Here is a 115,343-nt window from a genome sequence, read left to right as displayed (position 1 = left end):
CCCAAAACTAAATATGGCTCGTCTATTTGAACGTATTGTGCACCTTCTTTCTCTAATAGTTGAATTAATTCAACATATATTGGAGCCAATTTTAACAAAAGATCTTTAAATCTTTTTGATGAATATGATTTTGATAATTTAAGAAAGGTAAAACCACCTAAAATTACAGGCTTTGTGATAATTCCAGCTTCTTTTGCTCTTTTAAACGACTCTAATACAAATGGATAATTTAAGTAAAAGTTTTGTTCATCATCTATTTCTGGTACAAGATAGTGATAATTTGTATCAAACCACTTTGTCATTTCCATTGCTGGAGCATCTTTTGATCCTCTGGCCATAGAAAAATAAACTGATAAATCAAGGCCATTGGGTTTGCCAAACCTTTTTGGGATTACTCCAAACATATAAGCTGTATCAAGTACGTGATCGTACATTGACATATCGCCTACAGGTATTAAGTCTATGCCAAATTCTGATTGGAGTTTGCATCTTGAAAGTTCTAGTTCATGATACTTTGATATAAATTCTTCTTCATCGATTTTGTCCTGCCAAAAGTTTTCTAAAAGAAACTTTAGTTCTCTTTTTTCACCGATTCTTGGATAACCTACAACGCTAGTTTTCAACAAATAACCTCACTCCTTCCAAAGCAATTGATAAATATTAACATCTTTATTAATAATTGTCTAAAATATAAATTTAGTTTAATATATTATGTATATTTTTGAAGATAATTTTTATATTTCTTAAAACATGTCAATTTTTTATAAGGAGTGATAAATATGAAGGAACTAAACGAATTAAACTTTAAGGATGAGATATCAAGTGGAATTACTTTGATAGACTTTTGGGCGCCGTGGTGTGGACCTTGTAGGATGATAGCACCTATTCTGGAAGAATTGGACAAAGAGTATGCTGGAAAACTAAAAATATGTAAAGTTAATGTTGATAATGATAGAGCGCTTGCGCAAAGTCTTAGGATTGTGAGTATTCCAACATTAATTTTGTATAAAGACGGAGAAGAACAAAAGAGAATTGTTGGTGCAGTGGCAAAAGAAAAAATAACAAGAGAAATCTCACCTTTTTTAGCTTAGTTTAATTTATCGTTTTTTGAAAATTGAATAAAAGAGTAATCGTTGGAATTAGTGGCGGTATAGATAGCTTCTATACCGCTTTCTTACTTAGAAACAGCGGATTTGATGTAATTTGTTTGTATATCAAGCTCTTTGATAATCATGAAACCTTCTTTCGAGCAAAAATGTTAGGTGAACTTTTGGGGGTAAAATTTGAATTTTACGATGCAATAAAAGAATTTAAAAAGGAAGTTGTTGACAGATCAATTAATATGACTCTCTTGGGATATACCCCAAATCCTTGTGCTTTTTGCAATATGAAGATAAAGTTTAGAATTTTGGAAAAGATAAGATCTGACTTTAATTATGACTATATTTCTACAGGTCACTATGTAAAAATTTTTCATGATGATATAACTAGAATTTTTAGAGGTTTTGATGAAAAAAAGGACCAAAGCTATTTTTTGGCTTTAGTTCCTTCGATCTATCTTAAAAACGCTATTTTTCCGCTAGGGGATTTTACAAAGAAATATGTAAAAAAGGTTATGCAAGAGAAATATTCATTTTGGAAAGATATTTCATCTAGTCAAGACCTGTGTTTTGTAAAAAAAGGATATAAAAAGTTAATTCAAGATATATGCGGAGTAAAAGTTGGTAAATTTTTGTATAAAGACAAGGTAGTTGCAAATCATTTGGGCTCATATCTTTATACAATTGGAGAAAGTAGGGGACTTGGTCACAAAGAACCAGTAAAGCTTTATGTAGAGAGCTTAAACCACGAAAAAAATGAGGTTTACTTGAATACAAGGGAGTTTTGCTACAAAAGTTCAATAATTGTAACTGATCTTAATTTTTTTAACGAGCTTCCAGATAGATGTTTGGTGCAGATAAGATATCAGGCAAAACCTGTTATCTGTGATATACAATTTAACGAAAATAAATTGCATGTAAGCTTTCATGAAAAGGTCTTTGCTCCAACTCCGGGTCAGATTGCATCATTTTATTCTTTAGATAATAGAGAACTACTAGGTGGTGGTATTATTATTGGGACTGATTAAAAGAACTCTTAATAAAATATTGGAGCTTGATTATAAGTATTCAATACTTCCAAATAATACTACTCTTGCTGTTGGTTTATCTGGAGGTAAAGATAGTTTAATAACGCTTTGGGCTCTAAACGAAGTTTTAAGACATCGAAAGGAAAAGTATAAGCTTTGTGCAGTCCTTGTTGATCAGGGATTTCCTGGCTTTAGCTACGATAAAATTAAAGATTATCTGATTTTAAATGGAATACCATATATAGAGAGGAAATCTTATATATATAGTTCCCTGTCAAAAAGTGAATCTCCTTGTGCCATTTGTTCTCACCTTAGACGAGGTGCATTAGTAGACGGTGCAAAAATTATGGGGGCTACACATTTAGCTTTAGGCCATCATCTTGACGATCTCTTAGAAGGAATAGTAATGACAATAGCTATGAATGGAAGACCCAATGTTCTTGTGCCAATTAAATATTTGTCAAGAAGGGATATTTACCTAATTAGGCCACTTCTCTTAGTTGAGGAAGAGCATATTAGGATACTTTCAAAGAAGATTCAAGGTATAAATCCTGTGGAATCAGAGTGCCCATATAGCAAGGATAGCGAAAGGATAAAAATAAAAAATTGGCTTTATCAAGGGTATAACAATTGGAAAGTAATGCATCAGCACATGGCTTCCTGGGCAAGATTGCTTCTTGAAGAAGAAATGAAAAAACAACGAAATATATAAATCATTTATTATTTAATAAGTCTTTTTTATGGAAATATAATATGATTTTATTAATAGTTATATAAGTTTTGCTTGTTAATTCTAATAAATTTTGTTATAGTTTAAATAATAGTGATAACCCATGGGGTGAAAATTTTGAATGAAGGGGTGAGTGTCTATTGGATTGGTTCTCTTTCTTAGTCGGTAATGTTTTTTCTTATTTAGCAATTGTTGTATTTTTTGTGGGGGTTCCACTTCAAGTTTATAGGTGGATGAAGGCTCCCGTAGTATATCCTTTGACGGATTTTCCAGCACCAAAGACCGCAGAGGGAGCTTTTATAAAGGTTCTTCTTGATACTTTTTTGTTTCGACCGATTCTTTTAAAAATTTATAATGCAACCGTTTATACGGGAAAATGGACAGATTTATGGGTTGGAGGATGGATATTTCACGTATCGTTTGCGCTTATTATAGTGGGTCATATTGTAGGAATCGGAACGCTTGGACATCAGTTCACAATTTTAGGAGTAAGTCCTGAAACGAGCTTGCATATGTCTGAGTTTTTGGGTACCATCTCTGGTATATTTCTTAGTTTGAGTTTGATCTATCTCTTGCTCAGAAGATTTTTTAACCCCATTGTTAGGGTAATGTCAGATGGTATTGATTACTTGATCGTTTTGTTAATTTTGGGCATTTCCTGTATGGGTAACTTTATGAGATTTAACCCTACTTATGGAGTAGAGTATGACGTAGCACAGAGATGGATAATGGGTCTTTTTACATTACATCCTGTGCCCCTTCCTGATAACCCTATCTTTACTTGGCATCTATTCCTCGTAGAAACCTTGCTTATTTACTTTCCTTTTAGTAAACTTATGCACTCATGTGGCATATTCTTCGCTCGTTGGATGATAACCAACTACGATCCTAGAAAAGTTATGGTTTTTGACTGGAGAAGCAAGGTTTGCGAATGGAAGGGAGGAAAATAGAGCATGAACTTTGATAGAAATATAGAGAAGGGAAGATTCCCTCAGAGATGGTGGGAAGATGAAAGATTAAAAACAGTCCAGACTATGGATAAGGGTGAGAAGCATTTAGTGCCATTTTTAGCTCCAAAGATTTATCCTCTTGAGCCATTGGACAAACCTTTTGATGAAACGGAATTAGAATCTCGCTTTGTGAGCGCTTTTGCTCGAGTTTTGTCCGAGCACAGACAGCTAAAGGTTTATATGGAGAGTTGTGTAAAGTGTGGAGCATGTGTTAACGCCTGCCACACCTATCAAGGGACAGGTGAGCTTAGAAATATACCCGTTATGAGAGCAGATCTCTTGAGGAGGTATTACAAAAAATACTTTACTACTCAGGGCGCAATTCTTGGACCTATTGTAGGAGCAGAAAGAGTTACATTAGATGGCTTAAAAGAAATGTATTATTATTTTTATCAGTGTTCTCAGTGTAGAAGGTGTTCATATTATTGTCCTATGGGCATTGATACTGCTGAAATTACAAGATATGGTAGAGAGATACTTGTTCAATGTGGCTTTGTATCTCAATTTCACTGGAGCGTTTTAACTTCTATGTGGAAGACTGGTAACCATATGGTTATTACTAAGCCAGGCCTTATGGATACCGTGGAATTTCTCGAAGAAGAACTTAAAGAGGAAACAGGAGTGGACATAAAGATTCCAGTTGATGATTGGGATGCTGAACTACTTTATAACCCTTCTTCTGCAGACTTTTTTGCTTATCCCGATACTATGATGGGTGTGGCAAAGGTAATGCACGCTGCAGGAATAAGGTGGACGATTTCAAGCGATATTATAGAAACGGGTAACTTCGGCTTGTTTTTACACGAGAACACAATGAGAATGTTGAACAAGCGCCTAATAGATCAGACCTTTAAGATGAAAGATTGTAAAGAAGTTGTTCTAGGCGAATGCGCTCACGGTTGGAGAACATGGAAGATGATGACTAAGACTGTAAACGGAGAGTGGGTTGATAAAAAGTTCCACTATGTACACCTTGTTCACAAGTTAATTGAGTTGTTAGATAATGGGATTATAAAAGTAGATCCGTCCAGGTATGAAGGAATGAGGGTGACGCTTCACGACTCATGCAACAATGCTAGGGCAGGTGGTCTTATAGAAGAGCCCCGGTATGTTCTTTCAAAGATATTACCTGAGGGATCGTTTGTTGAGATGACCCCAAACAGAGAGATGAACTGGTGTTGTGGAGGTGGAACAGGAATATTGTGGGATGACCCTGAAAGCATAAAACTAAGAATTGCGCTTTCAAAAAATAAAGCTGAACAGTATAAATCAGTAAATCCAGATATAGCTGTCGTAATATGTTCTATTGGAAAAGCGCATAATACCTTTATAGTTCATGACGGATATAAAAGTGAACTTGATCATGTAAAGATTAAAGGTTTAGTTGACCTAGTAGGCGATGCAATTGTAGATTTCCCCTTTCCTGAGAGTAAATATGCTAAGTCATAAGATGCTTGTATCTTACTTTGAAAATAAATTTTGGAGGTGTTAGATTATGCCATTTATCGAAGTTAATGGTAAACAATTAGAGGTTGATGAGGACGGTTTCATCCAGGATCCAGAACAGTGGAACGAGGATGTAGCCCGTTATCTTGCGAAAACCGAGCAGGTAGAAGAGTTGACGGAGGAGCACTGGAAGATAGTAAATTATTTGCACGACTATTTTAAGAAATACCAGATTGCTCCAATGGTCAGAAAGCTCTGTAAGGATAACGGAGTGGACCTCAAGAAGATTTATGAGTTGTTCCCAACTGGTCCTGCAAAGGGTGCTTGTAAAATTGCAGGATTACCCAAACCAACAGGATGTGTTTAATTCAGGGGAGGTGATAAGCTTACCCATTTTTTTAAACAAAATTTATTTCACCTTAAGGGGGTGTACTGATTAAATGCCAGAAACAAGAAAAACACCAATGTTAGATCAGCTTCTTGACGGTCCTTTTCCGAGTTTTGTGAAAGAGATCAAAAAGGGTGCTGAAAAAAACGATGCTTGCAATGATCTATTAGGTCAGTTAGAGCTGTCGTATGAGGAAAAGATTACGCACTGGAAACACGGTGGAATTGTAGGCGTTACGGGTTATGGCGGTGGAGTAATCGGTCGTTATTCTGATGTTCCAGAGAAATTTCCAGGATTGACCGAGTTTCACACTATGAGAATCAATCAGCCTGCTGGATGGTTTTATAAGACAGATAGGCTAAGGAAACTCCTTGACATATGGGAGAAGCGTGGAAGCGGCTTGACAAACTTTCATGGCGCAACGGGCGATATCATTTTGCTTGGTACCCATACAGATCAGTTGCAACCTGTTGTAGATGATCTAGCACATGAAGGTTGGGACCTTGGAGGTTCAGGATCAGACCTCAGGACCCCAAGCGCATGCGTTGGCCCAGCCAGATGCGAGTGGGCTTGCATTGACACGCTCGACATATGTGATACCTTGACGAGAAGATATCAAAACGAGCTTCACAGACCAATGTGGCCTTATAAGTTTAAAATTAAGGTATCTGGCTGTGCAAATGACGGTGTAGCTGCAAAGGCAAGGGCTGACTTTTCGATTATTGGTACTTGGAAGGATAATATTCAAATCAACAGGACTGAAGTAATAAATTATGTTAATGCCGGATTTGACATTATTGGCCAAGTAGTTGATAAGTGTCCAACAAAGTGTATTTCTTATAATCCTGTAACCAAGTCTCTTTCAATTGATAATAGCAACTGTGTAAGGTGCCACAACTGTATAAATAAGATGCCAAAAGCTCTTAGACAAGGCAAGATAACAGGTGCTACTATTTTGATTGGTGGTCATGCTCCAATCTTGCAGTCAGCCTTTATGTCATGGGTTATTGTCCCATTTATGGAAATGAAGCCTCCTTACGATGAAGTTTCAGAGCTTCTCGAGAAGATCTGGGAATGGTGGGACGAGAATGGGAAGATGAGAGAAAGAGTTGGTGAGCTTATTTACAGATTAGGTATGAGAAGCTTCTTGAAGGCGACAGGGCTTCCTGCTGTTCCTCAGATGGTCTTGCATCCACGAACCAATCCATTCTACTTCTGGGACAAAGAGGAGGTGAACCAATAATGGTTAAAACAGATTTTGGACCACCAAAATATTTGGACATGATGTCCGATCTTTGTAAGAGAAATTATGGCAAATGGAAATACCACGAAGTTTTGGATACTGGAACGTTAGTTCACGTATCGGAAAGTGGTGAAAAGCTTTATACGGTTAGAGCTGCGACCCCAAGGCTTTTGCACGTGGACACATTGAGAGCTTTTTGCGATCTTGCTGATAAATATTGCGGTGGGTTCTTCAGGTTTACCAGCAGACACTCAGTTGAATTTCTTATTGAAGACGAGGCCAACATTGAACCCCTCAAGGCAGATCTTCATGCGATGGGGTTCACACCAGGTGGCGTAGGAAACACCATTTCAAACATGCTTCATACTCAGGGTTGGATTCACTGCCATACCCCTGCAATTGATGCGTCTGGTATAGTAAAATCTGTCATGGACGAGGTTTATGAGTATTATAAGGAAGCGAAACTTCCAGCTAGACTTAGGCTTGCTCTGGCATGCTGCTTAAATATGTGCGGTGCAGTCCATTGCTCTGATGTTGCTATAGTAGGCGTTCATAGAGTACCGCCAAAAGTCCAGGACGATAAAGTCTCTAAGATGTGCGAGATACCAAACGTAGTAGCTGCATGCCCAACAAGGGCAATCAGACCAGAACCAGCCAAAAAATCAGTTGTAGTAAATGATGAAAGGTGTATGTATTGTGGTAACTGTTATACTATGTGTCCTGCAATGCCAATTTTTGATCCAAAGAACGATGGAGCTGCAATATTTGTAGGCGGTAAAGTCTCTGACGCAAGGCATCCAGCGATGTTTTCTAAATTGGCTGTTCCTTATATTCCAAATGAACCTCCAAGGTGGCCAACTTTAGTTAAGACTATAAGGTTGCTTATAGATGTCTATGCAAAGGATGCAAAGGAAGGAGAGCGTTACGGCGAGTGGATTAATAGAATTGGTTGGGAGAAGTTCTTCAAGGTTACAGGCTTGCCATTTACCGATAAGCATATTGACGATTACATCTTCTCCGTTCCAACCTTCCGCTCCACTGCTACATTTAAGTGGTAATTAAATTGGCTCTTAAAATAAAGGCGGTGAGAATAGATGGCTGCTGATCCATCGATCAAGATTAAGATATGTGATTATTTGAAAACTGTTAAGCAGGCAAAAAATAGGCAAATTGCTGAGAAAATTGGTGAAGACAAAAAGGCTGTAGATGCTGCTATTGCTGAATTGGCTAATGAAGGGATAGTTGAATACATTTACGTGACTACTTCATTTGTAGTCCTTAAGGATGAGTATCACAACGATCCGAATTGGCACTATACGCCTAAATAATTAACGTTAAATTCAAATACCTCCCTCAACCAGAGGGAGGTATTTATTTATTTATTTAAATTTGATAAAATGTATTTCGTTTAATATATTCGAAGGAGGTAATTTTCATGGTTTATGTAGTAAAAGTAGATCAGGATACTTGTAACGGAGATGGTGCATGCGCAGATAATTGCCCAAATCAGGTTTTTGACATGGTCAACGGCAAGTCTCAGCCAACAAGGGCAGATGATTGTGTAGGGTGCATGACTTGCGTTTCGGTTTGCCCAACTGGTGCAGTTACGGTAACTGAGCTCTAAAAATTATTATATGCGCGCAGCTATATTTTTATGGTTGCGCGCTTTTAGTTTCTTGTTAATATAGTTTTATCTACATAAATATTAAAATAAGATTTTAAAAAATGTGATATAATACCACACTAAGTCATTTGCAAAAGTTTGTTTTTTTGTTATAATTTTCCTGCTGATGGAGAGATGGCCGAGAGGTCGAAGGCGCTCCCCTGCTAAGGGAGTAAGCGGCTAAAACTGCTTCGAGGGTTCGAATCCCTCTCTCTCCGCCATATTTTTTTAAGGAGGAATAAATAGTGGTTTACGTTTTAAAAATTAGGGGCAAAGAATTTTTGGCTGCTCCTGGTGATAAAATTAAGGTACCCTTTATAGAAGGTTTAAGTGTTGGTGAAAAGTTTGTTGTTGAAAATGCTCTAGTTTTTGATGAAGAACCAGAAATTAGAACTTCAAATGTTGAGACACTCGTTGAAGGAAGCGGTAAGGAGAGAACAGTGATAGCTTTTAAATATAGACCAAAAAAGGGTTATAGAAATAAAAAGGGCAATAGACAAAAGTTTACCTTATTAAGAGTTTCTAAAATATAAGTTATTATCTTAAGTTACTTTAGGAGAGGTGGTTTAAATGGCGTCCAAAAAAGGTGGAGGCAGTTCTAGAAACGGAAGAGATAGCAATCCTCAATATCTTGGGGTTAAAGTATATGGTGGAGAGGTGGTAAGTGCTGGCTCCATTATTGCAAGGCAACGTGGAACAAAAATTCACCCAGGAAATAATGTTGGAGTAGGAAGAGATTATACTATTTTTGCTAAGATCGATGGTAAGGTTAATTTTATAAAGAAAGCCGGAAAAGTAGTAGCTGAAATTATTCCTAATTAGAATTGTATGTCTTTAAGATCGTATATCTTTCCTGATACTGCTAGAGTGAAATTTGTGGGGGGGCATGGTGGAAGAGGATGTGTAAGCTTTAGGAAGGAGAAATATGTTCCAAAGGGTGGACCAGATGGTGGAGACGGTGGACGAGGCGCGAACATATATCTTGTTGCTAGCAGAGAAGTAAGCGATCTGTCCTTTTTTAAATCCAATCAAGAGTTTAGGGGAAAGAACGGAGAACCTGGATCTTCCAAAAAAATGCATGGGAAAGATGCTCAAGATTTATACATTAATGTGCCTATTGGAACATTGGTTAGAGACCTGGATACAAACGAAATCATATGCGATCTTGATTATAATGGAAAAGTTTTTTTGGTTGCAAAGGGTGGAAAAGGAGGATTGGGTAATTCTAACTTTGCCACGCCTACGAACAGAGTTCCCCATTATGCTCAAGATGGAGAACCTGGTGAGGAAAAAAACGTTTTACTAGAATTAAAAATTATTGCAGACGCCTCTTTAATAGGATTTCCTAATGCTGGTAAGTCTTCGCTTTTAAATGCTTTGACGAATGCCAAAGCAATTGTGGGTGAATACTCTTTTACAACTATAAAACCAGTTCTTGGAGTATTATCAAACGATGAAAAGTCAATAGTTTTGGCTGATATTCCTGGAATTATTGAAGGGGCAAGCAAAGGTAAAGGTTTGGGAAATATATTCTTAAGACACATAGAGCGTTCTAATTTTCTTATATTTGTTCTAGATGCAAGTTTGGATCCAATAAAGTATTATAATATAATTATAAAAGAACTAGAGCAGTATAATAAGAATTTGTTACAAAAAAAGAGAATAATTTTGCTAAATAAACGCGATTTAATCGATAAAAACACAGAAAATAAACTTTTAATTTATTTTAAAGGACTAAACGAGCAGGTTTATTCTATAAGTACTTTTGATAAGACTAGTATTGAGGCTTTAAAGAATATAATTTTAGAATCTGTTTCTGAATCAAAAATTCTTGTTTAAAAATTTTTATCCGTGAGGAAGATGCTTTATAGGGGCAAAGTTTAAATGAATATGAGAATTGTTTTGAAAATTGGTACATCCTCGATAATTAGACAAAACTCTATTAATGAAGAATTCATCGATATGATTGCTGAAGGCGTGTCACTAAATATTAAAAAAGGGCTCAAATTTGTCCTTGTTTCGTCAGGGGCAATAGGCCTTGGAAAATTTTATACTAATATAAAAAATCCAAAATCAATTCCTGAAAAGCAGGCTGCAGCTTCCGTAGGGCAACTTTATTTGATGAACGCCTACAAAAAGGCTTTTGATAAGAGGAATATTCAATGTGCACAGCTTTTGTTTACGGCTACGGATTTATCTAATCGTGAAAGATTTCTAAATATCCAGAATACTTTTAAGGTCTTATTAAAGTCAAATATTATACCCATTATAAATGAAAACGATACTGTTGCCGTAGAAGAGATAAAAATAGGAGATAACGATACGCTTTCTGCTCTTGTTTCCTTATTGGTTAAAGCGAATATCCTTACTATCTTTACTGACGTTGATGGGCTTTATATGAATAAAGATGATCCAAGTACCCTTATCAAGAAAGTTAAAAAAATTGACAGCGAACTTTTTAATATTGCTGGTCAAACAAATTCAAAATTTGGTACTGGCGGGATGTATACAAAACTTAAGGCAGCACAGATAGCAACTGATGCGGGGATTTCTGTATACATTATTTCTAATAAAAAAATAAAAGAATTTTTCAATATGGTAGATAAGGTTATTAATATAGGCACGTTTTTTGAGCCATCTACAAAGAGTTCGCAAAAGATGTCATGGTTAAAACACAATAGTAGAACTAAGGGTAAAATTGTGATTGATCAGGGAGCAAAGGAGGCCCTCTTTAAAAATAAAAGTCTTTTGCCATCGGGCGTTATTGATGTTGTTGGCAATTTTAAAAGGGCTGATATTATTGAAATTTCTGATCAATCTGGTAATATTGTTGCGAAAGGGTTAACCAATTATTCGTCTAATGAAATTTTAAGAATAAAGGGGTCTAATACTAGGAATATTTATGGTATTCTGGGTTATAAATTTTCTGATGAGATAGTTCACAAAGATTATATGATAATTATCTAAATGTCTAGGGGAGGTTTAATAATTATGGAGACTGGTGAAATTAAAGAATATGTGGAAAAATTGTGTAGAGAGGGAAAGGAATCAACTTACAACATTGCATCTTTAGATACAAACACTAAAAATAATTTTTTAAACATTTTGTCAAAAAAGTTAATTGAAAGCGAAAAGAACATTATAAGCGCTAACGCTTCAGATATAGAAGCTGCCAGACAGAGGGGAATATCTTCTAGCTTAATTGATAGAATGCTTTTGGATCACAAAAGAATTGTGCAGATGGCTGAAGGCTGCAAAAAGGTTTCCTATCTTCCAGATCCTATTGGAAGCGTAATATTTGGTGTGAAAAGACCAAATGGACTTGAAATTTATTGTAAAAGAGTGCCTCTTGGATGTATAGGAGTAATATATGAGGCAAGACCAAATGTAACTATTGAGATCACAACCCTTGCTATTAAATCTGGAAATGCAGTAATTTTGAAAGGTGGTAGTGAAGTTATAAGTACAAACAAAGTACTTGTAGAGCTTATTAAAGAATCGCTAAAAGAGGCAGAGATAGATGAAAGAGCAGTTCAATTTATAGAAACTACTGATAGATCTGCAGTGGATGTACTTTTAAAACAAAGAGGATTTATAGATGTAATTATTCCAAGAGGTTCAGAAGGCTTAATTAAACATGTTGTTGAGAATTCTTATATCCCAGTGATTGAAACTGGTATAGGTAATTGTCACTTATATATAGACGAGTCAGCTAACGTTGAAATGGCTTTAAAAATAGCGATAAACGCCAAGACGCAAAGACCATCTGTATGTAATTCTATTGAGAAGGTTCTTATTCATAAAAATATAGCATCGAATATACTTGTGCCTCTGGTTATGGAGTTTAAAAAAAGAGATGTACAAATAAGAGGATGTCAGCAAACTCTGAAATACGTAAAGGACGCGATTTTAGCTACTGAAGAAGATTGGTATAAAGAATATCACGATTTAATTGTTGCTATTAAGATAGTTAAAGATTTAAGAGAAGCTATAAGCCATATTAACAAATATGGTTCTAAACATTCTGAAGCCATAGTCTCAGAAAACTATTCAAGCATTAGAAGATTCCTGAGAGATGTTGATGCTAGTGCGGTTTATGCTAACGCATCAACGAGGTTTACAGATGGTGGTGAATTTGGATTTGGTGCAGAAGTAGGGATAAGTACTCAAAAACTTCATGTAAGAGGACCTATGGGTCTTGAGGCACTAACTACAATGAAATACGTTATATTTGGAAATGGTCAAATTAGAACATAGAATAGCTATTTTAGGTGGTACTTTCGATCCAGTTCATATTGGCCACTTAAAATTAGGGCAAAGTGCGCTTAGCATTCTTGACCCAGATATTTTTTTTTGGATCCCTGCTAAGAGATCTCCTTTAAAAAATAAGATTTATGGTAGCGATTTTCACCGATGGTGTATGCTTTATGAGTGCATAAAAAATGAGAAAAGGTATATACTAAGCGATTTGGAATTAATTAGAAAAGAACCTTCTTACACTTATCTTACTCTAATAGATATCAAGAAAAAATATTCTGATTCACAACTGTATTTTGTTATGGGTTTGGACACTGCACTTTCTTTACCAAAATGGTATAAAATTGATGATATATTGAAAATTTGTAAGTTTGCGGTTTTCAAAAGAAATGTCGGTAAAGATAAATCAATTGAAAAGTTACCTGAAAGAATTTTTCGTAATATAGATTTCTTTGAAGTTGACATACCCGATGTTTCATCAAATCTAATTAGAAAGAAAATAGCGTTAAATGAGAACTTATCTGAGTTTCTTGATCCTTCTACTATAGAATATATTAAAAGATTTAACTTATATAAATAATTTAGATTCACTTAATGAGGTATTTGTGGATTATATAAAAATTAGAGGTGCAAAGGAAAACAATCTAAAGAATGTGAATTTAGATATTCCAAGAAACAAATTTGTTGTTTTTACAGGAGTGTCAGGATCTGGAAAGTCGTCTCTTGCTTTTGACACGCTTTACGCAGAAGGACAAAGAAGATATGCTGAGTCTTTGTCAGTTTATGCCAGACAATTTCTAGGGCAGTTGAAAAAGCCACAGGTCGAATCTATTGAGGGACTTTCTCCTGCAGTTTCTATAGATCAAAGGGGTATGACACACAATCCTCGATCTACTGTGGGAACTCTTACAGAGATATATGATTATTTTAGACTGCTTTTTGCAAGAATTGGGGTAGCATATTGCCCAAATTGCAATATTCCTATAAAGGCAACTTCTTTAGATGAGATAGTTAGTGATTTATACAAAAAATATCCAGAGGAATTAATAATGATAACTTCAGTTCTAATTGATGGAAGAAAGGGTGAGTTTAAAGACTTAATTAATAGATATAGAAAACAGGGCTTTTTTAAGATGATAATTGATTCAAAGACTTATGATATTTCTGAAGAAGATGTTACTTTAGATAAGAATAAAAAACACACTATAATTTTAGTAATTGATGAAGTAACGCTTAGCAGTGATAAAACAAAAAGATTAAGCGAAGCTGTTAGGTTAGCTTTGGAAGTTGGAAATGGTGTAATCAGAGTCCAGAGAAAAGATGGTCAATTTGATTTGTATAGTGAAAAACTATCCTGCCCAAAATGTGGTTTTAGCCTTGTAGAATTGAGTCCAAGACTTTTCTCTTTTAACAGCCCGTATGGAGCCTGTCCAGCGTGTAATGGGTTGGGATTTGTAGAAGAATTAGATCCTGATAAGGTTTTTGATATGAATTTGTCTCTACAAGAAGGGGCTGTAAGAGTCTTTAGAGGGAGATATAATCAATATTACTTATATAATTTGTTAAGTTTTGCTAGATCACATGGCATAAGTATTAGTAAACCTGTAAAAACGCTAAGTCCTGAAGAAATAAATCTTCTTTTATTTGGAGACATTTCTGATATAGAAAAGGATAACTCTTTTGAAGGTATAGCAAAATATATTGAAAGAAAACGTTCAGAGTCGTTTAATGAATCGTGGGATGAGTTTAAGGACTTTTTTATAATGAGAACTTGTAGTTCATGCAATGGCACAAGGTTAAGAAAGGAAGCACTTAGCGTATACATAAATAAGATGAACATTGCTGATCTGTTAAAGCTCGTTCCAGAAAATATTTTGGCATTTATTGAAGACTATGAGAACAATATTTATGAGTACGAAGCGCATGCTCGTGAAAAAGAAGAGATTTCAAGACCTATTTTTAAAGAAATAAGAAAGAGACTTCAATATCTTCTTGATCTTGGTTTAGATTATCTAACTTTGGACAGAGCTACTATGACGCTTTCTGGAGGGGAAGTGCAAAGATTAAGACTAGCTACTCAAATTGGTTCTGGTCTGGTGGGGGTTCTTTATGTACTTGATGAGCCAAGTATTGGACTTCATCCAAGAGACATATCGAGATTGGTAGATAGCTTGAGAAACCTTTCGCTTATTGGCAATACTGTTATAGTAGTAGAACATGATAAGGAAACTATTGAGGCAGCAGATTTTGTAGTAGATATGGGGCCATTTGCAGGAGAAAGAGGTGGAGAGGTAGTTTATTCAGGTGATATAAAGGGGTTGTACGAATCGAATACTTTGACAGGCAAATATCTTTCAGGGAAGTTAAAGATAGTAGAAAATACTTGTAGAAGAAAGACAGATAGTTTTCTAAAAATATGGGGTGCAAGTCAGTTTAATTTAAAGAACATTGATATAACCTTGCCATTGAAGACATTTTGTACTATAACAGGTGTTTCTGGTTCTGGGAAAAGTACTCTTTTATATGAAATTTTGTACAAAGGGATAAAGAAAGAAAAAGGTTTTAGGGAATTGCCAGGCCAATATAAATCAATTGAGGGCGTTGAAAAAATTGATAGAGTTCTTTTGATGGATCAATCTCCTATTGGAAGAACTCCGAGATCCAATCCTGCAACATATACTGGTGTACTGGATGACATAAGGAACCTGTTTGCTCAACTCCCCGAATCTAAAAGATTAGGCTTTAAACCTGGACATTTTAGTTTTAACGTAAAGGGCGGAAGGTGTGAAGCTTGTAGAGGTGAAGGTTTCAAAAAAATTCAGATGCTTTTTTTGCCGGACGTATACGTTCCTTGCGACGTTTGTAATGGTACAAGATATCAAAAAGATACTTTAAAAGTTGAGTTTAAAAGGAAAAATATATCTGAAGTTTTGAATATGAGCGTAGATGAAGCAAAGGAATTTTTTTCTGCTCAGCCAGCAATATTTAGAAAACTATCTGTTTTGAGCGATATTGGGCTTGGTTATATAAGATTGGGTCAAAGTGCAACAACTCTTTCTGGTGGGGAATCACAAAGACTAAAGCTTGCGTACGAACTTACAAAAAAGTTTAGGGGTCATACTTTATATTTGCTTGATGAACCTACTACAGGACTCCATTTTGATGATATAAAAAAGCTGATTAATGTTTTACAAAGATTAGTTGATAGAGGAGACTCTGTGATTGTTGTTGAACACAACCTCGATGTAGTTTATGCTAGTGATATGGTAATTGATTTAGGTCCTGAAGGCGGAGATAAGGGTGGACAAATAGTGGCTTTTGGCACTCCAGAAGAAATAATGGAAGCAAAGAACTCCTTTACGGGTAAATACCTTAAAGAATGGTTTGATAGATCTTGACAGGTTTTACTCATTTGGTAGTTGGAGGTGGGAGCATAGTTGCTATATATGTTAATCATCCTGAATGGATGAAGAACTTCAATGAAATTGGAGTTTTTTTGGGCAGTTTTTTGGGTTCATTATTTCCAGACGTTGATTTGCCTACTTCGAAGATATCTACTTTGGTGAAAAATCCTTTTTTTAGCATCTTCTTCTCGCATAGAGGTTTTTGGCACTCTTTGTCTGCAGTAATTATAGTAGACTTTTTGTTTACTTTTCTGTTAAGATTTCTAATGAATATAGATTTTAATTTTTTTGTAAGCTTTATAATTTTTTTTAGTATGTGTTATCTGCTTCATATCTTTTTTGATATGATAGGTAGTAAAGGTGTTAAGCTTTTTTATCCCTTTTGTAAAAGAAATTTCTCTTTTCCGTTTACGAAGTGGTTTAAAAATAAAACCCCTTTGGAGTTTTTGATTCTTTTGATATATTTATTAATTGTTTTTGAAGGATTGAGGTGAAATTTTGCTAGAGAAATTCTTTAATGTTAAAAAAAAGGAGATACCAGGAGGTCTTTGGACAAAATGTCCGAATTGCAATAATGCAATATATACTCGCGAATTAAACGATAATCTTAAAGTTTGTCATCATTGCAATTATCACTTTAGATTAAGCGTTCAAGAGAGAATAGACATTACGTTTGATAGTTTTGAAGAAATGTTCTCAGGGATTCTTCCAGTAGACAGTCTTAATTTTGTGGATACGATGCCATATTCCGAAAGACTTAAAGAGGCTCAATCTAAAACTCTCAAAGAAGAGGCAATAATAGTTGGAGAAGGTACAATTGGGGATAGAAGGATGGCTGTAGGGATTTTGGACTTTGACTTTATTGGCGGAAGTATGGGATCTGTTGTAGGAGAAAAGATATTTAGAATTACTAACTATGCTAGAGAAAAAAAATTAGCACTTGTGTTATTTAGTTCGTCTGGGGGAGCGAGAATGCAAGAAGGAATGCTTTCCCTTATGCAAATGGCAAAAACTGCAATGGCTATTGGAAAATACAAGGAGAATAAAGGACTTTATATTTCCGTACTACTTCATCCAACGACAGGAGGCGTTTCTGCAAGTTTTGCTATGCTGGGAGATGTGATTATTGCTGAGCCTGGCGCCTTGATAGGTTTTGCTGGGCCAAGAGTTATAGAGCAGACAATAAGACAAAAATTACCACAAGGATTCCAAAGGTCAGAATATCTTTTAGAACATGGTATGATAGATGCTGTCATCGAAAGAAAAACTATCAAAGAGACATTAAAAAAGTTGGTGATCTGGCATGGCTATTGATAAAAAAGACCAATATATTGATTTTGAAAAGCCAATAATAGACCTTTATAACAAAATTGAAGAGTTAAAAAGAGTATCTGCTGAAACTGGTGTAGATATGACAGGAGAGATAGAATCGCTTCAAAAAAGAGTGGAGAACTTGTATAAGATTACTATGAAAGATCTAACTCCTTATCAAAGGCTTCAGATAGCTAGACATCCAAAAAGACCAAGTACCCTGGATTTTATAAAAGGAATTTTTGATGACTACTTTGAGATGAAGGGAGATAGATTGTACCGCGATGATCCTTCAATAATAGGTGGAGTTGCAAGGTTTTCTGATTTGAGCGTAGTTTTTATTGGGCATCAAAAAGGAAGTGATACCAAAAGCAATGTGTATAGAAATTTTGGAATGCCTCATCCAGAAGGTTACAGAAAGGCTATGAGGTTAATGAGACATGCCCAAAAATTTAATCTGCCTTTGGTCACGTTTATAGATACCCCAGGCGCATATCCAGGTATAGAGGCTGAAGAAAGAGGGCAGTCTAATGCGATAGCTGAGTCTATTTGTCTTATGAGTTCTCTTTCTATTCCATCTTTGGCAATTGTTATTGGAGAAGGTGGATCTGGCGGGGCTTTAGCAATCTCTGTGGCTGACAGAATAGCAATGCTTGAAAACTCTGTATACTCTGTTATATCGCCAGAAGGTTGTGCATCTATACTTTTTAGAGATGCAAAATTTGCTGACGAAGCAGCAAAAGCTCTTAAAATGACATCCTATGATTTACTTTCATTAGGAATAATTGACGAGATAATTGAAGAGCCACTTGGCGGGGCACATAGAGATATAGATCTAACTATAGAAAAGACTAAGGAATGTATAGCAAGAAATATTTCTAATCTTTTAAGCTTAAACGAAGAGGAAAGAAAAGCTGGAAAGTGGAACAAGTATGCAAGCATTGGTAAATACACTGATTTAAATTCTTGAAAAAGTTATGAGTATGGAGTGGTTAACTCTTTGTTTTTTAGGATATAGATAATAATACTTACAAGAAAAATAAGCCAGATAAATTCAAGGAAAAAGAAGCTTAAATTTTGAGATTTTCCCAAAGCTGCTGCCCTTAAGCCGTTTGAACATGGAGTAATAGGGAGTAGGCTTATAATCAGGCTTATGGGATAGGGCAATAAACTTGTATTAAAAAAGGTGCCACCTAAAAAAGCCATAGGTGTTATAAAAAAGGAATTAAGGCGGTTCATTGTTTCGTGAGATGAGGCTATAAGTCCGGCTACTACTCCCATGGAAGAAAAAATAAGAAGGCAAAAAATTAGGTGAACTACAAATATAGCGTTCCACAAAAAAGGATTTGCGCCGTAAAAAAAGGATACAAATATCAGAGAGATACAGGCCAATATCCCCCTAATTAAACCTGTAATAATTTTTGCAACGGCGATGCTTGATGTTTTAATAGGGGCTATTAAGAGTTCTTCAAAGGTTTTGGTATATATTCTTGAAATAGTTATTGAAGGTCCAGAACCATTAAATGAAGACGTCATAGCCGTAAGAGATAAAATGCCTGGTAGAACAAAGTTAAGATATGACCCTTCTGAAGTGTGAATTTGCGAACCCAAACCCCAGCCAAAAGCTGTAAGATATAGAATTGGCCCCATCAAGTTAGAACCAATTAGTATTATGAGTCTTCTTTTTAACACTATTAAATCTCTTAGGACTATGGGAAACACTTCTCTAAAGAGTTGCAATAATTTTCACCTCCATTTCCTGTCAGCGTAACGAAAACATCTTCTAAATTTGTTTCCCTGATAAGAATAGAATCTAAATTTATTAGATTTGCGCTAAAATCTTTTGCCTCTTGACTAGTGTTAAAAAATTTATATGTTGTTTTGCCGTTTTCTTGATATTCTAATGTAATTCTACCCAATCTATTTATTAAAGCATTTGGAGTTTCTTCGATAAGTTTCTTCCCTTTATTTATTATCAAGACGAGATCTGAGAGCATTTGAGCTTCTTCAATGTAGTGAGTAGTTAAAATTATCGTTTTGCCGGAAAATTTAAGTTGCTTTATGCCTTCCCAGATAGCTCTTCTGGTAAAAGTGTCTAGCCCAACAGTTGGTTCGTCTAAAAATATAATTTTTGGGTTGTGCAAAAGTGCTCTAATAATAGAAAGCTTTCTCCTTTCTCCACCTGAGAGTTTATTTGCAAACCTGTCTTTTTTGTCAATCATATCCATAGCTTCTAAAAGTTGGATTGCTCTTTCTTCAAATATTGATTTTTTCATTTTATGAAGCATAGAATGAATTAAAAGATTTTCCCATACAGTAAGTTCTGAGTCGACGTTTGTGTGCTGTTGAACCACGCCGATAATATTTTTTATTTCTTGGGGTTTTTTGTCTAAATCAATATTAAAAAAATAGATTTGACCTCTATCTTTTTTTAATAGCGTATTGAGAATTCTTATGGTAGTGGTTTTGCCAGCACCATTAGGCCCTAAAAAGCAAAAGACTTGACCTTCTTCTACTTCAAAGGTTAAGTTATCTACAGCAATGACATTAGTTTTTGATTTATAGGACTTTGTTAATCCAAAAACGCGTATAGCTTTCATCTTTTCTCCTGAAGAAAGTTAATTGTTAGTGCGGTTCTTTTGCCAGTATTCATAAAGAGATTTGGAAATAGCAGTAAGAGGAATGGATAAAAGCATTCCAGGAATAGAACCAAGTGCTGCTGCAATAGTAAGCACAATTATTACTAGAGATGGCGGTACGTCAATACTTTTGCTCATTATATTTGGTGCTATTATTACTCCCTCAAGTTGATGAAGTACAATATAGAAAATAAGTACTATGAAAGCTTTCAAGGGCGAAATTGCTATTGAAATTATAAGAGCGGGAATTGATGCAAGCATCGGCCCCAAATAAGGGATAAATTCTAAAATAGCTGCTAGAAAGCCAAGAAGAAGAAAATATTCGATGCCTAAAAAAAATAATCCAAGGCCTGTCAAAAATCCAATAATAACGGATAAAATTAACTGTCCTTTAACGTAAGCCCTTATACCGTGCGTAAGACAAGAGCCTATTTCTGTAATAAGAGTTCTTTTGCTTTGTGGAAATATTTCTAAAATGCCCTTAGCAAGAATAGGTAGATCTTTCATAAAAAACAAGGTCAAAATGGGAAAAACCAACCAAGATATGGCTTTATTTATTAAATCAAATGTTGATGCACCCACAACGTTTAGCACGTTGCCAATCCATTCTTGAAAGTGATCTCTTAATTTTTGGAGAATCAGATTTAACCAGATATAGTGTCCGGGATTTATTTGTAAATTGGCAAGAAAATTTTGAAATGCATCATCAAAATTTTTAAGATATTCTGGGAAAGATGCAACTAACTTTTGAATTTCGAAATTTAAAATGGGCGCAGTAAGCAAGTAAATAATGACCATAAACGAAATTACCGAAAAAAACACTATTAAAGATCCAAAAAATCTTGGAATTTTCTTTTTTTCAAGAAAGTCTACTGGAGGAGATAGAACTATAGCAAAAATAAGAGCAAGAAGCACCTGGATAATAAAGTCTTTGAACACAAACAAGAAAATTGTTATAGCTATCAAAAGATATATTGGTAAAAAATTTAAAAAAGATTTATTCATAGGTATAAATTTGTTTGAAATACCACAAAATATATTGAAATAAAAAAATTATTATAATTAATTACTATTTCCCAGTACAAATTTGTTAACTCTTTCTATATCTGATTTGGAACCGATTATAATTATTTTATCAGATTCTTTTAGTGTAAATTCTTCGTTATAGGACACTTGTTATATTTTTCAATACAAAAAGTTAAAGGAATCAAGGATGGGACGTCTAAAAATAATCTTAATTCTTCCCAGGATTTAAAGGTTTTACCATTTAGTATTGAATTTGGCTTGACAGTTAATTCCTCCATGAAAATGTCGATATTTTCGTCTCTTAGAATATCAAGAAATTCTACAACTCCTGGACTTAGAATAAAGTTTACAATTCTTCTTGCGCCAAAGGTATGTGGAGATATTACTTCATCTGCGCCAGCAAGGTGTAGTTTTGATATCCATTCTGCGTTACTGGCTCTGCTTATAACTAATATCTTTGGATTTAGTTTTTTTGCGGAAAGACTTATAAAGCCATTATCTGGCTCTGATGAGGTAATTGCTATTATTGATTTTGCTGCTTTTACCCCAGCTTTTATTAACATTTCATCATTTGTGGCATTGCCTTCAATAGCGATAAACCCGTCTTTTTTTGCAAGTTCACATGTTTGAGGGTTATTCTCTATTATTACTACTTCCTTTTTGTTTTTTCTCAGTTCCCTTGCAACAACAGAACCCATTCTGCCATAGCCGCATATTATAATATGATCCTTAAGAGTTTTTAACTTGTTTTCCATCTTTATTTTCTCTCTTTCTTCGAGATATGAACCAAAAATATAATCTATTATTCTTGAAATAGCAAACGCAAAAGTTCCAAAACTTGATAATATTAATACTATGCTAAATAGCATTCCTGTATTGTCAAGAGGTTTTACTTCTTCGTACCCAACTGTTGTTATTGTTATAACGGTCATAAAGAGTGCTTCGATCGGAGTGTAGTGTTCTAAAAACATATAACCAAATGTTCCAATAAATATGATAAAAACTACTAGAAAAATTTCTCGTTTTATATGAGCTAAGATTAATTTAATCATTGTGAGACATTATGTTCTCAAATATATCTGACAACGTTTTTTGTCTAATTATCTAAAAGAGTAGCCTGAAAGGCTTCTTGAACTTCTTTAATATAAAGTATTTCAAGGTTTTTTAGTACATTTTTTGGAATTTCTGCAACGTCTTTTTTGTTTTTTTCAGGAATTAGAACTTTTTTAATACCTGCTCTGTGGGCTGCAAGAAGCTTTTCTCTAATCCCTCCTATTGGCAAAACCTGTCCTCTGAGCGTTATTTCTCCTGTCATCGCAACGTTTTTACTTGCTTTTTTGCCAGTTAGAGCTGAAACCATTGAAGTAGCAATTGCAACTCCTGCAGATGGGCCATCCTTTGGTATTGCTCCTTCTGGCACGTGAATGTGCATGTCATTTTTGCTGAGAATTTCCTCAGAAACATTTAACGTTTTTGCATTAGATTTAATGTAGCTAAGTGCTGCTTGAGCTGATTCTTTCATAACGTCACCTAGTTGACCTGTTAAGGTTAATTGTCCTTTACCAGGATATATTAGCGTTTCGATAAACAAGATGTCTCCTCCACTAGGTGTCCATGCAAGCCCTGTTACCACACCTACCCTGTCTACTTCATCTGCCATACCATAGCTATACTTTGCTACCCCTAAATATTTTTCTAGATTTTTGACTGTAAAAGTTACACTCTTTGCCTTATTAGTAGCGATTAATTTGGCTGCTTTTCTGCATAAAGAAGCGATATTTCGCTCTAAATTCCTTACTCCTGCTTCATGTGTATATTCTCGTATAATTTTTGTAATTACATCTTTGTTAATTTTAACTTTTTCTTTATTTAAACCGTGAAATTTCAATTGTTTGGGCAAAAGATGTCTTATAGCAATTTCTATTTTTTCATCTTCTGTATATCCTGGTATTTCTATTATCTCCATTCTATCCCTTAAAGGTTCTGGGATAGGATCAATTAGGTTTGCAGTAGTTATAAACATAACGTTTGAAAGATCAAAAGGAACCTCTAAATAGTGGTCGGTAAATGAGTGATTTTGCTCTGGATCCAGGACTTCGAGTAGGGCACTTGTTGGATCGCCTCTAAAATCAGTGCCTACTTTGTCTATTTCGTCCATCATAAATACTGGATTATTCGTTTGTACCTGAGAGATACTCTGAATAATTCTGCCTGGCAATGCTCCTACATATGTTTTTCTATGTCCTCTAATTTCTGCTTCGTCTCTCATGCCACCCAGAGCAATTCTTATGAATTTTCTGTTTAATGCTGCTGCGATTGATTTTCCTAGAGAAGTTTTTCCCACTCCAGGGGGTCCTACAAAACAAAGAATTGGTCCTTTAAGGCTTTTTGTTAGCTTTCTTATAGCTAAAAATTCTATTATTCTCTCTTTTACCTTCTTAAGACCATAATGTTCTCTTTCTAAGATTTTTTCTGCTTTTATTATGTCAAGGTTATCTTTAGATTTTTTTGACCACGGGAGATTTATGACCCAATCTAGATAAGTTCTAATTACTGGAACTTCTGCGGAAGTAGAAGGCATTTTTTCAAGTCTGGAGATTTCCTTGTAAACCTTTTTTTCTACTTCTGGAGGCATTTTTGCTTCTTTAACTTTGTTTTTAAGATCTTCTAGTTCTACTTGTTTTTCTTCAGCTTCTCCAAGTTCTTTCTGTATTGCTTTTATTTGTTCTCTAAGATAAAACTCCTTTTGATGTTTTTCCATTTCCTGATTTATTTGATTTTTGATTCTAGATTCTACTTCTAGAATAGAAATTTCTTTCTGGACATATTTAAGTAACTTTTTTAATTTTTCTTTTAAGTCAGTTGTTTCAAGAATAAGTTGTTTTTCTTCTGTGCTATTTATGAGATGAGTGGCTATGTATTCAGATAGTCTTGATGGTTCACTTATATTATATATAGCTATTACAGCTTCGCTTGGAATATTTTTTCCAAGTTTTGTGGCCTCTTCAAATTTGCTGATAAGGATTCTTACCATTGCTTCAATTTCTGGGTCTTTTGAATCTTCTTCCTCTAATTTTTCAAATTCAACAAGGAAAAAAGGATCGGTTTGTTTAAATGATAGAATTTTTGCTCTATCAGTTCCTTGCACAACTATTCTTGCATGACCATCAGGCAATTTTAATATTTGAAGTATGTTTGCTATTACCCCAACTTGATACAGGCCTTCTACTTCGGCCTCTTCATCAGGTTTTTTTTGAGAAACTACTAAAACGTGTTTTTCATACTTTAGCATTGCCTCTTCAAGTGCTTTGAGAGATTTATCTCTTCCTATAAAAAGAGGTACTACCATATGAGGAAAAATTACCGTATCCTTTAAAGGTATAAGAGGTAACTCCCTATAGGGCAATTCTTTTACTTCGTTTTGATTTTCTTTTATATCCTTTGTATCTTTATCCACACTGCTTCCTCTCTTCCAGATTTTTAGTTTAAAGACTCTATAATACTATTTTAGATTATATAACAATTTTTTAATAAATCTAAAACTTAATAGAGTGGATATAAGGGCTAAGTGTTCCCCAAATAATGACGTCTACTAGTGATAAACATAGGCTTATGAAAAAAGACTTTGATGTTGAACAATTTGTTATATCCCTAATACCAATTGCTTGAGTAAAAAATATATAAATTTTCAAAATTTCCCAACTATAGGGTATAAAGCTAATAAATAATGGTGCACATGTAATAGCAATTAGTCTTATGAACAAATCACTTGGGAAAGATACCCTAATAAGCGTGTAGACCAAAAACTGTGATGCTAAAATTTTAAAAAATATTATTATAGCTTCTGTGAAGCTTAAGAGTACTGCTATTAATAAAAAATTTGCCTTGAAGCTTAGAGAAAAAATGTATCCGATTAGAAAATTTAAGGTATATAAGCTTATATAAATTAAGGCTAAACTGTTGTTTTTTTTATCGAAAACAAACTCCTTATAGATATTTTTTGCCAGGACAATTGAATATAATAAAGTTTTTAATGGTTTGAATTTATTAATATTATTAATATATTTTGAATATTTTTCTTCATGTTTTTTTGCCCAATTTGAAAGTAGTAATTGAAAGGCCCACGCAGGACCTCCAATTGGTGTAGAAAGTTTGAAATCATCGTTTTTGATGTTATTTGATTCATTTATTATGTCTTTCGGGGCCGTTATTAATGGACTGCCACAATTTCTACAAAACTTTGCATCAGCAAAATTTATCGTATTGCATTTTTTACAAACTTTTTTTCTTAACATCCTCTCTCCTTTAATTTTGTTATAATGATAATAAGAATTAATTTAATTGGAGGTAAACTTGAAAATTTTTCATTGTATGTGTGGTTATGAATACAATCCAAATTTTGGCGATCTTGAAAACGGTATTCCTCCTGGCACCCCATTTGAAGACTTGACTCAAGATTGGAAATGTCCATGGTGTGATGCAGCGAAAGATACATTTAAAGAGGGTAAGAACGAAGAAGATTACCAGGGCAAAATTTAAATATCTAAAATCTTTTCTATAAATTTTACATCAAAGAGCCAATTAAGAGTTCCAGAATGAGGATTTGTGGGATCTATTGTGATGCTTAAACATGAACACTTCTTAAATGGTACTATTGAACCTGTAAGGCTTTTAACCCAGTCTGTAAGTGTGGGTTGATGCCCTACGCATATTAATTTTACGTTCTCGTTTATATTTTTTATATCGTGCAAAAATTTTATAAAATCACTTTCCCAAAGAGAATCCATTTCTTTTAGATTTTCACATTTTAAAGCTTCTGCTATTATTTTTGATGTTTGGAATGCTCTTTGAGCAGGGCTAGTCCAGATTTCAACAGTTTCGTTGTTAAAAATTTTTTTTAGGCCTTTTGCAATTTTTTTTGCTTTTTTAATACCCTTTGGGGTTAGTTTTCTGTCAAAATCTTTCTGTTCTATGCCAATGGTTTCAGCGTTGCTGTGCCTTACAAAAACTATTTCCATAAAAAGATCCTCCAAAATTCGAAAAGAAGAAGTTAATTTATTTTAACACTTAAAAGAAAATTTGGAGTCTTTACTGAATATAATGTTTTGTGATAAACTTTTCTAGCCGATTGTTCGGTAAATTCGCACGCCAATTTTTTTTTTCTTTTGGCGGAGGTATATTTAAGGAGGTTGTAGTGTCAATAATTTCTATGAAACAGCTTTTAGAAGCAGGGGTGCATTTTGGACACCAAACGCGAAGGTGGAATCCTAAAATGAAACCTTACATCTTTACTGCAAGAAATGGGATCTATATTATTGATCTCCAAAAAACTCTTCGTTGTTTTGAAGTAGCTTATGATTTTGCTAGGAAAATTGCTTCTGAAGGCGAAGAAATTTTGTTTGTTGGGACTAAAAGACAGGCTCAAGATGCTATTAAGGAAGAGGCCATAAGGTGTGGATCGCCTTATGTAAATACTAGATGGCTTGGTGGTACACTCACAAATTTTGTAACAATTACGAGCAGAATTGCAAGATTGAAAGAATTAGAAGAGCTTCAGTCAAGCGGAAGAATAGATTTATATCCTATAAAAGAAGCTATGAAATTGAAAAAGGAACTTGCTAAGCTTCAAAGCAGTCTTGGAGGCATGAAAAATATGAACAGATTGCCTGGAGCTCTATTTGTAGCCGATATAAAGAAGGATCAAATAGCAGTTCTTGAAGCAAGAAAGCTTGGTATACCTGTTATAGGTATAGTAGATACCAATTGTGACCCCGATTTAGTTGACTGTATAATTCCAGCTAATGATGATGCAATTAGGGCTATAAAGCTTATTGCTGGGAAGATTGCTGATGCAATTATAGAAGCAAAACAAGGACAAGATGCTATTGAAATATCTGAAAGTAAAGAATTCCAGGAAAGTACTGAAGAAGCAGTATAAATATTATAAATACTAATTTGAAATTTATATAACAAATTATTTTTAAGGAGTAGATATAAAGTGGAAATAAAAAGTGAAATTGTTAAAGAATTAAGAGAGAGAACTGGAGCAGGAATTATGGACTGCAAAAAAGCTTTACAGGAATGTTCATGTGATATGGAGAAAGCAATAAAATACTTGCGAGAAAAAGGGCTTGCGAAGGCTGCTAAAAGGGCTGGCAAAGAAGCAAAAGAAGGGATAATTGAAGCTTATATTCATCAAAATAAAAAAATTGGAGTACTTTTGGAGCTTAATTGCGAGACTGATTTTGTTGCAAGAACAGATGAATTTTTGAATCTCGCACATGATATTGCCCTTCAGATTGCAGCGTCTAATCCCATTTATATTTCTAAAGAACACGTTTCAGAAGAAGTACTCAATTCTGAAAAAGAAATTCTTAGAAATCAGGCAAGGCAGGAAGGCAAACCAGAAAATATGATTGATAAAATTGTAGAAGGCAGGATTAATAAATTTTATGAAGAGGTTTGTCTTTTAGAACAACCCTTTGTGAAAGACCCTTCTATTAAGATTTCTGATTTGATAAACCAGATGATTGCTAAAGTGGGGGAAAATATTGTTGTAAGGAGATTTACTCGTTTTTCTTTAGGAGAGAGCGTATAAAAACTTATCAGGAGGGGGTCTTATGAGTTCTAGAAGAGTTTTATTGAAATTAAGCGGTGAAGCGCTAATGGGTAAAAAGGGATACGGCCTTGATTCTGAAGTCTTGACCGATTTGGCAAGGCAAATTTATAACGTCTCTAATGAGGATATACAAATTGCTATAGTTGTGGGAGGGGGGAATATTTTTAGAGGGTTATCGGGAGTAGCTCTTGGTATGGATAGAGCTACGGCAGATCATATGGGAATGCTTGCTACTGTAATTAATGCGCTTGCTCTGCAGGATGCTCTTGAGAGAAGAGGGGTTCAAACCAGAGTACAGACTGCAATTGAGATAAGAGAAGTAGCGGAGCCGTATATTAGGCGTAGAGCTATAAGGCATTTAGAAAAAGGTAGAGTAGTAATATTTGCAGCTGGGACAGGAAGTCCTTATTTTACTACTGATACTGCAGCTGCATTAAGGGCAGCAGAGATTGGCGCTGATGTTATTTTTAAAGCTACGTCTGTTGATGGCGTTTATAATGCTGATCCCAAGCTAAATCCTGGTGCTGTAAAGTTTGATAAACTAAAATATATGGATGTGCTTAAAGAAGGTCTTTCTGTAATGGACACTACTGCAATATCTATGTGTATGGATAATAAAATACCTATAGTGGTGTTTAGTTTGCTTGAACCTGGCAATATAGAAAAAGCTCTAAAGGGAGAAAAGGTAGGCACGCTAGTTTATTAGATAATTTTTCAATTAACATCTGAAAAAAGGAGGTGTATTAATTGAATTCAAAAGAAATAGAACACTTAAGACAGAGAATGTCAAAAGCTGTTGATAATCTTTCAAAAGAGTTTGCTTCTGTAAGAACAGGAAGAGCATCTCCTGCTCTTTTAGATCACGTAAAAGTTGATTATTATGGAACCACTGTTCCCATCAAACAACTTGCGAATGTTTCGCAACAAGATGCAAGGACACTCCTCATAAACGTTTACGATAAGAATGCTCTTCAAGCAGTGGATAAAGCAATTAGATTATCTGATTTAGGACTTACTCCTCAAGTAGATGGGATGGTTTTGAGAATAGTGATTCCTACTCTAACTCAAGAGAGAAGGAAGGAGCTTGTAAAAGTTGTAAAAAAGATGGCTGAAGAGGCTAGGGTAGCTGTGAGAAACATAAGGCGAGACGAACTTGAAATTCTGGAGAAAAGAGCAAAAAATAAAGAGATTTCAGAAGATGATCTGAAGAGATTTAAAAACGAATTTCAAAAAATAACGGATTCTTATATTCAAGAAATTGATAAACTTCTTTCTAACAAGGAAAAGGAGATACTAAACGATTGATAGATGATATAGTATCCAAAATTAAATTTGATAATTCTGGCCTGGTTCCTGCTATTGTTCAGGATTTTTATACGTTAGAAGTTTTAATGATGGCGTATATGAACGAGGAATCCTTAAAAAAGACAATTGAAACTAACGAAACGTGGTTTTACAGCAGATCGAGAAAGTGCTTATGGCATAAAGGCGAGACAAGCGGTCATATCCAAAGGGTTAAAGAGATAAGAATTGATTGCGATGAGGACACTCTTCTTGTTTTGGTAGAGCAAGTTGGAGGAATTGCCTGTCATACAGGAAACAGAAGCTGTTTTTATAGGAAGATAGACAATAACAAATTAGTAGAAGCAAAGTCTAAGTCAGCTGTCTTGCCATATCTATTTTCTGTTTTTAAAGATAGAGAAGAAAGTCCAAAACCAGATTCATATGTTAGCAGACTACTTAACAAAGGAAAAAGCAGGATACTTCAAAAACTTGGGGAAGAAGCTGTTGAGGCAATTATAGCTGGTATGAAAGAAGATAGAAGTGAATTTGTTTACGAGATAACAGACCTATATTTTCATTTAGCTCTTTCACTTTATACCTTTGGTTTAAGCTTTGATAATATTTATGAAGAATTAATTAGAAGAAAGAAGGATGAGAAAAATGGATAAATCAGATAACAATAACATGGAGGAAAAGGTAGAAAACTTTATGCTTCCTCTTGATACAAAGCCTATTTCTACCTTAGCAGATTATGTAGTAATAAAAGCTTTGGCTGATGGGGTAATGATATCTGGTATGACAAGAGGAAAAGAAACAAAATTTCATCATTCTGAAAGAATTGACGCGGGCGAAGTGGTGATAGCGCAGTTCACTGATAATACTTCAGCAATGAAAGTAAGAGGTAAGGCAAAAATACTTACAAAGTACGGAATAGTATATTCAGGAATGCCCGAAAAGGAGTAGTCTCAATAAAATAATATCAATAAATAGTTATAATTATTAAATTTAAATTATTACGCCCTTTTTTCTAACTTTTGTAAATATTTGTCCAGGGCAACTATAGCAGCTATATAGGATAGTTCGCCTAATCCGCTTATTTGGCCAAGACAAACTGGTGCTATTACTGATGATTTTCTAAACTCTTCTCTTGCATGAACGTTTGAGAGATGTACTTCTATAACAGGGATAGTAATTGAGGCTATAGCATCCCTTATTGCATAGGAATAGTGAGTGAAAGCACCTGGATTAATTATAAAAGCATCATATGCATCGAAAGTCCTATGAATTTTATCTATAATATCGCCTTCATGATTTGACTGAAAGAAGTCTACTTTCATTTCAAGTTCCTTTGCGAAGTTTAATATTAACTCTTCCAAACCATGTAGAGTAATACTGCCGTAAATATTTGGTTCCCTAGTTCCTAACATATTAAGGTTTGGACCATTTATAACTAATATTTTCTTCATAATCTACCTCCTAAAAAATAATCATTCTTACTGCTAAAAACAAAAGGATAAAGGAAAATATCATCTCAAAAGATATAATAGCTTTGCAATGATTATACCCATGACATAATCATCCTGATAGCAACTATTACAAGTAAAATTCCAAACCCTTTTTTAAGCTGTTTGTTTGAAATTTTGTACATTAGTCTTGCACCAATCTGAGCTCCTATAATACCGCCTACACCTAAATATATGCTGTCACCTAAATTGTCAAATTTGTTTAATCCGTAAATCGCAGCTCCGACTATTACAGCAGGCACTATGGCGCCTACTGATGTAGCATGAGCATCCTTTTGATTAAATTTTGCAATTGAAATCAGTAAGGGAACAAATATTATACCGCCACCTATACCAAGCAATCCAGATGCCATACCCCCACACAGACCGATGAAGACTAGTAAAAGTTTGCGTTTGTTCAAACTGTTTCACCTCTTAAAATTATTTCAATATCATCCTTAAAGCAAAATAAAATAAAACTAAAGAAAATATTATTTTTAAAGCGTTTATAGGTATATACGGAATTATGCTGCTTGTAATAGATGCGCCAAGCACTGCTCCTAAACCAATCCAAATAGCGTCTTTTTTTAATCCTCCCTTCTTAAAATGTACCCATGCACCCATCAGGCTTATTGGCACTATTGCGGCCAGTGATATGCCTTGTGCCATACTTTGAGGAATAGACATAAGAAGCACCATTGCGGGTATCATCACAAGCCCGCCTCCAACTCCCATCATTCCGCTAACAATACCTGTAAAAAGTCCTATGACAAGAAATATTATAACGTTCACTTTAACACCATCCTTATACTCATTAATAAGAGAAAGACTCCAAACGCCTTTCTAAGCCATTTGTTTGAAAATTTGTACATTGCTCTTGAACCGATTTGAGCACCTAAAATGCCTCCTAAAGCCAGATAGATGCTGTCTGCAAGGTTGTTTAGGCCATTTACATTGTATATAAGAGCGCCTGCAATACCTGCAGGAATAATTGCGCCAAGCGAAGTGGCATGCGCCTCTTTTTGAGAGTATTCGGCATAGTTTGTTAAAAGAGGAACAAATACTAAACCACCCCCAATTCCAAGTAGTCCTGAAGCCAATCCTCCTAATATTCCAAAAATTATAAACTTCAACTTTTCTTTCATTTTCATACCCCTTTATTTAGTTAGCAGTTAAGTTAATATTTGAATTGCTGTTTTGCTGAAAAGTTTTTAAGATCTCACCTATCAGATAAAGTGAACCACAGACCACTATGTTTTCAAAAGGACAACGTTCTAAAATAAACATTTTTACTTCTTCGATATTCATATAAGTAAAATTAAGATTACTAAAGATCTTTTTGTAATCTTCTAAAGTCATTGTTCTATTCGATGGTACCTGAGTAAATATTATTTCTTTTGAAAACGGAATAATCTTATCTATCATATTTTCTGCATCCTTATCCTTTAAAATTCCAACAATAAAAATTGCTTTTTCATATTTCAAAATTTTTTCTAATGATTTACTTAAAGCTTTAAAACCTGATGGATTGTGAGATCCGTCGAGCAATAATAAAGGGCTTCTTTTAATTATTTGAAATCTTCCTGGCCAGCTAGTTTGCTCTATTGCCCTTTGAAATTTTTGATGTTCAAATCTTACATTAAGTAAATCTCTTAAAAAGATATAAGAAGTGACAAGAGCAGTCTTCATATTCTCTATCTGATAATCAGCTATAAGAGATGGTGTTATATAATCTGTTTCAAACTCATTAAAAATAAACTTTACTTTATTTGATTTAAATTTTGTTTTCACTTCGTCATCTGATAAAATTGGGTTTGAACCAATCAAATCAATATCTTCAAGTATTAGGTTAAGGGTTTCATTATTTTGTTTTGCAATAATTAATTTTTTATCTTTTCTAGAAATTTTTGTCTTTTCTTTTACTATTTCTTCTATTGTGTTTCCGAGATAATTTCTGTGATCGATATCTATTTTCGTTAACACGCTGATATCAGGTTCTATAGCATTTGTGGCGTCAAGTCTACCGCCTAAACCAACTTCAAGAATACAAACGTCAACTGAGAGTTTTTTGAATAAGTAAAGAGCTAATATTGTAAGAACTTCAAACTCGGTTAAGTTTAAGGTTTTTATCTTATCTTTTATTTCATTGAGTCCTTCAATTAAAACAGGATAGGGGAGGTTGTTCAAGTTAATATTGAATCTCTCGTTATATTCAATTAAATGAGGAGAGGTAAAAAGCCCTGTTTTTATACCATGTTCTACCAATATGTGTTGTATAAATTTAACTGTAGAACCTTTGCCGTTTGTCCCGCCGACTAGTACTGTTTTGTAAGGCAATTTATTTAATCCCAATAATTCAAGAGCATTTTTAACTCTTTCAAGGCCAAAATTCCAGTGTTCTACTGAAATAGTTCTGATTAAATTAATAAAATTTTTTTCACTCATTTTAAGAAACTTAATTTTCTTTCTAGGATTTCAATTGATTTTTTTTGGTTATCTAACTTTTCTTTTTCGGATTCTATTACCTCCTTAGGAGCTGAATTTAAAAAGTTAGGATCGCTTAACCTTTGTTCTGAAATTTCGGATTCTTTTAACAACTTTTGAAGATTTTTTTCTATTAATTCTCTGCTTCTTTCTTGCTCTTCCTTCTTCAGATATAATAAGACAGTAATAGAAGAGTCTCTTTCTATAGCGTACCCCTTTAAGTTTGTTGGTATTTCCGATGAAATTTTCGGATTTTCGGATTTTGTAAGAAAGCAATACTTTTCCATTTCAGAAATAAAGTTACTCTTAATATCATCTGACATAACTAAGATAGGTTCAGTTATATGATTTGGTGCAACCTTATATTCACTTCTTAATTTTCGTGTACATTTGGTAGCTTCAATAAGAGCATTCATATTTTTAAGTTTTTCTAAATTTAACGGATAATCAAACTTTTTCAAGGTTTCAAAGGTTATTGAACCCTTGTTTTCCGGCAATCTTCTATACAAATCTTCAGTAATAAATGGCATAAAAGGATGTAACATAATTAAAGATTGTTTGAAAACATAAAATAGCACTTTTATAGCTAGTACACTTTTAAAATTGTTATTTATTCTGAACTTGGTAAGCTCGATATACCAATCGCAAAATTCATCCCATATAAAATTATAAACTTCTGTAGAAGCTGCCGAAAAATTATATTCATCTAATTTTTGGCACAAATTTTTTATAACCGAGATTGATCTTGAAAGTATCCAAATGTCTTCAGGTTCCATATCATTAATATCTTCAATTGATATATTGTAGTTAGTAAAATATTTTTCGTATCCTAAAACGAATCTTGCTGTATTCCAAAGCTTGTTAGCGAAGTTACGCGCCCCTTTAACCTTTTCTTTGGACATCTTTATGTCTTGGCCAGCGGGGTTTGAAAGGCTAGCTAAAGAGAATCTCAGTGCATCTGCACCTGATTCTTCAATGATATCCATCGGATCAATGACGTTTCCAACAGATTTGCTCATTTTTCTGCCTTGAGAATCTCTTACTAAACCGTGGATTATAACATTTTTGAATGGCTCTTTACCAGTTAAAGCAATGCTCATCATAATCATTCTCGCTACCCAAAAATATATTATGTCAAAACCAGTAACAAGAACGCTTGTGGGGAAGAACTTTTTTAATTCTGGAGTATTATCTGGCCATCCCATTGTAGAGAAAGGCCATAGTGAAGAAGAGAACCATGTATCCAATACATCTTCATCCTGTCTTAAGTCGCTTGAATTACATTTTGGACACTTCTTTGGTTCGTCTTCAGAAACAATAATCTCATTGCAGTTGTTGCAATACCAAGCAGGTATCCTGTGACCCCACCAAATCTGCCTTGATATACACCAATCTTTTATATTTTCAAGCCAATCGAAGTATATTTTCTCCCATCTTTCTGGAAAGAATTGAATAATATCACTTTTTACTGCATCTATTGCTTTTTTTGCAAGAGGTGCACTTTTTACAAACCATTGTTCAGATACATAAGGCTCAATTACCGTTTTGCACCTGTAACAATGCCCAACTGTGTGTTTTAGATCTTCAACCTTCTCAAGAGATCCGATTTTCCTAAGAATATCTACAGATTTTTTTCTTGCAATTTCTCGATCTAAGCCCCTTAATTCACCAGCAATTTCAGTCATCTTTCCATCAGAATTGATAGCTATTAATACCTCAAGATTGTGATCTAAACCAATTTCAAAGTCTGTAGGATCGTGCCCAGGCGTTATCTTTAAAACTCCTGTGCCAAAGTCTGTTTCTACTCTTTCATCACAGATAATTTCTACTACTCTTTCAGACATTGGAACAATTACTTTTTTCCCTATTAGAGATTTGTATCTTTCATCTTTTGGATTTACAGCTACCGCTGTGTCTGCAAAAATAGTCTCAGGTCTTGTAGTTGCTATTGTAATGAACTGATCTGGATTTTCAAAGAATCTATATCTTACAAAATATAATTTGTCTTCTTTCTCTTCATGTTCTACTTCTAGATCTGCTAAAGCAGTAGAGCATCTAGGGCACCAATTTATTATTCTTGTACCTTTATATATCAACCCCATATTGTAAAGTGTTACAAAAGCTTTTTTTACAGATTTGGAGAGCACCTCGTCCATTGTAAACCTTTCTCTATCCCAATCACACGAAGCGCCTAAAGACTTTAATTGATTAATAATTCTTTGCCCATATTGTTCTTTCCATTCCCATACCTTTTCTACGAACTTTTCTCTACCAAGCTGATGTCTGGTAATGCCTTTCTTTTGTAACATTTTTTCAACGACGTTTTGGGTGGCTATACCTGCATGATCTGTTCCTGGTAGCCATAACACTTCGTACCCTCTTAACCTCTTATACCTGCAAATTATGTCTTGAAGCGTATCATCAAGAGCATGCCCTAAGTGTAGAGACCCTGTTACATTTGGCGGGGGTATTACTATGGAAAAAGCTTTTTTGTCAGAATTTACATCAGCATGATAAATATGATTTTCTAGCCAAAAATTTAATACTTTTTGCTCTGTAATGTTGTGTTGGTATGTTTTGTCCATAGAATTTTTACTCCTTCTTTATTAGTTTTACTTATTTTAAATAATTTACAATGGTTTGTAAAATTTTAAAAAAAATTTACCAACGGATATCAAAATTTCGTTATAAAATTGATGGCTTATTTTTATAATAAGCTTTATTTATTAATGTATAAGTAAAACTGCGTTATTAGTTAATTTTATAAATATTTTAACCTATCTATATTAATTTAATGGCTTTAAATAAAGCTATTTTAATAATTAAATTAATTTTTTAGTGAAAATTGAATAATTATATTTTTATTTTTAATTGTTTAAATCACAATTGACACTAGTATATCAGTAGTTTAAACTTAATTTAGGACGGTTTTTATAAAATCTCAAGGAGGGATGAGTATGAGTGCTAGCGGGGAAGATGCTCTTAAAATTGGTGTCTACGTATGTCATTGCGGTGAAAATATCGCAGGTGCAGTAGACGTCGAAGCGGTCAGAAAATTTGCTGAATCTTTACCCAACGTTGCCATTGCAAGAGATTACATGTTTATGTGTTCTGACCCAGGGCAGGAGTTAATCAAAGAAGACATTAGAAATGGTGTTGTAAACAGAGTTGTTGTTGCTGCGTGTACGCCCAGAACTCACGAACCAATCTTTAGAAAAGCTGTAGCAGATGCAGGCTTAAACAAGTATTTCTTTGAAATGGCTAATATTAGAGACCAGGATAGCTGGGCACACTGGCATGACAAAGCAGGGGCTACAGAGAAAGCAAAAAAATTGGTTGCAAGTGCTGTAGCTAAAGTAAGATTAGCTGAACCTTTAGAAGATTCTTATGTCGATGTCACAAAAGCTACTCTCGTGATTGGGGCGGGTGTATCAGGCATTTTTGCTGCTCTTGATATTGCCAATATGGGCTATAAGGTTTATCTACTTGACAGGCAACCCTCAATTGGCGGAAATATGGCAAAACTTGATAAAACTTTCCCTACAAACGATTGTTCAGCATGTATTTTGACTCCAATAATGGTTTCGGCTGGAACGCACCCAAATATTGAACTTCTGACTTATTCAGAAGTGGAATCAATAGATGGATCTATAGGAAATTTCAAAGTTCTTGTGCGTAAAAAGCAGACCTATATTGATTGGGATAAATGCACTGGTTGTGGTGCTTGTGTAGAGGCCTGTCCAGGCAAAGTAGATAATGAGTTTAATGAAAATATGGACAAAAGAAAGGCCGTATATATTGAATTTCCTCAGGCTGTGCCCAAAAAGGCAGTGGTAGATATAGATCACTGTTTGAACTGTGCAGCCAGAACTATTGGAACTCAACCAAAAACTCATCCAAAAACGGGAGAGCCAATTTTGGCTCCTTGTGAAAAGGCGTGTCCAACTGGTGCATGCGATAGATCTAAACCATGGGATCCTAACGGTCAAATAATTGAAATAAAAGTTGGCACGATTATCGCAGCAACTGGATTTAAGGCTATGGACAAGACTCCATTCAAAGAGTATTCTCCTCAATCGCCTAATGTACTTACTTCGCTGCAGTTTGAAAGAATACTTTCTGCTACTGGTCCAACGGAAGGCGAACTTCTTAGACCATCTGACAATCAGCATCCCAAGACAGTTGCATTCATTTCATGTGTGGGTAGCAGAGATAAGAATTATCATCGCTATTGTTCCAAAGTTTGTTGTATGTATATGTTAAAAGAGGCAAGATTAATTAAAGAGAAATATCCAGATCTTAACGTCTATATATTCTTTATCGACGTGCGTACTGCAGGTAAGGATTTTGAGGAATATTATACTTACTGCAGAGAACTTGGTATCAGAGTGATAAGAGGCCGTGTGGGAGGGGTAGACGAGTTACCAGGCGATCGTTTGCGCGTGCGCGCATATGACGTTGATATGGGAGCTCCTGTGGAATTAGAATCTGATATGGTTATTCTTGCTACAGCAATCGAGCCTCCACCTGGAATAGAAGAGCTTGGAAGAAAGCTTGGAATACAATGTGGTGGAGAAGGGTTCCTAAAAGAATTACATACTAAGCTCTATCCTGTAGAGACCTCAGTTAAAGGGATCTACATCGCTGGCTGCGCTCAAGGGCCAAAAGATATTCCAGAAAGCGTATCTCAAGCTAGAGCAGCAGCTGCAGCAGCAGCAGTGCCATTGACTGCAGGCAGAGTTGTAGTAGAGCCTTTAATTTCTGAGGTTAACCCTGACAAATGTAGCGGATGCGGTATATGTCTCCCGCTTTGTCCATACTCTGCTATTAGTTGGAAGGAATATGGTGATAAGAAGAGGGCGCACATAGACCCAGCACTTTGTACAGGATGTGGGGTATGTGCTTCAGCATGTCCTTCTAGGGCAATAACTTTGCACGGCTTTACAACTGAACAAATTGAATCACAAATAGAGGCCCTTACTTTTTAAAAAATGAGGAGGTGAACGGTAATGGCAGTAACTGAGATCCCTAAACTTACAGATAACATCGAAGCTTTAGTCTCAGAAATTAATCCTGATAAATGTAGTGGATGTGGTGTTTGCTTGCCATTATGTTCTTACTCTGCTATTACCTGGATAGAATACAAGGGCAAGAAGAGGGCGCACATAGACCCAGCACTTTGTACAGGATGTGGGGTATGTGTGGCTGCATGTCCTTCTAGAGCAATAATTTTAGAGGGCTTTACTACTGAAGAAATTGAATCTCAAATAGAGAATTTGACTTTTTAAGGAGGTGAACGTTAGTGGCTGAAGCAATAGAAGTTCTTAATATTTCAGAGGGTGAGCTAGGTTTTTCTGATGAGATAATGAAACTTGGAGCAGAGGAATTATTGGATTGTATCCAGTGCGCTAAGTGTGCCGCTGCGTGTCCAATGGTTCTTGCGGGCTTTGAATTTTTTAATAAACGTATTATTCAGTCAATTCTAATAGGTCAAAAGGAGATCTTGCTTGACGATAGCTCGATCTGGGCTTGTCAAGCATGCAATAGATGTACTGAGGTATGCCCAAGAAAGGTAGAGCCTTTCGGCGTGGTTATGGCAATGAGGCGTTCTGCAATTAGAGAGTTTGCGTTGCCAACCCTTGCAGTAGAAGGCTTAAAATCCCTATATGATGTGGGTCATGCTGTATACTTTTCTAACGCAGGGGAAATTAGGAAGAAAATAGGTTTGCCGGAAAAGCCTCCTACAACGGCAAGTAATGCACAGGCTCTAAAAGAACTAAGAATTCTAATGAACAAGTCAGCCTTGTCTTCGTTGGGAATTATTCCAATGGATTCAGGTTTATCTGATGTCACTTGTTGTGAGGTGTAGCCGATGAAAGTAGGATTTTTTATAGGATGTAATACCGCATTTAATAGACCAGATCTAGAAAAGGCATTTCGTTTCGTTTTAAATGCTCTTAACGTTGAAATTGACGATCTGGATGGCCAATCCTGTTGTCCAACCTGGGGGACAATGCCTTCTGTTGACGAGGCTGGTTGGTACGCTTTAGGTGCACGTAACTTTATAATTTCTGAAGAAAAGAATGTTGATATGGTTACGGTTTGTGGCAGTTGCTATGGGAGCTTGTCTGAGACTAAATATAAACTAGATAAAAAACCAGAACTTAAAGAAAAAGTTAACGAGATGCTTAAGGCAATTGGAAAAGAATATAAGGGAACTACAAGAATTAGACTTGCAACCAACTTTTTGTACAACGAAATAGGCATTGAGAGAATTAAAAATGCATTGAAATATAATTTAGAGGGAGTGACTATTGGTGTTCAACCAGGTTGTCATTCACTTTGGCCAAGTGAAGCATATTTAGAGGGGGAAAGGGATCCATTTCATCCAGTTATGCTAAGGGAGTTGTGTGAAGCATTGGGAGCTTCTGCTCCTTATTATAGTCGCATTATAGATTGTTGCGGAATGGGAGGAATGCGTTCTACAAACGTTGAGGCTTCCTACAAGTTGGTAAAAACTAAACTTGATTCTATGAAAGATGAAATAAAGGCAGATCTTTTGGTTACAGGATGCAGCTCTTGCTTAATCCAGTTTGACACTGCTCAGGCTCCTATGAAGAAAGATAAGATGATTGATTATGAGATACCTTCTGTTCACTATGTACAGTTATTGGCTCTTTGTTTGGGGGCGGATCCGCAGCAGGTTGTAGGACTTAGCACAACGGATCTGAATGGAATATTAGGAAAGCTAAAGAAGATAAATTAGTATTATGGAGGTTCAATAAATTATGAGCGAATGGACGCCTAACTTAATAGTTTTTGCATGTAACTGGTGTACTTATCAGGGGGCTGATCTTGCAGGAAGCTTGCGTTATGATTATCCAGCAAATATAAAGATAATACGAGTCCCTTGTAGCGGTAGGGTAGAACCTGAATTTGTGGTGGAGGCTTTTAAAAGAGGGGCTGATGGAGTCTTTATTGGAGGATGTCACCCAGGAGACTGCCATTACAAAGAGGGAAATTATAAAGCTATAAGGAGATTCGATCTGTTAAAACGTATTCTTATTGACATGGGGATAGAGAAAGAAAGATTTCAATTAGAATGGATTTCTGGCTCTGAGGGGAAGAGATTTGCTGAAGCTATGACTGCTTTTGAAAAGAACGTTAGAGAGTTGGGACCCTGCAAAGTGAAGGAGGGAGTGTAATGGCAGATAAGAAACTTAGATTAGCCGTTTTGATGGCAGGAGCCTGTGGCGGATGCGATATGGCTATAGTTGATATCTCAGAAACCCTTGTAGACGTGCTGCCCTCTCTTGAAGTAGTGTTTTGGGCGCCTACAGTTGCCGATGTAAAATACAAAGACTTAGAGGCAATGCCCGATAAATCGGTTGATGTGGGACTAATTTCTGGTATGATTCGCTTAAGCGAACATGAACATATGTCTAAGGTTATGAGAGCAAAATGCAACGTGGTTGTTGCTTATGGAGCATGCGCTTCGATGGGTGGAATTCCTGGTATGGCGAATATGCACACAAAAGAAGATATATTCCAAACTGCATATTTTGACACCTTTAGTACCGACAATCCAGATGGTGTAACCCCTCAACCTCAATATCTTATGGATGGAAAGTATGATCTGACACTGCCTGAATTTTATCCTTATGTAAGGCCTATTCAGTCAGTGATTGATGTTGATTACTTTATTGGAGGATGTCCACCCCATCATTCTGTGGTACTAAATGCCCTTGTCGCTATTTTGAAAGGTGAACTGCCTCCTAAAGGTTCATGGATAACTAATGGCAAGGCTGTGTGTGATGTTTGTCCGAGAAATCCAAGGAATACAGATGAAAAGAGAGAGACGGTAAAAGAAGTTAGAAGGACAATAGAAGGAGATCCAGATGAAAATAAGTGCCTGCTTCAGCAGGGTTATATGTGTCTGGGACCTATTACTCAGGGAGACTGTGGGGCTCTTTGTACTAAAGTAAACATTCCATGTGCTGGTTGCGGCGGACCAATACCTGGAGTAAAAGACTTTGGATTGAGAGCAATAAGCGCTATAGCTTCAATACTTGATAATGAAGAGCTGGTAGAGCAAATACCTAGCCCAGTAAAATTGTTCTATCGTTACTCGCTTCCTTCGTCTATGTTGGGCAAAAAAGTAAAAAAGGCATAGAGATGATACTTATTAATTATGAAGTATATCCCATAGTTTTCTTGATGAGGGAAACAAAAACCTATATTTCTGTACCTAAGGGGGGAAGATAGGTGGACTTTTCGGGAATCTTAAGCTTTTTCCACGGTGGACAGAAAAGTAAAGAAGGAGTGAGAAATGATATGGGTTTGACAAAGATTGAAATTAATCCTATGACTCGTCTTGAGGGCCATGGCAAAATAAGCATATTCTTAGACGAGAAAGGAAATGTAGATAACGCTTTCTTTCAGGTAGTTGAGCTTAGAGGATATGAGCGTTTCGTGCAAGGGATGCCAATAGAAGAAGTTCCAAGAACAGTTTCAACTATTTGTGGAGTATGTCGTGCAGTGCACTTCACTGCTTCTATGAAGGCATCCGATGGAGTTTATAATGTAGAGCCCACTCCTACAGCCCGTAAGATTAGAGAGTTATTCTTCAACGCGCACTATGTGGAAGATCACGCTGCAATATTATATGCTCTTGGTTTTCCCGATTTTGTAGTAGGTCCAACGGCTAATCCTGCTGAGAGAAATCTTATAGGCTTAGTTAATGCTGTTGGTGCTGAAACTGGAAAATTAGTTTTGAAGAAAAGATATGCAGCAGTTAAAATTTTGGAGATGCTAGGTGGCAAACCTATACATCCAGTTGCAGCTCTTCCAGGTGGCTGGTCAAAGAGGGTAACTCAAGATGAAAGAAAAGAAATAATGGCTCTAGCAGAAGAAATGGTAGAGTTGGGTCAACTAACCTTGAAGATTTTTGAAGATGTGGTTCTTAAAAACCCTGAATATGTAAAGCTGGTTACAGGAGATGTATATAAGGTAGTTACCAATTATCTTGGTTCTGTAGATGAAAACGACAAAGTAGCCTTTTATGATGGCACGCAGAAATTTATAGATACAAATGGTAAAGAGATTGCAAGGTTTAAGGGTAAAGAATACCTTAACTATATTTCCGAAAGAGTTCTACCATGGAGTTACCTGAAGATGCCGTATTTGAAACAAAAAGGTTGGAAGGGTGTGGTTGATGGACCAGATACAAGCCTTTATAGTGTTGGTCCGCTTCCAAGACTGAATGTGGCAAGTGGAATGCCTACCCCATTGGCTCAGCAAGCCTACGAGAAGATGTTTGACGTTTTTGGACACAAACCCGTTCACAATATTATGGGTTATCACTGGGCAAGAGCTATAGAGCTTCTTTGCGCTGCTGAAAATATTCGCGAAATAGCTAAAGATGAATCTTTGTGCAATCCAGATGTAAGGTCAAAGTTAGGACCTGCATCTGAAGGGGTAGGGATAGTAGAAGCTCCAAGAGGCACGTTAATCCATCATTATGTAACTGATGAAAAGGGTATTGTAGAAAAGGCAAATCTTATTGTAGCCACAACGCACAATAAAGGTCCAATAAATGTAGCTGTAAAGCGTGCTGCACAAAACTTCATTAAGAATGGAGTAGTGAATGAAGGATTGCTTAATATGGTAGAGTTAGCTTATAGGCCATATGATCTTTGTCTTGCTTGTGCTACTCATGCGCTTCCAGGCAGAGACCCCTTGCAGATAGACATATACGATTGCGAAGGCAAACTGTATAAGACACTTAAGAATTTTTAAGAGATAATTTAGGTAGGTAATTGTTTTGGATTTTGACAAAAGGAGTATTGAAAGAAAAGGCAAAACAGTAGTCTTAGGTATTGGCAATCCTGTGCTAAGTGATGATTCAGTGGGAATTAAAGTGGCTAAAAAGTTAGAGGGCTTAGTGGATACGCATATTTTGATGACTACTGATTTTGATGTATTAGATGCGCTATATGGATATGAAAGAGCATTTATTATTGATGGGATACGCTTAGGGGATGCTCCGGGCACCATAAAGGAGATATCCCCTAAGGATTTGTCGCATACTCTTACATATTCTGGATCTCATAATATATCTCTATCATCAACGTTAAAGATTGGGATGGAAATTCTGGGTAATGATATGCCAAAAGACATAAGGATTTTTACTATAGAACTCTTAGATACAGAAACATTTGGAACGGATTGCACTCCTATGGTACAAAAGGCAATTGATGAGGTAGTAAAAAGAATTGTAAGCTTGCTTAATAATTCTGAAAGGAATAAAGTTTAAAGAATTTAGACAGCTCTAAAATAAACTGGTACTATGCTGCAAGAAATTTGAAAGCATAGTGCCAGTTTATTTTTTTAAAATATAACTTTAATTTTTGACTTTATTAAAATAAGCTTTTAGTTTATCTGATATCAAGCCAAATTCAAAAAAAATGTTTAGACTGAATTTTCAGTAAAATATGAAAATAATAATTTTTTTAATAATACATTGAATTAATGTGATAAAATAAATTTTCTATAGACATCACTTCAAACAAAGGAGGTAACATTGAGCCAATTTATGATCTATTTTGCGTGGTTTTCTGTAATATGTTTTTTTCTTGGATCTTTCATTAAGTTACTAAAGATCAACAATATGCCCTTACATTTAAGGGCAGAGCTATATCCAGTAGCTCACGATCCAAACCACAGTTATGGTGGTAGTTATATGGAAGAGGCAAACTACGTTGAAGAGTCTAAAAAGGGGCTAAAGCATATATGGGTAAACGATATAATCGAAATTCTTAAAGAAGTTCTTTTCTTGAGTAGGGTAAAAGAATACAATATTTATGGTCTTTGGTTTCCCTCTTTACTTTTGCATTGGGGATTGTATTTGTTATTTGGTTGGATTTTCTTATCAGTACTTTCTATTTTTTGGCCTTTTTATTATTTAATACAGTTATCAAGCATTTTGGGTATTGTATCAGGAATATTTGGAACTTTAGGATCTTTCCTTTTGATTTTAAAGAGGATATTTTCGGAAGAATTAAGATTTTATACTACACCCTTGGATTTCTTCAACCTGTTTTTGCTTTTTGCTATGTTTGTTGCCACATTATCTGTTTTTTTGTTCGATGTTAATCACGATATTTTAAAATATTTAAACTCTATTATCACTTTTAAATATTCACACGTATCCTTGTTGGTAACTGTTCAATTTTTTTTGTTTCAGTTTTTCCTATTATATTTTCCATTTTCGAAATTTATGCACGCTCCAATAAAGTATTGGACATGGCACGCTATTATGTGGGATGATGCTCTGAATATGAAAGGAAAAAAAATTGATTTAATTCTTCAAGAACAACTAAAATACAAACAGTTCTGGTCTGCTCCTCATGCTATTCCTGGCGCGTCGTGGGCTGAGGTAGCTACTAATCTTAAAGTAGAAGAAAGGGGAAATAATAATGGCAATAAAAAGACCGCCATTTAGAGATATATCAAAAGATCTTAACGAACCCATGGCTCCTATCGAAATGGATGACTTGATAGATATTCTAGGTATAGATAAAAATGAAGAAACTCCACTTGAGCCAACCAGCGATAAAATAAAAAATACATATGATTGGTATCTAGATGGTCATATAGCACTAAGTAATTTGTACCCGCCCAAAACTAAAGAAGAAGAGAACGAGATCGTCAGAAAATTTTTAAGTGGTTTTGAGAAGCTTTTAGATCCGAAAAATAATTGGACTATGTTGCAAATTTTGAAAACTGGTTTGGATTATTGCGTAAGATGCCAAACCTGTTCTGAAGCATGTCATGTGTTTATCGCTAGCGGAAGACAAGAAATTTATAGACCGACTTATCGAATAGAAATACTAAGGAGAATATACAAGAAATATTTTACACCTGAGGGCAAGCTTTTAGGATCTTTTGTAGGTGCTGATGTAGATCTTAATTGGAAAACTATATATAGATTGGCAGAATTAGCTCATAGATGCAATCTTTGTAGAAGATGTGCACAAAGATGTCCTGTTGGTATAGATAATGGTTATCTTGCAAGAGAAATTAGGGTTCTTTTAAGCCAAGAATTGGGAATTTCTCCGGTTGAAATATTGGAGAAGGGTTCTCGGTTACAACTAACAATTGGTTCTTCTACCGGGCTTTCACCGATGGCGCTAAAGGACTATTTAGAGTTTGTTGAAGAAGATACATATGAAAAAACAGGAATTAAGATTAAATTCCCCATTAATAAGAAAGGTGCTGAAATATTACTGCTTCATAATGCGGGTGAATTCGTTTCATGGCACGAAAATCCAGCTGCATTTGCTATATTATTTGATGCTGCCGGTATAAGCTGGACTATATCTGATGAACCAGTTGGATACGATAACGTTAACTATGGCCTTTGGAACGATGATATTGAAGCTGCAAGGGTAGTTTTGAGACAAGCAAAAATTGGGAAAGACCTAGGCGTTAAAAGAATAGTTATTGGAGAATGTGGACACTCTACAAAGGCATTTTGCGTTATTGGGGATAGAATTTTAACAGGGGATCTTGCTAGCTCAGAAATTTCAAGAGAATCTTGTTTGCCTTTATTTTGGGAGATTTATAAGAGCGGTGCTATAAAATTTGATCCATCAAAGAATAACTTTCCGGTTACTCTCCATGATCCATGTAATATAGTAAGAAATATGGGAATAGTTATGCCACAAAGAAAAGTCCTTAGCGCAATTGCTCCACAATGGAGAGAAATGCATCCAAATGGTGTCTATAATTATTGCTGTGGTGGAGGATCCGGATTTGCTATTATGCAGGGTTTGAACTTCCCTCAATGGAGAAATAAGGTTTCATCGCGAATGAAACTGAATCAAATTTTAAATGCTTTCAAGGATGAATTAGATCCAAACATACCAAAATATGTGTGTGCTCCGTGTTCGAATTGCAAAGGAACAATTAGAGATCTTTTTGCACATTATAATTGCAAGGAAAAATTTAATCTTACTTACGGCGGATTAGTTGAGCTAATGGTTAATGCTATGGTTGATCTTAAGAAACCTTATATAACATGGGATGAATATTAATCTTAAATTTTATTGGAGAGTAAAGTTTATTCTTTACTCTCCATTTTTTCTTTTATAAATTCTAAGCTTACTCTTCTTAGAAATTTATACATTCTTTCCTTTTCTTGTGCATAATTTTTATAAATTTCAAGTAACTTTGCCAATTTCGCTACCGTTTGGCTTTCATCTAGGTTTAAGAAGATTACCTCGCCTATGCCACCATTTCTACCAGCAAATCCCCCAATTGTTATAGCGTATCCAGTAGGATAACCCATTATCCCGATATCTCTTACTAAAGGTTCGCTACATCCATTTGGGCAGCCACTAATAGATATCTTTACTTTTGCAGGAGTAATCATACCATAGAAATTTTCGTTTATTCTTCTCGAAAGAGTTCTGGCATCTTGTCTTGACATAGGACAATATGGTTTTGAAAGGCAAGTCTGGGCATAAAATACTTTGTTTTCCATGTGAGGCATCTGTAAAAAACCAGATTCTTTTAATTTTTCTTTTGTTAAAGGGTCTAGATTTGGTATGGTAATTGATGAATTGCCAGATAAAATTACTTCAAAGCCGTTATTTGATAATTCTAAAAGCAATTTTAGTTGAAGAGGGTTTAAAACTCCATCTGGAACATAAAAACTCATAGGAAGTTTTTTTAGAATTTCTGGATTCATAATTTACTCCTTAAATTATTAATTAAGTTATATTATTTATTTTAAATTATTTGGAATTGTAAAAATTGATCTAGATCAAAATTTTCAATCATAAAGATTTGTGATATAATAACAAAAAAACATGGGGTGGTTGATTGAGAATCTTTAAAGTCAACAAAAGTGAATATTATGTAGATCAAGAAGGCAATTTATTAGATTATGACTGTTGGACAAAGGAATTTGCTGAAGCTGTAGCTAAGGAAAATAATATTATTCTTTCAGACATCCATTGGAAAATTATTGATTACGTAAGAAGATATTACGAAGTTGACAAGGTTATGCCGCCAAAAAAGCAGATAGAGAGAGAATTTAATCTAAGTGAGAAAGATATGTCAAGACTTTTCCCCATGAAATATAAGGATGGATATCTCTATTTATTAAGCAAATTATCTGGTTTACCGGTGCCTACAGGTGATATTTGATCCTTTATTTGCTCAAGTTTTCGATGAAGCTTTAAGGTTAGAAGCAAGCGATATCCATCTTAAGAGCGATTCGTATCCTATATTTAGAATTCATGGCAAACTTGGAAAAGTATCTTATTTGCCATTTTTTAAAGACGAGGAACTAAAGAAGATAATATTGCAGCTTTTAACTCCTGAGCAGCAAAAAAGGGTGTTTTCAGAACTTGGTCTTGATTTTGGGTTTACATATGAAAATAAATCCAGATGCCGTGCGAATATTTATTTTAATAGAGGGACAATTGGCATTGCATTAAGAATATTGCCTATGAATCCTTATTCATGGGAAGAGCTTTCTTTGCCCGATGTGATCGAAAAAATTAGAAATTTTAGGCAGGGATTGGTTCTTGTAACAGGCCCAACGGGTTCAGGAAAATCTACAACTATGGCTTCGATGATTGATGATTTTAACAGCTTGAAAAGTTTAAATATCATAACTGTTGAAGATCCTATAGAGTATGTCTTTACAGATAAAAAATCAAATATTATTCAAAGAGAAGTTGGTGTGGATGTAAGAAGTTTTCCTGAAGCTCTTAGGTATGCACTTCGTGAGGATCCGGATATTATATTTATAGGTGAGATGAGGGATCAAGAAACCATTAATTCTGCCTTCTTAGCAGCGGAAACAGGCCATCTGGTTTTATCAACTCTACACACAAATAATTCTTATTCTACTGTTGACAGAATAGTGAACACTTTTCCTGCCGAGCAGCAACACTTTGTAAGATTGAGACTTTCTGAAACTCTAAAGGTTGTTATATCACAAACTCTTTTGCCTACTATTGATAAGAAGGGAAGAGTGGTGGCTTGTGAGGTGATGGTTGTAACTCCACACATAAAGGATTTAATTGCTGAGGCAAGGTTAGATGACATGTATACTGATATAAAAAATGGTCAGTTCAATTCCATGAGTACTCTTAATCAAGCACTTTTTAAATTGTTTCAAGAAGGAAAAATTGATAAGACCACAGCTCTCAATGCTTCTTATAGACCTAGCGAGCTTGAACAGATGTTAAGAGGAGTTTATAATAGCGCAGATGCGTTTGGAGAGATTACAAGCTCCCAAAAGGGAGGGGGATAACAAAATTGACCCCCTTTATGCACGTACGACTTTGTTTGACTTTATACAACTTGTGCAAACATAAACATTTTTTATGCTGCCTTCAAGATTCACCTTTATCTTCTGAAGGTTTGGCAAAAAACGACGGCGTGTCTTCCTGTTGGAGTGGCTAACGTTATTTCCTGTTGACGGCCCTTTGCCACATATTGCACAAAATTTTGACATTGTTTCGCCTCCTTTGTGTATGCAAAATATGTATAATATTAACAGATAAAACAAATTTTGAAAAGGTAGGGAAGCTTTTTGGTAGATAAAGTTTTAGAATTTGTAAAAGATAAACTAGGAAATACGTATAGGTTTCACCATACAATGGCTGTTGCAGAAGAAGCGAAATCTATTGCTTCTATTATAGGGGTGGATGCCGAGAGAATATATATTGCGGCTTTAATGCATGACACGGCAAGACCATTATCTCCTGAAGATATGTTAAGTGAAGCCAAAAAGTACAAAATAAATATTTCTACTTTAGACAAAAAAAGACCAATATTACTTCATGGTCAGGTAGCAGCGAATTGGTTGATTGATAAGTTAAATATAAATGATTGGGAAATATACGAATCGATTTGTCTACATACAACAGGAGCAGTAAATATGGGCAAAATGGCAGTGGCTCTTTTTATAGCAGATAAAATTGCCATTACACAAGGCTCACACGTAGATGAAAGCTTACTTAATGCGCGAAAATTATTACCTGATGAAATTGAAAAGGTTTTTTTGTGGTGTTTTACTTATAGCTTTAAGTATTTGATGGATAACTACCAGGAGCTTCATCCAATATCAATTGAAGCCTGGAACTACTACTGCAAAAAAGAAAATTTGGAGGTATTGTTTGGAAAAAGATAATTCTAGATCGCTTGCTCTTGAGATTATTAATTGTATTAAAGAAAAACAAGGAGAAGACGTTACAATGCTTTCTATAGGCGAAAAGTCTATAATATGCGATTACTTTATCATCGCTTCAGGCAATTCGCCTATACAAGTAAAGGCTATTGCTGACAAAATAATGGAAAGATGTAAAGAACTAGGAAAGAATCTTTTTAAGATTTCTGGTTATAACGAAGGATTGTGGGTAATAATAGATTTACTGGACATTGTGGTCCATATTTTTTCTCCCATGGAAAGAACTTATTATAATTTGGAAGACTTTTGGAAAGGCGTTAGCGTAGAGAAATTTTAAATAACAAATTTAATAGTCAAAATAAAAAAATATAAGCGCTTACTAAAGTTTTGTAAGCGCTTATAAATTATTTTAATTATCTTTGAGTACTGCTCCGGTACTAGCAGAAGTAACCAGTTTTGCATATCTTGCAAGATAGCCTGATTTTACTTTAGGTGGTTTTGGTGACCAATTTTTCTTTCTTTTTTCAAACGTTTCAGAGTCAATTTTAAGCTCAATTTTTTTTGCTGGGATATCAATTTCTATGATATCTCCCTCTTCTACAAGGCCAATAGGACCGCCTTCTGCGGCTTCTGGAGAGATATGCCCTATAACTGCACCGCGTGAACCTCCGGAAAATCTGCCATCTGTTAAAAGGGCTACCTCCTTTCCTAGCCCCATTCCAACAACTGCTGATGTGGGACTCAACATTTCTCTCATACCTGGACCGCCTTTTGGGCCTTCATATCTAATAACTATTATGTCTTTAGGTTTTATTCGACCTTCTAATATAGCTTTCATAGCTTCTTCTTCCGATTCGAATACTCTTGCTGGGCCAGTGTGAACTAACATTTCTTTATCTACTGCAGATTGTTTTACCACAGCGCCGTCAGGTGCCAGGTTTCCTCTCAAAATTGCTATACCACCGCTATTGGAATATGGATCCTCAATATGTCTTATAACGTCTCTTCTCTTAACTGTTTTATTTTTTATGACCTCTCCAATTGTTTGTCCTGAAACAGTTAAGTTGTTTAAATTTATTAAGTTTTTCTTTGACAGTTCATTCATTACTGCGCTTATTCCGCCCGCTTCATTCAAATCTTGAATGTGGTGTTTTCCTGCTGGGCTTATTTTACAAAGGTTTGGTGTTCTTGAAGATATGAGATCAAATATTTCAAGGGGGAGGTTTATTCCGGCTTCGTGTGCTATTGCTGGAAGATGTAGTACTGTGTTTGTTGAGCCTCCTACAGCCATATCAACTGCTATTGCATTTTCAAAAGCTTGAGGTGTGAGTATATCCCTTGGACATATATTCTTGTTAACCAGCTCTACGGCTTTCATTCCGGCATATGTTGCAAGTCTTTTTCTTTCTCCTTCAAAAGCTGCAGGTATTGTGCCATTGCCTGGAAGAGCCATTCCCAAAGCCTCTGAAAGACAATTCATAGTGTTTGCTGTAAACATTCCAGAACAAGATCCACAACCTGGACACGCACACATTTCTAGTTCTTCAAGAGTAGCATCGTCATATTCACCCCGCGTTTTGTGTCCTATTCCCTCGAAAACAGTGATCAGATCAACGTCAGTTTGTTGAAATCTTCCAGCAAGCATTGGGCCACCCGAAACTATGATTGATGGAATATTTAGCCTGGCAGCTGCCATAAGCATTCCAGGAACTATCTTATCACAGTTAGTAAGCAAGACAAGACCATCAAACATGTGTGCCTGAGCCATAGTTTCAATTGAATCGGCCACCAGCTCTCTTGATGCAAGAGGATATTTCATACCTTCATGACCCATTGCAATGCCATCACAAATTCCTATTACGGGAAATTCAATAGGCACTCCTCCTGCTTGGTTAACTCCTTTTTTAATATAATCTACAAGGGTTCTAAGGTGAATGTGGCCTGGAATTATTTCATTAAATGCGTTTACTACGCCAATTAATGGTTTTGACATATCTTCTTTTGTATACCCCATAGCATAAAAAAGAGATCTATGTGGTGCTCTTTCAACTCCTTTTGTAACCATATCACTTCTTCTTGTCATCTTTCTTTCTCCCTTCAATTTTTAATTAGTTTTATGCAAAGATTAATAAATAAAAATATTTCTTACGAATTAGAATCAACAAAGAGGTTGGCATACCCATAAAAGATTAGTCATAAACTGACAAAAACTAATTGTATTATAATATATTATGAATTAGTATAAAAATATGTGAGAAAGAGGATTAAGTAAAATGAAAGGAAAATTCTCTGATGATTATCTTTCTTCGAGAAAGAAAAAGGTTTTGTGGGCTGTTGTTGAAAGCTATACTCAAACAGCCGAACCTGTTGCATCGAGGACTGTTTGGAAAAGGTTTGATTTAGGGGTTAGTCCTGCTACTATAAGGAACGATATGGCTGATCTTGAAGAAGAAGGATTTTTAAATCAGCCTCACGTTTCAGCGGGCAGGATTCCTTCTTGTATTGGATATAGATACTATGTCGATTCACTGATGGAATGGCCCAAACCAAATCTAAACCAATATGTAGAATTTGATGAAGAATTTGATGAAGATGATCCTGTAAGTGAGTTTTTGAAAAAAATGGCAAAACAACTTTCAAGTAAAACACTGGGGATTGCTATAATATCTCATCCACTTCTTTTGGAGCTCTCTGTTAAAGATTTTCACCTATCATATGTCAAAAAGGGTTTTTGTATCGTTTTTTTACTCCTTGAAGGAGGAATTAGTGTTACATATCCCCTAAATATAGATATTTCAAGTGAAGAAGATGCTCTTGTCCTTAATTCTCTTATAAAGAGCAAAGTAATTGGGAAAAACAGGAACGAAATCAGTTCTGAGTTAGACACAGTGTTCGATCCTATTTTTAAACTTTCTTCACAAGCAAAGCAAATTTTGACGAGTGTTATAGAAAATTTATGGAAGGCTACTGATAAAAAGGCTTATATTTATTATAGTATGAAGATGTTTAACCTACCTGATTTCTCTGATAAAGAGAAATTTGATATATTAGTTGCCTTGTTAGAGGAAGAGGATAGAATTGTACAGAAGCTTTTTGAGGACCCGTGGGAGAAAAGAGAAATAAAAATAGTAATTGGAGAAGAGAACGAGGATCCAAAATTCTGGGAATTTACCTTTTTTAAGATTCCATATTATTATGCTAATAAGGTTGTAGGCTTCATAGGACTTATTTCTCCTACTCGGGTGAGGTATCCATATGTAGTAGAGTTGCTTGATATTTATGCTCATAAAATTTCCAACGGCTTGAGGAGGTTATTTGATTGAGAACAAATAATAAAGATCTTTATTCAGTTCTTGGAGTTTCTCGCGATGCTTCTTTTGAAGAGATTAAAGCCTCATATAGAAGACTTGCTAAAGAACTCCATCCTGATGTGAATAAAGACGATCCTGATTGTGCTGAAAAATTTAAAGAACTTACTCAAGCCTATGAGATTTTATCCGATCCAGAAAAAAGAGCGAGATATGATAGATTTGGCACAGATAAGGAGATGGCAGATCCATTTGGTGGAATGTCTGATATTTTTGAGACATTCTTTGGTGATTTTTTTGGAGTTGGTCAGGAAAGAACAAGACGAACTGTTAGTTTTAGAGGCGAAGATAGGGAGATTGTAGTAGGTTTGACTTATTTTGAGGCTATAAATGGTGCTCCTAATAAAATAATTGAATACGATAGATACGAAAGATGTGAGAAATGTGAAGGGAAAGGCTCTGTTAGTGGAAGAAAAGTTGTTTGTAAGGTATGTCATGGTACAGGACAGGTAACCTCTTCAAGAAGGACCATATTAGGGAACGTTTATCAGACCTATAGTTGTCCTGAGTGTAATGGAAAGGGATTTGTGATAGAAGATCCTTGTCCTCATTGTAGAGGTACAGGAAGAGTTATTACAAAAACAAAGATATCTATAAGCATTCCACCATTCACTGAAGAGAAAAAGATATTTAAAGTGAGATCGGGTGGAAATGCAGGTTCTTATGGAGAAGAGTACGGAGACTTATATGTACAGATAAAGTATATAAACGATGACAGATTTATTAGAGATGGATATGATCTGATATATCCCGTGAACATAAGTTTTCCTCAAGCTGTTTTAGGTACAAAGATAAAATATTATACTCCTGATTCAGAAGAAGATTTTAGCGAATACGAAATTCCATCAGGTGTGCAGCCATATGCGGAGTTTAAGATAAGAGGAAGAGGACTTCCAAAGCAGGGTGGAAGATCTAGAGGTGATTTGATTATAAGGACTATTATAAAGACTCCTACTGATCTTACCGATGAAGAGCGAGAACTTTACATTAAGCTTGCTAAAATTAGAGGTGAATATTTAGAGAAGGATAATTTATTTAAAAAAATTAAGAAAAAAATTAAAAAATAGTGTCTGAGCCACGGCTTTATATAAACAAAAATAGAATAGCGAATCCTGTAGAGGGCTTTTCTATAGAACTAGATAAGGATGAAAAACATTATCTTTTTAAAGTATTGCGACTAAAAGATGATGATGAGGTTGTAGTACTTGACGGGGCAGGAAATATTTTTAGATCCAGGGTAAAAGGAGACTGTATAATTTTAGGTGAAAAGTCAGATGCAAAGGAACCTAAATTAAATCTTACCTTATTTCAATTCCTCCCAAAAGGAGATAAGTTCAGTGAAATTATTCGCATGTGTACAGAGCTTGGCGTTAAGAAATTTGTTCTAATATATGGTGAAAGAAATTCTTATGGAGAAGTATCTTTAAACAAAATCAAAAGATGGCAAAGGATCGCTAAAGAAGCTGCTGAACTTGCGGGAAGGGGAGTGGTTCCTGAAATTTTAGGTCCATATAAGCTTTTTAAAGTGCCGGATGAACTTTTTAAAGGTCAGATTGTTGTTTTTTGGGAGAATTCAAATCAATCAATTAAAGATCTATTTAAATCAGCTATTTCTGAAGATTTATCGCTTTTTATTGGAGCCGAAGGGGGTATATCTTTAAATGAGATAGAGTTTCTCAAATCTAAGGGGGCTTATGTTCTATCTTTAGGAGAGAGAATCTTAAGGGTTCAGACTGCAAGTGTATCTGCTTGTAGCATAATGTTTTATTTATCAAATGATATTAAATAAAAAGGTATTTTCACTTGCATTGGGTTGCAAGGTTAGTCAGGCTGATCTTGCAAAGTTTAAAGAATTATTCTTTCCTAATTATACAGAAGAAGTGTCAGCTAGTTTGTCAGACGTTATTATTTTGAGTAGCTGTGCAGTAACAGAAAATGCGCAAAAAGAATCTATCAGGATATTAAAAAAATTTAGTAAGTTAAACAAACAAATCTATTTTTTAGGTTGTGCTGTTACAGCATATGAAAACTTGAAAAAATTATTTCCTCAAGTAATTTTTTTTAATAATAAAGAGCTAGAAGAATTGTTGAGTAATAAAGTTATAATTTCAAACTATCACGGTAGAAAAAGATATATTCTTAAAGTGGGGGATGGATGTTGTAGGGAGTGTACTTACTGCATAATAAGGTATTTGCGAGGTCCATTAAGGTCTAGACCCTTTGAAGATATTAAAAAAGAAATACTTATGTTGCGTAACGTAGATGAAATAGTTTTGAGTGCGATCGAGTTAGCTTTATGGGGGCATGATTTTGGACTTAATATAGTTTGGCTATTGGATCAAATCGTTAGATTACTAGATAATAACAACACAAAAATAAGGCTAGGATCTATTTATCCAGCTCTGCTTTTAAATAAAGAGTTTGTAAATTTTATAGCTAACTCAAATAAAATTCAGCCTCATTTGCACCTATCCCTTCAGAGTGCAAGTCCTGACGTTTTGAAATCTATGAAAAGATTTACAAATGTAGATAAGGTTTTGGATAAAATTTTTGAGATTAGAGATAAAAGAGATAACTTTCTTGTTTCTACAGACATAATTGTTGGCTATCCTACTGAGAGCGATAGAGATTTTCAAATGACAATTGATTTTCTTGACAAGCTTCCTTTAGTAAGAGTTCACTCCTTTCCATTTTCGGCAAGAAAGGGCACGGTGGCATTTCAGTTAAAACCCCTTGATAAAAAAATTATTTTGGAAAGGCAAAAGAAGGTAACTGAAAGGTTTTCTCAATCAAGAATTTTAGAAAAATTTATTGGCAAAGAAATATTCTCTCCCTTATGGGAAAGAGAAGATGAAAATTATATTTATGGGCACAGTTCAAACTATATACCTATTAAGGCCAATAAAAGTAACCTAGGAATAACTTTTCTAAAGGGTAAGTCTTTAGACAAAAATTATTTAATTGTTGGATAAAATTATTTTTATTTTGAAGGGAAACCAGGAATTATAATAGGCAATACCTTTCGCATTATTTCAGCTGAAGCTTCTTTCATAGCACCTTCAAAAGGATTGTTTGTTCTAATAATTGGGGTTGATGAGCTACTTTCTCCGTATACAGAATCTGTAATTATTACTTTTTCGCCTTTTAAAAGAACGATTTTTGCTTTTATGAATGATTTTTCTGCTGAAATCCCAAAACTAAATTGTGGAACCTTCTTAACATCAGTTACTGTTACTATTAAATGGATATTGCTATTAGGATTTATGCCTACATTATGTGCATTAAGGTCTGATTTTATAATATCATAAAATTTAGAAAGGTCTTCATCGCCCATCTTTCTTTCAGTAATTTTTCCTGTTCCTTTTGGGATATAAATAGAAGAATCGGCTTGGACGTCTAAATTTAGCAATTGAAAATAGGTGTTATTTGTCTCATCTGCATATGCAGATGCGGTGAACAAAAATATTAAAGCCAATATAAAAATTAGAAATTTCATATTCATCACCTCGTTAAATTATGGTATTTCAATTGCAGTAGTAAGAGACTCTAAAAAACTTTTAGAATCTGATCTTCTTGCATTAATTATATCAGTAACTGCGACTTTGTAATCCCTGACGAGAATTTCGTTCTGGTAATATGATGTAATGTCATTTATTACATATGGTGAATTATCGATAAACCCAAGATACAACATCACATGATCCTTCATAAAAAGAAGAGCACCAGGCTTTAGGGTCTTTATAAAGTCTAATCGATCATCATAATCTAAATTTTTAAAGGAAAATCTTTTTCCGGGTAGTATTTCCTGTGTATCTGCATTTCTTGGAAAAGTAAAACCAAACGTTTTGAAGATATCTTGAGTAAAGGAAGAACAATCGTGAAAGCCATGTTCTCCCCCCCAACCATAAGGTTCGTTTAACATTTTAAAGGCTTCAGCGATAACGTTTTTTCTTGTATATGGAAGAAATTGATAAACAGCATTGGAAGTAGAAATTTTTGCTGTGGCAAAATTAACCATGCCGAAGCTATCTTTTATTGGGACTATAACTTTAAAAGAACCATTTATTGGTTTTTTCTCTTTTAGTATGAATTTTGTTCCCATATTTACATCCTGAAATTCTCCAGTATCAAACGTGAGTCTGGTTTTGGAAGAAATAGTTGTAATAAAATTAGATTTTAGAGATTCTATATATTTTATAAATTCTTCTTTGTTAGGGAAAAAGGCGATGTCCTTTTTCAATGTCCATCCATTATAATTTTTACTCTGGACAAAGACCCATTTCCCCGTCTTATCTTCAGTTAACACTAGTATTGGTTCATTTATTTCAAAGGTTGTCTCTTGAAATTGATCAAATTCAGTATCATCAGGATAATAGCTAGCTTTCTCTAAAGTTGGAAATGTTCTTATATTAACTCTTTTTAATGTAATAGCATACTTTATTGTATTTAGATCCCTTATAATAATTTTGTCACTGAAATTCTGGTGTTCATAATAGACTGAATCAATATAAAGAGGAAAATAATTATCGTTTTGAAATATGATATTTTCTAATTCTTCTTTTGAAAGGACATTTTTAAAAGAGCTTAGTGATACTATGCCATTTATTTTTTTGTTGAAATTGTGTATTTCATCCTGTGACATCAGTAAGTTATTGTTTAAATTGGACATATACAATTCTAAATCAAAATTTGCTAGGCAAAAGTTATTGGCTTGAAGTATTGAGAATAAAATTACAAATAAAGAAAACCTATAGAATGTTTTCACAATAGAATATAAACTTGTTGCCTCCTGAGTTTTTAGCGCTATACATGGCTGTGTCAGCATTAGTAAGAAGTTCTTCATAATTTTTGGCATCATATGGATAGATACTAATACCTATGCTAATGCCAAGTTTGAAAGAATTGTTATTCACTGTAAATGGATTTTCAAATAGCTTTAGTATTCTTTTTGCAAGAGGCTTTATTTCGTTTTTGTCTTTAAGATCTGGCACAAGAATAGCAAATTCGTCTCCACCCATTCTTGCTAAAATATCAGTTTCTCTTATTGTTTCTTGAAGTTTTGCACTTACGTGTTGCAAAAGGCTGTCTCCAATTTTGTGACCAAGAGTATCGTTTACATCTTTGAATCTGTCTAAGTCTAAGAACATTACCCCCAAAAAGGTTCGGTTTCTCTTCGCCCTTGAAATCTCGTATTGGACTCTATCGGAGAAAAGCGTTCTATTAGAAAGTCCTGTTAGATGATCGTGGAAAGCGAGATAGTTGAGTTTGTTTTCCATTAACCTTTTCTCAGTAACATTTTTTGCTATTAAAAGCACCATATCTTGATTGCCTATATGACATCTTTTAATATCTATTTCCACAAAGATATTTTGAGAATTTTTGCTAATAAATTCTGCTTGGATTGAGTTTTCGAATTCTCCTAAGATTAGCTTTTCTAAAAGATCATTCTTTTCTTTTCCAGGTGCTACAATGTCTTTGATAGTAAGGTTAAGTATTTCTTCCTTTTTCATGTTTAAAAAAGCACACGCAGTATCGTTGACCTCTATAAATTTTTCAAATTGTCCTTTTATGGGTATAGGAAATAACAAAACTGCTTCGCTTATATTGTTAAAAAGAACTCTAAAGCGTCTTTCTTTCTCTTCTAGATCTCTGTAAATCCTTGAGACTTCTGATATATCTCTTAAGCTTACAATATATGTTGTACTGTCATCTTTAATTTTTGATATGCTTGCCCCTACGATTATTGAGGTATTTTTCTTATTTTTTATGCTAAAGCTAATGTGCTCGTCTTTGACAACACTAGAAAAAGCTGATCTTACTAAATTAAGGTCTTTGTCTTCTACGAACTCGTAGAAATTGTGACCTATAATTTCATAATCATGATAACCAAGGATCTTAAAGACAGAAGGAGTTATAGATAAGATTCTGAAGTTTTCGGAAAGCTCAATTATTAAATCAGATATGTTTTCAAGAATTTTAGCATAGCGTAGTTCTTTTGCCTTTATTTCAGCTTCTTTAGCAAGTTTTTCGGTGATATCCCTTGCAATAATTATGTAGTACCATTGGGCAGAAAACCTCTTTGAAGTTATGGTGATCTCAACAGGGATTTTTTTGCTATCCTTACATATGAATTCTGTTACAAGTGATTTAGTAAAGTCTTTTGAAATACTATAATCGAATAGTTCTAGGCATTCATTTTCTTTAATGTTTATAAATTCTAGAATTGACATTTTTTCTAATTCTTTTACACTATATCCTAATTTTTTTATAGCACTAAGGTTCGCGTCAATTAACCTTTTTGTTTGAGAATTTATAAGCAAAATCATATCTGTTGAGCTGTCAAGAAGAGTTCGAAAGCGCTCTAAGTACTTAATTTTTTCTCTCAGCTCGCCGTAATAGGTCTTTTTTGATGAATCCTCACCTAAACCTATTAGTTGTTTTCTAATACTCTCGACAAAAGACGGTTCTTTAGATGTTTCTCTCAATGATCTCTTTCACCTCTTCTATAGTAGGCATAACTGGATTTGTAAGTATACAGGGATCGTTTACTGCATGTTTTGCAATTATATCTATTTCCTCTTCTTTTAAATCTAGATCTTTTAAAGTAATGTTAAATCCAATTTTTCTTTTTAGTTCTTTAATACTATCAATTAAAATCTTTTTTCTATCTACTTCATTCAAATCTTTTATTTCATACCCTAGGCTTTCGCTAATTTTGTCGTATCTATAGGCTGCATAAAGGTAATTAAAATCTATAACGCTCTCTAAGAGTATTGCGTTGCAGGTACCGTGTCTAATATCTTTGTATCCGCCAATGCTATGTGCTATAGCGTGAACCATACCAAGACTTGCATTAGAAAAAGAAAGTCCGGCCATAAGGCTTGCAAGCATCAAATCTTCTAGATAATTTATATTTTTTGGGTCTTTTGCAGCTTTTGGGAGGGTTTCAAAGATAAGTTTTATGGCTTTTAAAGAAAACATATCAGTGATGGGAGATGAGCCAAGTGATATATACGATTCGATAGCGTGGGTTAATGCGTCTAGAGATGTGGAGATCAAAAGCTCTTCTGGTAGTGTGATAAGAGTTTTAGGATCTATTATTGAAATGTCAGGAGTAAGCGATTTACTGACTATGGCCATTTTGTATCTTTCATCAGAGTTTGTAATAATTGCAAATTGAGAAACATCTGCCGAGCTTCCACAGGTGGTTGGCACACAAATTATAGGAGGCATTGGATGAGTAATTTTGTCAATTCCTTCATAGTCTCTTATTGTTCCTGGATTTGTGCACATAATGCCTGCTGCCTTTGCAGCATCTATTACGCTGCCCCCACCAACAGCAATAATAGAGTCACAATTGCAACTTCTTATAACTTTTGCGATCTCTTCTACTTCATAGTCCTTTGGGTTTTCTGTGATATTGTCAAATATACAGTATTCTATGTTAATTTCTTCTAACTGTTTAAAAATATTTTTAGCCCAGCTTGCTTTCAATAATCCATGATCAGTAATAACTATAGGGGAAGTAAGCGAAAAGTTCTTAATATACCTTTTTACGTACTCTATTGAGTCTACGCCAAATATAAATTCTGGGGCAACGAACTTTGAAATTTTGTACATTGATTTATCTTTGCTCATATATACTCTCCCCTAAAATTTATAGCATTTGTGCTGGGTATGTAAGCATTATATAACTAATTAAAAGATTTTTCCACATACTTATTATTATTAGTGATGTGATCTACAATTTTATACTTCGTAATTTTTGAAGAATATATAAAAACATACAAGATAGAGTATCTGAAATATAGCGCCTACAATAAACGGTGTAATATAGTCTTTGTGTGCAAAAAATATTCCTGTAATAAATGGTCCAATTGATAAAGATAATATTTGTGAAAAGTTGTTTATACTAAGAGCCAAAGTTGCTTTGTTTCTGGTAATATTAGTAACAAGGGCTTGTCTTGCGCCGATATTTCCTCTATTCAAAAAGGATCTTAACATGTAAAAAAATCCTGCCAATAATGAACTAGGAGATGAAATCATCAAAAGCAAAGATATCAGACCTCCTAGTCTCATAAGGGTTACAGTTTTGGCTGCGCCAAGTTTTTGTATAAGATATATAGATAGAATGCTTGAAAGAGATGTCATAAAAAGAGATATGGTAAATATTATTCCAAGGTCGAAAGCATTGCTATTGAACTTTAGCTTGAACCAATAAGGTAAAAGTGGCATTATAAAACCAAGAGATAATCCGTTGAGGGTATTTAACGCGAATAAAATAAATAAACTTTTATTTTCCTTGCTAATATCTTTATTTTCTTTTTTAGATTTATCTATATCTTTATTTTGAGTTATAGGATCATTTTTTACTTTGGTGATCAAGTAAAAACAAATTATATTCCAGAAAATTATCGTAAGAAAGATTGCTCTAAATGCAAGAGCCGGAGCGATAAAATTCGACAAAAATTCAGGAACGGTTGCAATCATAGTTCCAACTCCCATCCCAAAAAATATAAGAGAGTTGTTAAGGCTAAAGATTGCAGATTTTCTGCTATACTTTATTAAGTCATTCAACCATGAAACTTCTATTACTGCAAAAGGTCCAGAGCCACCCATTCCGCTTCTGCCAAATCCTCCAATTATTGCAACAATACCAAGCAAGAAGTTGTTTGAAGTGAAAAATGCAATCGCTGCGCAAATTATTAAAATAACTTGAAATCCTAAAATAAATTTTTTCTTATCGTACTTTCCTGCAGTCAATCCAAAAAGAAATGATAAGGTCCCATTTATAAATAAACTAGCGCTAAAAAGCGCTCCTATATAGACAGAGTTCCAGCCTATTTGGTGCAAATATAAAGGAAAATCAACTAAAAGAGTTCCCTGTCCAATACTTCTTATAGCTCTTGCATAGACTAAATATCTTTCTTCATTTAAGATGGTTCTTATATTAACTATTAACCCTTCTTTGTTATAAAATATGAGAAAAATGGGACATAAATAAGACTTAAAAACGTCCCGAATATCAAGCCTCCAATTGCAACTACTGCAAGAGGAGACAGCCTTTCTAATCCAATTGCCCACTGCATTGCTATTGGAATCATGCCAACTGCAGTGCCAAATGCTGTCATCATTACAGGTCTTGTTCTTATGTGAATGCTTTGAAGTACTGCCTCTTCTCTGTCATAGCCTTGATCAAGATAAGTTTTTATAAAATCAATTATTAATATAGAATTTTTAACAATTATGCCAGAGAGTAATACAAAGCCCATAATAGCGGGTAGACACATTGGCTTGTCTGCTATTAATAGAGACCATGCACCACCAATTATAGAAAGCGGTATAGCTGCCATAATAGCAAGAGGGTTTAGCCACGATCTGAATATCGGAGCAAGTACCAGATAAAGAAGAATAAAACCTACGAATATTGCCTTGAACATTCTTTCCATGGAATCCATCATCGTAGATATATCGCCAGTTTGTTTTAACTCTACATCAGAAGTAACTTTGCCCTTGTTTTCTTTTATGGCTTTTTGAAGTGCAGGGGTAAAGCTTTCCATAATGTGAGTAACAGGAAATGTAGAGCGATAACCCATTACGTCTTGAGTATACTTCATTGCTTCTCTTGTAATAATAGTGGGCTCATAAATTGTACTTAAAGTTCCAAAAGATTCAAGAGGTATAAAGCCTTTTGGGGTTTTTATTAGAAAGCTTTTTAGACTATTTACATATTCTCTTGAAGAGGAAGGAAGTATAACTTTTATCAAATATCCAGTTTCATTTGGAACAGTAAAGATTGATGCGGTTGCTCCCTGTATTCCTGCAGAGAGTTGTGATGCTACATCATAAGGAGTAGTTTGATAATATGCGGTTTTTAAATGATCAATCTTAAAAACGTATTCAAGGTTATCCAGATCCCAGCTTTTTGAGTATGATTTCAATCCTTTAACGTTTTTCATAGCTTGAATAACTACATTGCCAGCTCTATTGACAGATTCTACACTATCACCATAAATAGTAGTATCGAGAGTAGCCTTTATTGATGATAGCGGTGTGGCCCCATAATCATATACGTCGGCATACTTTACTCCAGGAAGCGTCCTTATATAGTTTCTGATTTTGTCTTCTAGCTGCCATATGGTTAAGCTCCTTTTAAATCTGTTGACAAAATGAATAGTCATATTGGCTACTTGCGGTGGGCCTGCTGAAATTGTTAAAACTCCTGGTTCTGAGCCTATGGCATCAGACATCATTTCTACATCACCCAGGGATTTTACATACTTTTCTATTTCAAAAAGAGTTTGATTCACTTTTAAAATAGAAGTGTTGCTGTCAAAGGTAATATTTGCTTTTACAATACCAGTATCCATTGGTGGCATAAGATCTCTTCCGATAGTGGGGATTACAACTCCAATACTAAGCATCAAAAGTGGCAAGAGAGGTAAAGTTAAAGGTATTCGCATCTTCTTGTTGTCTATTAAAAATTTTACCGCGTTTGCGTAAAATTGTTTAAATGGGTTAAGCCAAAATTCCATTATACTATTAATTTTTGTCTCGAATTTCGATTTTTTTGATTTAGACTTTAACATTCTTATACTAAGAATTGGGATAAGGGTAATAGAGACAAAGTATGAAACTACTATAGCAATTAACAACGTTCCTGCAAGTGGTTTAAAGATCTGTGCAGGATATCCCCCTACGAACATTAGTGGCAAAAGTACCACGCTTGTGGCAAGAGTACCCCCAAAAACAACCAGCATGACTTCTTTTGTTCCATTTATAGCTGCATCTAATGGAGATTCTTTAAGCTGGGTATGATGTCTTTCTATATTTTCTAATATTACTATTGCGTCGTCTACTAACATACCAAGAGCTAAAATTATTCCTGTTAAGCTTACAATGTTAAAGCCAATATTGAATACCCACATTATAGCAATTGTGGCAAGATAAACGAATGGTATTGAAATTGCTGAAATTATTGTAAGCCTCAAATCTGCAAGAAACAAAAATATTACTATTGCAGTAAATATTATTGCATCTCTTAAAGCTTCAAACATGTTGTCATTACTTAATTGTACTAATTCTTTTTGTGTATCTGAAATTTGAATATTTAGTTGAGGAAACTGAGTTCTAAGTTTTGGCAATATTTTTTCGACTGTATTGATAGTTGTCATTACAGCTCCACCATATGGCCTTTGTACAGCAACAGCGATTGCCTGATGTCCATCTCCGTGGTAGAAAGATGTAGGAGACGGATAGCCGTAGTCTACGCTTGCTACATCTTTTAATTTTACACCCGGGGTTATTTGGAAATTTCTTATCATGTCAAGATTTGTAGCTTCTGTAAGCACTTTAAAGGTATATTGTGAATTTGGGTTCATAATAATACCGAGTGGCATGTCTTTGTTCGATTTTTGGATTGTATTTACTACATCTTGAACGCTAAGTCCTAAAGATGCCAGTTTCGTATTGTCAAATTTTATTTCTATGTCTTTTTGGTATCCTCCGAAAACATCAACGTTTGCAACTTCACCTGTTCTTAATATCTCATCCTTTATCTGATTTTCAGCGATATATCTTACATCTGACATCGAAAGGTTTGAGCCTTCTTTTGGAGAAATCGAAAGTACTATTACGGGTGGTGAATATGACGTAACCTCGTAAATTTGAGGAGTCTGAATATCAGATGGCAATAGGTTTGCTACTTTAGACAGACCATTTTGAACATCTGTCTTAGCTTCTCCAATATTTTTGCCATAGTGAAATTCTGCTGTAACAGTGCAAAATCCGTCGTTGGAAGTAGAATAAACCCTCCTGATACCGCTAAGTGTATAAAGTTCTCTTTCTATTACTGCACTTACATGATCTGCTACATACCTTGCTGAAGCGCCAGGTTCTACAACTACTACATCAATTTGGGGTCTATCAGCAGGTGGGAAGAGGTCTCTTGACATGCTAAAAAACCCTATTATACCAAGTAATAAAAAGGCAATAAGTATTGCAAATACAAAATGTGGTCTAGTAATATACCATTTAAGCATCTTCTACTCTTTTACCACTTCGAGGGGTTGGTTTTCATATATTCTCAAGAGAAGTGAATCTTCTCCAGTGACTACTTCTGAATTATCTGTAAGATCACCACTGACGCAACTTTCTTTATCGCTTTGGGCAAGTATATTTACGTCTACAAATTTTGCTCGATTATCTTTTCCTACAACAATTACGTATGTTCTGCCATTTGATTTTACTATTGAGTTGTTTGGAACTATAAAGCCTTTGGCACTTCCAGTGTAAATATATGTATCTATCATTGTGTGCGCTGGTAGGTTGAAAGGATTAGAGTTAAGTTTTAGTTTTATCATGTTTAAGTTATTGTCAGAACTTGAAAGTATTGCGTCTACTACTGCTTGAGCAGTCTTGCCATTATAAGATATAGTTTCAACATCTCCAACTTTAACTTTGCTTGAAATTTCAACGGGTACGCTCACGTACACAAGTGAATTCTCGCCTCCTGTAATTTCTAATATAGGCTTTCCTTGAACTACTGTATCGCCTTCATTAAAGTATTTTTTTACAATAAAGCCATTAAAAGGGGATGTGATTATGCTATAAGTCAAAGAATCTTCAAGAGAAGCGATTTGAGAGTTGACACTTTTTATACTTTCCTGAATACTTTGAAGATGGCTTATTGCAGTTTTTTGATTGGCTTCAGCTGCTTTGTAATTGTTTTCCATTGTTTCTAGTTCTACTTTTGGTACTGCTTCTACTTTGTATAAATATTGGTATCTCTCTAAATTATTTTTTGCGTTCGCAAGTTGGGTGTTTGCAGCTTCTATTTCAGAATACGCACCGCTTAGTGTACTTTCAAGAGATCTCTTGTTATATATAAGTGATTGAATATTCGATTGAATATCTTTTGAATCTAATTTTGCAACTACCTGTCCAATTTTCACTGGAGTGCCTTCGCTGGCTATATAATCGAGCTTTGCGCTTATTTTAGCGGTAATAAGAGCGTCGTTTTCGGGGCGAAAATCTCCTAGATATTTTTGTGATGCCTTGAGGATTCCTGATTTCACTTTGACCACTTTTACTACTGCAGAATAAGGTTTTGCTGGAGGAGTGAGCATAATTTCTATTTTTTTCTTGATGAAAAAGAATAGCGCTATTAACACTACAATTAAGACGGTAAGAACTATTCTTCCCTTCCTACTCTTTGGAAGCCTTTTTCTAACATCGAATTTTTTCATAAACTACCCCTCTTCAAAATTTATAAATTGATTTAAACATTATTAGATAATAATATCATATAATTATACAAAAGTGAAAGAACGCAAACCTTGATTTTTAAATTATTGTAATTATTGTTTTAAAGGAAAACATTAAAATAATAAATTGATACTAGTTAAGGAAATTCTATTTAAAGAGAATTATCAAGTTTTTTTGATTTTTCTAAAATAATATTTTGAATTGGGTATGGTATTTCAATGTGGTTTTCTTTATAAAACTTGTGTATTGACTTGATTAGTTCGTGGAGAACTACAAACTGGTCTGAATAAGATTGTACTCTTATGTATATAGAAAGGGTTATGCAGGAATTGTCAAATTTTTGATATCTTAATATGGGGTCAATATTTTTTACACATCCAGGAGTATTTTGTACAAAGTTTTTAAGAAAGTTAACAGTTTTTTCCTCTACTTCGTTAAGATTGCTATCGTAAGAAATGCCTATTTGCAAGCTAACGCTAAAGTTTTCTTCTGGAAAAGAATAGTTTGTAATTATTGAAGTAGAAATCTTTGAGTTTGGTATTATTATCAAATTATTATCAGGAGTCAAAAGGGTAGTATTTCTCCAATTAATGTCAGTAACCTTGCCCCTTTGGCCGTTTTCTAAGATTATTGTATTGCCTGGTTGAATTTTTTTTGAGGCTAGAATATGAATTCCTGCAAAAAAATTGGAAAGGGTGTCTTGAAGGGCAAGTGAAACAGCTAGGCCGCCAACTCCAAAAGTTGTTAAGATTGGCACATCTGAAATTCCGATTCCTTCTAACATTACCAGAATTCCTAAAAATATAACTGCAATAAATATTACATTAGATATTATGCTTGTAGCAGGTAAGATGCTATCATTTTTGGAGAAAAAGTGAACTATAATTTTTGAAGTGGTTCTTGCCAAAAACAAAAAGACTATTAATATCTCTAACGAAGTAAACATCTTGTTTAAAAGGAAAGAATGTTGGTATGTAAAGGGATAATTGTAAAGTGCAAGGTGTAGTCCTATTATTATAAAAAATAAAGAAAAGAGCCAATTAAATGATCTTATAATAATTTTTATTAGGTAGTTTTTTGAAAGCTTTGTATTCAGTATTCTTGCTAATATAACTTTTTCTGTAATCAGGCCAAAGAGAGTAAACGAAACAAAAAGAATTACAGGTTTTATTAGACTTTCAAAAAAATTTATTATGTATATTACCTCCTTTATTTTTGTTTTAATTATACCAATATCTTAAGTATAAGCGAGAAGAGGTTTTGTTTAATTTGATTGAAAAATAGCTTAAAGTTATTCAAATGTTATAAAATAAATTAAAGATGATAATAAAAAGATACGTGATAATTTCATTAATAATATTTATATTTATTGTAACAGCATGTTATGCTGCTGGCCTTGATGATGTGTACAAACAAGCAGAAGAAAAGTTGCAGAAAGGTGATGCATTGGGTTGTTCAATTGAACTTACAAAAGCTCTTTTGCAAATGGATAAGAATAATCCATTACGCGATAAATTTCTTACATTGAGAGGTAAATGTTTTTACGTTGACTCAGACTTAACTGAGGCATCTAAGGATTTTAATGAAGCTATCTTGTTAAATCCTAATAACAGTGAGGGCTATTATGGCCTGGCAAAAATCAATGAGGAAACAGGAAATATTGATACAGCTATTAACTTTTACACTAAGGCAATTGAGATAAACAGTCATGTTCCTAAATTCTATTTTGGTAGAGCGATCGACTATTATTTAGAAAAAAAATATGATCAATCTTTAGAAGATGTTGACAACGCAATTAAATTAGAACCAAGAAGCGAATATTTTTTGTTTAAAGCTTCTTTGGAACAAAGTAATGGCAAAATTGATGACGCGCTCTCTACTATCAATAGTGCTTATAAGTTATATCCGAATTCGCTGCAGATACTTGAATTCAAATCAAGCCTTGAGTTGGAAAAAGGGGATTATGAGAATGCTTTATTAGATGTAAACAAGGCATTGGAGATCGATAGCAAAAAAGCTGATCTTTTTTTTCTTAAAGGAAATATTCTTTATGACTTAAGCAATTTTCAGGGTTCACTTGAAGCCTTAAATTTTGCAATATCTTTGGATCCTAACCAGAGCGATTATTATGCAATGAGGGCAAAAATCGAAGATTCGTTGAAACAACCAAAAAAGGCTCTGGATGATATTGAAACTGCTTTATCTATTTCACAAAACAAGTATTATTATTTTCAAAAGGCATATTATGAATATGAATTAAATAAATATAAAGATGCAAAGAAGGACATTGAAGCTGCTCTTTCTTTAGATCCAGAAAATTCATCATTTAAGGATTTAAAGGAGGCAATTGACAAGAAATTATAGTTAGAATAAATTCAAGATAGTTTTTGGTGGAGGTAAAATGTGGGCTTTTTTGATCCGATTGCTAGAGTGTTTAATAAAAAGAAAGAAAAAGCTAAAGACTCAAGAAAAGTAGATCCGTGGAAATATTTTGAAGATGGTTCAAAATATAAGGGCGATCTTTTGAACTTAGTTCCAAATGGTTTTGGGATCCTTATAGAACCAAACGGCAACAAATATGAGGGAGAATTTAAGGACGGTAGAAAGCATGGCAAAGGAAAGGCTTTTTATGAAGGCGAAGGAATATATGAAGGAGAATTTAAAGAAGGTGTAAGGGATGGTTATGGGGTTTTTACATTTTTAGAATCAAATCCATTGTCTGGTGTTAGGCTAGAGGGGCAATGGAAGGATGACGAACTGATTCAGGGAAAAGAAATCTGGCCTGATGGAAGGACATATGAGGGTTCGTGGAGACGTGGCAAAAAATTTGGTAAAGGAGTTTTTAAATGGCCTAATGGTAGTATATATGAGGGAGAATACAAAGACGATCAATTTTGTGGAAGAGGAATTTACATCTGGCCTAATGGCGATAAATATGAGGGAGAATGGAAAGAGAGTAAGTGGGAAGGTCAGGGAATTTTTACTTCAGTTAATGGAGATAGGTATGAAGGATACTTTAAAGATGGAATGAAAAATGGTTATGGAATAATGTATTATCATAATTCAACTAAATATGAAGGCTTGTGGAAGAATGACTTGTATGATGGCAGGGGTAAATTTTATTATAAAAATGGAGATAAATATGATGGAGAGTGGAAAGAAGGGAAAAAATGTGGTTTAGGAAAAATGTTTTTTTCAAGCGGCATAATTTTTGAGGGACAATTTGTCAATGATAAAATAGCGGGCAAAGGCTTTATTTACTTTGAGGGGAAGACATATGAGGTTGAGTATATAAATGGTAGGTTTGTCGGTGAAAAAGTGATTTTTTGGCCTGATGGCAGAAAATATTTTGGAGACATTAAAGAGAACTTAATGCATGGGAAAGGTACTTTTTGGTGGCCAAATAATAGCAGATTTGTTGGAGAATTTAGAGATGATCAATTTTTTGGCAAAGGCAAATTAATATTGTCTGATGGTCTTGAATGTGATGGAGAGTGGAGGGAGGGAAAATTTTATAGCACAATAGTTTTGAAAAATTTAGATGGAAGGAAGTATGAAGGAGTTTTTGAAGACGGAGAATTCAAGGGGAGCGGCGTTTTGACTTGGCCGAACGGAGATAGGTATGAGGGAGAGTGTAAAGATGGTAAAAGACATGGAAGAGGTAGATTTGTAACAACTAAAGGGGATATTTATGACGGAGAGTGGAAGTTCGATAAGAGACACGGATATGGAGAATTTTTTGCAGCAAATAAAAATCACTACGTCGGGGAATGGGATTCTGATTTTTGGGAGGGAAAAGGGATTTTAGAACATGCAAATGGTGACAGATATGAAGGAGAATGGAGTAAGTCAAAAAGGCATGGCTTCGGAACAATGTATTATGCTGATGGGAGAGTTGAAAAAGGATATTGGTTTGACGGTGTTTTTAAAGGGACAAAGAAATATTAGTAATTATAAATTTTTGAAATTTATGCTATCTTATTATTAGAGAGGTGATCTTATTGAAAAGATTTTTAATTTTTCTGGATATATTGTTTTTTATGTTGATTTTTATCTGTACTGCTTTTGCTAAGGGGGTAGATGATAGCCAGTTAATTAAGGGGAATATAAATTTTGGGATCAAGTTAATGAATGAAGTAAGGAATCATGAATTCGACAATAATGTAATTTTTTCTCCAATAGGATTGGGACAATCGCTAAGTGTTCTTTCTAATGGTGCTGTGGGTTCTACTTTTGATGAGCTAAATCTTGTTCAAGGTTTTAATGGTTATCGCGAATCAGAAATTAATTCTTTTTGGAAAAATACTGTAAGTTCAACTCCTTATGTCTACGATAAAAAGATGTTCATTTTTACAAGGTCATCTCTTTGGGTTCAAAATGGATTTACATTCAATCCAGAGTTTATGTCTACAATTAATTCTTTTTATCCAGGATTTGATTTGACCTATATAAACTTTTCTGATAAATATACACCTTCTGCTATAAATGATTGGGTCAAAACAAGTACAAATCATCAAGTTACGAGTATTGTCAGTAAAAAGGATGTAAGCAAGGATACAATGATGTATTTGATAAATATTACTTATGCAAAGCTTGCATGGAAAAATGAGTTTCCAAAAAATCTTACTAAAAAGGGGACTTTTTATCTTTCAAATGGTCAGACTGCTAAAGCTTTGTATATGAAAACTACAGGCAATTTCGATTATTATGAAAATGATATCTTTCAAGCAGTCAAAGTTGAACTGGCAGACCCAGATCTAGAAGCAGTATTTTTTCTGCCAAAAGGAACAAAAACTCTTATGAATATCTATAGAAACATGAACGGTGAAAATTATTTTAATTGGTCTACACAATTTAAAAAAAGGCCTTTGATGCTTATAATTCCAAAAATGGATCTTGAATACAAAACCTCCTTTATACCCGAATTTAAGGGGATAGGAGTAGGAGATCCTTTTGATCAAAACTATGCTGATTTTAAAAAAATGTTTAAAGTTGCAAACTTTTCTTTTGTTTCAAACGAGATCTCTGATAATTTTTTGAAGGTCGATGAATATGGGTTAAATAAGACAATATTTAACAAAGACATTAAGGATGTCGTGAATTTCGATCATCCGTTTGTAATGGTTATAGCTAACAAAAAGACTAATGCGTGGCTGTTAATAGCTTCAATAGAGAACCCTCATCCTGACGAATGGTTTGAAATTTTTTAGTATTTACAAATATACACATTTGTGTTAAGATAAATTTTTGCACATTTTTTGGGCGGATAGCTCAGAGGTAGAGCACTTGCTTCACACGCAAGGGGTCGTAGGTTCGATTCCTACTTCGCCCACCACTCTTTATCTTTTAGGAGGGATATGCATAAAGCCTCAAGAATCGCTTAAATTTTTTATTTTTTTGGTTTTTTTCTTTAGACGAGATAATGTTTTGGTTTAAAATTGTTTCTACTTTATTTAATTTCTTTAGTTATATCTACTTGATCTTTGATCTCTTGGGTTTCTTTTTTAATGCTTCCAAGCGTTTTCCCAATTTCTTTTGTAACTTTTGGAAGCTTTCTAGGACCAAGAACGATCAAAAGAATTGCTATTATCATTCCGGTTTGTTGCCAACTTATCATTTTCTTTATTCCTTTCTTTATTTTTTGGAGTTTGCTTTTTAAATGTTATTTTTGATGATTATTGTGTTATATTTTATCTTTTTTCTTCGTGTGATGCAAGAACTTGTCTTGTGAGGTGTGTTTATGAGAGATGTGTTGGTTAAACCCCGTATTAGATTTATGGGTGAGAGTTTGGATGAAAAACAGAAGATTGAGGCACCTATACCAAATCTTTTAGATCTGCAAAAAAAATCCTACGAAAAGTTTCTTTATCAGGGAATCGGAGAGGAGTTGAGCTCTTATTTTCCGATTGTAGATGCAGGTGATAGGTTTGAATTATCCTTTGTTTCATATCGTTTGGAAGAACCAAAATTATCTGAAGAAGAAGTTAGAATCAAGGATAAGACTTATGAGGCTCAAATAAAGGTTAAATTAAGATTGCTTGATAAGCAAAGTCAAGAAGTCGTTGAGTCTGAAGTTTTGTTGGGAGAAATACCAATTATGACGAAACGAGCGACTTTTATTGTAAATGGCTCGGAAAGAGTTATAGTTAACCAACTTACAAGATCTCCTGGCGTTTATTTTAAAGAAGACAAAGATCTTATGGACAGAAAAACATTTGTTGGGACAGTAATACCTGTGAAAGGAAATTGGATAAACTTTGAAGCTCCCTCAAATGGTACTGTTTGGATTAGAATCGAAAAGTCGAGAAAATTACCAGTATCTACTTTTCTTAAGGCTTGTGGGATTGAACAATCAAGAATTGAAGAGGCTTTAGTGGATGACAAATTTAGAAAGGCAACATTTGCGCAGGATAATACTCAAAATAGAGAAGAAGCCCTTCAAGAATTTTATAAGAAAATTAGGCCAGGAGAAGCTCCAAATCCTGAGGCAGCTAAGGGCATCATCAATAATAGGTTTTTTGATAAAAAGAGATTTGATCTAGGCGAAGTTGGTCGTCTTAAAATAAACGAAAAGTTAGGCTTAAACGGTATTGTTCCACTCGATTGCCTTGTCCTTCATAGAGAAGACATGCTTGCAATTGTTAAATATCTTGTAAATCTCCATTATGGTGATGGCACTCTTGACGACATAGATCATTTAGAAAACAGAAGAGTTAGATTAGTAGGAGAGCTTGTAAGACAAAAATTTAGAGAAGGCCTATATAGGATGGAGCATGTAATTCATGAGAGAATGTCTTTATATAAAGGTACCACAAAACTTAAGATTAGTAATATTATAAATAGCGGCCCCCTTACTGTAGCTTTGCGTGAATTTTTCTGTACCGGTCAGTTATCACAGTACATGGATCAAACCAATCCACTTGCAGAGCTAACTCATAAAAGAAGAATCTCTGTTCTTGGTCCTGGAGGATTAACAAGAGAGAGAGCTGGCTTTGAGGTCAGAGATATTCATCCTTCTTACTATGGGAGATTTTGTCCTATCGAAACCCCTGAAGGTCCAAATGTTGGATTAATTAGTTCACCAACTATTTATGCCGTTGTAAATGATTACGGTTTTTTGGAGACTCCCTATAGGAAGGTTAAAAACGGCAAACTAACTGATATTATAGAAAGTTTTACAGCTAGTAAAGAAAGAAACGTTTATATTGCATCTGCAGACGTGAAAGTTGAAAACAAGAAGATTGTTGGAGACACTGTAGTAGCAAGATATAATGGTGAATTTCAACAAGTTCCTCCTGATAAGATTGACTATATTGGTGTTTCTCCGAAGCAAATGCTCAGCTTGAGTTCATCTCTGATTCCTTTTGTAGAGCACAACGACGCAAACCGTGCTTTGATGGGTTGCAACATGCAGCGTCAGGCAGTACCTCTTGTTGTAGAAGAGGCGCCATGGGTTGGTACTGGCATGGAAATGGTAGCTGCAATTGATTCAGGTATGGTTCACGTAGCTGAAAAGGATGGAACTGTTAGGAGCGCTGCGGGAGGAAAAATAATTATTGATTTTGATGATGGAACTTCGAAAGAGTATAAATTAATGAAATTTGTTAGAACTAATAATGCAACTTGTTTTAACCAAAAGGCTCTAGTAAGAGCAGGAGATAGAGTCAAGAAGGGACAAGTTCTTACATCTGGTTGTGCAACTGATAGTGGCGAATTGGCTCTGGGTAGAAACGTCCTGGTTGCTTTTATGCCTTTTGGTGGTTACAACTTTGAAGATGCGATACTTATTAGCAATAGACTTGTAAGAGAGGACGTATTTACGTCCATACACATTGAAAGTTATGAAGTTGAAGCAAGATCAACCAAATTAGGAGATGAAGAGATAACAAGAGAGATTCCTAATGTTTCAGAAGAAGCAAGAAGGCATCTTGACGAGCAGGGCATTGTTGTAGTTGGAACTGAAGTAGAAGCTGGGGATTATTTGGTAGGTAAGCTTACTCCGAAAGGAGATGTAGAACCTCCATCTGAAGAAAGGCTATTAAGGGCAATTTTTGGCGATAAATTAAAGGATATGAGAGACACGTCTCTCAAATTACCCCATGGAGAAAAGGGTAAGGTTATTGATGTAAAGGTTTTTTCTAGAAACAACGGAGACGATCTTCCACCTGGAGTAATAACAAAAGTAAGAGTTACGGTAGCTCAATTAAGAAAGATTTCTGTTGGAGACAAAATGACAGGTAGACATGGAAACAAGGGGGTAATATCTAAAATTTTGCCTGAAGCTGATATGCCGTATTTGCCCGATGGAACCCCCGTAGACGTCGTTTTGAATCCCTTGGGTGTTCCGTCAAGAATGAACGTCGGACAGATTTTTGAAGTGCTTCTTGGTCTTGCTGCTGGAGTTCTTAATAACTTTGGCAAGGATAAGAACGTAGAATATAAATTTGAAGCAACGCCGTTTGATGAATCGTTTGGTGAAAGAGCGTCTGAAAGGTTCGTTGAAGAATATTTGGAAAAAGCAAGAGAAATAAAACCATTTATTGGAAAAAATGGGAAAGTTACTCTATATGACGGAAAAACAGGTGATCCCTTTTTGTCTCCCGTAACAGTAGGCTATATGTACCTCTTAAAACTTGTGCACCTTGTTGACGATAAGATACACGCAAGGTCAACTGGTCCTTATTCTTTAATTACTCAACAACCACTTGGAGGCAAAGCTCAATTTGGTGGACAGAGATTTGGTGAAATGGAAGTCTGGGCTTTAGAGGCATACGGCGCTGCGAACGTGCTGCAAGAGATATTAACTATAAAATCTGATGACATTACTGGTAGGACGAAAGCCATGGAAGCTATAATCAAAGGCAAAAATCTTGGAACCCCTGGTTTGCCTGAGTCGTTTAAAGTATTGGTTAGAGAGCTTCAGGGATTGGCACTTGATATTACCCTTATACATCAAGATGGAAGTCAAATTGATTTAGAACATATAGATGAAGATGACAACAACGTATTGCCACTTTTAAAGTCTGTGGATGTCGAAGGCTAGAAGAGGAGCTAGTAACTTTAGCTTGAAATATCAAATTTTGAAAGGGAGGAAATAGTTTGGAACCCTTTGTTGAAATTAGTGAAAATAACAAACAAGTTAAGGATAAAACTTCTTCTAAACTTGTAGCCATAAAGATTGGTCTTGCATCAAGTGAAAAGATAAGATCATGGTCAAAAGGAGAAGTAAAAAAACCTGAAACTATTAATTATAGAACGCTGAGACCTGAAAGAGGTGGTCTATTTTGCGAAAAGATATTTGGGCCTACTAAGGATTATGAATGTTATTGTGGCAAATATAAAAGACCAAGATATAAAGGAACAATTTGTGATAGGTGCGGAGTTGAGGTTACTTCATCAAAGGTAAGAAGATTAAGAATGGGACACATTGACTTGGCAGCTCCTGTTGCTCATATTTGGTATTTTAAAGGTACTACAAGTTATATTGGTTCTGTTTTAGACCTTTCAAACAAAGAAGTTGAAGAAGTAATATATTTTTCGAGATACTTAATTTTGGACCCTAAAGATAGCGGATTACAAAAGTTTAAAACACTTTCTGAAGATGAATACGAATACTGGGTAAAGCAACTTGGCAGATCGGCAATTGAAGTAGAGCATTTAAATGACGGTAATTATCAGGTTGTTGATCCTAAAGATACTTTTCTTGAGGCAGGAAGGATTTTAACTGCTGATGAATACGAATATTATACATATAGTTTTGGCCAAAACTACTTTGTAGCAAAAATGGGAGCTGAAGCCATTAAAGAGGCATTAGAGTCTATTAACGTTGAAGAACTGAGTAATCAAATTAAAGAAGAGATGACTTCAACATCTTCTCAAAGCCCAAAAAGGCTCAAGATGATAAAGAGATTCAGGGTTTTGGAGTTTTTCAGAAAATCTGGCGCTAATCCTGCTTGGATGGTTTTGGAAGCTATACCTGTTATTCCACCTGATCTTAGGCCGATGGTTCAGTTGGATGGTGGAAGATTTGCTACTTCGGACTTAAATGATCTTTATAGAAGAGTTATTAATAGAAATAACAGATTAAAAAAACTACTTGATATGGGTGCTCCTGAGATTATTGTTAGAAACGAAAAAAGAATGCTCCAGGAAGCAGTAGATGCACTCTTTGATAACGAAAGAAGATTAAAGCCTGTAACTGGAACTCATGATAGACCTCTTAGATCTCTTTCTGATATCATTGAGGGGAAGCAAGGACGTTTTAGGCAGAATTTGTTGGGGAAAAGAGTAGATTATTCTGGGCGCTCAGTAATTGTTGTGGGTCCTACCCTTAAACTCCATCAATGTGGTTTGCCAAAAGAAATGGCTTTAGAACTTTTTAAGCCTTTTGTAATTCATGAGCTTATTAAAAGGGGTATTACTGGAAATGTAAAAGGAGCCAAAAGAAAAATAGAACGAGGTGAAAATGTTATATGGGATATCCTTGCTGAAGTTATACAAGGGCATCCTGTTTTCCTAAATCGTGCTCCCACACTTCATAGGCTTGGAATCCAGGCGTTTGAACCAGTTTTAATAGAGGGTAAAGCCATACAACTTCATCCTTTAGTTTGTACGGCTTTTAATGCAGACTTTGACGGCGATCAGATGGCTGTTCACGTTCCACTGTCCCTTGAGGCACAAGCTGAAGCAAGGGTGTTAATGCTTTCGAGTCATAATTTGTTGTCCCCTGCTAATGGCCAACCATTGGTTACCCCTTCACAGGATATGGTTTTAGGACTTCACTATCTTACAAGTTTTGAAAAAAATCCTACTTTTAGAAGTGAAGAAGATGCAATAGACGCTTTTAATAGAGGAGAAATTGATGAAACTCAAAAAATAGACGTATACTCTGAAAAAGTTAATGGTTATCTGACAACTAATATTAAAAAAATAAAAACTGGACAACCATTCTTGTTTTTTATAGATAAAAACGATGCTATTACAAGGTATCAAATTGATAGCGTAAAGCCATCACATGAGTTTTCACTTAGTCTTATTGATAGGATTGCTGTGAAAATTGATAATGAATTTCTATCTACTAGCGTAGGTCAAATATTATTTAATGAAATATTGCCCAGCAAGTGGCCTTACTATAGAGAACCACTAACAAAGAAGAGAATTGCAAAAATAGTAAGACAATGTTATGAAGATTTTGGCCTTACCAGAACGGTGAAATTAGTGGATGACTTGAAGGATATGGGATTTAAATATGCTAAAGAATCTGGAATATCTATATCAATTGACGATCTTGTTGTGCCCGCAGAAAAAAAAGAGATAATAAAGAAAGCGGAAGAAGAAATTAAAAGATTTGATGAATTCGTTTCTGAAGGTACTATGACTCAGGAAGAAAAAGATGCTAAAGTAAGAGAAAAATGGAATATGATTACTGACGAAATTAAGGATAGAATGAACTCAAGTATGGGAGAAAGAAATCCCGTATTTATGATGGCAAATTCTGGTGCAAGAGGCAATATCGACCAAGTTAGGCAGTTGGCTGCAATGAGAGGTCTTATGTCAGATCCACATGGTAGGATCATACCTATTCCCATAAAGGCAAACCTTAAAGAAGGTATGAATATGATGGAGTATTTCATTTCAACGTACGGTGCAAGAAAAGGTTTGGTCGATACTGCACTGAGAACTTCTAACTCTGGATATCTTACGAGAAGATTGGTTGACGTTGCACAAGAAATAATTGTAAGGGAAGAAGATTGTGGCAGCGAAGAAAGCATTGTGGTTTCTGATTTGATGGATGGGACAAAGGTAATTTTGGAATTAAAAGATAGAATAATTGGTAGGTTTAGTGCTGAGGATATTTATGATGCTGATGGAAAAATAATAGTTAAAAGAAATGAGTTAATAACTCCTTCAATAGCTGATAAGATAGTAGATGCTGGAATAAAAGAAGTAGCTGTAAGATCTCCTTTAACCTGTAAGACTCCTCATGGAGTATGTCAAAAATGTTACGGTTGGAGTCTGGCTACCAGGGAAGTTGTGGAACTTGGTGAAGCTGTAGGCATTATTGCTGCACAATCGATAGGAGAGCCTGGTACTCAGCTTACTATGAGAACATTTCACACTGGCGGAGTAGCTCTTCATAGAAGTAAAAACATAGAAAGATCAAAGATTAGTGGCACAGTAAAGTTTGAATCTCTTAAGACTTTCACTTTTTTGAACGATAACGTAGAGACTACTATAGCTATTTCTGAAGGTAATATTGTGATAAAAGGTGAGACAAGCGCTAAAGTTTTTGTGAATAGAGGGATGCTTCTACACGTTAAGGATGGTTCTTTTGTAAAAGAGAATGACGTTCTTGTTGAGGAAGATGAAGATAATGAGTATCTTATAGCAGAGAAAGGCAATATTGTATTTTATGCAATGCCTGTCGAGGAAAGAGTTATATCACAGGACAATGTGATAAGTATTGCTTCACAAAATGGAGAAGTTCTTTTCACAAAAGAAAAGCCAATAGTGATAAAGGTTAATGCTAATCTTGATATTAAGATTAAAGATAGAGAAAAAGTTGTACCTGGTAAAGAAATTGCTGAAGGTATCACTAGTCCAGTTTTGGGCATGGCTGTTATTCCAAAGTTCGAGCCAGTTTTAGATCCTGAAACTGGTGAGATGGTTACACATGTCTACATTTACCAAGGTGATTTTGCGCCATGTAATAAAAATTCAAGATTGTTTGTAAAAGATTCAACCATGTTGACTAACACTACATTAGTTGCAATTTCACCTAAATCAAAAGAAAGCGCAATTAAGACAAAAGATATTATCCAGGGTTTGCCTAGAGTTGAAGAACTTTTCGAGGCAAGGAGACCAAAAAATGCCGCAATACTTTCTGAGATAGATGGAATAGTTCATATTATTTCTAATAGTGATACAGAACCTGTCAAAATTATAATAGAAGGGCTGGAGGAGACAAAGGAAATTGTTGTACCTGCAAGCACACAACTTCAGGTATCGGATGGTGCCTTTATTAAAAAAGGATATCCTCTTACAGAAGGGCAATTTTATCCTCAGGAGGTACTTAAAACTAGAGGAATAGATGCAGTGAAGCAATATATAGTTGATGAAATTCAAAAGGTGTATAAAGATCAAAGCGTTTCAATCCATGACAAACACATTGAAATTATTGTTAGACAAATGACTAAAAGAGTAAAAATTAAGAATGATGGAGACTCTGATTGGTTACCAGGAGAATATGTGGATAGAGGTGAATTCGAAAAAGTGGTCAAAGAGTTAACTCTTCAAGGCAAAACTCCTCCAGAAGCAGAAGATGCAGTGCTTGGCATTACAAAATCATCTTTAAACACATCTTCGTTTATTGCTGCAGCTTCTTTTCAGGAAACAACTAGAATATTAACTGAGGCATCAATTAGAGGCAAGGTAGACTATCTTAGAGGATTGAAAGAAAACGTTGTAATAGGAAGATTAATTCCTGCAGGAACTGGGTTTGATTTATATGAAAATTATGACTATATTAAAGCAAATGATAAGTAAATTTTAATGTAATACAACATTTTTTAGGATATAATTTTCGTAATAAAAATGTTTTCCAAAGTATATAAAGTTAGGAGGTTTTTATGTACGAACAAAAAGGAAATAAACTTAAAGAAGTCCTGGTAAAATCAATCTTCTTTTTTGTAGCAGCTTGTTTGGGAGGAATGCTAGTTCTAGGCGCAATATGGGCATTTCCCGCTTTTAGACCTCCGGTAAAAGTTGCGCCTTCAACTGCTGTAGCTGCAATAGATATGTCTGTAGATTCCCCTATAGTTGAAGCAGTAAAGAAAGTTATGCCAAGCGTTGTTCAAATAAACACTTTAATGTACGTTAAAAATCCTATATCTGATTTCTTTGGAATTCCAATGAAACCAATTCCCGAAGAAGGGCTTGGATCTGGTGTTATTATTAGAAGTGATGGATTAATCCTTACTAACAATCATGTAATTGCCAATGCAACAAAGGTGAAAGTCACTCTTTCTGATGGCAGAAAATTTGATGGAGAGGTGATTGGAGCAGACCCTGTTACTGATTTAGCTGTGGTAAAAGTAAATGCTACAGGTCTACCTGCAGCAGAGCTTGGTTCGTCTTCAAACCTTCAGTTAGGAGAGTGGGCTATTGCAATAGGCAATCCATATGGTTTTTCTGGTACTGTGACTCTTGGTATTGTAAGCGCGCTAGACAGAAGAGTTCAAACATCTGCTTATAATGCTGGTCCATTTATTCAAACTGATGCCGCTATAAACCCAGGAAATTCAGGTGGGCCTTTGGTAGATATTAATGGAAGAGTAATAGGTATTAATACTGCAATTATACCTTATGCACAGGGGATTGGTTTTGCGATTCCAATAGACACTGCAAAAAATATATTGAACCAATTAATAACAAATCATGAGGTTGTTCACCCATATCTTGGAATTGACATGCTGCCTGTTGATCAATATCAGTTGAGCCAGATGGGAATTAAACAAAATGCAGCTGTCTATGTAGCAAGGGTTTTACCAAATTCTCCTGCAGAGAAGGCTGGCATTTTACCTGGAGATATAATCCTAAAGATTGATAATAAGGAAGTTGACGTTTATACTTTACCAAATATAATTCTTACTCATAACGTGGGAGATGTGATTAAAGTAACTCTGTACAGATCTGGTAAAATCATGGAAATACCTGTTACTCTTGAAGCCAGACCTGCAAGCATGAAATATTAGATTAAAATCATTTGTATCCTTTACTCACCTTTTTTGATTAAGAATTTGAAGTAATTTGATAAGCATTGAACTAGTAAATAGTTTATGAGAATTTTACATCTTTTGAATGAAGGTGAACTTAGCTGGCAAAAAACTTTCGCTGACTTTGTGTATGGTTTATGTAATTACAATGTAGAAAATGTTATAGGTATGCCAGATAATGGTTATACTTATGATTTCCTAAATGATTATAAAATTAGGCTGGCCGACAAGCCAGCCTTTAATATTATTCCTATTCAATTTAAAGGTTTTTTTGATCCGTTTTCTTACTTTAAACTGGTTAATATTATCAGAAATCAAAAAATTGATATTGTTCATTCTCAACTATCAAGAGCAGCTCTTTATGCTGGAATGGCAAAAAAATTAATTAAGGTGAAGGTTGTTTCAAGCGCCCAAAAGGTTAGTTCTATAAAATATTTTTTGAATTCAGACGTTGTAGTAGCGTGTTCTAAATCTGTTGAAAAAGATTTTATTAAAAAAGGATTTTCAGGCAATATAACACAGATTTATAATGGTATTAATTTTGAGAATTATTTTCCAAAGAAAATAAACAAAGATCGGGCTAAATCTAGAATTGGCATTAGTTCCGAAACTTTTTCCATAGGTATTGTTGCAAGGCTTTCTCCCATGAAAGGACATAGACTACTCTTTGAATCTTTTAGAAAAATTAAAGATGACTATAAAGATAAAGCAATTGTTCTTGTTGTAGTTGGGGACGGAGAGCTAGAATCTGAACTTAGACAACATGCAAAAAATTTAAAAATTGAAAAAGATATAATTTTTCTAGGTAGAAGAGATGATTTGGTTGAACTTCTGTGCTCATTCGATCTTTATATATCCTCTTCAATAGAAAAGGAAGGTTTGCCTACAATTCTAATAGAAGCACTTTTAATGGAAGTGCCTGTAATAGCGACTGATATTGCCGGAACAAATGAGATAATTATTAATAATAAAACTGGTTTTTTAGTAAATCCAGATTCAGAATCGATATATCGATCTATGAAAGAGTTTTTAAATAAATTTTTTAATAAAGATGAAAGTATAATAAAAATTAAAGAGGAAGGAAGAAAGCACGTAATCGAGAATTTTTCACTTGATAAAATGGTTAAGTCATATTATGAAATTTATAAATCACTTTTAAGATGATGGCAGTTTTTAAGACTAAGTTTTATAAATCACTTTAGGAGGTTTTATTTGGAAAAGATAGCATTGGAGGGTGGAAAGCCCCAAAGAGAAGACTTTTTGGTTTTTGGAAAGCCAAGGATTGAAGAAGATGAAATTGAAGAGGTAGTCAAGACGCTAAGATCAGGTTGGATTTCAACAGGACCAAGAGTAAAAAAGTTTGAGGAAAAGTTTTCTGAATATATTGGTGTAAAAAATTGTATAGCTCTTAATTCTTGTACGGCTGGTCTTTTTCTTGCACTTGTTCTTGCTGGAATCGGAAATAATGATGAAGTTATTACAACTACTTTGACTTTTGCTTCAAGCGCAAATGTTATTGAACATGTCGGAGCAAAGCCTGTTTTTATTGATATAAAGGAATCAGATTTAAACTTTGATGAAGATCTTATTGAATCAAAGATTAATGAAAAAACAAAGGCTTTAATATCGGTTCATATGGCAGGAAATTCGTGTAACATTGAAAAAATTAGTGAAATAGTAAAAAGACACAATCTGGTTTGGATTAACGATACTGCTCATGCTATTGAGACTGAATGGGATGGGAAAAAGATCTCTTATTATGGAGATTTTTCAAGCTACAGCTTTTATGCTACTAAAAACATTACTACGGCTGAAGGCGGTATGTTAGTTGTTAAGGATAATAAACTTTATGAAAGGGGAAGAATACTATCACTTCACGGCATATCGAGAGATGCGTGGAAGAGGTATTCTTCTGAAGGTTTTAAACACTATGAGGTGATTGAGCCTGGATTCAAATATAATATGACTGATATTCAAGCGGCATTAGGAATAAAACAGCTAGAAAAAATAGAAAGGTATTGGAAAATTAGAGATGAAATTGCCAAAATTTATATCAATAGGTTTTCAGAAATTGATGAAATAGAACCCATTGAATATTCATTTGACAGAAGAAGACCTTCTTATCATTTATTCATTTTAAAAATTACTGACGATTCTTTATCAAGAGATTTTATGATGGATGCACTTAAGCATGAGAATATTGGAACTGGAATACATTATTTGCCCCTTCATACACAAAAATATTATAAAGAAAAATATTCTTTGGAAGAAAGTGAATTTCCTGTCGCTACAAAAATAGGTAAAAAAATTTTCTCTGTTCCAATAGGTGCAAATATAACAGAAAAGGATGTGGATGATGTTGTTTACGCTATTAAAAAGATTATTTATTTTGTTAAGAGAAAAGTCTTCTAGTTAACTCATAATAAATTTTAGAAAGGATTTGTGTAATGTTTTCTGAAATTCATAATTTTTCCTTAAAATTTAATACTTCTAAAAAGATTTTAGTTATTGGAGATATTATGCTTGATGAATATTGGTTTGGGGAGATGGAAAGGATTTCTCCTGAGGCTCCAGTTCCAGTCTTAAAGTATATTAGTAGTGAATTTAGACTTGGTGGAGCTGCGAATGTTGCGAAAAATTTAACTTCTTTAGGGGCAAATGTTTCTATTGTTGGGCTTGTCGGCAATGATGTTGAGTCAGAAAGGCTTAAAGAACTTTTATTTGATTCAAATATAGACACATCTGGCCTGGTTGTTTCTAAAAAAAGGCCTACAACGAGAAAGCTCAGATTAATTGCCAGAAAACAACAAGTTTTAAGAGTAGATAGCGAAGATTCAAATCAGATTGATAGCGAGGAACTTGAAAAAGTAATAAATTCTTTAAAAAAACAAATACCTGATTGCGGCGCTATAATAGTTTCTGACTATAGAAAGGGAATAATTACTAAAGAGGTAATAGAATTTTTAGTAAATTCAATTGATAATAGAGTTTGTGTAGCTGATTCTAAAGCAAAAAATTATCTCTTATTCAAAGGTTTTACTACGGTTGCCCCCAACCTCAAAGAGGTTGAGGCTATTTTCGACAGAAAGTTAATGAGTGAAGAGGATATTGTTCAGTCAGGACGAGAACTTTTAAAGCTTTTAGGCAGCAAGGCTGTTCATATTACAAGGGGTGCTGATGGAATTTCTCTTTTTACTGAAGAATCAACTATAAATTTCCCCGCATTTTCTAGTGAAGTTTATGACGTGACAGGTGCAGGGGATACAGTTACAGCAGTTTTAACATTGGCGCTAATGTCAGGGTTCGATATGATTCATTCAACATTTTTAGCAAATGTTGCTGCTGCAATAGTTGTAAGAAAAGTTGGAACCTCGACTACTAGTATTAATGAAATAGAAAGATACCTTAGAGAAGAGGAAATTAGAGACTTGTATAATAAAATTGTTCTAAAATCGAAAAAAAATGAATAATCATATAGGTTGTTTTTAAATTTAGATAATTTTGATAGAAAGGTTTTAAAAATTTGAAAAAAATTTCAGATGTATTTAAGACTTTAGATGAAATAATTTTATTAGTTGAAGGCAGAAAGGTTGTATTTACAAATGGATGCTTTGATATTGTACACGAAGGCCATATTAGATTATTCGAATTTGCAAAAACTTTGGGAGATTATTTGGTTGTTGGGATAAATTCTGACAGCTCAGTTAAAGCATTAAAAGGCAATTCTAGACCTATAAATAAACAAGAAAATAGAGCCGTGGTTGTTGCTTCTATTAGATTTGTTGATTATTGCTTTATTTTTAATGAGCAAAACCCCATATCATCGATTGAAAGATTAAGACCATTAATTCACGTTAAAGGTGGAGATTATAAGCTTGAAGATCTCCCAGAGGCTGAAACTGTTCATCGCTATGGTGGAAAAGTTGTAATATTTCCTTTTTATAAAGATTTCTCAACAACAAACATTTTAAACAAAATAAGAAGTTTTTAAAAAATTTACACGTTTGCAATTATTCTTTAAATTCTTTAAGATAGAATAATAAATTTTTTTGAGGTGAAAATGAAAGTTTTAATTTTTGGTGGAACAGGGTTTATTGGTAAACGAGTAGTAAAAACTTTACTTGATAAAGAGAATAGAGTTATAGTGTTTTCTCATAAAAGAAAGATATCAGATAAAAAAAATGTCGAACATTTTAAAGGCGATATTCTTGATAAAAACTCTATAAAAGAAGCTCTTAAATTAAAACCAGATGTTGTAATTAATCTTGTTGGCATAATTAAAGAGATACCAAAAAGAGGGATTACCTTTAAAACTATGCACTTTGATGCGGCGTCAAATTTAATAGACTCTATAGTAGAATTTAATAAAAACATTCCATTAGTACAAATAAGTGCCAATGGAGTGGAAAAAGGCAAAGATATTACTGATTACTTTAAATATAAATATCAAGCTGAAGAAAAAGTAAAGTCTAGTGGTTTGAGGTATGCAATAATTAGACCATCAATTGTGATTGGTGAAAAAGAAGGTATAGTAAAAGATTTGTCAATACCCTTGAGTTTAGGCTTTTTCCCTCTCCCAAAAATTGATGTAAAATTTTCTCCAGTAAAGGTAGAACTTGTTGCTGAAAAAATTGTAAAAGTGGCTGAAGATCTCGTGAATGGCAGCTTAGAATCCAATGTTATAAAAATATGCGGTGAAGAAGAAATGAACTTCAGAGGACTTATAGAATATATAGCAAAAATTGTTGGGAAAAAGGTTATCTTTGTGCCTGCTCCTTTATTCTTATTTAAAATAGCTGCTTTTTTGGGAGATAGGTTTAATTTTATACCATTAAATACGGTAACTTTAAAAATGCTTCTTCAAGGAAATGTTTGCTCAAATAACACAAATTATGTAAGATATTAAACAATTAATCCGTTTGAGGAGGTATATTATTAGTGGAAGAGATTTCAAAGTTTAAGATTACAAGAAGAGGTTATGGTCTTGATGAAATTGCATTAAGGCCGACCGAAAGGACTATTGATCCAGAAGATGTAGATATATCTGTTAAAATTGGGTGTTATGAATTTAGCATTCCTGTTATTGCTTCAGCAATGGATTCTGTAGTAAACCCTTTTATTGCAGTAGAACTTTCAAAATATGGTGCTTTGGGAGTAATTAATTTGCAAGGCATTCAAACAAGATATGATGATCCTGTTCCTGTACTTGAAGAAATTGCAGCAGCATCAACAGATGATTTTGTAACAGTAATGCAAAGACTTTATGAAGAGCCGATTAAGCCGGAACTTATAATAAAAAGAATACAAGAGGTAAAATCTCACGGAGCAATTGCAGCAGTATCTAGCGTTCCTCAAATGGCTGCTGAGTTTGGTCCTATTGCAAGGGATGCTGGTGCAGATATATTTGTTCTTCAGGCGACTGTTATTGCACCAAAGCATATAAGCAGCAAAGGAAATATATTGAATATAAAAGAGTTTTGTTCTATGATGGAAATTCCAGTAATTGTAGGAAACACAGTTGGATTTTCTTCAACTATTGGTCTTATGAGGCAGGGAGCAAGTGCGGTCTTGATAGGAGTTGGACCAGGTGCAGCCTGTACAACAAGAGGAGTTTTAGGTATTGGCGTGCCTCAAGCTACTGCTATTAGTGAAGCGGCAGCTGCAAGAGATATGTTTTTTAATGAAACTGGGAAATATATACCTATAATTGCTGATGGTGGCATGGTAAATTCAGGAGATATGATTAAAGCATTAGCTGTGGGTGCAGACGCAGTCATGATAGGCTCACCTATAGCAAGGGCTCAAGAAGCTCCTGGAATGGGATTTCACTGGGGTATGGCTACACCTAATTCAGTTTTGCCGCGAGGCACAAGGATAAGAGTAGGAACGGTCGGAACTCTTAAGGAGATATTAGTAGGCCCTGCTAGATTTGATTATGGTTGTCATAATATAGCAGGAGCTATGGTTTTGTCACTGGCAACTCTTGGAGTTAAAACTATTAGAGAATTACATAACGTAGAGGTTATTGTTGCTCCATCTCTTCTTACCGAGGGAAAAGTCTATCAGAAAGCCCAAAAGCTTGGGATGGGTAAATAATGGCTTCTGAGAAGGATCTCATTGCAGTAATAGATTTTGGCTCACAATATAGTCAACTTATTGCAAGAAGAGTAAGAGAATGTTCTGTATATTCTGAACTTTTCCCCCCTACAATAAGTGCCAAAGAACTTGCTAAGCTCAGCCCAAAAGGGATTATTCTTTCAGGTGGTCCTAATTCTGTTTATGATGAAGATGCTCCAAAAATGGATCCTGAAATATTAAACATGGGTATACCAATTTTAGGTATTTGTTATGGCATGCAACTTATTTCTCAACAACTTGGTGGCCACGTAGAGCAGGGTCAAAAACACGAATACGGAAGAACAAAAATAAAATTTGAAAGTGAAAATTTACTTTTCAAAAATGTTACCAATGAAATTAACGTATGGATGAGTCATGGAGACGAAGTAAAGGTTTTACCAGAAGGCTTCTGTTGTCTTGCTATAACCGAAAACAAAAAACTTGCAAGCGTTTGTTCTCCTGAAAAAAATATATATGCTGTACAGTTTCACCCTGAAGTAGCTCATACAGAACAGGGACAGTTAATAATAAGAAATTTCGTTTTTGATATTTGTAAAGCAAAGCCTACATGGTCTATGGTTACCTTTATACAAGATTCTATATCTAAAATTAAAGAAATGGTTGGCGATCAAAAGGCAATATGTGCACTATCTGGAGGAGTTGATTCCAGTGCTGCTGCTGTTTTGGTTCACAAAGCTATTGGCGACAATCTTACATGCTTTTATGTTGATACAGGTCTTATGAGAAAAAATGAAAATAGAGATATTAAAAGGATATTTGATGAAGAATTCCATTTAAATGTCAAATTTATCGATGCAAGAGAAAGATTTTTATCGAAACTAGAAGGAGTGTCAGATCCAGAGCGTAAAAGAAAAATTATTGGCGAAGAATTTATAAGGACATTCGAAGATGCAATAAAAGGATTGGGTGATTTTGATTGGTTGGTGCAGGGTACTCTTTATCCTGATGTAATAGAGAGTGCTGTTAGCGTTGGTGGCAAAGCAGTAAGAATTAAATCGCACCATAATGTTGCTGGCCTCCCTGAAGACATGAAGTTTAAACTTCTTGAGCCCTTTAGAAATTTATTTAAGGATGAAGTAAGAAATCTTGCTTTGGAGCTTGGTCTTCCTGAAGAAATTGTTTATAGGCATCCCTTTCCTGGACCAGGTCTAGCAATAAGAATTGTAGGTGAGATAACTAGAGAAAAACTAAGAATTTTGAGAGATGCTGATGCAATTGTTCGGGAAGAGATTTTTAATGCCGGATTGTATAGGGATGTATGGCAAGCTTTTGCTGTGCTTTTACCAATAAAAAGCGTAGGAGTTATGGGAGATAGGCGAACTTATTCATATCCGATAGTGTTAAGAATAGTTTCTAGTGACGATGCAATGACAGCAGATTGGGCAAGAATACCTTATGACTTGCTTGATAGAATTGCCCGAAGGATTGTAAACGAGGTAGATGAAGTTAATAGGGTGGTCTATGATATATCCTCTAAACCACCTGCAACAATAGAGTGGGAATAATTTTGGGATATTTTAAAGACAGTGTATAATATAAGAATATTTTTATATAGGGAGTAAAAATTATATGCATGGCTTTATAGGATTTTAAAAGTATGAAGAGGATTATTTTTATTTTTTTTGCTCTGTGTATTCTATTTTCTACTGCGTATGCTCAAGAACAAACGCCAGTTAGCGCATCAAAGATTTTAGATGCAAATATTAAAATTGCTAACGATTTGAAAATTATTGTTGATGGGAAAGAAATCAAAAGTGATGTGCCTCCGGTAATAAGATATGGGTTAATTTACGTTCCAGTAAGATTTGTATCAGAAGCTTTAAAAGCAACTGTAACATGGGATGAACAACACAGAACAGTTAAAGTTTCATTAGGTGATAAAAGTATAGAGTTTTATATTGAAAGTTCTCAAGTAAATGTGAATAATAAAGAAGAAAGAATGTTAGCTCCTGCTTTTATTTATCAGGATAGAACAATGGTTCCATTAGAGATTACAGCACTTAATCTTGGAGCAAGCGTAGAAAAGGGAAATAATACAATAAATATTGGGCTTAATAAAAATCTACAAAATCAGACAAATACTCCTAATAACGTATCTCTTAATATGCCAAATCCTCCAGTAATTGAATATGGAATACCCTTATTGTGGTTAATAGGTGTTTTATTTTTATTTTTTACAATTTTCAAAGAATGGTTAAAAAATAGAAGTTCTTAGAAATAATAAGTTTTTTTATTTTTTATTGTTAAAATTGTATAGGTTATAAATTAATTTTACGAAGGGTGAAATTTGAAGTATGAAGGAAATAGAATTGAGTACAAAAAAATCTACTTTACAAGGATTTGTTAGGGATAGAATAGATCTAGTAATGATAACGTTTTTACTTTTGGTAGCAGCTCCTTTGGTTTATTTTATTGCAAGAAGTACTGTGTGGGCTGCAATAGTACCTGTTGGGGCGGCATGGGCTGGTCTTATTTCTAAGGAATCTCCACAGGAAAAGCTAATTACAATGGGTGGGGTAGCTCAGGGTTTAGGTCTTGTTGTAACTCTTTATGGTTTAGGCCAGGTTATTGGCCCTGCTATTGCTGCCCACAATGTTGAAATGGTAGGATATGGTGTTTCTATCAAAATTGAAGCGACAATTACTGGACTTTTGATATCAGTCATATTGTCAGCTATTTCGGCTAGACTTTCGTAAGATGGCTTCTCCAAAAAGACGTATTACTTTTCTTATGCCATTCATTGACTTTGCTTTTATGTTAGTAATTGTATTTGTTGCGTTGCTGTCTATTGCTTACTTTAAACCGCAAGAAGTTTCTACAAGTAATCTTCAAGAACAACTTCAGCAAAGTCAAGAAATGATTGCGGCTCTTGTAAAAGAAAATAATATGTTAAGAAGCAAAATTCCAGCAAACGAACAAAATGTTTACAAAAATCAGAACCAATTTACTCAGAGTGAAAGACAAAAGCTTTTATCACAAATTGCTCAGCTTGAGGCTAAAGTTTCAGAACTTCAAGCTAAAAACGAAGCACTTCAAAAGGAGTTAAGGGGTAAATTTGGCTCAAGCGAGTATATTGATATAAGAAAATAAAAATTTGGAGGAATATAAAGTATTATAAATTCAAATTTTTTTAAGATTAAAGATATAAAAAGAGGTTTAGTTTTCTTTGCCTTCAAGAAGGTCTTTTTTATTTTATTTTTTTCTGTATTTTTATTTATTTTTCTTTCTGCAAGTAACTTTCTTTTCTTAAATAAGGATGCTTACGCTGATGTAGTAAATTTGTCCCAGGAAATAATTCAAATTTGGGAAAAGAAAGCAAATGATCTTTCATATAGATATTTCTATACATTTTCAAGAGGAAACTTGCCAAAACTAAAATCTCTTTCTGAGGAAGACTCTTTAAAGGCAATGTATATACTAGGGCATGCTCAGGACGTTCCAAAAGAACTTTTTTCTGCTTACGTGAATGCTGAGCAAAGATTAAAAGAGGATTCTATGCCTATTGACGATCCTATTTTTAGTAAAGCTTTAAATGATAAAGTTGAACAAAAACTCTTACATTATCTTGATATTAGAAGTGCTTTAGAAAAGGTTACATATTTTCCAGATCTTTATAATGTTAAAGAGAGAAGCATATACGGTTTGGACTTTTTGCCGCTTCAAGTTAGGATGATAAGATTAACATACTCTCAGATAGAAAGAATGAATAGGGGTGTAGGCCAGGAGCAAAAGTATTATCTTTTGACACTCTTAGATCAAGATCCTCCGCCAGATTTTGATTCTTATAAAACTTTTATTGACGCTTTTTTCAAAAAACTTAGCAAGGTGTATTTGATGTAATGAGAAGAATTATAAATTTAAAAAATTTAAGGATTAATTTTTTTGTCTTGTTTTTGATTTTATTCTCTTTTTGCTCAATTTTGATTTCCCAGAGTTTTGTGTTTGCAGAACCTGAAGATAACATTGTTTTTAGGACTCAAAATGGCATAGTAGTAGTTTTTGGTACTGCTAGTGAGTTGTATTCTTTAGAAGATTCTTATAAAAAAAATGAGAAAAAGATTGATGATGTCTTTGACTGGGTTAAAAAAAATTACCCTACTCTTAAAGTAGAAAGATACAATCTGTATATGTCCTATAAGTTTGGGAAGTGGGGTTTAGATCTTAAACTTAGAGAGGCAGAAGTGATGGGTTTAATCCCTGATATTGAAGGGCTTTCAATTAATGATGCAAGGATAGTCTTAGAAAAAATGGGTTTTGAAATTCTGAATAATTTAGAACAAATTCCTGTAAAAAAGAAAGCAGTCTTTTTGGAGGGAACGTCTTCTAATGACAACATTCACATTTTTTATGAAGGGTTTATATATCAAGAACCGTGAAAATGAACAATAATTCTTATAAAAAAACATATCGTGATTACAGTATTAAGAATGCTCTTTTTGATTTTATTATACTAAAGGAAAGGCTTTATCAACTTCGTCTATTTTTATTTGGGAAAAAAGATAGTTTTTTAACTTCATTTTTCTTCTCTAGATTAAGAAACTTGTCTTTTAGCAAAAATAAAACTTTCTTCGTTGGTATCTTTTTTTTATCAACGTTTTTTGTTTGTTTCTCTAACAACTCCTCTTATGCTAATGAAAGTATAGTTATGGATACAAATAGCGCTAAAAGTGGACAAATTCTCTTGATAGATGGAAAAATTTTTACATATCAGGATAAAAATGCCAAATCAAATGTTACTAAGACTGTAAAACTTGGAAATGAAACAATTGATATCACTTATAAAGATATGCAAAAACCAGGAAATAGTTTTATGGTACCCGTTGGCGTAACTGACAAGGCTCTTGCAGAAGGTGCAAGGATTCCAGTATTAATGGCTGATGGTAAAATTGAATATATCAGCATTCCACGCCAAAGAGAAACTCTTTTTCCAAACAATATATATATACCTGTTGCAAAGGCGGGTCAAATTGGCAATCCTCCAGGAAGACTTGTTTTGGGAGTAGTTCCTATTATAACCAAGAGGTTAAACATTACATGGTCAGATACGGCTGATCAAGGTTTTGTTATAAATTATGATTATTCAGGACAGGTTGGCGGTTCGATATATGACACTACAAATAGACTTCATAAACAAGACTTTTCCTTTTGGGCAAATTTTAACAATACGCACATAAGCGATCAGTATATTCTTGGGAAAGCTGACCCTACAGTAGGATATATTGAACAACACGTACCTATAGAATCTTACAAAGGTGATTTATCAAAGATCGGGAATAACGTGATTACTAATGTATCATCTGATATAAGATTAGATTACAGCAAGGCGAGAGAAAGAAGAACTTTAATTGGTGCCAATTTTGATTGGGATACTAAGAATGCTCATTATGAATGGGGTTATTTTGACAATATTATGTTTACAAAACCTCATTTTGCGTGGAGATGGGATCTTTACAAATCAAAAGACGAATATAATCCAGAATATCTTGGCTTTTATGGAAGGCTGGACAACTTTGATTTTACTTCTCAAAGAGGAAGCGTTAGCAGTTTTTCTTCAAATACCGGTTCATTTACAGGAGGATTTGAAAAAATTGGCGCTATGGTAGAATGGGATAATTTCATTAAAAATACATATTTACGAATTGGAAGTATTCATTTGGACCCTAATGACGACTTTTATATGAGGGCAGATAGACACCTGAACACAAATCTAGAATATGAAACTACTATTGGTAGGCCCGTTATACTTGGAATAGATTCAAATAGATTTGGAGGTTATGCATATTCTTCATACTATACTGTGGGCAGGAACTCCTGGATTAATTTGAGACTTGATCTTGACTATTATTTAGGTAAAAACTGGATTATTCGTTTTAGAGGGCTTGACGATAATCTAAGAACAGGTGGACAAACAGTTAATGCCTTTTGGGAAAGAAGAAATATATACCTTATGAAATATGCAGACGTTTTAAATAAAAAAGATATATTAAATAGGCTTGGTTTGGATTTTGTATTTTCTGAAATTGAATTTTCAAGAAGTGAATCTGGGGCTCCTTTCGATACAAAATACTATATTGGTTTTACAAAAACTATTCCAATACCATATCCCTGGATAAGAATGAGTCAGGGGTTTAGGTTTACTATAGGTCTGGCTTCTACACCAATAGAATTTTATGCGGTAAATCAAAAAAGTGATAATGGAAGTGGTAGAAGTTGGTCATTTGGAGCAACACTAAGTATTATGTCTTTTTGATAATTGTTGAGAGATAATGAAGAAAGAAGGATTGTTAATTGCTATTACAGGTCCTCAAGGGTCAGGGAAAAGTGAAGTCTTAAATTTTTTATCTAGGCTGGGATTTGAAGTATATAGTGCTGATGAAATATCAAAAAAAATTTTTAATGAAAATTTTCAAGATATTTACAATATGTTTAAGAGCTATTTTGATGGTAGGCAAAATTATGATATTCAGAAACTTAGAAGAGAAATTGCTCTAATAATTTCAAAAGATAAATTCATGAAAAAGAAACTTGAAGATTTAATTTGGCCAAAGATAAAAGAGTATTTTAAAAGCATATTAAGAAGAGACAAAATTGTATTTGTTGAAATTCCGTTACTTTTTGAGGCTAATATGGAAGACGATTTTGATATTATATGGATAGTAGATGCTCCTTTTGATGTTAGACTGAATAGATTAGTTAAAAGTAGAGAGTATAGCGAAGAAGAAGCAAAAGTTAGAATGAATATGCAGTGGCCGCCCTCTAAACCGATAGAAAAATGTAAAGTTCCTATTTATTATATTGATGGCAGTCAAGATATAGAAGATGTAAAAAAAAGAGTTTTAGATCTTTTAAACTCTCTTTAGGTGGTGAGCTTCTTCATAAGAAGGAAAAGTTGAATTTAGAATATCAAGATGATATCTGTTCAAAGAATCAATTATGATGTCCTTTATATTTGCGTATTTTCTAACGAATTTTGGAACTCTGTTTGGATTTATACCCAAAAGATCTTGCCATACTAATACCTGGCCATCTACAAATCTCCCAGCGCCTATACCAATAGTTGGAATTTGTAGCTCTTTAGTTACCATTTCGGAAATTTCTTCAGGAACAGCTTCTAAAAGCACACAAAATGCTCCCTGTTCTTCAAGTTCTTTGCTGGCACCGATAATTTTATCGGCATCTTCTTTTGTATTGCCTTGAACCTTAAATCCTCCAAATTTGAGAACGTGTTGTGGGGTTAGACCTAAATGACTCATCACTGGTATTCCCATACTGCTTAATCTTTTGGTGATTTCAGGTATTGGAAATTCAAATCCTTCTATTTTTACTGCATCTGCGCCTGCTTTTATAAGTTTACCAGCATTCTCTATGGCATCTTTTATGTCTATTTGATAAGAAAGAAAAGGCATATCAGCTACGATCATCTTGTTTGGAGCACCCTTTTTTACAGCTTTAAGAAAGATTAGCATTTCGTCGACCGTTACATTAAGGGTATTCTCGTGGCCAAGCATTACCATACCAAGTGAGTCCCCAACGAGTATTATATCTATATCACTCATTGAAACTAAAAGAGCGCTAGTATAATCATAAGCTGTAACCATCGAAAATTTCCTAACGCCCTTTAATTTAATAATATCAGGTGCGTAAAGTTTTTTATCCATTATTTTTCAGATAAAAGCTTGCCACCTTTTGCAATATCATCAGCTTTCAGATCATGAAACAAAATTGTGATAGCCTCAGGTTTGACATTTGCATTTTTTATCAAAGTTTCGGTTATATCTTTTGCAATTTGCTTCTTTTGCTCCTTTGACCTGCCTTCTAATAATTCTATCGTAACGATTGGCATTCTAACTTTCACCCTTTCTTGATTGACATTCAGGGCAAATACCTATAATATCAAGGTTTATAGATTCAACTTTGAAACCCTTTAAATCAAAATTTTTTATGTCAAGATCGTAGCTGTCACTTATATCAACTATTTTTCCGCATTTTGAGCATAAAAGATGTGGATGAACGTTTACATTTGCGTCGTAATGAGCTATTCCTTTGAAATCAATTCTTTTTATTTCCCCATCTCTTTCGAGTTGATCCAGCGTTCTGTAAACAGTACCAAGTCCCATCCTTGGCATTTTCTTTATAGCGTTCTGGTAAATCCATAACGCATCAGGATGTGACTTTGTGCTTTTTAATATGTCTATAATTAACTTCCTCTGAGGCGTCATTCTCATTTTAAGTCACCCTTATTAAATATTTTTAACAGAAAATATTGTAGCATAATTTAAGACTACTTTCTCTTTTCTGATTCGACTTTTTCAAAAGAATTTTGTTCGTTACATTCTGGACACTTTTTTGGTTTACACCTTCCCTCTTTAGTATAACCACATTTTTTACACTTAAAAACTGCCATTTCAATCTCTCCCTTGTTATTAATTAATTTTTATAACTATTTTTAAATATTATAACATTTTGGTAGGTTATTGTAATTAGTTTAATAATTAAATTATTTTTATTTATTAATTCTGAATCTAATAATATGAGATATTTCTTAAATATAAATTTTAAAAACATTAAAAATTTCTTATAATTGATTTTAAGAGAATTCTAAACAAAAATGTTTAAAATTTAGGAAAAATAAGTCAGAATTGAGGTGAAATATGGATCAGACAATGGGCTTAGGCCAAACTTTTTTTGGATTATTTCTAGCATTTGTACTTGGAACATTTATAGGTGTTGAACGTCAGTGGCGTCAGCATCCAGCTGGTTTAAGGACTAATACTCTTGTCGCCCTTGGGGCTGCTATCTTTGTCGACCTTGGACTTCGTATGGGCGGAAGAGTTAATGATATAAGAGTAGTTAGCTATGTGGTTTCTGGAGTTGGATTTCTTGGTGCCGGTGCAATCATGAAGGAAGGAATTAATATAAGAGGTATAAACACTGCTGCTACACTTTGGTGTTCTGCTGCTGTTGGCGCTTGTTCAGGAGCTCAACAATGGATGCCGGCTGTTATGGCTACTTTTTTTATTTTGCTTACCAATACCTTTTTAAGAACGATTGTAGGCACTATTAATAATTTGCCTATGGTAACAGCTAATGATTTTATTATTTCAGTTTGTGCTGGAGTAGAAGTGGACAAAGAGGATAGGGTATTTAACGTTATGAGAAAACTTCTGAGACAATTAGGATATCCTGTGAGAAATATGAGAATAGAATCAACAAAAGAAGGTGAGAGCAAAATAATATTTAATATTTTATCGGGGGATATAAATGAAGAAGATCTAAAAGATCTTTTAGAGAGATTAAAGCACACAAGCTATGTAAAATATGTAAATTGGAGTCAAGGAGCTAAAGATCATTGAAATTTTTTTATGTTTTTATAATATGAATGTATTCAGGATCAATATATATTTTAATTTTTTTGCCAATATTTATTTTATGCTTTTTAATGGAATCTTTTAAAGTTATTGCTTTAAGATGAACGTCACCGCTTAAAAAAATTTTATAAAAAAAATCAACTTGAACTATATCAATAACCTCTAAAGTTATTATGTTTTTTAGATTGTTGTATCTTTCGTCTGATTCGTCTAAAAAGCTAATGTCTTCAGATCTTATTGAAAGAAAAACTTCTTCATTGGCTGAAAGCTTCTCATTCGAAATTATTTCAAATACAATTTGTTTATGTTTGGCTTCAATACAATATAATTCTGGCGAAATTCTTTTTACTGATTTAATTGTTGCAGAAAATAGGTTTTCTATTCCTATAAAATCTGCTACAAAGATAGAGTTTGGTTTTCTAAATATTTGGTTTTTTTCTCCAATTTGAATTAATCTTCCCTCTTTAATTATTCCTACCAAATCTCCTAAAGTAAAGGCTTCAATGTGATCGTGAGTTACATATATTGCGCTTAAAGAGAGTTTTTTTAATATACTTAGAAGTTCATCTCTTAGGTTTTCTCTGGTTCTTGTGTCAAGTGCTGACATAGGTTCATCGAACAAGAACATTTTCGGATTTGTAATTAAAGATCTTGCTAAGGCTACTCTTTGTTTTTCTCCTCCACTTAAGTTGTTAGGATATCTATCTAGAAGATCTTCAATATGAAGCATTTTTATTATTTCTTCTGGATTGATATTAATTTTTTTATATCCTTTTGAAAACTTAAAAGAAGATAAGATGTTTTCTTTAACGTTCCAATGAGGGAAAAGAGCATAATCTTGAAACATAAAGCCTATTTCCCTTTTTTCTATAGGCAATATGCTTATATCTTTATTTTCAAGATAAAGCTCCCCTTTATCGGGGAGATGAAAGCCTGCAATGGATTCTAATAAAAGAGTCTTGCCTGAACCACTTGGTCCTAGAATTGCAAGAATTTGACCTTTATTTAGTTCAAATGAAATGTTGTCTAGAATAAAATTTCCTACTTTTACTTTAAGGTTTTTAACTTTAAAAAAACTCACTTTAATTTATGCCCTTTTCTATTAAAATCTGTTAGATATCGAAATATGATGAAAGTTGAAATTGTAATAATTAATAGCAATACTGCTGCGGCAGAAGATTGTTTTAGCCCTCCTGTAAGAAATAGTTCATATATTTTTACTGGTGCTGTTTCTGGATAGTAGGCTAAAATTATAACAGCTCCGAATTCGGCAATAGATCTTGCATAAGTAAGAACCATTCCACTTAAAATAGACCTAAAAGCAAGAGGAAGAGATATGTGAAAGAAAACCTGTCTATTTGTAGCACCCAATGTTCTTGCAGCTTTTTCTATTCTAATATCGACGTTCTCAAATCCCAGCCTAGCAGAGTTTATCATATATGGTAAACTTACAAAGAGCATTCCAACAATTATTCCAAATATAGTTCCCCAAAAACTGATTCCAAAACGTTCGGTTATATGACCAATGGGACCTGACCTGCCAAAAACGAATAAAAGTGCGATGCCTGCCACTGTATGTGGGACAGCAAGAGGAAGGTTTACAATAGCTTCAACAATTGATTTATATGGAAATTCAATTCTAGCTAGAATGTATGACAGAGGAGTTCCAAATATGACTGCAATAATTGAAGTGATGAGTGAAGCCTCTATGCTTAAAAGAATTGAATTGGTAATATCAGGCATCTGAGCAGCTTTTATAATCATGTCAATTGGTTGTTCTAACAACATTTCAATAAGTGGTAGAACAATGAAGCCTAAAATTATCATCGAAAATAACCAAAAAGTTAAAAGTAACCAATTAAAATGAAATCTCTTGCTGTCCACCTTGTTTTTCATTTTTATTGCTTTGGCCACTCGCTTACAAAATTTTTGAGTTCTGCTGGAACTTTATCAACATTATTTGCATATGGTTTTTCTAAAACACCAAAACCATTCTTCTTCATTATTGATTGTCCATCTGGCCCAAGCAAGAATTCTACGAATTTTATAGCCCATTCGGTATTTTTAGAGTTATTTGGTATTGTTATTGCATAGATAATTGGCTTTCCGGATAGTTCACCATTTTTTGTATCTACTACTGCTTCTTTATAAAAGTTAGCATATTTTGGATCGCTTAGGTTTATTTGCGCTGGTAAGTCTAAATATTTCAAGTGATGTTGTAGTGCATCGGATTTATAGATGGCAAGGTAGTCAATCTGACCAGCTTCAAGAGAGCTGAGTAACTCTGTTTCTGTATCTCTGATATTTTTTTCTGGTGCGTTTGCGAGAATTTTTTCATAAATTGTTGGATCTTTATAATATTTCTCTGCTAATTTTAACATTTGAAGTGTTTGATACCCCGAAGGATCAGTATTAGGATTGGATCTGCCAATTTGAACTCCTTTTTCCGATAGAATCTTGTACCAATTAGTTGAATTTATTTCGTTTGCATATTTGCTTTTATCGGTATATACAAAAGTAATAGAGTTATTTACGAAACCTATATACCAATCCGTATATTTTGTTTGCCCATTTTCTCCAAACATATACTTGGGAATTACGTTGTAGTCAGCAACTGCAATTATATCACCAGGTTGATGCAACTCAGTTACTTGTTTGACCATTTTTACACTTCCACCAAATTGGGATTCTATTGTTACATTAGGGTATTTTTTTTCAAACTCACCTATAACTTCTTTAAACGGTTTGGCTAAAGTCCCAGCTCCATAAAGATATAATTTTACTTTTTCTGTTTGTTGATTTCCCCCCTTATTAGAAGCTGCACATCCTGCAACAAAAATTAAGGCTGCAATTAATATTACAATACCAATTATTCCCCTTTTCAAATTTTTTATCTTCCCTTCTTATTTAAAGTTAAAGAAATAATGCTTTTAATTAAATTAGTTATATTTTGCACAAATAATTTCTAAATCTCTCAAAATTTTTAAATTATTTTGAGATATCTAAAGCTGTTCAGAAGAAGGGGGAAGACAAGAAAGCCTGAAACAAAAGCGTTAAAGATGAAAGATTAAACACACCCACACAACCTCCTTTCCAAATGGGGGGCTGCTCAGTTTCCCGAACAACCGTTAAGTGGTTCTTTACCATAGCCCTAAAGCTTTAGGTCAAAAGAACTCGGAGTATTGATAATTATATAATAAATTAAATATTATGTAAATTTTATTCTATATTTATTAAATATTTTTTTAAATTGAAAAAAGAAACCCTACCAAATTTTTAAGTAGGGTTTCAAGTTTAAAAAAGTTAAAAATAGCTTTAGAATTTTATAGGTCTTATAAAAGCACTTTTGCCAGCATATTTTGCGTATTTTCCAAGCTCTTCTTCAATTCTTACCAACTGGTTATATTTCTCGACCCTCTCACCCCTAGCAGGTGCACCTGTCTTTAAGTGACCGGCACTAATTGCCACAGTTAAATCAGCGATAAAACTGTCGGTAGTTTCACCGCTTCTATGAGATACAAATGTGCCCCACTTCGAATTTTGAGCATATCTTACAGTATCAAGAGTTTCTGAGAGAGTTCCTATCTGATTTAATTTAATCAAGACTGAGTTTGCAATATTTTCAGAAATGCCTCTCTTTACTATTTCTAGATTTGTTACGAATATATCGTCACCAACAAGTTCTATTTTATCACCTAAAGTTTTATTTAATATTTTCCAGGAATCCCAGTCATATTCGGCAAGGCCATCTTCTAACAATACAAGTGGAAAATTGTTAACAATTTTTTCGTAGTATTTTACCATTTTGGCTGGTTCTAACTCTTTTTTCTCGCGCCTTAGAATGTATTTGCCCTCTTTGTAGAATTCGCTTGAGGCTGGATCGAGGGCAAAGCCTACTTGTTCTCCAACTTTTAGACCTGCGTTTTCTATTGCTTTGCTCATCAACTCGAAGGGTTCCTCGTTTGATTTCACCAGAGGAGCGAAGCCTCCTTCGTCACCTACCCCCACGCTATAGCCTTTTTCTTTTAGTAGGCCTTTAAGTGCTTGATAAATTTCACTGCACCACTCATAGGCTTCTTTGAAAGAATTGGCTCCGTACGGTGCAATCATAAACTCTTGAAAGTCAGCACCTTGCCAATTTGCATGTACACCGCCGTTCATAATATTCATACATGGTACAGGTAATAAATTTGCATTTGGGCCTCCCAAATATTGATAAAGCGGGAGATCAGAGAAATAACTTGCTGCCCTTGCAACTGCAAGAGAAACACCAAGAATAGCGTTTGCACCTAATTTGGCTTTGTTTGGAGTTCCATCGAGCTCTATCATAATAGAGTCTATTTGTCTTTGTTTTGTAACGTCTAAACCGATTAATTTTGGAGCAATTATTTCATTTACGTTGTTGACTGCTTTTAAAACTCCCTTTCCAAAAAATCTATTTTTATCGTTATCTCTTAATTCAATTGCTTCTTTTGATCCAGTTGAAGCACCTGATGGAACTCCTGCCCGAGCTGTTATACCACATTCTAATAAGCAGTCGACTTCTATAGTAGGGTTGCCTCTAGAATCTAATATTTCTCTTGCTTTGATCGATGCTATCCCCTGTTGCATTTTATCCCTCCTAAAAAGATATTTTTTATTAGTATGAAACTACAAAATTTTAATGTCAAGCAAGCAATAATTTTTATTTTTAGCAATATTATATAACAAGCAAGAATAAGTTATGTATAACTTTGGATAAATTAATACAATATTTTGTATTTAATAAAAATTATTTGACATAAATATTTTTATGTTATAAAATTTTTTGTATAAAAAGGATATTTGTTGAGAAAGGAGTGTTAACCTTGATATGATTTTAATCTCTTAGGAAAGTTTAGTACATATTAGTTAATTTTTAAATGTAATAAAATTTTTTAAATGTTATACAATTATTTATAGTAATTTGTTTTTTGTATTTTATGAAAATAAGTTTTGTAAAATTGGCTTTTAGTAATGGCAAAGGAGATTTTTATGAATATCTCTAAAAAAGAAATTGAAAATGCTAGAGAAACTTTGCAAGGCGTTGCATACAAGACAGATCTTAGCTATAGCAATACACTATCTGGTATGACTGGTAATAGTGTTTATCTAAAGATGGAAAATTATCAACGTACTGGATCTTTTAAACTTAGGGGGGCATACAATAAAATTTTTAATTTAACCGAGAAAGAAAAGAAGGCGGGAGTAGTAGCTTCTTCTGCAGGAAATCATGCACAAGGGGTAGCTTTAAGTGCGACGCTACTAAACGTTAAATCATTTATAGTAATGCCATCAAAGGCTTCTATTGTTAAAGTAAAAGCTACAAAAAGCTATGGTGCAAATGTAATTTTGCATGGAAACAACTTTGATGAGGCTAATGAAGCTGCAAGAAAATTACAAGCTGAAAAAAATTTAGTTTTTGTTCACCCTTATGACGACCTTGACGTAATCAGAGGGCAGGGTACTATTGGTTTGGAGATATTAGAAGATATGCCTGATGTAGACGTAATTGTTGTTCCTGTAGGAGGAGGAGGTCTTATTTCAGGTATAGCAGTCGCGGTCAAAGAGATTAAACCAAATGTTAAGATTATCGGCGTAGAAGCTAAAAATATGCCTTCTATGAAGGAAGCTCTCCTAACAGGAATCCCATCCTTTTACAAGGGTTTCCCCACTATTGCTGATGGGATAGCTGTTGGTAAGCCTGGTGAAATAACCTTTGAGATTATTAAAAAATATGTTGATGACATTGTTTTAGTAGATGAAGATGAAATTGCTGATGCAATTATTATTTTGATGGAAAGAATTAAGACTATTTCTGAAGGCGCTGGAGCTACCTCAGTTGCGGCATTGTTGTATAGATTGAGGGACTATTCTAACAAGAAGATTGTTGCTGTTGTAAGTGGAGGGAATATTGATATCAATATGGTTTCTCGCATCATAAACAAAGGTCTTGTGAAGTCTTTTAGAAAAGCTAGTTTCAAGGTTGTTCTTCCTGATAGGCCAGGATCTTTGTGGAGATTGTTGCAACTGATCGCTGAGTCTGGAGCTAATGTTTTGTCTATATTACACAACAGAGAAAGAGGAGACATAAATTTAGATAGTGCGGAAGTGATTATTGATCTTGAGGTATTCGATAGAGATCATATCTATGAAATTAAATCTCTCTTAGAAAATCATCAATATGAAGTTAAACTAATTTAGTGATAATTGGAGGCTCAATATCATGGAAAAAGAAAAACTAAGTCGTGGATTAAAAGCAAGACATATCGAACTAATTGCTTTGGGCGGAACTATTGGTGTTGGATTGTTTATGGGTTCTGCTAGCACAATACAGACTACTGGTCCATCGGTAATATTGGCCTATATGTTGGTAGGCTTAATAGTAATGTTTGTAATGAGATCCATGGGGGAAATGCTATATAGTGAGCCAGTTACAGGATCGTTTGCTACTTATGCATATAAATATATTGGACATTGGGCAGGATATCTTACTGCATGGTCTTATTGGTTTGAATGGGTGGCTGTCGCAATGTCTGAAGTAACAGCCGTGGGCATTTATATGAACTTTTGGTTTCCTAATATGCCGCACTGGATTCCGGGATTTATAGCATTATTTATTCTTGGTATAGCAAATTTGACTGCAGTTAAGTATTATGGTGAATTTGAATTCTGGTTTGCTTCTATAAAAGTGGTAACAATAATCTTAATGCTTCTTCTCGGCATAGGAATAATATTTTTTGGTTTTGGTAATTCTGGAGTACCTATGGGATTTGGAAACCTTTTTAATCATGGTGGATTTTTTCCACACGGATGGGTTGGTTTTTTGTTTGCACTTTGTATAGTTACGGCTGCATATCAAGGTGTTGAGCTCGTAGGTATAACTGCAGGAGAGGCTCAAGATCCGAAAAAAACCCTAGTAAGAGCTACAAAGAATGTAACGTGGCGAATTCTTATATTTTATATTGGAGCTATTTTGGTTATTGTTACAGTTTTCCCATGGAATCAAGTTGGTTTGAATGGAAGCCCATTTGTACTAGCTTTTTCAAAAGTTGGTATTACTGCTGCAGCAAGCATCATTAATTTTGTAGTTGTGACAGCAGCACTTTCCGGTTGCAATTGTGGAATATATTCAGCAAGTCGAATGATTTATACTTTATCAGAAAACAACCAAGCGCCGAAATTTTTAAGCAAAGTAACTAAACTTGGAGTACCGTTTAATGCAATTGTAATTACATTAGCAATAATGTTTTTAGGTGTTTTATTTAACTATATTACGCCTAATTCTAAGTTATTTGTTTACATTTATAGCGCTAGCGTCTTTCCAGGCATGATTCCATGGTTTGTTTTGGCTATTAGCCAATTCAGGTTTAGAAAGAAATTAGGCAGTGAAATCAATAATCATCCCTTTAAATCTATTTTGTTTCCTGTTAGCAACTACATAACAATTATCTTTCTTTGTGCAGTTCTTGTAGGAATGTGTTTTAACCCAGATACAAAATTATCTTTATTATGTGGGATAGTTTTTATGTCTGTAATCATGGGATTCTATTTCGCTTTGGGACTTAAAGGAAAAGCTGTAGTTTCATCTGGTCCTGTTGAAGCTGATGAGGCTTAAAATATTTTTTAGATTTTTTTGAGGAGATAACCATGGAAAGCGTATTTGATATTATTGGCCCAATTATGATTGGGCCCTCAAGCTCTCACACTGCAGGTGCTTTGAAGTTGGCAAGCATGGCAAGGTCTATTTTAGGTGAAACTCCAAACAAAGTTCGCGTCCACCTTTATGGATCTTTTGCAAAAACATATAGAGGACATGGTAGTGATAGAGCTATTGCTGCAGGCTTTTTGGGTTTTAATACTGAAGATGAAAGAATTCCTAATGCTATTGATATTGCAACTGAAATGGGAGTAGAAATTGAGTTTCTTCCTTCAAATATTTCTGTGGATCATCCAAATACCCTAGAGTTTGAAATGACTGGTAAATCAGGATTAAAGATTGTAGTTCAAGGAATTTCTATAGGAGGAGGCAACATCGTAGTTAAGAAAATTGATAATTATGAAGTAAATTTAACTGGAAACTATGAGACTTTAATTACTTGTCATAAAGATCATCCGGGCATAATTGCCAAAATAACTCAAATTATATCCAGTAAAAATATAAATATTGCATACATGTATGTTTCTAGATTAGAAAAAGGCAAGGACGCTATGATGACAATTGAAACAGATGATTATATTACGCCAGATATTTATAGTGCTTTACTAAAATCTCCTGATTTAAACTTTGTAAAGATAATACATAAGACATAAAGGCAGGTGAATAGCGTGACTTCTTTTTCTACAATATCAGAACTTGTTTCAATGGCAGAAGAAAATTGTTCTAGCATTTCCGAAATAGTTTTGTCTTGTGAAGCCCAAAAAATGCAAAATAGCAGGAAAGAAATAATTGAAGCAATGAACCAAAGATTAACTGTTATGAAAAAATCGATAGAAAAAGGCAGGAAAAATTATAGCTATTCAGTAAGCAAAATGGTGGGTATGAATGCAGCAAAGTTTGATAACTTTATGAACAAAAATTCTATTTTAGGAAAAATAGTTGAAAAAGCGATATGCTATGCTCTGTCGGTAAGTGAAGTAAACGCATGCATGGGTTTAGTAGTAGCTTGTCCTACTGCTGGGTCTTGTGGAATTTTGCCAGGAGCTGTTTTGTCTGTGTCAGAGGAAATGAATGTGCCTGATGAAAAAATTGTTTTAAGTTTGTTTACTGCTGCTGGTATTGGTATGGTAATAGGAAAAAATGCAACGCTATCAGGAGCAGTTGGAGGTTGTCAGGCTGAATGCGGTTCAGCTTCTGCTATGGCTGCTGCTGCTGTTTTGGAGTTGCTAGGTGGAACTCCAAGCCAAATTGGTCACGCTGTTGCATTAGCCTTGAAAAACTATCTTGGACTTGTTTGTGATCCAGTAGCCGGTTTGGTTGAGGTACCCTGTGTTAAAAGAAATGCCTTTGCTGCAGTACATGCACTAGTAGCTGCTGAGCTAGCTTTGGCAGGCATCGAAAGCGTTATTCCACCTGATGAAGTTATACTTGCTTCTTACGAAATAGGACGTTTGATGCCAAAAAGCTTAAAAGAAACGTCAGAAGCAGGATTAGCTACGACTTCTACTGGTAGAAAAGTAGAGTCTATGATCAACAATTTGTGAGGTAAATGATGTTGATTTGATGAGATTGAATAACTAATGTTTGTTAGATTTAAATAAATAATACTTAAAATAAAGGGGTTGAAAATTTTGTCAAAATTAAAAGTGATTTCTACTAAAGATGCGCCAACTGCTGTTGGTCCTTATTCTCAAGCAATAATCGCTAATGGATTTGTTTTTGTTTCTGGTCAGCTGGGGATAGATCCAAAAACAGGAAGTTTTGCTGGCGAAGATACTAAATCACAGTTCGATCAAGCCTTAAAGAATTTGAGATCTGTATTAAGTTCTGTTAATCTTACATTAGATAATGTAGTAAAAACAACAGTTTTTTTGACTGACATAAATGAATTTGCTTTAATAAATGAAGTGTATGCTAATTATTTTAAAAATATTCTGCCTGCAAGATCTGCTATTGAGGTTTCTAAATTACCAAAGGGAGGACGAGTAGAGATCGAAGCTATAGCAAGTTTTGAATCATGAAAAGTTTGAGAATCTTTAAAATTTAACATTGGATGTATGTGAAAGGAGATAATTATGTCATCTCAAGATTTTTCAACCTGGAAACAAGAGTATGAAAGGTTGTCAAAAGGCAATAAAATAGCATCTCAATATTTTTCTTTTTTTAGTGATGATTATAGGTTAAACGTTACGCCCCAAGAGGCGATAATTGATAGTGATGCTTTTGATTTGCTTATAAAAAAAGGGCAAAAACAGGTAAGAATTATTAAAAAAGACGACAACCTATTTTTTAAAATTTATTCTTTTTGCAAAATACCCTTGTACGAAGTATTGCCGATTTTAAAAAATCTAGGATTAAATGCTGTATATGGGAATTTCTATGAAATAGTGGCAAACGACAAAAAAATTCTTATCCAAAGATACAATATAGAGGACATTAGTGCTGAGATCGAAAAAAATGCATCAATAGTTCAGGAAAATTTTATAGCCATAATTAATAATGTGGTGGAAAATGATGAGCTAAACACACTTGCTACGAAGGAATTTATGAATTTTAAACAAATTGATCTATTAAGAACGATTTGTAATTATTTAATGCAAATAGATTTCAATATTAAAAGAAAATCTTTATACACAGCTTTGGTAAAATATTCAAATATATCTAGACTCTTTATTGAATTGTTTGATCAAAAATTTAATCCAAATATTGAAAAGGGCGCAAGAAAAACAGTTGAAATTTCAAATCAAATTAATAATTTACTCGAAGGTATAAATAACATCCAAGAATACAAAATTCTAGTAGCAATTATGAATATAATTGATTCAACACTTAGAACAAACTTTTATAAAGACAAGCTTTATCATTATATTTCACTTAAAATAGATTCATCAAAAATTATTAAGATGCCTTTGCCAAGACCTATGTATGAGATATATGTACACTCTTATTTGATGGAAGGTTGTCATTTAAGGGGTGGAAAAGTTGCTAGAGGTGGCATTAGATGGAGTGATAGAAAGGATGACTTCAGGCTTGAAATTTTGGAATTGATGAAAACTCAGATGGTAAAAAATGCTGTAATTGTCCCTGTTGGTTCAAAGGGTGGATTTATAATTAAGCAGCCAAACGGTGATGTACAAGAAAAAGCTATAGAATCTTATAAAACTTTGATTAGAGGCATGTTAGATGTTACCGACAATTATTCAGTGTCAAATGAAAAATTAAGGCCAGTTAATGTAGTTTGCTATGACGATTTTGATCCATATCTAGTTGTTGCTGCAGATAAGGGTACTGCTAAATTTTCTGATATTGCAAATGAAATTGTACAAGAAGAATATAAATTTTGGCTTAAAGACGCGTTTGCTTCAGGTGGAAAATATGGTTATGACCACAAAGAATTGGGCATTACTTCAAAAGGTGCTTTAGTTTGTGTTAAGAGGCATTTTAGAGAACTTGGAATAAATTTGGATAACACCTCTATATCTGTGGTTGGCGTAGGGGATATGAGTGGTGACGTGTTTGGTAATGCTATGATAGAGTTAAAAAATATTTGTTTAAAGGCTGCTTTTAACGGTAAAGAGATATTTGTCGATCCCAATCCAGATATTGAAATTTCTTATAAAGAAAGAAAAAGGCTGTTTGATAATTCTCTAACCTGGAGTCACTACAACAAAGAACTTCTTTCAAAGGGCGGATTTGTATGTGCAAGAGATGAGCGCTCAATACCACTGAGTCAAGAAGTAAAGATGTTTTTAGGAACTGAAAAAGACAGCGTTTCTTCGGATGAACTTGTTAAGTTGATATTGAGAGCAAAGGTAGATCTCTTGTGGATGGGCGGCATTGGTACTTATGTGAAGGCTAGCTCTGAAACACATGAAGATGTTGGAGATAAAACGAATGATAATGTAAGGATAAATGCAAATGAAGTAAGGGCGATGGTTGTAGGAGAAGGCGCTAATTTGGGCTTTACACAGAAGGCTAGAGTTGAATATGCCTTGCTAGGCGGAAAAATAAATACGGACTCACTAGACAACTCTGCAGGAGTAGATTTATCAGATCAAGAAGTAAATCTTAAAATTTTGCTTAACGATCTGATGGAGTCAAAAGTCGTAAAAGATTTAAACGAAAGAAATAAGATTTTAAAAAAGTTAACGCCTGAGGTAGTTCAAAGAGTACTTGATCATAACTATATGCAAAGTTTGGCAGTGTCTTTAGATGAAATAAGATCAAAAAATGAACCAGAAGTATTTTTTGAACTAGTAGAATTTCTGAAAAATGAAAATTTGTTTAATGAAACTGAGTATACTTTCCCTAATAAGAAAACACTAGCTGCAAGAGTTGATTCACACATTGGATATACAAAACCAGAACTTTCTATTATGCTATCCTTTTTGAAAATGTATGTATATACAAGCCTTTTGAAGGAAGTAAATTTTGACAAACACTTGATTGATAAGTATGTTTTGTTGTATTTTGCACCTTCAACAAGACAAGTATACAAGGATTATATAGAGAAACATTTATTGAAAAAAGAAATAGCTTCAACTTATATTACAAATCTTGTAGTTAATAGTAATGGAGTAGGAGCAATAGCAAAAATAAATATGCTGACTGGATTTTCTTATACAAGCATTATAAAAACTCTAATCTTTATTTATGATCTTCTTGATGTGCAAAATATTAGGAATGAAATCTTTTTGTACGAAAATAAAGTTGATCAAACTTTGATTTATCAAACAATAATTGATATTTTTTACGCAATAGAGCGCTTTGCTACAAATCAAATATATCTATTTGGCGATTCAATAATAGAGTACGTGTACAAACAAGAGATGTTAAATTATTTAGAGTATTATAAAGAAAACACAATAAAGGATGGAATATTTAAATCAAAATTTGAAAGCAAAGTGAAAGAATTATCTAGGTACTTTTCTAAGGAACTTTCAGAAAAAATCGCATATAACTATTTTATTGATGACTTTATTTTGGCTTATTATATAACAAGAAAAACAGATAAAAACTTCATACTTACAATAGAAACAATTGAAAAGATAAGTGAAAAATTTGGCATTCAAAAAACAATTGATTATATTAATTCCATCAGAGTAGTAAACGAATGGGATAGATTTGCACAATTTTCCATGATTAAGAAATATGTTTTCTTTATTGTGAAATTAACAATAAAGATACTTAGCGATTTTAATGGAAACGTGGATGCTTTTGTTGCTGCAAAGAAGCAAATATTTGAAGATTATAATGAAAGACTGAATACCACATCAAAACTTTCTGCTAACAACTTGCACCCTGTTTTGTTATTATATGATAAATTAGAAGAGCTTTTGTAAGAATGTAGCTTAATTCTCTGAACGATTGGATATTATTAGGTTTTTGGGTTATATTTATATTTTGTAGAGCTTTTTAGGGGGGAGGGGCTATTTTTAAAACATTAGTAAAGAAATTTTTAAAAAATATATTGAGAGGTTGTAATGAACAAAACAGACATTATTTTACAGATTTTAAAAGATTCTGTTAAACCTGCATTGGGGTGTACAGAGCCTGGGGCAGTGGCATATGCTGTGTCGAGGGCAAAAGAGATACTTGATGAAGATATTTCTAAATTAACTATATCTGTAGACAAAAACATTTTAAAAAATGGTATGTTTGTAGCTATTCCTGGTACTAAAGAAAAGGGCATATCATTTGCTGCTGCTTTATCTTTGGTTTGCGGCAAATCTCAATATGGTTTAGAGGCTTTAAAAGATGTTAGCGATTTAGATATAAATAAAGCCAAAGAACTTTTAAAAAATGGTTTTGTTAATTTGGAACTTAATAAGACAATTGAAGGATTATATGTGAAGGTTGAAGCTCAAGGAAAATTACATAAATCAACAGTGGTTATAAGAAATAATCATGACAATATTGTTTTTGAAAGCAAGGATAATATTATTATTAGGTCAACTTTACCTGACTATGAAAGTTCTTCTGAAAACAGTGATTTTAAAAAGATAAAAGGTTTTTCTATATCTGAATTATTAGACTTTGCAAAGGATGTTGAAATAGAAAAAATTGAATTTATAAATGACGGGATAGAGATGAATAAGAAAATTGCATACTCCGGGCTTCAAGAGGATGTAGGAGTTGGTATAGGAAAATTCGTAAGATCGAAAGCTGATAATGTTGAATCTTTGGCTGTTGCTTTGACTGTATCGGCATCAGAAGCAAGAATGTCTGGATATCCTCTACCTGTTATGAGTAGCGCTGGTTCAGGAAACCATGGCCTGGTGGCAATAATACCTATAGCAATCATTGGAGAAAAAAGTGGATTTAATAAAGAGGAAGTTATCAGGGCTGTGACACTAAGTCATTTACTTACTTCTTATGTAAAATCTTATACAGGCGTTCTTTCTCCCTTATGTGGCTGCGGGATAGCTGCTGGTGTGGGATGTAGTGCAGGACTTACTTTTCTAAGAGAGAAAAATAATAAAAAGGTTGAGTACTCAATAAAAAATGTTATATCAGGCTTGTCAGGAATGATATGTGATGGTGCTAAAATTGGGTGTGCCTATAAGTTATATCTTTCTTCGTTGTCTGCTATTGAAGCTTCAAATATGGCATTAAACGGCATTGTGATACCTTCTGATAACGGAATTTTGGCAGAAAGTGCTCAAGATTCTATAAAAAATCTCGGTAGAATTTCTGCTGAAGGAATGAAAGACACTGACAACACAATACTAGATATAATGATGAAAAAAGATACTAATCAAGTTTAAAAATTTGTAATCTTGGTAAATTTTGAAATATAATATTTTAAAGTCTTTAAAAAAATTGGAGGTTCGATGTCTATTGATGAGAGAAAAGTAATTTTTGATAACTTAATAAATATAGCTGATTCTATCTGCGAGATGTTTGGGAAGAATTGCGAAGTAGCTGTTCACGATCTTAGGACCCCTGAAAGATCTCTTATACATATAGCAGGAGATATAACTCACAGGCAGACTGGGGCTCCTATAACTGACCTTGTATTGAAGGTATTAAAGAAAAGCAAGGATAAAGCAAAGGATATGGTAGGGTATAAAAGCGTTACGAAAGATGGAAGAATATTAAGATCCACTACAAGCTTTATAAGGGACAAAAAAGGCAAAATTATTGGAGCTTTTTGTGTAAATTTTGATGTGACTGAATTTATAGGTACCTATAATGTCTTTAAGGATCTTTTAGAGAAGGGTTCTGAATATGATAAGAACGAAACATTTGCAAAGAATTTAAATGAAACGATTGAAACGCTTACACAAGAAGCAATTTTGTTTTTTGGAAAGCAGCCATCTAGTTTTTCACCTGAAGAGAAAATAAAATTTGTTTCTTATCTTGATGAAAAGGGAGCATTTCTCATAAAGGGTTCAGTTGAATATGTGGCATCTATTCTTGGACTATCTAAGTTTACGGTTTATAGCTATTTACAAAAAGTTCGTAGCAGTTCTAATTCCAATGATGACTAAATTCTATTTTTATGGAATTTAATTTAGAAGATATTTATAAAAAAATTCAATATAACGAAATAGATTTAAAAAGGGCTTTAAATTATTTTGACATCCGAAAGAAAGATTTAGACACATTAAGAAATGCTTTAGACATAATAAAAGATGTACCTGTTGAATTTTTCGATCAGTTTTATGATCACCTGTTGCAGTTTCCTGAAATAGCCAATATTTTGAACAAGGATAAAGATTTAATAGAAAATTTAAAGCTAAAGCAGAAATTTTATTTTACTAATATGTTGAAAGCAAATTTTGACATAAACTACATAAAAGAGAAGATCAAAGTAGGTATGGTTCACTATTTGTTGGGGGTTAAAGAAGATTATTATATTGGTGCATATTCAGAATATTTTTACACACTTAAAAAGTATGTGAATCAATTTTTGGATAGACAGCATGCTATAGAGTTCAATCATTCTCTGGCAAAGGTTATACTATTAGATATAAATTTGACTATAAAATTTTATTTTTTTATAAAGGAAGAACAGGAAATATTCCTTAGGAACCTTTCCGAGAAAGATCCTTTAACTGGAATATACAACAGAAGGAAATTTCAAGAGATCTGTGAGCACAGTATTTCTGAGTCTGATAGGTATAAAAAAGAGCTTTCTTTTATATTTTTCGATATTGACAATTTTAAAATGGTAAACGACACATTTGGACATAACATAGGGGATGTGGTTCTAAAAGAGATTGCAAATATTGTTAAGCGTGAAATTAGAAAATCTGATTATTTTGCAAGATGGGGTGGAGAAGAATTCATATTAATTCTTCCTGAGACAAATATCAATAGTGCACTAACGGTTGCTGAGAAAATTAGAAAGTCAATTGAGGTTTATGAATTTCCTGCTGTAGGGCGTGTCACAGTTAGTATAGGCGTTGCAAGCCGCAAGTTTAGCGAGGACTATTCAGATCTTTTTAAAAGGCTTGACGATGCAGTATATAGGGCAAAATCTCTGGGAAAAAATACAGTTGTAGCTAATTAGCTCTAAGAAATTCTTAATATTACAAATTTAAAATTCTAAAATCTAATGTATAAACTGTTTTTAAAATTTCAAAAATCTGATATATTTAAAATCTATGTTAATTAAAACTGTAAATTTTAGAAAATTGAGGTTGTTTTGATGAAGCAATTTAACAAAGAGTTTCTTAGAGATACCTGGGATATAATTAAGCCATATTGGCAATCAGAAGAAAAGAAGATTGCGTGGCTTCTTTTAATAATAATAATCTTTTTAAATTTATTTTTAGTTTTCATAAACGTTCTTATAAATTTATGGTATAACGAATTTTATAATGCCCTTCAAGAACTGAACGCTCAAGCTTTCTGGGTAGCTATTATTCAATTTTGTATACTGGCTTTTTTTTATATTGTAGCTGCAGTATATTCTTTATATTTAAATCAAATGCTTCAGATCAAATGGAGAAAGTGGCTTACTGATAAATTTTTAAAAAAATGGCTGGATAAAAAGATTTATTATCATCTACAGGTTTTCAATAATTCTACCGATAATCCAGATCAACGTATTAGTGAAGATTTAAATTTGTTTGTTTCTCAAACGCTAAATTTATCTTTAGGACTACTTAATTCTGTTGTTACTCTTGCATCATTTGTTGGAATATTGTGGGCAATATCTGGGCCACTTTCTTTTGGAATTTTTGGATATGAAGTTGTTGTACCTGGTTATATGGTTTGGGCAGCTATTTTTTATGCTATTTTTGGTACTTGGATAACTGCTGTAATTGGGAAGCCTCTGATAGATTTGAACTTTAAACAACAAATGTACGAAGCGAATTTCAGATTCAGTATGGTTCGAATTCGTGAGAATAGCGAAAGCGTGGCACTTTATGGCGGGGAAAAAAGGGAACACAAACATCTTATGACGAACTTTTTTGACGTATTTGAAAACTACTGGAAAATAATGGTTAGGCAAAAGATGCTTGGTTGGTTTACTTCTGGATATAATCAAATAGCGATAATCTTTCCAATACTTGTAGCGTCTCCAAGATTTTTTGCTAGAGAGATTCAATTAGGTGCACTTATGCAGATTGCACAGGCATTTGGGCAGGTTCAGTCTTCCTTGTCTTATATAGTAAACAGTTATCCATCTCTTGCTAATTGGCATGCAGTTGCTGATAGGTTAAGGACATTTGAACATAATATTAGCTTTATTGAAGAACTCCAACAAAAAAATAATAGAATATTAATCAAAGAATCAGAAAATCTTAGGGTAGAAAATCTTTCTATACTTTTGCCTGACAACAAAACTCCATTAATAAATCAACTAAATTTATCATTAAATAGATCTGAACGGCTCCTTATAGTTGGTAGTTCTGGTATAGGAAAAAGTACGTTAATAAGAACTTTAGCTGGGTTGTGGCCATTTGGAGAAGGAAAAATTTTTCTTCCGCCAAAAGATAAGCTTCTTTTTCTGCCCCAAAAGCCGTATTTGCCTATAGGTTCTTTAAGGGATGTCTTGATATATCCAAATGGCGATCCAGATGTTAGTGATGATAAAATAAAGGATCTGCTTATAAGTTTAAATTTAAAACATTTGATAAATCATATATCAGAAGTTAATATGTGGTCGCAAATTCTTTCACTTGGTGAACAACAATATCTTGCATTCGGAAGGATTTTTTTGCAAAAACCCGAATGGGTTTTTATGGATGAAGCCACAAGCGCTCTTGATGAAAAATCTGAAAGGATGTTGTATGATAAGCTGAAAAATGAGTTGTCCAATAGCGCTGTGATTAGCGTGGGTCATAGGTCAAGTTTGCTATCATATCATGAAAAGAAATTAATAATTTTGGGCGCGGGCAAATGGAGTCTTGAAAGAATAAGTTATATAAATTCTGAAAAATCTTTTATAAGTTAATAATTTTTAATTTCTTCTTTATTAAATTAGCAGCTTTTATCTATAATCAGTTATTTTCTTATTCTTAGTTGTAGGTTTTTTTGTTGACAAGAAAAATTATAGATTTAAAATTAAGAGTAATAAATAGGCTTTTTTAAATACTTTTATTTAAAAATTTAAGGAGGTTAAGATGGGGGAAAACAACTTGAAACTAGAAGAAAAAAATTCAAAATCAAGCATCGCTGCTAGACTTGAAAGACTTCCTATGGGCAGCTTTCACTGGAATTTTTTGTGGATGATAACTGCTGGAGAATGGTTTGATACACTCATTTTATTAGGTCTAGGCATTCTTGTAGCGTTGATTGGTATTGGTTTTGGTTATCCATCAGGAAAGGGTCCTATAATACTAATTTCTTATGCTTTTTTTGGTATGCTCTTTGGAGCTATTATACTAGGGAGGCTTGCTGATATTTTTGGTAGGAGAACAATGTATTTTTTTAACTTATTGATATTTGGTATTCCTTTAATTGTTGCTGCATTTCTCAACGATCTTAACATTATCTTAATATTGATATTTATTGCGGGAATGGGAATAGGTGCTGAAGGTGTCTTGATGGATACATTCATAAGCGAAGTTATGCCAAGAAAAACAAGAGGCAAAAGACTTGCTTTAGCTTATACTGTTGTTGTAACTTCTGCTCCTATTGGTGCTTTGCTTGCGACGATTTTAGAAAAAAATATGCCACATGATGCTTGGAGAGTATTTCTGTTGTTTGCAGGGGTTGGTGCCTTGGTAGTTTGGATTGCTAGATTTAAGATGATCGAATCTCCGAGGTGGCTGGTTAGTAAGGGTAAATATACAGAAGCTGATAAGATTTTGACAAAGATTGAAAACGATATCATGAAAGAGAAAAATTTAGATTCTTTGCCAGAACCAGAGATAAGAGCTGAAGCTAAAGAGGAAAAATCTAGATATTCTGACCTTTTTAAGCCTGGTGTAGTAGAAAAAACAATTAT

Annotated in this window: 111 protein-coding genes, 2 tRNA genes and 1 riboswitch (2 of these 114 cut by a window edge); of the genes, 79 read left to right on the top strand and 34 right to left on the bottom strand. The window is 34.1% G+C overall.

All coding sequences use genetic code 11. The annotated features are described in order from the left end of the window. A protein-coding gene (gene metE / locus THENA_RS07045; protein WP_013756712.1) for a 5-methyltetrahydropteroyltriglutamate--homocysteine S-methyltransferase crosses the window boundary here: on the bottom strand, positions 1 to 626 show its 5' end (the start). 1,639 nt of this gene lie to the left of the window's left edge; only the first 626 of its 2,265 coding nucleotides appear in the window; it begins with the start codon at positions 624 to 626; its stop codon lies beyond the left edge, outside the window. A gap of 153 nt (positions 627 to 779) precedes the next feature. Between metE and trxA the strand changes: the two genes are divergently transcribed. The 21 genes from trxA (at position 780) to THENA_RS06940 (ending at position 18,550) form a co-directional block, all read left to right on the top strand. Next, positions 780 to 1,091 (top strand): thioredoxin, encoded by a 312-nt coding sequence (gene trxA / locus THENA_RS07040; protein ID WP_013756711.1) that lies wholly within the window; start codon positions 780 to 782, stop codon positions 1,089 to 1,091. A gap of 23 nt (positions 1,092 to 1,114) precedes the next feature. Continuing rightward, on the top strand, positions 1,115 to 2,128 hold the full coding sequence (locus tag THENA_RS07035; protein WP_013756710.1) for a tRNA-specific 2-thiouridylase: 1,014 nt from the start codon (positions 1,115 to 1,117) through the stop codon (positions 2,126 to 2,128). Further along, on the top strand, positions 2,115 to 2,840 hold the full coding sequence (locus THENA_RS07030) for a tRNA lysidine(34) synthetase (RefSeq protein WP_013756709.1): 726 nt from the start codon (positions 2,115 to 2,117) through the stop codon (positions 2,838 to 2,840). The genes THENA_RS07035 and THENA_RS07030 overlap by 14 nt, the downstream gene beginning before the upstream one ends. A gap of 158 nt (positions 2,841 to 2,998) precedes the next feature. Beyond that, positions 2,999 to 3,808, top strand: a complete 810-nt coding sequence (locus THENA_RS07025) for a respiratory nitrate reductase subunit gamma (protein ID WP_013756708.1) — start codon at positions 2,999 to 3,001, stop codon at positions 3,806 to 3,808. 3 nt (positions 3,809 to 3,811) lie between these two features. After that, positions 3,812 to 5,317, top strand: a complete 1,506-nt coding sequence (locus tag THENA_RS07020; protein WP_013756707.1) for a (Fe-S)-binding protein — start codon at positions 3,812 to 3,814, stop codon at positions 5,315 to 5,317. Between the two features lie 46 nt (positions 5,318 to 5,363). After that, a complete protein-coding gene (locus tag THENA_RS07015) occupies positions 5,364 to 5,681 on the top strand; it encodes a TusE/DsrC/DsvC family sulfur relay protein (protein WP_013756706.1) in 318 nt (105 codons plus the stop codon). A gap of 73 nt (positions 5,682 to 5,754) precedes the next feature. Next, complete coding sequence (gene dsrA, locus THENA_RS07010) at positions 5,755 to 6,945, top strand: dissimilatory-type sulfite reductase subunit alpha (protein WP_013756705.1); 1,191 nt, start codon at positions 5,755 to 5,757, stop codon at positions 6,943 to 6,945. Continuing rightward, positions 6,945 to 8,003, top strand: a complete 1,059-nt coding sequence (gene dsrB, locus THENA_RS07005; protein WP_013756704.1) for a dissimilatory-type sulfite reductase subunit beta — start codon at positions 6,945 to 6,947, stop codon at positions 8,001 to 8,003. The genes dsrA and dsrB overlap by 1 nt, the downstream gene beginning before the upstream one ends. A gap of 36 nt (positions 8,004 to 8,039) precedes the next feature. Beyond that, on the top strand, positions 8,040 to 8,273 hold the full coding sequence (locus THENA_RS07000; protein WP_013756703.1) for a hypothetical protein: 234 nt from the start codon (positions 8,040 to 8,042) through the stop codon (positions 8,271 to 8,273). A 107-nt stretch (positions 8,274 to 8,380) separates the two neighbouring features. Next, positions 8,381 to 8,569, top strand: coding sequence for an ATP-binding protein (locus tag THENA_RS06995; protein WP_013756702.1), 189 nt, complete (start codon positions 8,381 to 8,383; stop codon positions 8,567 to 8,569). Positions 8,570 to 8,737: 168 nt separating this feature from the next. Continuing rightward, a tRNA-Ser gene (locus tag THENA_RS06990) sits at positions 8,738 to 8,829 on the top strand. Positions 8,830 to 8,853: 24 nt separating this feature from the next. Then, positions 8,854 to 9,141, top strand: a complete 288-nt coding sequence (rplU, locus tag THENA_RS09710) for a 50S ribosomal protein L21 (protein WP_013756701.1) — start codon at positions 8,854 to 8,856, stop codon at positions 9,139 to 9,141. A gap of 37 nt (positions 9,142 to 9,178) precedes the next feature. Further along, positions 9,179 to 9,430, top strand: coding sequence for a 50S ribosomal protein L27 (gene rpmA / locus THENA_RS06980; protein ID WP_013756700.1), 252 nt, complete (start codon positions 9,179 to 9,181; stop codon positions 9,428 to 9,430). Between the two features lie 6 nt (positions 9,431 to 9,436). Beyond that, the gene (gene obgE / locus THENA_RS06975) at positions 9,437 to 10,447 is read left to right on the top strand and encodes a GTPase ObgE (protein WP_013756699.1); all 1,011 of its coding nucleotides are present in this window, start codon (positions 9,437 to 9,439) and stop codon (positions 10,445 to 10,447) included. A gap of 45 nt (positions 10,448 to 10,492) precedes the next feature. Next, positions 10,493 to 11,575, top strand: coding sequence for a glutamate 5-kinase (gene proB, locus THENA_RS06970; protein ID WP_013756698.1), 1,083 nt, complete (start codon positions 10,493 to 10,495; stop codon positions 11,573 to 11,575). Positions 11,576 to 11,599: 24 nt separating this feature from the next. Beyond that, a complete protein-coding gene (locus THENA_RS06965) occupies positions 11,600 to 12,865 on the top strand; it encodes a glutamate-5-semialdehyde dehydrogenase (RefSeq protein ID WP_013756697.1) in 1,266 nt (421 codons plus the stop codon). Then, on the top strand, positions 12,846 to 13,445 hold the full coding sequence (nadD, locus tag THENA_RS06960) for a nicotinate (nicotinamide) nucleotide adenylyltransferase (protein ID WP_013756696.1): 600 nt from the start codon (positions 12,846 to 12,848) through the stop codon (positions 13,443 to 13,445). Before THENA_RS06965 ends, nadD begins: the two co-directional genes overlap by 20 nt. Before the next feature lie 25 nt (positions 13,446 to 13,470). Further along, positions 13,471 to 16,263, top strand: coding sequence for an excinuclease ABC subunit UvrA (gene uvrA / locus THENA_RS06955; RefSeq protein ID WP_013756695.1), 2,793 nt, complete (start codon positions 13,471 to 13,473; stop codon positions 16,261 to 16,263). Continuing rightward, positions 16,260 to 16,763 carry a metal-dependent hydrolase gene (locus tag THENA_RS06950; RefSeq protein WP_013756694.1) on the top strand — a complete coding sequence of 168 codons (504 nt, stop codon included), beginning with the start codon at positions 16,260 to 16,262 and terminating at the stop codon, positions 16,761 to 16,763. Before uvrA ends, THENA_RS06950 begins: the two co-directional genes overlap by 4 nt. 4 nt (positions 16,764 to 16,767) lie before the next feature. Then, positions 16,768 to 17,583 (top strand): acetyl-CoA carboxylase, carboxyltransferase subunit beta, encoded by an 816-nt coding sequence (accD, locus tag THENA_RS06945; protein ID WP_013756693.1) that lies wholly within the window; start codon positions 16,768 to 16,770, stop codon positions 17,581 to 17,583. Further along, positions 17,573 to 18,550 (top strand): acetyl-CoA carboxylase carboxyltransferase subunit alpha, encoded by a 978-nt coding sequence (locus THENA_RS06940; RefSeq protein ID WP_013756692.1) that lies wholly within the window; start codon positions 17,573 to 17,575, stop codon positions 18,548 to 18,550. The genes accD and THENA_RS06940 overlap by 11 nt, the downstream gene beginning before the upstream one ends. A gap of 5 nt (positions 18,551 to 18,555) precedes the next feature. On the opposite strand, the gene THENA_RS06935 is transcribed toward THENA_RS06940, so the two are convergent. The 6 genes from THENA_RS06935 to THENA_RS10035 all read right to left on the bottom strand — a co-directional run bounded on the left by THENA_RS06935 (position 18,556) and on the right by THENA_RS10035 (position 25,540). Beyond that, positions 18,556 to 19,320: an ABC transporter permease gene (locus THENA_RS06935; RefSeq protein ID WP_013756691.1), complete on the bottom strand. Its 765-nt coding sequence runs from the start codon at positions 19,318 to 19,320 to the stop codon at positions 18,556 to 18,558. Then, positions 19,290 to 20,180 carry an ABC transporter ATP-binding protein gene (locus THENA_RS06930; RefSeq protein ID WP_013756690.1) on the bottom strand — a complete coding sequence of 297 codons (891 nt, stop codon included), beginning with the start codon at positions 20,178 to 20,180 and terminating at the stop codon, positions 19,290 to 19,292. Before THENA_RS06930 ends, THENA_RS06935 begins: the two co-directional genes overlap by 31 nt. An 18-nt stretch (positions 20,181 to 20,198) precedes the next feature. Next, positions 20,199 to 21,224 (bottom strand): AI-2E family transporter, encoded by a 1,026-nt coding sequence (locus THENA_RS06925; protein WP_013756689.1) that lies wholly within the window; start codon positions 21,222 to 21,224, stop codon positions 20,199 to 20,201. Between the two features lie 140 nt (positions 21,225 to 21,364). After that, positions 21,365 to 22,297 (bottom strand): potassium channel family protein, encoded by a 933-nt coding sequence (locus tag THENA_RS06915; RefSeq protein WP_013756688.1) that lies wholly within the window; start codon positions 22,295 to 22,297, stop codon positions 21,365 to 21,367. Positions 22,298 to 22,341: 44 nt separating this feature from the next. Further along, positions 22,342 to 24,702 (bottom strand): endopeptidase La, encoded by a 2,361-nt coding sequence (lon, locus tag THENA_RS06910; RefSeq protein WP_013756687.1) that lies wholly within the window; start codon positions 24,700 to 24,702, stop codon positions 22,342 to 22,344. A 79-nt stretch (positions 24,703 to 24,781) separates the two neighbouring features. Then, positions 24,782 to 25,540 (bottom strand): hypothetical protein, encoded by a 759-nt coding sequence (locus THENA_RS10035; protein WP_013756686.1) that lies wholly within the window; start codon positions 25,538 to 25,540, stop codon positions 24,782 to 24,784. 58 nt (positions 25,541 to 25,598) lie between these two features. Between THENA_RS10035 and THENA_RS06900 the strand changes: the two genes are divergently transcribed. Then, complete coding sequence (locus THENA_RS06900; protein WP_013756685.1) at positions 25,599 to 25,784, top strand: rubredoxin; 186 nt, start codon at positions 25,599 to 25,601, stop codon at positions 25,782 to 25,784. On the opposite strand, the gene THENA_RS06895 is transcribed toward THENA_RS06900, so the two are convergent. Then, positions 25,781 to 26,263: a SixA phosphatase family protein gene (locus THENA_RS06895; protein WP_013756684.1), complete on the bottom strand. Its 483-nt coding sequence runs from the start codon at positions 26,261 to 26,263 to the stop codon at positions 25,781 to 25,783. The genes THENA_RS06900 and THENA_RS06895 overlap by 4 nt on opposite strands. Positions 26,264 to 26,439: 176 nt before the next feature. On the opposite strand from THENA_RS06895, the gene rpsB reads away from it, so the two are divergent. The 6 genes from rpsB to mtrB are packed head-to-tail and all read left to right on the top strand — an operon-like array spanning position 26,440 to position 30,111. Then, on the top strand, positions 26,440 to 27,183 hold the full coding sequence (gene rpsB, locus THENA_RS06890; RefSeq protein WP_013756683.1) for a 30S ribosomal protein S2: 744 nt from the start codon (positions 26,440 to 26,442) through the stop codon (positions 27,181 to 27,183). A gap of 60 nt (positions 27,184 to 27,243) precedes the next feature. Beyond that, a complete protein-coding gene (gene tsf, locus THENA_RS06885) occupies positions 27,244 to 27,843 on the top strand; it encodes a translation elongation factor Ts (RefSeq protein ID WP_013756682.1) in 600 nt (199 codons plus the stop codon). A 22-nt stretch (positions 27,844 to 27,865) separates the two neighbouring features. Further along, a complete protein-coding gene (gene pyrH, locus THENA_RS06880) occupies positions 27,866 to 28,570 on the top strand; it encodes a UMP kinase (protein WP_013756681.1) in 705 nt (234 codons plus the stop codon). 41 nt (positions 28,571 to 28,611) lie between these two features. Further along, entirely contained in the window at positions 28,612 to 29,169 is a 558-nt protein-coding gene (gene frr / locus THENA_RS06875) for a ribosome recycling factor (RefSeq protein WP_013756680.1), read from the top strand. Beyond that, the gene (gene hisIE, locus THENA_RS06870; protein ID WP_013756679.1) at positions 29,166 to 29,816 is read left to right on the top strand and encodes a bifunctional phosphoribosyl-AMP cyclohydrolase/phosphoribosyl-ATP diphosphatase HisIE; all 651 of its coding nucleotides are present in this window, start codon (positions 29,166 to 29,168) and stop codon (positions 29,814 to 29,816) included. The genes frr and hisIE overlap by 4 nt, the downstream gene beginning before the upstream one ends. 40 nt (positions 29,817 to 29,856) lie before the next feature. Further along, complete coding sequence (gene mtrB, locus THENA_RS06865) at positions 29,857 to 30,111, top strand: trp RNA-binding attenuation protein MtrB (protein ID WP_052296105.1); 255 nt, start codon at positions 29,857 to 29,859, stop codon at positions 30,109 to 30,111. A 50-nt stretch (positions 30,112 to 30,161) separates the two neighbouring features. On the opposite strand, the gene aroQ is transcribed toward mtrB, so the two are convergent. From aroQ to THENA_RS06835, 6 genes are all read right to left on the bottom strand, one after another. Beyond that, positions 30,162 to 30,614: a type II 3-dehydroquinate dehydratase gene (gene aroQ, locus THENA_RS06860; RefSeq protein ID WP_013756677.1), complete on the bottom strand. Its 453-nt coding sequence runs from the start codon at positions 30,612 to 30,614 to the stop codon at positions 30,162 to 30,164. Between the two features lie 92 nt (positions 30,615 to 30,706). After that, on the bottom strand, positions 30,707 to 31,072 hold the full coding sequence (locus THENA_RS10200; protein ID WP_013756676.1) for a sulfite exporter TauE/SafE family protein: 366 nt from the start codon (positions 31,070 to 31,072) through the stop codon (positions 30,707 to 30,709). A 19-nt stretch (positions 31,073 to 31,091) separates the two neighbouring features. Then, positions 31,092 to 31,442, bottom strand: a complete 351-nt coding sequence (locus THENA_RS10195) for a TSUP family transporter (protein ID WP_013756675.1) — start codon at positions 31,440 to 31,442, stop codon at positions 31,092 to 31,094. Then, positions 31,439 to 31,795, bottom strand: a complete 357-nt coding sequence (locus tag THENA_RS06845; protein WP_013756674.1) for a sulfite exporter TauE/SafE family protein — start codon at positions 31,793 to 31,795, stop codon at positions 31,439 to 31,441. The genes THENA_RS10195 and THENA_RS06845 overlap by 4 nt, the downstream gene beginning before the upstream one ends. Positions 31,796 to 31,811: 16 nt before the next feature. Further along, the gene (locus THENA_RS06840) at positions 31,812 to 33,095 is read right to left on the bottom strand and encodes a bifunctional folylpolyglutamate synthase/dihydrofolate synthase (RefSeq protein WP_013756673.1); all 1,284 of its coding nucleotides are present in this window, start codon (positions 33,093 to 33,095) and stop codon (positions 31,812 to 31,814) included. Beyond that, positions 33,092 to 35,719 carry a valine--tRNA ligase gene (locus THENA_RS06835; RefSeq protein WP_013756672.1) on the bottom strand — a complete coding sequence of 876 codons (2,628 nt, stop codon included), beginning with the start codon at positions 35,717 to 35,719 and terminating at the stop codon, positions 33,092 to 33,094. The genes THENA_RS06840 and THENA_RS06835 overlap by 4 nt, the downstream gene beginning before the upstream one ends. A gap of 372 nt (positions 35,720 to 36,091) precedes the next feature. Here THENA_RS06835 and THENA_RS06830 point away from each other — a divergent pair, with 372 nt between their 5' ends. The 10 genes from THENA_RS06830 (at position 36,092) to THENA_RS06785 (ending at position 46,231) form a co-directional block, all read left to right on the top strand. Further along, complete coding sequence (locus THENA_RS06830; RefSeq protein WP_013756671.1) at positions 36,092 to 38,122, top strand: CoB--CoM heterodisulfide reductase iron-sulfur subunit A family protein; 2,031 nt, start codon at positions 36,092 to 36,094, stop codon at positions 38,120 to 38,122. Between the two features lie 21 nt (positions 38,123 to 38,143). Continuing rightward, positions 38,144 to 38,422: a 4Fe-4S binding protein gene (locus THENA_RS06825; RefSeq protein WP_013756670.1), complete on the top strand. Its 279-nt coding sequence runs from the start codon at positions 38,144 to 38,146 to the stop codon at positions 38,420 to 38,422. A 14-nt stretch (positions 38,423 to 38,436) separates the two neighbouring features. Continuing rightward, the gene (locus THENA_RS06820) at positions 38,437 to 39,003 is read left to right on the top strand and encodes a 4Fe-4S dicluster domain-containing protein (RefSeq protein ID WP_013756669.1); all 567 of its coding nucleotides are present in this window, start codon (positions 38,437 to 38,439) and stop codon (positions 39,001 to 39,003) included. A 3-nt stretch (positions 39,004 to 39,006) separates the two neighbouring features. Further along, positions 39,007 to 39,900: a CoB--CoM heterodisulfide reductase iron-sulfur subunit B family protein gene (locus THENA_RS06815; RefSeq protein WP_013756668.1), complete on the top strand. Its 894-nt coding sequence runs from the start codon at positions 39,007 to 39,009 to the stop codon at positions 39,898 to 39,900. Positions 39,901 to 39,922: 22 nt separating this feature from the next. Continuing rightward, a complete protein-coding gene (locus THENA_RS06810) occupies positions 39,923 to 40,339 on the top strand; it encodes a hydrogenase iron-sulfur subunit (protein ID WP_013756667.1) in 417 nt (138 codons plus the stop codon). Continuing rightward, on the top strand, positions 40,339 to 41,307 hold the full coding sequence (locus THENA_RS06805; RefSeq protein WP_013756666.1) for an NADH-quinone oxidoreductase subunit B family protein: 969 nt from the start codon (positions 40,339 to 40,341) through the stop codon (positions 41,305 to 41,307). The genes THENA_RS06810 and THENA_RS06805 overlap by 1 nt, the downstream gene beginning before the upstream one ends. A gap of 161 nt (positions 41,308 to 41,468) precedes the next feature. Continuing rightward, a complete protein-coding gene (locus THENA_RS06800; protein ID WP_407635125.1) occupies positions 41,469 to 42,932 on the top strand; it encodes a Ni/Fe hydrogenase subunit alpha in 1,464 nt (487 codons plus the stop codon). A gap of 25 nt (positions 42,933 to 42,957) precedes the next feature. After that, positions 42,958 to 43,449 carry a hydrogenase maturation protease gene (locus tag THENA_RS06795; RefSeq protein ID WP_013756664.1) on the top strand — a complete coding sequence of 164 codons (492 nt, stop codon included), beginning with the start codon at positions 42,958 to 42,960 and terminating at the stop codon, positions 43,447 to 43,449. Between the two features lie 267 nt (positions 43,450 to 43,716). Further along, positions 43,717 to 44,637 carry a respiratory nitrate reductase subunit gamma gene (locus THENA_RS06790; RefSeq protein ID WP_013756663.1) on the top strand — a complete coding sequence of 307 codons (921 nt, stop codon included), beginning with the start codon at positions 43,717 to 43,719 and terminating at the stop codon, positions 44,635 to 44,637. Next, on the top strand, positions 44,612 to 46,231 hold the full coding sequence (locus tag THENA_RS06785) for a (Fe-S)-binding protein (RefSeq protein WP_013756662.1): 1,620 nt from the start codon (positions 44,612 to 44,614) through the stop codon (positions 46,229 to 46,231). Before THENA_RS06790 ends, THENA_RS06785 begins: the two co-directional genes overlap by 26 nt. A gap of 26 nt (positions 46,232 to 46,257) precedes the next feature. Here the strand turns inward: THENA_RS06785 and THENA_RS06780 are convergent, their stop codons facing one another. Next, positions 46,258 to 46,887: an NAD(P)/FAD-dependent oxidoreductase gene (locus THENA_RS06780; protein ID WP_013756661.1), complete on the bottom strand. Its 630-nt coding sequence runs from the start codon at positions 46,885 to 46,887 to the stop codon at positions 46,258 to 46,260. Positions 46,888 to 47,021: 134 nt separating this feature from the next. Between THENA_RS06780 and THENA_RS06775 the strand changes: the two genes are divergently transcribed. Both THENA_RS06775 and THENA_RS06770 read left to right on the top strand, forming a co-directional pair. Then, on the top strand, positions 47,022 to 47,348 hold the full coding sequence (locus tag THENA_RS06775) for a TusE/DsrC/DsvC family sulfur relay protein (RefSeq protein WP_013756660.1): 327 nt from the start codon (positions 47,022 to 47,024) through the stop codon (positions 47,346 to 47,348). After that, positions 47,338 to 48,465, top strand: coding sequence for a type IV pilus twitching motility protein PilT (locus tag THENA_RS06770; RefSeq protein WP_013756659.1), 1,128 nt, complete (start codon positions 47,338 to 47,340; stop codon positions 48,463 to 48,465). The genes THENA_RS06775 and THENA_RS06770 overlap by 11 nt, the downstream gene beginning before the upstream one ends. Before the next feature lie 15 nt (positions 48,466 to 48,480). Here the strand turns inward: THENA_RS06770 and rpmB are convergent, their stop codons facing one another. Further along, on the bottom strand, positions 48,481 to 48,669 hold the full coding sequence (gene rpmB / locus THENA_RS06765) for a 50S ribosomal protein L28 (RefSeq protein WP_013756658.1): 189 nt from the start codon (positions 48,667 to 48,669) through the stop codon (positions 48,481 to 48,483). Between the two features lie 78 nt (positions 48,670 to 48,747). Here rpmB and yqeK point away from each other — a divergent pair, with 78 nt between their 5' ends. Both yqeK and rsfS read left to right on the top strand, forming a co-directional pair. Next, positions 48,748 to 49,347 carry a bis(5'-nucleosyl)-tetraphosphatase (symmetrical) YqeK gene (gene yqeK, locus THENA_RS06760; RefSeq protein ID WP_013756657.1) on the top strand — a complete coding sequence of 200 codons (600 nt, stop codon included), beginning with the start codon at positions 48,748 to 48,750 and terminating at the stop codon, positions 49,345 to 49,347. After that, entirely contained in the window at positions 49,334 to 49,681 is a 348-nt protein-coding gene (rsfS, locus tag THENA_RS06755) for a ribosome silencing factor (protein ID WP_013756656.1), read from the top strand. Before yqeK ends, rsfS begins: the two co-directional genes overlap by 14 nt. Positions 49,682 to 49,753: 72 nt before the next feature. On the opposite strand, the gene ilvD is transcribed toward rsfS, so the two are convergent. Continuing rightward, positions 49,754 to 51,427 carry a dihydroxy-acid dehydratase gene (gene ilvD / locus THENA_RS06750; protein WP_013756655.1) on the bottom strand — a complete coding sequence of 558 codons (1,674 nt, stop codon included), beginning with the start codon at positions 51,425 to 51,427 and terminating at the stop codon, positions 49,754 to 49,756. 190 nt (positions 51,428 to 51,617) lie between these two features. Between ilvD and hrcA the strand changes: the two genes are divergently transcribed. Genes hrcA through THENA_RS06730 form a run of 4 tightly spaced genes read left to right on the top strand, consistent with a single transcriptional unit; the run spans position 51,618 to position 55,684 of the window. Beyond that, the gene (hrcA, locus tag THENA_RS06745; RefSeq protein ID WP_013756654.1) at positions 51,618 to 52,667 is read left to right on the top strand and encodes a heat-inducible transcriptional repressor HrcA; all 1,050 of its coding nucleotides are present in this window, start codon (positions 51,618 to 51,620) and stop codon (positions 52,665 to 52,667) included. Then, complete coding sequence (locus THENA_RS06740) at positions 52,664 to 53,779, top strand: DnaJ C-terminal domain-containing protein (RefSeq protein WP_013756653.1); 1,116 nt, start codon at positions 52,664 to 52,666, stop codon at positions 53,777 to 53,779. The genes hrcA and THENA_RS06740 overlap by 4 nt, the downstream gene beginning before the upstream one ends. Further along, positions 53,779 to 54,501 carry an RsmE family RNA methyltransferase gene (locus tag THENA_RS06735; RefSeq protein ID WP_013756652.1) on the top strand — a complete coding sequence of 241 codons (723 nt, stop codon included), beginning with the start codon at positions 53,779 to 53,781 and terminating at the stop codon, positions 54,499 to 54,501. Before THENA_RS06740 ends, THENA_RS06735 begins: the two co-directional genes overlap by 1 nt. After that, positions 54,488 to 55,684: a radical SAM protein gene (locus THENA_RS06730; protein ID WP_013756651.1), complete on the top strand. Its 1,197-nt coding sequence runs from the start codon at positions 54,488 to 54,490 to the stop codon at positions 55,682 to 55,684. Before THENA_RS06735 ends, THENA_RS06730 begins: the two co-directional genes overlap by 14 nt. A gap of 8 nt (positions 55,685 to 55,692) precedes the next feature. On the opposite strand, the gene THENA_RS06725 is transcribed toward THENA_RS06730, so the two are convergent. The 8 genes from THENA_RS06725 to THENA_RS06690 all read right to left on the bottom strand — a co-directional run bounded on the left by THENA_RS06725 (position 55,693) and on the right by THENA_RS06690 (position 66,924). Then, positions 55,693 to 56,208, bottom strand: a complete 516-nt coding sequence (locus tag THENA_RS06725) for a hypothetical protein (RefSeq protein WP_013756650.1) — start codon at positions 56,206 to 56,208, stop codon at positions 55,693 to 55,695. A gap of 18 nt (positions 56,209 to 56,226) precedes the next feature. Beyond that, entirely contained in the window at positions 56,227 to 57,477 is a 1,251-nt protein-coding gene (locus THENA_RS06720) for an SH3 domain-containing protein (RefSeq protein ID WP_041437972.1), read from the bottom strand. Then, positions 57,461 to 59,197, bottom strand: a complete 1,737-nt coding sequence (locus tag THENA_RS06715; RefSeq protein ID WP_013756648.1) for a sensor domain-containing diguanylate cyclase — start codon at positions 59,195 to 59,197, stop codon at positions 57,461 to 57,463. Before THENA_RS06715 ends, THENA_RS06720 begins: the two co-directional genes overlap by 17 nt. Then, positions 59,181 to 60,350, bottom strand: a complete 1,170-nt coding sequence (locus THENA_RS06710; protein ID WP_013756647.1) for an iron-containing alcohol dehydrogenase — start codon at positions 60,348 to 60,350, stop codon at positions 59,181 to 59,183. The genes THENA_RS06715 and THENA_RS06710 overlap by 17 nt, the downstream gene beginning before the upstream one ends. 111 nt (positions 60,351 to 60,461) lie before the next feature. Beyond that, positions 60,462 to 61,613, bottom strand: coding sequence for an MFS transporter (locus tag THENA_RS06705; protein ID WP_407635124.1), 1,152 nt, complete (start codon positions 61,611 to 61,613; stop codon positions 60,462 to 60,464). Positions 61,614 to 61,669: 56 nt separating this feature from the next. Continuing rightward, positions 61,670 to 64,753, bottom strand: a complete 3,084-nt coding sequence (locus THENA_RS10125; RefSeq protein WP_013756645.1) for an efflux RND transporter permease subunit — start codon at positions 64,751 to 64,753, stop codon at positions 61,670 to 61,672. A gap of 3 nt (positions 64,754 to 64,756) precedes the next feature. After that, positions 64,757 to 65,959, bottom strand: a complete 1,203-nt coding sequence (locus tag THENA_RS06695) for an efflux RND transporter periplasmic adaptor subunit (protein ID WP_013756644.1) — start codon at positions 65,957 to 65,959, stop codon at positions 64,757 to 64,759. A 170-nt stretch (positions 65,960 to 66,129) separates the two neighbouring features. Further along, positions 66,130 to 66,924, bottom strand: a complete 795-nt coding sequence (locus THENA_RS06690) for a mechanosensitive ion channel family protein (RefSeq protein ID WP_083816162.1) — start codon at positions 66,922 to 66,924, stop codon at positions 66,130 to 66,132. Positions 66,925 to 67,298: 374 nt separating this feature from the next. On the opposite strand from THENA_RS06690, the gene THENA_RS06685 reads away from it, so the two are divergent. The 4 genes from THENA_RS06685 to THENA_RS06670 all read left to right on the top strand — a co-directional run bounded on the left by THENA_RS06685 (position 67,299) and on the right by THENA_RS06670 (position 71,313). After that, positions 67,299 to 68,342, top strand: a complete 1,044-nt coding sequence (locus THENA_RS06685) for a tetratricopeptide repeat protein (RefSeq protein ID WP_013756642.1) — start codon at positions 67,299 to 67,301, stop codon at positions 68,340 to 68,342. 39 nt (positions 68,343 to 68,381) lie between these two features. Continuing rightward, entirely contained in the window at positions 68,382 to 69,926 is a 1,545-nt protein-coding gene (locus tag THENA_RS06680; RefSeq protein WP_013756641.1) for an MORN repeat-containing protein, read from the top strand. 53 nt (positions 69,927 to 69,979) lie between these two features. Further along, entirely contained in the window at positions 69,980 to 71,188 is a 1,209-nt protein-coding gene (locus THENA_RS06675) for a serpin family protein (RefSeq protein ID WP_013756640.1), read from the top strand. A 50-nt stretch (positions 71,189 to 71,238) separates the two neighbouring features. Continuing rightward, positions 71,239 to 71,313, top strand: a tRNA-Val gene (locus tag THENA_RS06670). Between the two features lie 114 nt (positions 71,314 to 71,427). Here THENA_RS06670 and THENA_RS09830 read toward each other — a convergent pair. Next, positions 71,428 to 71,595, bottom strand: a complete 168-nt coding sequence (locus tag THENA_RS09830) for a Sec-independent protein translocase subunit TatA/TatB (RefSeq protein WP_013756639.1) — start codon at positions 71,593 to 71,595, stop codon at positions 71,428 to 71,430. Positions 71,596 to 71,718: 123 nt separating this feature from the next. Between THENA_RS09830 and rpoB the strand changes: the two genes are divergently transcribed. From rpoB to coaE, 17 genes are all read left to right on the top strand, one after another. Next, on the top strand, positions 71,719 to 75,021 hold the full coding sequence (gene rpoB, locus THENA_RS06665; RefSeq protein WP_013756638.1) for a DNA-directed RNA polymerase subunit beta: 3,303 nt from the start codon (positions 71,719 to 71,721) through the stop codon (positions 75,019 to 75,021). Positions 75,022 to 75,095: 74 nt separating this feature from the next. After that, a complete protein-coding gene (locus THENA_RS06660; protein WP_041438562.1) occupies positions 75,096 to 79,523 on the top strand; it encodes a DNA-directed RNA polymerase subunit beta'' in 4,428 nt (1,475 codons plus the stop codon). 83 nt (positions 79,524 to 79,606) lie between these two features. After that, on the top strand, positions 79,607 to 80,731 hold the full coding sequence (locus THENA_RS06655) for a S1C family serine protease (RefSeq protein ID WP_013756636.1): 1,125 nt from the start codon (positions 79,607 to 79,609) through the stop codon (positions 80,729 to 80,731). 84 nt (positions 80,732 to 80,815) lie between these two features. Beyond that, entirely contained in the window at positions 80,816 to 81,916 is a 1,101-nt protein-coding gene (locus THENA_RS06650; RefSeq protein ID WP_013756635.1) for a glycosyltransferase, read from the top strand. Between the two features lie 48 nt (positions 81,917 to 81,964). Then, positions 81,965 to 83,164 carry a DegT/DnrJ/EryC1/StrS family aminotransferase gene (locus THENA_RS06645; protein WP_013756634.1) on the top strand — a complete coding sequence of 400 codons (1,200 nt, stop codon included), beginning with the start codon at positions 81,965 to 81,967 and terminating at the stop codon, positions 83,162 to 83,164. A gap of 35 nt (positions 83,165 to 83,199) precedes the next feature. Beyond that, positions 83,200 to 84,222 carry a D-glycero-beta-D-manno-heptose-7-phosphate kinase gene (gene rfaE1, locus THENA_RS06640; RefSeq protein ID WP_013756633.1) on the top strand — a complete coding sequence of 341 codons (1,023 nt, stop codon included), beginning with the start codon at positions 83,200 to 83,202 and terminating at the stop codon, positions 84,220 to 84,222. A 53-nt stretch (positions 84,223 to 84,275) separates the two neighbouring features. Beyond that, entirely contained in the window at positions 84,276 to 84,743 is a 468-nt protein-coding gene (gene rfaE2 / locus THENA_RS06635) for a D-glycero-beta-D-manno-heptose 1-phosphate adenylyltransferase (protein ID WP_013756632.1), read from the top strand. A 69-nt stretch (positions 84,744 to 84,812) separates the two neighbouring features. Next, positions 84,813 to 85,658, top strand: coding sequence for an NAD(P)H-binding protein (locus THENA_RS06630; RefSeq protein ID WP_013756631.1), 846 nt, complete (start codon positions 84,813 to 84,815; stop codon positions 85,656 to 85,658). Between the two features lie 32 nt (positions 85,659 to 85,690). After that, entirely contained in the window at positions 85,691 to 86,848 is a 1,158-nt protein-coding gene (locus THENA_RS06625) for a GuaB3 family IMP dehydrogenase-related protein (RefSeq protein ID WP_013756630.1), read from the top strand. Next, a complete protein-coding gene (gene guaA / locus THENA_RS06620) occupies positions 86,848 to 88,395 on the top strand; it encodes a glutamine-hydrolyzing GMP synthase (RefSeq protein WP_013756629.1) in 1,548 nt (515 codons plus the stop codon). Before THENA_RS06625 ends, guaA begins: the two co-directional genes overlap by 1 nt. Before the next feature lie 92 nt (positions 88,396 to 88,487). Further along, a complete protein-coding gene (locus THENA_RS06615; protein ID WP_013756628.1) occupies positions 88,488 to 89,105 on the top strand; it encodes a copper amine oxidase-like domain-containing protein in 618 nt (205 codons plus the stop codon). A 79-nt stretch (positions 89,106 to 89,184) separates the two neighbouring features. Continuing rightward, positions 89,185 to 89,586, top strand: coding sequence for a hypothetical protein (locus tag THENA_RS06610; protein ID WP_013756627.1), 402 nt, complete (start codon positions 89,185 to 89,187; stop codon positions 89,584 to 89,586). A gap of 1 nt (position 89,587) precedes the next feature. After that, positions 89,588 to 89,980, top strand: a complete 393-nt coding sequence (locus THENA_RS06605; protein WP_013756626.1) for an FtsB/FtsL family cell division protein — start codon at positions 89,588 to 89,590, stop codon at positions 89,978 to 89,980. A 189-nt stretch (positions 89,981 to 90,169) separates the two neighbouring features. After that, positions 90,170 to 90,730, top strand: a complete 561-nt coding sequence (locus tag THENA_RS06600) for a hypothetical protein (protein ID WP_013756625.1) — start codon at positions 90,170 to 90,172, stop codon at positions 90,728 to 90,730. Next, entirely contained in the window at positions 90,730 to 91,266 is a 537-nt protein-coding gene (locus THENA_RS06595) for a hypothetical protein (protein ID WP_013756624.1), read from the top strand. The genes THENA_RS06600 and THENA_RS06595 overlap by 1 nt, the downstream gene beginning before the upstream one ends. A 2-nt stretch (positions 91,267 to 91,268) precedes the next feature. Beyond that, positions 91,269 to 93,140 carry a hypothetical protein gene (locus THENA_RS06590; protein WP_041437967.1) on the top strand — a complete coding sequence of 624 codons (1,872 nt, stop codon included), beginning with the start codon at positions 91,269 to 91,271 and terminating at the stop codon, positions 93,138 to 93,140. Between the two features lie 16 nt (positions 93,141 to 93,156). Next, a complete protein-coding gene (coaE, locus tag THENA_RS06585) occupies positions 93,157 to 93,750 on the top strand; it encodes a dephospho-CoA kinase (RefSeq protein WP_013756622.1) in 594 nt (197 codons plus the stop codon). On the opposite strand, the gene panB is transcribed toward coaE, so the two are convergent. The 4 genes from panB to THENA_RS06565 all read right to left on the bottom strand — a co-directional run bounded on the left by panB (position 93,736) and on the right by THENA_RS06565 (position 95,294). Then, entirely contained in the window at positions 93,736 to 94,548 is an 813-nt protein-coding gene (panB, locus tag THENA_RS06580) for a 3-methyl-2-oxobutanoate hydroxymethyltransferase (protein WP_013756621.1), read from the bottom strand. The genes coaE and panB overlap by 15 nt on opposite strands. Continuing rightward, a complete protein-coding gene (locus THENA_RS06575) occupies positions 94,548 to 94,733 on the bottom strand; it encodes a 2-hydroxymuconate tautomerase (protein WP_013756620.1) in 186 nt (61 codons plus the stop codon). Before THENA_RS06575 ends, panB begins: the two co-directional genes overlap by 1 nt. Position 94,734: 1 nt before the next feature. Next, positions 94,735 to 95,109 (bottom strand): Fur family transcriptional regulator, encoded by a 375-nt coding sequence (locus THENA_RS06570; RefSeq protein WP_169309424.1) that lies wholly within the window; start codon positions 95,107 to 95,109, stop codon positions 94,735 to 94,737. Between the two features lie 62 nt (positions 95,110 to 95,171). Continuing rightward, a complete protein-coding gene (locus tag THENA_RS06565; protein WP_013756618.1) occupies positions 95,172 to 95,294 on the bottom strand; it encodes an RCKP-type rubredoxin-like domain-containing protein in 123 nt (40 codons plus the stop codon). A 247-nt stretch (positions 95,295 to 95,541) separates the two neighbouring features. Between THENA_RS06565 and THENA_RS06560 the strand changes: the two genes are divergently transcribed. Further along, positions 95,542 to 96,243, top strand: a complete 702-nt coding sequence (locus THENA_RS06560) for an MgtC/SapB family protein (RefSeq protein WP_013756617.1) — start codon at positions 95,542 to 95,544, stop codon at positions 96,241 to 96,243. A 7-nt stretch (positions 96,244 to 96,250) separates the two neighbouring features. On the opposite strand, the gene THENA_RS06555 is transcribed toward THENA_RS06560, so the two are convergent. The 4 genes from THENA_RS06555 to eno form a co-directional block, all read right to left on the bottom strand. Next, a complete protein-coding gene (locus tag THENA_RS06555) occupies positions 96,251 to 97,339 on the bottom strand; it encodes an ABC transporter ATP-binding protein (protein ID WP_013756616.1) in 1,089 nt (362 codons plus the stop codon). Beyond that, the gene (locus THENA_RS06550) at positions 97,336 to 98,154 is read right to left on the bottom strand and encodes an ABC transporter permease (RefSeq protein WP_013756615.1); all 819 of its coding nucleotides are present in this window, start codon (positions 98,152 to 98,154) and stop codon (positions 97,336 to 97,338) included. The genes THENA_RS06555 and THENA_RS06550 overlap by 4 nt, the downstream gene beginning before the upstream one ends. 2 nt (positions 98,155 to 98,156) lie before the next feature. Beyond that, complete coding sequence (locus THENA_RS06545) at positions 98,157 to 99,143, bottom strand: extracellular solute-binding protein (RefSeq protein ID WP_013756614.1); 987 nt, start codon at positions 99,141 to 99,143, stop codon at positions 98,157 to 98,159. A gap of 185 nt (positions 99,144 to 99,328) precedes the next feature. Beyond that, a riboswitch (molybdenum cofactor riboswitch) is annotated at positions 99,329 to 99,450 on the bottom strand. A gap of 123 nt (positions 99,451 to 99,573) precedes the next feature. Beyond that, entirely contained in the window at positions 99,574 to 100,869 is a 1,296-nt protein-coding gene (gene eno / locus THENA_RS06540) for a phosphopyruvate hydratase (RefSeq protein ID WP_013756613.1), read from the bottom strand. Positions 100,870 to 101,271: 402 nt separating this feature from the next. On the opposite strand from eno, the gene ilvA reads away from it, so the two are divergent. From ilvA to THENA_RS06485, 11 genes are all read left to right on the top strand, one after another. Beyond that, entirely contained in the window at positions 101,272 to 102,480 is a 1,209-nt protein-coding gene (gene ilvA / locus THENA_RS06535) for a threonine ammonia-lyase (RefSeq protein ID WP_013756612.1), read from the top strand. Between the two features lie 22 nt (positions 102,481 to 102,502). Beyond that, positions 102,503 to 103,894, top strand: coding sequence for an amino acid permease (locus THENA_RS06530; protein WP_013756611.1), 1,392 nt, complete (start codon positions 102,503 to 102,505; stop codon positions 103,892 to 103,894). A gap of 32 nt (positions 103,895 to 103,926) precedes the next feature. Next, positions 103,927 to 104,589, top strand: a complete 663-nt coding sequence (gene sdaAB / locus THENA_RS06525) for an L-serine ammonia-lyase, iron-sulfur-dependent subunit beta (RefSeq protein ID WP_013756610.1) — start codon at positions 103,927 to 103,929, stop codon at positions 104,587 to 104,589. A 6-nt stretch (positions 104,590 to 104,595) separates the two neighbouring features. Further along, positions 104,596 to 105,480, top strand: a complete 885-nt coding sequence (sdaAA, locus tag THENA_RS06520) for an L-serine ammonia-lyase, iron-sulfur-dependent, subunit alpha (protein ID WP_245523239.1) — start codon at positions 104,596 to 104,598, stop codon at positions 105,478 to 105,480. 87 nt (positions 105,481 to 105,567) lie between these two features. Continuing rightward, positions 105,568 to 105,957: a RidA family protein gene (locus THENA_RS06515; RefSeq protein ID WP_013756608.1), complete on the top strand. Its 390-nt coding sequence runs from the start codon at positions 105,568 to 105,570 to the stop codon at positions 105,955 to 105,957. A 54-nt stretch (positions 105,958 to 106,011) separates the two neighbouring features. Next, complete coding sequence (locus tag THENA_RS06510; protein WP_052296066.1) at positions 106,012 to 109,278, top strand: NAD-glutamate dehydrogenase domain-containing protein; 3,267 nt, start codon at positions 106,012 to 106,014, stop codon at positions 109,276 to 109,278. Between the two features lie 141 nt (positions 109,279 to 109,419). Beyond that, positions 109,420 to 110,703, top strand: coding sequence for an L-cysteine desulfidase family protein (locus THENA_RS06505; protein ID WP_013756607.1), 1,284 nt, complete (start codon positions 109,420 to 109,422; stop codon positions 110,701 to 110,703). Between the two features lie 66 nt (positions 110,704 to 110,769). Next, on the top strand, positions 110,770 to 111,429 hold the full coding sequence (locus tag THENA_RS06500) for a helix-turn-helix transcriptional regulator (RefSeq protein WP_013756606.1): 660 nt from the start codon (positions 110,770 to 110,772) through the stop codon (positions 111,427 to 111,429). A gap of 11 nt (positions 111,430 to 111,440) precedes the next feature. Then, positions 111,441 to 112,454 (top strand): diguanylate cyclase, encoded by a 1,014-nt coding sequence (locus THENA_RS09705; RefSeq protein WP_013756605.1) that lies wholly within the window; start codon positions 111,441 to 111,443, stop codon positions 112,452 to 112,454. Between the two features lie 138 nt (positions 112,455 to 112,592). Further along, on the top strand, positions 112,593 to 114,347 hold the full coding sequence (locus tag THENA_RS06490; protein ID WP_013756604.1) for an ABC transporter ATP-binding protein/permease: 1,755 nt from the start codon (positions 112,593 to 112,595) through the stop codon (positions 114,345 to 114,347). Between the two features lie 169 nt (positions 114,348 to 114,516). Then, positions 114,517 to 115,343: the 5' portion of an MFS transporter gene (locus tag THENA_RS06485; protein WP_013756603.1), read on the top strand. 556 nt of this gene lie beyond the right edge of the window; only the first 827 of its 1,383 coding nucleotides appear in the window; it begins with the start codon at positions 114,517 to 114,519; its stop codon lies off the right edge, out of view.

This window comes from Thermodesulfobium narugense DSM 14796, from assembly GCF_000212395.1.
GTDB classification, from domain to species: domain Bacteria; phylum Thermodesulfobiota; class Thermodesulfobiia; order Thermodesulfobiales; family Thermodesulfobiaceae; genus Thermodesulfobium; species Thermodesulfobium narugense.
Note: the sequence above shows the minus strand (reverse complement) of the source record. Positions and strands in the feature narration are given on the sequence as shown.

Excerpts from the sequence above, each read along its gene's own strand:
- trxA (WP_013756711.1), top strand. The coding sequence starts at position 780 with ATGAAGGAACTAAACGAATTAAACTTTAAGGATGAGATATCAAGTGGA.
- THENA_RS07020 (WP_013756707.1), top strand. The coding sequence starts at position 3,812 with ATGAACTTTGATAGAAATATAGAGAAGGGAAGATTCCCTCAGAGATGG.
- THENA_RS07015 (WP_013756706.1), top strand. The coding sequence starts at position 5,364 with ATGCCATTTATCGAAGTTAATGGTAAACAATTAGAGGTTGATGAGGAC.
- dsrA (WP_013756705.1), top strand. The coding sequence starts at position 5,755 with ATGCCAGAAACAAGAAAAACACCAATGTTAGATCAGCTTCTTGACGGT.
- dsrB (WP_013756704.1), top strand. The coding sequence starts at position 6,945 with ATGGTTAAAACAGATTTTGGACCACCAAAATATTTGGACATGATGTCC.
- THENA_RS07000 (WP_013756703.1), top strand. The coding sequence starts at position 8,040 with ATGGCTGCTGATCCATCGATCAAGATTAAGATATGTGATTATTTGAAA.
- THENA_RS06995 (WP_013756702.1), top strand. The coding sequence starts at position 8,381 with ATGGTTTATGTAGTAAAAGTAGATCAGGATACTTGTAACGGAGATGGT.
- rpmA (WP_013756700.1), top strand. The coding sequence starts at position 9,179 with ATGGCGTCCAAAAAAGGTGGAGGCAGTTCTAGAAACGGAAGAGATAGC.
- obgE (WP_013756699.1), top strand. The coding sequence starts at position 9,437 with ATGTCTTTAAGATCGTATATCTTTCCTGATACTGCTAGAGTGAAATTT.
- proB (WP_013756698.1), top strand. The coding sequence starts at position 10,493 with ATGAATATGAGAATTGTTTTGAAAATTGGTACATCCTCGATAATTAGA.
- THENA_RS06965 (WP_013756697.1), top strand. The coding sequence starts at position 11,600 with ATGGAGACTGGTGAAATTAAAGAATATGTGGAAAAATTGTGTAGAGAG.
- nadD (WP_013756696.1), top strand. The coding sequence starts at position 12,846 with ATGGTCAAATTAGAACATAGAATAGCTATTTTAGGTGGTACTTTCGAT.
- THENA_RS06940 (WP_013756692.1), top strand. The coding sequence starts at position 17,573 with ATGGCTATTGATAAAAAAGACCAATATATTGATTTTGAAAAGCCAATA.
- THENA_RS06930 (WP_013756690.1), bottom strand. The coding sequence starts at position 20,180 with ATGAAAGCTATACGCGTTTTTGGATTAACAAAGTCCTATAAATCAAAA.
- THENA_RS06925 (WP_013756689.1), bottom strand. The coding sequence starts at position 21,224 with ATGAATAAATCTTTTTTAAATTTTTTACCAATATATCTTTTGATAGCT.
- THENA_RS06915 (WP_013756688.1), bottom strand. The coding sequence starts at position 22,297 with ATGATTAAATTAATCTTAGCTCATATAAAACGAGAAATTTTTCTAGTA.
- THENA_RS10035 (WP_013756686.1), bottom strand. The coding sequence starts at position 25,540 with ATGTTAAGAAAAAAAGTTTGTAAAAAATGCAATACGATAAATTTTGCT.
- THENA_RS06895 (WP_013756684.1), bottom strand. The coding sequence starts at position 26,263 with ATGGAAATAGTTTTTGTAAGGCACAGCAACGCTGAAACCATTGGCATA.
- pyrH (WP_013756681.1), top strand. The coding sequence starts at position 27,866 with ATGAGTTCTAGAAGAGTTTTATTGAAATTAAGCGGTGAAGCGCTAATG.
- mtrB (WP_052296105.1), top strand. The coding sequence starts at position 29,857 with ATGCTTCCTCTTGATACAAAGCCTATTTCTACCTTAGCAGATTATGTA.
- aroQ (WP_013756677.1), bottom strand. The coding sequence starts at position 30,614 with ATGAAGAAAATATTAGTTATAAATGGTCCAAACCTTAATATGTTAGGA.
- THENA_RS06845 (WP_013756674.1), bottom strand. The coding sequence starts at position 31,795 with ATGAAAGAAAAGTTGAAGTTTATAATTTTTGGAATATTAGGAGGATTG.
- THENA_RS06840 (WP_013756673.1), bottom strand. The coding sequence starts at position 33,095 with ATGAGTGAAAAAAATTTTATTAATTTAATCAGAACTATTTCAGTAGAA.
- THENA_RS06835 (WP_013756672.1), bottom strand. The coding sequence starts at position 35,719 with ATGGACAAAACATACCAACACAACATTACAGAGCAAAAAGTATTAAAT.
- THENA_RS06830 (WP_013756671.1), top strand. The coding sequence starts at position 36,092 with ATGAGTGCTAGCGGGGAAGATGCTCTTAAAATTGGTGTCTACGTATGT.
- THENA_RS06825 (WP_013756670.1), top strand. The coding sequence starts at position 38,144 with ATGGCAGTAACTGAGATCCCTAAACTTACAGATAACATCGAAGCTTTA.
- THENA_RS06815 (WP_013756668.1), top strand. The coding sequence starts at position 39,007 with ATGAAAGTAGGATTTTTTATAGGATGTAATACCGCATTTAATAGACCA.
- THENA_RS06810 (WP_013756667.1), top strand. The coding sequence starts at position 39,923 with ATGAGCGAATGGACGCCTAACTTAATAGTTTTTGCATGTAACTGGTGT.
- THENA_RS06805 (WP_013756666.1), top strand. The coding sequence starts at position 40,339 with ATGGCAGATAAGAAACTTAGATTAGCCGTTTTGATGGCAGGAGCCTGT.
- THENA_RS06800 (WP_407635125.1), top strand. The coding sequence starts at position 41,469 with ATGGGTTTGACAAAGATTGAAATTAATCCTATGACTCGTCTTGAGGGC.
- THENA_RS06785 (WP_013756662.1), top strand. The coding sequence starts at position 44,612 with ATGGCAATAAAAAGACCGCCATTTAGAGATATATCAAAAGATCTTAAC.
- THENA_RS06780 (WP_013756661.1), bottom strand. The coding sequence starts at position 46,887 with ATGAATCCAGAAATTCTAAAAAAACTTCCTATGAGTTTTTATGTTCCA.
- rpmB (WP_013756658.1), bottom strand. The coding sequence starts at position 48,669 with ATGTCAAAATTTTGTGCAATATGTGGCAAAGGGCCGTCAACAGGAAAT.
- ilvD (WP_013756655.1), bottom strand. The coding sequence starts at position 51,427 with ATGACAAGAAGAAGTGATATGGTTACAAAAGGAGTTGAAAGAGCACCA.
- hrcA (WP_013756654.1), top strand. The coding sequence starts at position 51,618 with ATGAAAGGAAAATTCTCTGATGATTATCTTTCTTCGAGAAAGAAAAAG.
- THENA_RS06730 (WP_013756651.1), top strand. The coding sequence starts at position 54,488 with ATGATATTAAATAAAAAGGTATTTTCACTTGCATTGGGTTGCAAGGTT.
- THENA_RS06725 (WP_013756650.1), bottom strand. The coding sequence starts at position 56,208 with ATGAAATTTCTAATTTTTATATTGGCTTTAATATTTTTGTTCACCGCA.
- THENA_RS06710 (WP_013756647.1), bottom strand. The coding sequence starts at position 60,350 with ATGAGCAAAGATAAATCAATGTACAAAATTTCAAAGTTCGTTGCCCCA.
- THENA_RS10125 (WP_013756645.1), bottom strand. The coding sequence starts at position 64,753 with ATGCTTAAATGGTATATTACTAGACCACATTTTGTATTTGCAATACTT.
- THENA_RS06695 (WP_013756644.1), bottom strand. The coding sequence starts at position 65,959 with ATGAAAAAATTCGATGTTAGAAAAAGGCTTCCAAAGAGTAGGAAGGGA.
- THENA_RS06690 (WP_083816162.1), bottom strand. The coding sequence starts at position 66,924 with ATGTTTACTTCGTTAGAGATATTAATAGTCTTTTTGTTTTTGGCAAGA.
- THENA_RS06685 (WP_013756642.1), top strand. The coding sequence starts at position 67,299 with ATGATAATAAAAAGATACGTGATAATTTCATTAATAATATTTATATTT.
- THENA_RS09830 (WP_013756639.1), bottom strand. The coding sequence starts at position 71,595 with ATGATAAGTTGGCAACAAACCGGAATGATAATAGCAATTCTTTTGATC.
- rpoB (WP_013756638.1), top strand. The coding sequence starts at position 71,719 with ATGAGAGATGTGTTGGTTAAACCCCGTATTAGATTTATGGGTGAGAGT.
- THENA_RS06655 (WP_013756636.1), top strand. The coding sequence starts at position 79,607 with ATGTACGAACAAAAAGGAAATAAACTTAAAGAAGTCCTGGTAAAATCA.
- THENA_RS06650 (WP_013756635.1), top strand. The coding sequence starts at position 80,816 with ATGAGAATTTTACATCTTTTGAATGAAGGTGAACTTAGCTGGCAAAAA.
- rfaE1 (WP_013756633.1), top strand. The coding sequence starts at position 83,200 with ATGTTTTCTGAAATTCATAATTTTTCCTTAAAATTTAATACTTCTAAA.
- THENA_RS06630 (WP_013756631.1), top strand. The coding sequence starts at position 84,813 with ATGAAAGTTTTAATTTTTGGTGGAACAGGGTTTATTGGTAAACGAGTA.
- guaA (WP_013756629.1), top strand. The coding sequence starts at position 86,848 with ATGGCTTCTGAGAAGGATCTCATTGCAGTAATAGATTTTGGCTCACAA.
- THENA_RS06615 (WP_013756628.1), top strand. The coding sequence starts at position 88,488 with ATGAAGAGGATTATTTTTATTTTTTTTGCTCTGTGTATTCTATTTTCT.
- THENA_RS06610 (WP_013756627.1), top strand. The coding sequence starts at position 89,185 with ATGAAGGAAATAGAATTGAGTACAAAAAAATCTACTTTACAAGGATTT.
- THENA_RS06605 (WP_013756626.1), top strand. The coding sequence starts at position 89,588 with ATGGCTTCTCCAAAAAGACGTATTACTTTTCTTATGCCATTCATTGAC.
- THENA_RS06595 (WP_013756624.1), top strand. The coding sequence starts at position 90,730 with ATGAGAAGAATTATAAATTTAAAAAATTTAAGGATTAATTTTTTTGTC.
- THENA_RS06590 (WP_041437967.1), top strand. The coding sequence starts at position 91,269 with ATGAACAATAATTCTTATAAAAAAACATATCGTGATTACAGTATTAAG.
- coaE (WP_013756622.1), top strand. The coding sequence starts at position 93,157 with ATGAAGAAAGAAGGATTGTTAATTGCTATTACAGGTCCTCAAGGGTCA.
- panB (WP_013756621.1), bottom strand. The coding sequence starts at position 94,548 with ATGGATAAAAAACTTTACGCACCTGATATTATTAAATTAAAGGGCGTT.
- THENA_RS06575 (WP_013756620.1), bottom strand. The coding sequence starts at position 94,733 with ATGCCAATCGTTACGATAGAATTATTAGAAGGCAGGTCAAAGGAGCAA.
- THENA_RS06570 (WP_169309424.1), bottom strand. The coding sequence starts at position 95,109 with ATGACGCCTCAGAGGAAGTTAATTATAGACATATTAAAAAGCACAAAG.
- THENA_RS06565 (WP_013756618.1), bottom strand. The coding sequence starts at position 95,294 with ATGGCAGTTTTTAAGTGTAAAAAATGTGGTTATACTAAAGAGGGAAGG.
- THENA_RS06560 (WP_013756617.1), top strand. The coding sequence starts at position 95,542 with ATGGATCAGACAATGGGCTTAGGCCAAACTTTTTTTGGATTATTTCTA.
- THENA_RS06550 (WP_013756615.1), bottom strand. The coding sequence starts at position 98,154 with ATGAAAAACAAGGTGGACAGCAAGAGATTTCATTTTAATTGGTTACTT.
- eno (WP_013756613.1), bottom strand. The coding sequence starts at position 100,869 with ATGCAACAGGGGATAGCATCGATCAAAGCAAGAGAAATATTAGATTCT.
- ilvA (WP_013756612.1), top strand. The coding sequence starts at position 101,272 with ATGAATATCTCTAAAAAAGAAATTGAAAATGCTAGAGAAACTTTGCAA.
- THENA_RS06530 (WP_013756611.1), top strand. The coding sequence starts at position 102,503 with ATGGAAAAAGAAAAACTAAGTCGTGGATTAAAAGCAAGACATATCGAA.
- sdaAB (WP_013756610.1), top strand. The coding sequence starts at position 103,927 with ATGGAAAGCGTATTTGATATTATTGGCCCAATTATGATTGGGCCCTCA.
- THENA_RS06510 (WP_052296066.1), top strand. The coding sequence starts at position 106,012 with ATGTCATCTCAAGATTTTTCAACCTGGAAACAAGAGTATGAAAGGTTG.
- THENA_RS06505 (WP_013756607.1), top strand. The coding sequence starts at position 109,420 with ATGAACAAAACAGACATTATTTTACAGATTTTAAAAGATTCTGTTAAA.
- THENA_RS06500 (WP_013756606.1), top strand. The coding sequence starts at position 110,770 with ATGTCTATTGATGAGAGAAAAGTAATTTTTGATAACTTAATAAATATA.
- THENA_RS09705 (WP_013756605.1), top strand. The coding sequence starts at position 111,441 with ATGGAATTTAATTTAGAAGATATTTATAAAAAAATTCAATATAACGAA.
- THENA_RS06490 (WP_013756604.1), top strand. The coding sequence starts at position 112,593 with ATGAAGCAATTTAACAAAGAGTTTCTTAGAGATACCTGGGATATAATT.